Source organism: Christiangramia sp. 3-2217-3z (assembly GCF_051195275.1).
Taxonomy (GTDB): Bacteria; Bacteroidota; Bacteroidia; order Flavobacteriales; family Flavobacteriaceae; genus Christiangramia; species Christiangramia marina.
Genome location: NZ_JBNJLI010000007.1, coordinates 1 through 115343, shown reverse-complemented (window position 1 = coordinate 115343; position 115343 = coordinate 1). Strand labels below are relative to the sequence as shown.

Sequence of the window (115343 nt, the reverse complement as noted above, 5' to 3'; positions counted from 1 at the left end):
ATTTACAACAGTTAAAAGATTTAATCCTTTTTTTGCCCCTTAAAAATTGAATTATTTCGAATTATTCTTGCTGCCCCAAGTGAGAATAATAATTAAAAAAAGGATGATACCTATGTAGTCATCCTTTTTTTTATGTCGTTACTTCATTTGATCATTCAAAAGACTGCATAGCTACCAGTTTCTTATAAGTTCCATTGGCATCAATCAATTCCTGATGTTTTCCCTGTTCCACTATCTCACCTTTTTGCATCACGACAATCTTGTCTGCATTCTGTATCGTAGATAATCTGTGCGCGATCACAATAGAGGTCCGGTTCTTCATCATATTTTCCAAAGCTTTCTGAACCAGTTTCTCACTTTCAGTATCCAGGGCAGAGGTTGCTTCATCCAGTATCATTACTGGTGGATTTTTAAGTACAGCCCTTGCAATAGATAAACGTTGCTTCTGGCCACCACTTAATTTGTTTCCGCTATCTCCAATATTTGTATCCAATTGTTTTGGAAGTTCTTTTACGAATTCCCAGGCGTTGGCTATTTTTAACGCCTCAATAATTTCTGCATCTGTAGCATCATCTTTACCAAGTGCGATATTATTCCGAATACTATCATTAAATAATATTGAATCCTGAGTAACCAGGCCAAGCAAATCCCGGAGATCAGATTTTTTCATCTTTCTAATATCGATTCCGTCGATCTTAATAGTTCCGGAATTTACATCGTAGAACCTGGTGATCAAATTTGCAATCGTAGATTTTCCAGATCCAGATTGTCCTACCAAAGCGACGGTTTCACCTTTATTCACGTTGATAGAGAATTGTTTTAATACCTTATCATCTTCATAAGCGAAATCCACATTTGAGATCTCTATGCCTGTTTCGAAATTCTTTTTATCAATGGCGTCTGGATGGTCTGTTATGGTAGATGGTGTTTCGAGAACCTGCAGGATCCTTTCTGCCGCCGCATCACCTTTCTTTACGCTGTAAGTAGCTTTAGAAATTTGTTTTGCCGGAGTCAGGATGTTGTAAGCCAATCCCAGAAAAGCTATAAAAGTTGCTGCATCCAGAGATTCCTCAACAAGAACCATATTACCTCCAAACCATAGAATTACAACAATAACAAAGATTCCCAGGAATTCACTGGTCGGTGATGCCAAATTTTGCCTGTTAATAAGACTATTCAGGATTTCCTTGAGTCTATTTGTGCTTTGCTGAAACCTCTCGTAAAATTTACTTTCTGCATTAAAACCTTTTACGATCTTTAAACTGGAAAGTGTCTCTTCAACAATACTAAGAAAATGACCGTTTTCTTCCTGAGCAAGATTCGACTTTCGCTTTAATTGCTTTCCAATCAAACTAATAATAAAACCAGCGATTGGAAGAAATATAAAAACGAAGAGCGTCAATTGTACACTCATCACTAACATTGCCAGGATCGTAAATAAAATGGTGAGGGGTTCTCGTACAATGAGTTCCAGAATGGAAAGAAATGAAGTTTGAACCTCGTTTACATCGGCAGTGATTCTTGATATGGTATCACCTTTTCTTTTTTCTGAAAAATAAGCTACTGGCAAGGCAAGTATCTTTTTATACATCGCATCACGAAGGTCGCGTAACACGCCATTCCGAAGAAATGTAAGAAAGAAAGAACTTAGATAGCCAAACAGGTTTTTGAGAAAGAAAAGGAGAACTACAATTCCGCAGATAAATATAAGTGCGGCAACTTCATCCTCGTTCACTCTCTGCGTGACCTCGTAATTAAAGTAATCTGAAAAATAATCTTTAGCGTTCGAAATTCCAGTATAAACTGGTTTCTCAGCAACCCTTTTTGTTTTATCAAAGAGTACCTGGATAACAGGTATTAGCGCGATAAAAGATAATGTACTGAATATCGCATAGAAGATATTACAAATAATATTGAGGATCGCAAACTTCCTGTACGGCATTGCGAACATCATGATCTTTCTAAAATAGGTCATTTAAAGAAATTTAGCCCAGTTTTAATTCATCTTTGATTCGGGCAATCTTATCACTTAATTTCTGATTTTCAGCATCATAATTGTGAATATCATCCAGCTGAGAATTTACGCTGATGTAGAACTTGATTTTTGGCTCTGTGCCACTTGGTCTTGCCGCGATCTTCGTTCCATTTTCAGTATAATATATTAGAACATTTGATTTTGGAATATCGATAACGGACTCTTTTCGCTCTAAAACATTTTTTGCAGTAGAAGCGTGGTAGTCTTCAACTAAGACCACTTTTTCTCCATCGATCTCTTCCCATGGATTTTCTCTGAGATCTACCAGCATTTCTTTGATTTCCTGCTCACCCTTGATTCCTTTTTTTACGAGGGATATAAGTTCTTCACGAAAAAGACCATGTTCTGTGTAAAGCTCAAGAAGTTTCTGGTAGAAAGATTTTCCTTCTGCCTTCATTTTTGCTGCGATCTCACAAGCAAGTAGGGTAGCGGTTACCGCATCTTTATCTCTAACAAAATCACCAACCATATAACCAAAACTTTCTTCACCGCCACCAATAAAATTCATTTCGGGGTGGTCCTTGATGAGTTTTGCGATCCATTTAAATCCTGTAAGAACTTCTTTGTATTCTACTCCGTATGATTCGGTCAAATTCTTCATCATTGGAGTGGAAACTATCGTAGAAGCAACAAACTCCGATCCTTTGATTTTATCCTGTTTTTTCCATTCCTCAAGCAGAAACCAGGTCATCACCAACATGGTTTGATTTCCATTAAGAAGTACCATTTTACCATCTAAATCACGAACGGCAACTCCAAGCCTGTCACAATCCGGATCTGTTCCAATAACAATATCTGCATTGATCTCTTCTGCTTTTTCCAAAGCCATTTTTAATGCTTCAGGTTCTTCCGGATTAGGTGATTTCACTGTCGGAAAATTACCATCTGGTTCACGCTGCTCCTCAACAATATGAACATTACTGAATCCTGCCTTTTCCAGAACTTCAGGAACCATTGTAATAGAAGTTCCGTGGAGAGAAGTAAATACTACTTTAAGATCGCTCTTTGCGATAGCTGAAGTATCAAAACTTCCATTTTCTACAGAAGCTTTTGCAAATGAATCGTCAATCTTCTTGTCGATCTTCTCGATCAAAGATTCGTTCGCTTCAAATTTAACTTCAGTATAGTCAAGATTATTAATGATTTCGATCACTTCTTTGTCCTGCGGTGGAACTAACTGGCCACCATCCTGCCAATAAACCTTGTAACCATTGTATTCTGGTGGATTATGGCTTGCGGTAAGCACGATCCCACAGTGACATTCTAATTCCTTGACTGCAAAAGACAATTCAGGAGTCGGTCGTAGTTCAGAAAAGAGATATACTTTGATATCGTTCGCCGAAAATACATCTGCAACAACTTTGGCTAACGTATCGCTATTATGCCTGCAGTCGTAAGCAATCGCAACTTTAACCTGCTCTCCAGGAAAAGATTTTTTCAAATAATCTGAAAGTCCCTGGGTATTTTTACCTAAAGTATATTTGTTGATACGATTTGTACCAACACCCATAACACCACGCATTCCACCTGTACCAAATTCAGCATTTTTGTAAAAGCTTTCTTCCAGCTCCCCTGGATCAGCATTTATTAGTCTATTGATCTCGGTTTTAGTGTCTGCATCAAAGATATCAGTAAGCCACGCCTGTGCCTTCTGAAGAATTTCAGGTTTATTAGTTGCCATAATTAGTTGGTTTTGCTAAACAAAAATAATGATAAATACGAGAAAGGTACTAAATATTACTGGTGGTTTTTCGTATCAGGTAGCGCTCTTTCTCGCGTTTTGAACGAAGAATAAGCTCTCCCAGAAAACCAGCAAGAAAAAACTGTGTTCCTATGATCATCACTGCAAGTGAAATATAGAACCATGGATTCTGAGTTACCAGTACGTTAGGTAGGCCATGATAAAGTTTATAAAGCTTGGAGACACCAATAAGAAATGCAGAGACAAAACCAATGATAAACATTAGAACGCCCAGTGCTCCAAAAAGGTGCATAGGTCTGCGTCCAAATTTGGAAAGAAACCAAATGCTAATTAGGTCCAGGAAGCCATTTAGAAATCTACTGGCGCCAAATTTTGTGTTACCATATTTCCTGGCCTGGTGTTTAACTTCTTTTTCGGTGATCTTGCTGTAACCGGCATTTTTGGCAAGTACAGGAATGTATCGATGCATTTCACCATAGACATCAATGTTCTTGATCACTTCATTTCTGTAAGCCTTTAGTCCGCAGTTAAAATCATTTAATTTTACTCCGGAAGTTTTTCTTGCAGCGGCATTAAATAGTTTGGAAGGAAGATTTTTGGTGATCACATTATCATAACGCTTCTTTTTCCATCCTGAAACAAGGTCATATTTCTGCTCCTTAATTAAGGCGTATAATTCTGGAATTTCATCAGGATTATCCTGAAGATCGGCATCCATGGTGATGATTACTTCACCCTGGGCTTCGATAAAACCAGCATGTAAGGCCTGGGATTTCCCGTAATTTCTATTAAAACGTATGCCTTTCACACGATCATCGGCTTCAGAAAGTGATTCGATCGTCTTCCAGGAACCATCTGTGCTGCCATCATCAATAAAGATGATCTCATAAGAAAAGGAATTGGATCGCAATACTTTTGCGATCCAATTATATAATTCAACCAAAGATTGCTCTTCGTTGAGTAATGGTATAACTACCGATATCTGCATATATTATGCGTTTGTCTTATCTTTCTCTCTAAAGATCAAAGCTACGATTAATCCTATAATTGAAAATATAACTAACTGGATTGCCAGACTAATCATAACATTTTTAAACGAAAAGAAATTTTCTTTTTGCATTTCGGTCATCGTCTCGTTAATCTGAGCTTCAGTCATTCCAAACTTTTCGAACATTTCTGCCTGCTTACTCATCGTAATTTCCTGCAACGTATCTGCCGCTTGAGGGTCGATTACATTGAAAAGTATAACACTAAATAAGGTAGATAAAACCAATCCAATTACTACTGTAATAAAATAGGTAGAAAAAGCTTCCTTAAAACTAAAAATCCCAGTATTGAACTTCTTAGCCTTATTTACTGCCATGATAGCTAGCGCAAGGATTATAATATATACAATTGGTGTATAATACCATTCAGTCATTAAAGAAATGTCGAATGCATACACTAAGACCGAGATTAGAATAAGTGCAATACCTAGATAAAGGCCATAACTCGTAGCTAGTTTTTTTGTTGATTGTTCCATTGTAAGTTGTAGATTGATTAGTTTAGCAGTTAGTTAACAAATATAAGGAAACGTTACACTCAATAATAAATAAAAAGTTTTTTCAAATTTATTTGTCCGTAAGTAGTAATTAGTTAAATTTGCACCTCGAAAATTAAAAGATCAAAGCGATGAAGCAGGGAATCCATCCGGAAAATTATAGATTAGTAGCATTTAAAGATATGTCTAACGAAGACGTGTTTTTAACTAAATCTACAGCAAAAACAAAAGAAACTATTGAAGTTGACGGAACTGAATACCCGTTGGTAAAACTGGAAATTTCCAGAACTTCTCACCCTTACTATACTGGACAGACCAAATTACTGGATACTGCAGGTAGAATTGACAAGTTCAAGAACAAATACTCAAAATTCAAGAAGAAGTAATTCTTCCGGATTTTCGATATACAAAGCCGCTTTTAGCGGCTTTTTTCATTTTAGCAGCAGTCCGTTTCGTTGGAAACTTTATTTTTGCTGAATCAAAGCATACGATATGAACTATATTCTATTTGACGGTACTTTCCGAAATAATCTATTACCTTTTACATTCACCAGGCCAGTAGCCGATCTACGGATTGGGATACTAACTATCCGTGAAAAATGGGAGCAACGATTAAATGCTACTACTTCAACTAAGACTGAAGAATATCTTTCTGAAAAGTGGCCATTGAAGTTAGAGAGTTCAAATATCTTTATCAATGCTTCTGTGTTACCGGATGATACATTACTGGAGGAAATTTCAGTACTTCAGCATGGCGAAAAATTAGTTTTTGAAGATATCCTAATAGCATATAAGTTTGAAGGGAATTCAGAACTATCTATTGAAGATCTTCAGCTTAAAGAATCATCCAGAAAGCCTTTTATAGTTGCTCATACCTGGGATATCTTCTCTAAAAATGCTGAAGCTATTCAGTTAGACTTTAATCATTTGACCAAAGGAAGAACTTCTCAGGACATTGACTCTTCAAATTACACCAAGAATTCAGAAAACATTTTTATTGAGGAAGGTGCAAGCGTAGAAAATTGTTCATTAAATGCCAGCGATGGCCCTATTTATATAGGTAAAGATGCTACAGTTATGGAAGGATCGCTTATCAAAGGTCCTTTCGCATTAGGAGAATCTGCAACGATCAAAATGGGTGCTAAAATTTATGGCGCTACTACCATTGGACCTTCATGCAAAGCTGGCGGTGAGATTAGTAACTCTGTATTGTTTCAGAATTCTAATAAAGGGCATGATGGCTTTTTAGGAAATTCTGTACTTGGTGAATGGTGCAATATAGGTGCCGATTCCAATAACAGCAATCTTAAGAATAATTATGCCCCCGTTCGTTTATGGGATTATGAGACAGAAAGATTTGCAGATACCGGGTTGCAGTTCTGCGGACTTATAATGGGAGATCACAGTAAATGTGGTATCAATACCATGTTTAATACCGGGACCGTAGTAGGAGTGAGTGCTAATATTTTTGGGAGTGGTTTCCCTAGAAATTTTATTCCTTCTTATAGCTGGGGTGGAAGTGCAGGAACGACAACATACAAACTTACCAAGGTTTTTGAAACCGCCAGACTGGTAATGCAACGCCGGGGAGTAGAGCTCACCGCAGCCGATGAAAAGATCATGGAGCATATTTTCGATTATTCCGCGAAATGGCGACGGGATTAAATTCTAGAAACCCCATCTGATCATTTGATTTTCAGTTTCATAAATGATTTTTCAGAAACACTTTAAGTTGGTATCTTTGCAGCCCGAAATACAGGATTAGACGAATTGATCATGAGCGCAAAAAAAGTAGCATTTTATACCCTTGGCTGTAAGCTGAATTTTTCTGAAACTTCCACGATCGCTAGATCTTTTGAGAATGAAGGATTCCAGAGGGTGGAGTTTGATGAAGCAGCAGATGTTTACGTGATCAATACCTGTTCTGTTACTGAAAATGCAGATAAACGATTCAAAACTATTGTAAAGCACGCACAGAAGGTAAATGAAGATGCATTTCTTATTGCGGTAGGCTGCTATGCTCAATTGAAACCAGAAGAACTAGCCGAGGTAGATGGTGTGGATCTGGTCCTGGGTGCTACTGAAAAATTCAAAATTACAGACTACCTGAATGATCTCACCAAGAATGATCATGGTGAAGTTCATAGCTGCGAGATCGATGAAGCCGATTTCTACGTGGGTTCTTATTCTATAGGTGATCGTACCCGGGCTTTTTTGAAAGTTCAGGACGGATGTGATTATAAGTGTACATATTGTACCATTCCTTTAGCCAGAGGTATTTCGAGAAGTGACCGCCTTGAAAATGTCCTTCAGAATGCTACGGAAATTGCAGAACAGGGAATTAAAGAGATCGTTCTCACAGGAGTAAATATTGGAGACTACGGGAAAGGTGAATTCGGAAATAAAAAGCATGAGCATACTTTTCTTGAGCTCGTACAGGCACTGGATGAAGTTGAAGGGATTGAAAGACTTCGTATTTCATCCATAGAACCAAACCTGCTAAAAAATGAAACGATCGATTTTGTAGCTTCAAGTAATACTTTTGTACCTCATTTTCACATTCCACTTCAAAGTGGAAGTGACGATATGCTGAAGCTTATGCGCAGGCGCTATCTGAGTGATCTATATGCGGATCGTGTAAATAAGATAAAATCAGTCATGCCAGATGCCTGCATTGGCGTAGATGTCATTGTTGGCTTTCCAGGTGAAACTGATGAGCATTTTCTGGAGACCTATAATTTTCTTCAGAAATTGAATATATCATACCTGCATGTTTTCACTTATTCAGAAAGAGATAATACTCCAGCAGCAGAGATGGATGGAGTAGTCCCATTAAAAGTGCGAAAAAAGAGAAGCAAAATGCTAAGAGGCTTATCTGCTAAAAAACGCAGAGCTTTTTATGAAAGTCAGCTTGGGAATACATCAACGGTTTTATTCGAAGGCGAGAACAAATCAGGTTATATCCATGGATTTACAGAAAACTATGTAAAGGTAAAGGCACCGTGGAATCCAGAGATGGTAAATACACTTAAAAAAGTGAATCTTACCGAGATCGATGAAGATGGCCTGGTAAGATTCGAAATGCTTCAGGAAGAATTGGTTTAAATATTAATACCTACAGGAAGTAGATCTTTATATTTTCTTCTATTTTTCCGCATAAAACCAGCAATGGTTGGGTTCGTAGGAACCACTCTCATATTGGTTTCGCTTATCCTGGAAAGAACCGCTTCTATAAAATCATTTTGCCTTTCCAGAACTTTCTCAGATACTTTGATCTTGGTTAAGAAGATCTTTCTATCCTGTTGAGAATATTCTATAATGCAGAGTTCTCCCTCAATCTCAGTTTCAAACTGTCTCAAGAATTCATTGTCTGTAATCTTCATTTCTTCTACATTCATATTTCAAGATTTAATTCATAGGTACTTCAATAAAAAGCACCATTGATTCATTTTTAACGTCAACATTTATCTTAGGAGTATTCCAGACACCAACAGCATCGCGCTTTGAAAGCTTTAAGTCATCAATTTCTGAATCTCCTTCTATCATAAAGATGTAAACACCATTGGCCTGGTTATTTAGGTTATACTCAATATTCCTGCCAGCTTCGGTCTTCTGGATTGATAGGAAGGCGTTTTGATGTATTTTCAAGGCATTTTCATCATCGTGACCCATTGGAGCTACTACTGTAACCAACTCACCAGCATCTAACTGTTTGCTATAATTCTTTTGGTCATAGCGGGGTTCATGTCCGTTCCTATCCGGGAAGATCCAGATTTGGAGCATGTTCAATTCTTCAGTAGACGAATTAAATTCGCTATGTTCCACACCCGTTCCGGCGCTCATTACCTGAACTTCGCCTTTCTCAATGATTGCGGTGTGTTCCATCGAATCTTTATGTCTTATTGCGCCCTGAAGAGGAATAGAAATGATTTCCATATCCTTATGTGGATGGGTACCAAAACCCATTCCGGATTTAACGTAATCGTCATTAAGTACACGAAGCAGTCCAAAATTTGTTTTATTAGGATCGAAATAGTTAGCAAAGCTAAAGGAGAAATTAGCGTTCAACCAGCCATGATTAGCGGTGCCACGAGATCCTGCAGCGTGAAATATTTTATCCATTATTTATGAGTTATAAGATTTGAAAGTCTAAGATTAAAGGCTAATTTTGATTGTTCAATTTACGATTTTGTGAGTGCATTTCATGTAACTCGCATGTTAAAAAGATTAGTTTGCAGAAGCGTACACATGTTTATTTCATGCCTGGTATGGCAGCAGCTCCAACAATTTTTGAAAACCTGATTTTACCTGCAGAAAAGTATGAAACACATTTGCTTGAGTGGGTAATTCCTGAGACAGATGAATCACTTGAAGATTATTCGAAAAGAATGCTTCAGTTTATCAAACACGAAAATATTGTATTGATAGGCGTTTCTTTTGGAGGGGTTATTGTACAGGAGATGACAAAGTTTCTGGACTTACAGAGACTTATTATCATTTCCAGCGTGAAATGCAAGCATGAGCTACCTCCCCGTATGAAGTTTGCGGCTAGAACGGGCTTATTTAGAATTGTGCCCACAAGTCTGGCGAATTATGTAGACCATTTCGAGAAGTATGCCATTGGACCTTTTCTTAAAAAACGTGCGAAATTATATAAACAGTATATTTCAATTACAGACAAGCAGTATCTGGACTGGTCTATAAAACAGATGGTGAGCTGGAAGTGTGAAAAGCCTGATGAAAAGGTAATTCATATTCATGGTGATCAGGATGAAGTTTTTCCAGTAAAAAACATTGACAATGCGATCATCGTTAAAGGTGGAACGCATATTATGGTAGTAAATAGATTCAGGTGGTTCAATGAAAATCTTCCTGGAATTATCGAAACCGGTAAATTGATTAAAAGAACTTAAATAAGAACATATGAATTTATTGAAAAGCGCATTGATCTTTGTAGGGATTCTAACAGTCCTGGGAATAAGTATTAATGCATATGTACAGGATGGGGAATTAAATTCAAGTGAATCCGGTAGTATATTAGCTGATACGATCAGGAATCGTAGTGTTGCAACTAGCTACCGAATCAAGGCGTTGCCTGTGCCAGAAAACCTGGATTTTGCAGGAGAGCCCGTTCCATTGGAAGATCCTGATGTTTATGAAAGAATGGATAGGGAACTTTTGGTGAATACTTATTGGCAGTCGAATGCTTTGCTGCTTATAAAACGAGCTAATAAGTTCTTCCCGATCATCGAGCCGGTTTTAGAAGAAGAAGGGATTCCTGACGACTTCAAGTATCTTGCAGTAATAGAAAGTGGTTTGACTCAGGCTGTATCACCTGCAAAGGCAGTAGGTTTCTGGCAAATCCTTGAAGGAACAGGGAAGGAGTATGGATTGGAGATCAATTCGAATGTTGATGAACGGTATAATATTGAGAAGTCCACCCGTGTAGCTGCAGATTACCTGAAGAAAGCAAAGGCACGCTTTGGTTCCTGGACATTGGCCGCGGCTTCATATAATGCAGGTCAGTATGGTGTGGATAAGCAATTGGATAGACAAAAGGTTGATGAATACTATGAGTTATTACTTGGAGAAGAGACCGGTAGATATGTGTTTAGAATTCTTGCCTTGAAAGAGATCATGAACAATCCTGAGAAGTATGGATTCGATTACGAAGAAGAAGATCTTTACGCGCCAATTCAGCTTAATAAAGTGAAAGTAGACACTGCTGTAGAGAATTTCCCAAATTTTGCGAGAGAATTCGGAATCAACTATAAAACTCTAAAGATTCATAACCCCTGGTTAAGGGATGATCATCTCAATAATTCGTCAAGAAGGACTTATTATATTGAGATCCCTGAAAAAGGTCAGTATCCCATACTAGATTAGTCTACACTAACATTATCTGCATAAACTTCATCGTACTCGGGAACCAGGTTTTTTGAAATCGAGGTTTCCAGTGCGATATAGTTTTTTTGATAAGCCGTTTCGAGATCGGTTGCCGGTCCTGAGAATACGCTTCTTCGAATGGAAGTGATCCTTTTATCTTCGGAAAGTAAGAAGCAAGTTGGAAGTCCTAAGGAATGTTTCAGTTGTTTCACGACGTAACCACCGTTGTTTTCTGATTCATCCACATAAACTACTAAAATTTCTGAATCAAATTGATCTGAAAGTTTCTTTACAGTTTTTCGCTTATCCCAGAACAACACCACAAAATCCACCTTCTCAGAGTATTCTTTCGCTAATTTGTTAATTGCAGGAATTTCTCCCTTAGCAGGAATACACCAGCTGGCATAAGTAATAAGGAAAGTCGGTTTATTAAAATCGTAAAGCTCAACTTCACGATTTCGAAGGTTCTTGAATTTAAAATTATTCATGTAAGAACCTGCAAGTTGTTCCGAAGTGAATTTTTCGAAGAGCTCCTGGGCTTCTTCATATTTATTAGCTCTAAATGCAGCATCGGCCTTTTTATTATAGTCAGATAAATGCTCAAAAAGCGCTTCAGTAAAATAATATTTATCGTCCAGATCTTGCTGGGCGAATAAATGGGGCGTAATAAAAAGAAGCGTTAACAAAAGTAACAGTCTCTTCATAATTTATTTTTGGGGCTTACCCCTTAAAAGTATTATGAATAAAGACGATTCAGAAAAATACTCGTTTAAATACCAATTTACTTGTTGAAAGAAAATATCTTAAAAAAACTCTTAATTAGATCTTTTTCATTTGCTCTTTCATCATTCGAATCTGGTCGTTTAGCATTCCATGTTTGTCAAGTTTTTTAGCTTCACTAAGTAGTGTAGTCGCTTCTCTCTTTCTTCTTTTGGTCATGGCGATTCCAGCAAGGTTTAATTTTGCCATGGCAAGATCGTGATCCATTGAAAGTCCAAGTTTGATAGCACGCTTAAAGAACTTTTCAGCCTGGGTCATATTGGTTTGAGAAACCATTAGACCGTGCAGGTACCAGTAATATCCCTGTTGCTTTGGTACTAATGCCTTTTCGGGATCTTTAATCTTGTCAAGCCATTTTTTTGCGCCAGGAAAATCTTGTTTTCTAAGTCTAAGAAACGCCAAAAGTATCATTTCATTCTTAAAATACAGGAAGATAAAAATCCCGGAAAGTAGAATGAGAGCAATTCCATTTCCAATTTCCCCTTCAATAAATTGCCAGACAGCAACGGCGATAAGTAATCCTGCGATAAATAGTTTGATAATCTTATTGAACATAGATAAGTTTGTTTTCCGGCGGCAAAGGTAGTAAAAACAATTAAAATTTTTTATGTTTAGTATTTGCAGTACATAAAAAGCTTTGTATATTTGCACGCAGTTTTTAAGACAGATAAACGAATTTTAGAAGATAAAAGATATTCACAATGAAAAGAACGTTTCAACCATCCAAAAGAAAAAGAAAAAACAAGCACGGCTTTAGGGAGCGTATGGCAAGTGCCAACGGTAGAAAAGTCCTTGCCAGAAGAAGAGCAAAAGGAAGAAAGAAACTATCTGTATCTTCTGAAAACAGACATAAGCATTAATGATTATCATTAATTGAAATATTAAAGGTGTTACTTTTTGAGTAACGCCTTTTTTTATACCCCGACGCTTCTTAATTTTATAGTACACAACTAACAACACGATCAAATCTTAATCATGCCTAAAAACAACAACATCAAGTGCGTTTTAATCATTGGTTCTGGTCCAATTATTATTGGGCAGGCCTGTGAGTTCGATTACTCAGGTACTCAATCTCTTAGATCTCTGCGAGAGGATGGGATTAAAACCATACTTATCAATTCCAATCCTGCAACGATCATGACCGACCCTTCCATGGCCGATCATGTATATCTTAAGCCACTTACTACAAAATCCATTATTGAAATTCTGAAAGATCATCCCGAGATTGATGCTGTTCTGCCAACTATGGGTGGCCAGACTGCACTGAATTTATGTATAGAAGCAGATGAAAAAGGTATTTGGAATGATTTTAATATAAAACTTATTGGTGTTGATATCGATGCGATCAATATTTGTGAAGATCGTGAGCAGTTCAAACAGCTAATGGGAAGACTTGGAGTGCCAGTCGCTCCGGCCAAAACGGTGACTTCTTATTTACAAGGAAAGGAAGTTGCCCAGGAATTTGGATTTCCATTAGTTATTAGAGCGTCATTTACTCTTGGTGGGGGTGGAGCCAGTTTTGTGCACCGTGCTGAAGATTTTGACGAGATGCTTTCCAGAGGTCTTGAAGCTTCTCCAATTCATGAGGTGTTGATCGATAAAGCATTGTTAGGCTGGAAAGAATATGAACTGGAACTACTGCGCGATAGAAACGATAACGTAGTAATTATTTGTGCCATTGAAAATATGGATCCAATGGGAATCCATACCGGTGACTCGATCACAGTTGCTCCAGCGATGACACTTAGCGATAAAACGTATCAAAGAATGCGTGATCTCGCGATTAAAATGATGCGTAGTATTGGAGATTTTGCCGGAGGTTGTAATGTGCAATTTGCGGTTAGTCCCGATGAAAAAGAGGATATCGTAGCAATTGAGATCAATCCGCGGGTATCTAGATCTTCAGCTTTAGCTTCTAAAGCGACTGGATATCCTATTGCAAAGGTCGCTACAAAACTGGCTTTAGGTTATAATCTTGATGAACTTGAGAACCAGATCACCAAATCAACTTCAGCATTATTCGAACCTTCACTTGATTATGTGATCGTTAAGATCCCTCGCTGGAACTTTGATAAGTTCGAAGGATCAGATCGCACATTAGGTCTTCAGATGAAATCTGTAGGGGAAGTGATGGGAATTGGGCGTTCGTTCCAGGAAGCTCTTCATAAAGCTACACAATCGCTTGAGATCAAACGAAATGGATTGGGTGCAGATGGAAAGGGTTATAAGGATTATGACCAGATCATAGATAAATTAACCAACCCAAGCTGGGATCGGGTCTTTGTGATCTACGATGCCATACAAATGGGAATACCTCTTAGTAGAATTCACGAGATCACGAAGATCGATATGTGGTTTCTGAAACAATATGAGGATCTTCACGCTCTTGAAGTGGAGATCACTAAATATGATAAAGAAAATCTTCCGAAAGACCTTCTGCTGGAAGCCAAACAGAAAGGTTTTGCTGATAGACAAATTGCACATATGCTTGACTGTCTGGAAAGCGAAGTTTATAAGAAGAGAGAAGAATTACAGATTAACCGGGTTTATAAACTTGTGGATACCTGTGCTGCGGAATTTGAGGCTTTGACTCCGTATTATTATTCCACCTTCGAGGAAGGAATTCGTTCCAAAGATGGAACGCATTATACGGATAACGAAAGCAAGGTTTCAGATAAGAAAAAGATCATAGTGCTTGGTTCCGGTCCCAATAGAATAGGACAGGGGATAGAGTTTGATTATAGCTGTGTTCATGGTGTTCTTGCTGCTGCAGAATGTGGTTACGAAACGATCATGATCAACTGTAATCCTGAGACAGTATCTACAGATTTCGACACTGCAGATAAGTTGTATTTTGAACCTGTGTTCTGGGAGCATATTTATGACATTATTCAGCATGAGAAACCTGAAGGAGTTATAGTACAGCTTGGGGGGCAAACGGCTCTTAAACTTGCGGAAAAACTTGATCGCTACGGAATCAAGATCATGGGAACCAGTTATGAGGCCCTGGATTTAGCCGAAGATAGAGGTAGCTTCTCAACTCTATTACAAATGAACGATATTCCTTATCCAGACTTTGGAACTGCAGAAAATGCAGACGAAGCCCTTAAGCTTGCTGAAGAACTGGATTTCCCTATCCTGGTAAGACCATCTTATGTACTTGGAGGTCAGGGAATGAAGATCGTGATCAATAAGGACGAACTGGAAGCTCATGTGGTAGATCTTCTTAGAAAAATTCCTAACAATAAATTACTTCTGGATCATTATCTTGATGGTGCAATAGAGGCTGAAGCAGATGCTATCTGTGATGGTGAAGATGTCTACATTATCGGGATCATGGAGCATATCGAGCCTTGTGGAATACATTCTGGTGATTCTCATGCCTTGTTGCCGCCTTTCAACTTAGGAGACCTGGTAATGCAGCAAATCAAGGATCACACTCGCAAGATCGCTCTGGCGCTTAACACAGTTGGATTGATCAATATTCAATTTGCGATCAAGGATGATAAGGTATTTATTATCGAAGCGAATCCAAGAGCGTCGAGAACAGTACCGTTCATTGCAAAAGCTTATAAAGAGCCTTATGTAAATTACGCAACCAAAGTGATGCTTGGTGAAAAGAAAGTGAAGGATTTCAACTTTAATCCTCAGCTGGAAGGTTACGCCATTAAGCAGCCTGTCTTTTCATTCAATAAATTCTACAATGTGAATAAACAGCTTGGACCAGAAATGAAGAGTACCGGAGAAAGTATCCTGTTCATTGATAGTTTGAAGGACGATGAGTTCTACGACCTATATTCCAGAAGAAAAATGTACTTAAGTAAGTAGTTAAATTTATAGAAATTAAAGGTCATTCTGAATTCTATGTTCAGAATGGCCTTTTTTAATAGTTGAAAATGAAAGAATTCGTTTTAATATTTGGTGGAATATTGGGGGCGCTCGCTGTAATCTTAGGAGCCTTTGGAGCTCATGCCTTTAAAAAAACCTTTAATGACGATCAATTAAAGAGTTTCGAAACCGGTGTAAAATATCAAATGTATCATGCGATCATATTGATCATTACAGGAATTGTATTTCCTTTTACTCAAACTGGACAGCAGCTCACCGCCTGGTTTTTTATGATCGGGATCTTGCTGTTTTCCTTCAGTATTTATGGTCTTACCTATAGTAGTTCGATCAATAAAAAGCTAAAAATACTCGGTCCGGTTACTCCTCTGGGTGGGTTGTTCCTAATCCTGGGATGGATCTTTTTCACAATAAGTATTGCTGAAATAGCTGTTTATCTAAATGTCTGATTATTGGCAATCTGTACGCTGTAAAGTGTAGCGATCATTCAGCTTAAAATCTTTGTTTCTGAAGCTGGCTTTTCCATTAGATTTTTCTGTTTCTGTAAAGCCTTCAACGAAGCCATCAGGGCTTTTTAAAAAGAATACTTCTCTTTCTGATTCCTTTCCTTCTGAAGTATATTGGTAGCTGGCAAAAAGAGAATCATTGGAAATTCTTCCTCTAATACTACCTTTGTTCTGGTCTTTCTCGAACAGTGAATAAGACAGATCGCCTTCTACAATAGAATCATCTTTGATCCTTAAAGCCATATAGATCGTATCCTTACTTTCAAGGTAAGTGTAGCATTCGATCTTTTGAATACTTTCGGTCTTCGGAGCCGCTATTTCCTGTTTTTCTACTGAAACCTTCTCAATTTTTTCGGGTACTTCAGATTTACAGCCAAATAAAAAGAGGCTGATAAAAAAGAAAATGTAGGTAGTGTTTTTCATAATTCAGCATAAAAATAGGATAATTATTGAAGATCTGATTTCCTGCTTCTATATTTTTCAGCGAACCATGCGATCAAAATAAGTTGAGTGGAATGATACAGCATGATGGGAAGTAGTATCAATCCAGAATTTGCTGTACTTCCGAAGATCACCCGAACCATTACAGAGCCATGCACTAAGGATTTTTTTGTTCCGCAGAATTGAGCAGTAATGGTATCGCTTGTGTTCAATTTTAATGCCTTACTCGCGAACAGGGTGCCGTAATACACCAGAAAGAAAAGAACAATAACGATTCCTGCCATTTTTAAGATCTCACTCCAGCTAATATTAACAAAGATGTTTGAGGAAAATGAATTGCTGAAACTTGTATAAATTATCAATATGATCGTAGCCTTGTCAAAATTACTAAGCTTCTTACCGTGTTTTCTGGCCCAGTTTCCCAGAAACTTTTGAAGAAATAATCCAATAAGCAAAGGTGCTACGATTTGCAGCATCAATTTTTGCAATACGCTAAAAAAGTCAAAATCTGTTGAGCTTTCCAGTACCAGTCCCAACCATAGTGGCGTTGCAAGTATTCCAATAAGTCCGGATAAACTAGCATTAAATATAGCCGCAGGCAGATTTCCTTTCGCCAGCGCGACCATTACTACAGATGATGAGACGGTAGAAGGCAGGGTTCCCAGAAAGAACAGCGCAATCCAGGATTCAGATTGCAGCCCCTCTTCAAATAGCGGTAGACAAGCGATACACAGAAGTGGGAAAACAACAAAAGTGGTTAAATGAATAATGATATGAATCTTATAATTCATCAAACCCTGTTTAAACTCTGCCGGCGATAATTTGAGTCCGTAGAAAAAGAATATGAGTCCAATTCCTATATCGGTAATAGTTTTTAAAGGTAAAATTTCCGGGCCCTGCGGAAGAAAGTATGCTATTGCGATCGCAACAAATATCGCTATGATAAACCAGTTCGATCTCACGAATGCATCTCAATTTTAGCCTTATGATCTTCCAGGATATGCAAGTATTTTTCAGAAGCAAAATCGGTTTCATGAAATTCATTTACTCTGAAATCCTTCATTTCCTTACGTTTGATACTTTTAGCGAAACGCCGAATTTCATCATCAGATTTCAGGACTAAACCTGGAACTTCAATGGAATTCCCTTCTTTATCCTTTGCAACCATTGTGAAATACGAACTGTTGCAATGTTTAATATCACCCGTTTGAATATTTTCAGATTCCACGCGAATTCCTATTACCATAGAGCTTCTACCCACATAATTTACAGAAGCTTTCATTGTCACCAGTTCACCGATCTCAATAGGCTTCAGAAAATCAACGGTATCAACGCTTGCAGTAACACAATAGGCCCTTGAATGTTTCGAGGCACATGCGAAGGCTATTTGATCAAGGAGTGATAATATATAGCCACCATGAATCTTGCCGTTAAAATTGGAGTGAGAGGGTAGCATCAATTCGGAGATAACGACCTGGCTTACTTCAACGCTTTTATAATTTTGCTGCATATTATCTTCTAAAATGTGGACTTTGAGATTGCTCTACTTCAGTAATAAAATATTTGCTGTCTCCCCAGAAAAAGAAGGTGGAATAGCGTTCTATGTAGGTAAGTTTCACGTAATTCCCTTCATATTCCTGAAGATCTTTGATCACTTCGTCATTTTTATCGAGAACAGAAAAACTAAATATCTGAGCACCGCTTATTCCCTGACTTATTTCACCTTCCCAGGTTTTTGTGATCACTCCTTTGCGGCTGAATTTGATGAGCTCACCGCTTCTGGTTCCTTCACTATAAGGCACAAAATATACAAATGCATAATAAAGCAGCCAGAGTATGAATATACCACCTAGTATATATATTAATGTTTTCTTCATGTTATCGATTTTTATAGATCAGGTTGAGAAATTCTTCAAGTTTGGAAGGTTCAAGCCATCGGGTCACGATTACTAATTTTTGTTTTTGGTCAATGATGATAAAATTACCTCCAAATCCAGCTGCGTAAAAAAGATCTTTATCTAAATCTTCCATATGTCGGTCTCCTTCAGCATTCAGCCACCACATATAACCATAATTGGTGTTGGAAGTAGAAGGTATTAAAGCCTCGCTAATAAGATCTTTTTCAAGAAGTTTTTGATCCTTCCACACGCCATTATTCAGGAATAATAATCCGAACCTGGCCATATCTTCAGTATTGATAAACATGCCGCCACCAGAATGACCACCGCCGCTTACAGATTGCATTTTATAGCCATCGATGGTTGTCCAGGAATTGTCATAACCAAACCACCGCCAGGAATGTGATGCCCCAATTGGGTCCATAATATTTTCCTTCAAAACGGCAGGCAAAGGCTTTCTGAAGACTTGCAGCAGGCTGTAAGCGAGTACATTTACTCGTACATCATTATATTTAAAAAATGTACCGGGTTCATTTAACTTACGGGATCTCCAGCTATCGATATTTCCATTTGCCGAGGGTCTGTCTGTCCAGTCATGGCTATCCCACAACTCACCACTCCAGTCAGAATTTTGCTGAAGTAAGTGTTTCCATGTAATTTTAGAATTGTGTGGACCGTCAAATGTGCCATCCCAAACATATCCTGATACGGTATCATTGAGGTTGCGAATGATATTTTTCTGTAAAGCAATTAACGCGGTAGTAGAAAGAAAGCTTTTGGTAACACTAAAGGTCATATCCACTCTTTGAATATCGCCCCATTCAGCAATTTTATAGCCGTTTTTTAATATCAATCCTGCCGGACCACCACGGCGCTTTACGGGTCCCATAATCTTGTGAAAAGGTTCCAGTTCAAAACCTTTCAAAATGGCTTGTTCAAGGTCTCGGGCTCCGGAATATTCATTTTTCTTAGCAAAGTTGATTGCTGCATCCAGGCTGAGATCGAAAGTTTCGGGTGACCTTGACTCCCAGAGTGTATCTGAAGGGAAATAGATCTCCTGCGCCTGGGTGGTGCATAAAAAGATGAATAAAATTGAACTGATCCAGAATTTCATGGCTGCAAGATATTTAATTCTCGTTCAAAGTTTCTGAATTTGAGTCTCGAATTAGTTTACGGTCGATCTGTTTTGAGGCTTTAGCTCCAAGTTTTTTCAAACGCTCCACTTTTCTAATAAGATTTCCTTTTCCTGTAAGTTTTTTCATGGCACCGTCATACGAATTCTGAACTGTCCCAATCTGTCTGCCAACTTTTTCCAGTTCTATGGTAAGATTCGTAAAAGAATCATATAAAGCACCGGCCTGGTTTGCGATCTCTATCGCATTTTGCTTTTGCTTTTCATTCTGCCACATACTTTCGATCGTTCTTAGTACCGCGAGCAGGGTGGTAGGAGTTACCAGAATAATGTTTTGCTCAAAAGCTTCGTTGTAAAGATTAGGGTTTTCATTGCTAGCAACCGCAAATGCCGCTTCAATTGGGATGAACAACAGTACAAAATCGGGGCTTGCCTCCTGGTGAAGCATCTGGTAATTCTTTTTACTTAATTCCTGAACACGCTGTTTCAGGGCCAGCAAATGATCTTTTAAATGAGCAGACTGCTCAGTGAGATCTTCGGCATTTACATACCTTTCATAAGCATTAAGCGAAACTTTAGAATCCACGATCAACTTTTTAGCACCCGGCAGATTGATCACTACATCCGGGATTACTCGTTTTCCTTCCTGTGTGGAAATACTTTGCTGCACATCATATTCGTTACCTTTGGTAAGTCCGCTTTTTTCCAGGACCCGCTCCAGGATCATTTCACCCCAGTTTCCCTGCATTTTGGTGTTCCCTTTTAAAGCCTTGGTGAGATTGTTCGCTTCTTCGCTAATTTTAATATTTTGCTCATTCAGAAATCGTAATTTTTCTCCCAGTTCTGCATGTCTTTTTACTGAAGCCAGGTTGCTATCATTAATTTTATCTTCAAATTCCTTTAATTTTTTATCAAGCGGATTCAGAATCGCAGAAATATTCTTCTGATTCAGATCCGTGAATTTTTCAGATTTTTGTTCGAAGATCCGATTAGCGAGGTTTTCAAATTGCTCGTTAAATTTTGCGTGCAGTTTCTCAATTTCCTGGTTCAGGGTCTTACTTTTCTCTAGTAGGTGCTCATTTTCGGCTTCTTTCTGTGTCAATAGAATCTGAATTTTTCCACGCTCATTTCTAAGAGTTTCCAATTGCTCTTCTTTTTTCTGAAGCACTTCTATGCTTTCATTTTTAAGCTGTGATATGTTCGTTTTATGATCTTCTAACTGACTGGTGTAAAGTTTTCTACCACTATTTATCTGAAGTTTAAGTTGTTCAATTTGATAGTCGGCATTTTTTAAAACCTCTTTTGATTTTGTGACTTTTAAGAAGTAAGCAAGTGCGAAGCCTAAGGCGAAAACAAACAGACAGAGAATCATCAGGAAGACCGGTTCAGGCATAAATCGTAGTTTGCTAAATATAATTATTTCGGAAATTCTTCAGCGTATTTTATCGGTTTTAGCTGCTTATTCTGAAGCTGGCCGATTGCCTGTCGAAGGTAATAAGTTCAGAAGGAAATAACGAATCGAAAACACCAGAAGCCATCAATTCCTTCGGTGTACCAGTAAACGATTTGCCATCCTTCAAAATGATTAGCTTATCACAAAGTTGTATGGCCAGGTTGATCTCATGAGTTGCAAAGATGATCGCCTTACCGGTCTTTTCTGTAAGTTGTTTCAGTAATTTCAGCATAAACGCTTTATGATAAATGTCAAGATGAGTGGTAGGTTCATCCAGGATGATCAAAGAAGTGTCCTGTGCAATTGCCCTGGCTATTAAGACCTTCTGAAACTGTCCGTCGCTAAGTTCGTAACACTTTGTATTTGCGAGTTCTTTTATGTTAACAAGTTCTATAGCATTTTGTACGGCTTCTTTATCTTCCCGATCCAGTTTCCCGATCCAGTTCGTGTATGGTTGCCGACCCAGAGCGATCAATTCCCGGACGCTTAAATTTCTTGAAACATGCTGTTCAGTAAGTACAAGACTAAGCTGTTTTGAAAGCTCTTCTGAACTGATGTTGCTTATATTTTTATTATTTACAATAACCTCACCCTTAAGAGGTTCAAGTGATCTACTTAATGTTTTGAGTAAAGTAGATTTTCCAGCGCCATTTACTCCTATAACTGCAGTAAGCTCGTTCCTATCGATCTCAAAATCAATATTTTCAGCAATGATCTTAGCTGTAGATCTTTCAGAATAACCTATGGAGAGTCCGCTAGTTTTTAAAATGCTATTTGAGCTTTTGTTCTCCATTAGAAATTAAATCTACGTTTTCTTATAAGAAGCCAGATAACTACGGGTGCTCCAATAAGCGATGTGATGGCATTTATTGGTAAACTAAATTCACTGCCGGGCAGTTGAGAGACTATATCGCATAATAACATTAAGATGGCTCCACCAAAAATTATCGCCGGGAACAAAATAATATGGTTTGCAGAAGGGATGATCTGTCTTATTAAATGCGGTACCGCAAGGCCTATAAATGCAATTGGCCCAGCGAAAGCGGTAATACTACCCGCCAGCAGACTGGTTGCTAATATCACCAGGAATCTATTTCTTTTGATATTGGTTCCCATACTTTTTGCGTACTGTTCGCCAAGAAGCAAAGAATTGAGATTCTTTATGGAAGCAAGTGTGATAAGTACACCAGTAGTCCAGAAAACAGTTAAAATACCTACTTCTTCCCAACTCAGGTTACCCAGGCTGCCATAGGACCAGAATATATACTGCTGAAGATCTGCAGCGGGACTAAAGTAGGCCAGGACACTTACGATCGCAGCAGTGAAACTGGCAAACATAAGACCTATGATCAATATCGCCATAGTATCTCTAAGTCGTAATGATGCGATAATAACGGCTAGTAGCACGAGTAAGCTACCTAAACTCGATGCTATGACGAGACTCCATTTTGATAACAATATTGCGGCAAAACCAGCACCGAATAGTGCAGATCCCATAAATACAATGGCAACTCCTAGGCTGGCACCACTGCTTAAACCTAGAACATAGGGTCCGGCTAGCGGATTTCTGAATAATGTTTGCATTAGCAAACCACTAACTGCCAGGCCAGATCCTGTAATGATCGCTGTGACTGCCTTCGGTAATCTGAATTCCAGAATTATATATCTCCAGGTTTCTTTTTCTACTGCAAAACCAGTAAGAGAGGCAATTACTTCAGAAAAAGGTATTCTTACCGATCCCAGGCTAATATTGAGTAGCAGGCAGCATAGAAGGGCAACTCCCAGGAAGACTATGGTTAAAGTATACTTTTTCCTGCTCCACATTAGTTGAGAGGTTTGAAAAATACATTCTCATGATCCTGAAGAAGATCAGGATGAAAGATTGTGATTAGGTCTTTTAGGATTAGATCTGGGCGTTGTGGACCAAGTTCATAAAAAAGAACTCCGCCAGTAGCGCCTTTTGATAAGCTCACGGTATAAACCTCTTTATCCTTTACCGCTTTGAATTTATCGTAGTGAACCGAGTTCTCGGTAAGTTGAGCATAGCTCTCAAACTGGCCGGAACTTATCCAGGTATCGGCATTAACAGCTTTGTCCAGTACACTTTCGAATGAAAGTGCCAGACTGCCTTCTCCTTCAGTATCAGCATATAGATAACTTGCATTAGCATCTTTAATAAATTGCGCCTGCCAGCTATTACCATAGGGAACATACCACTTGTCATTATACATGGAACCGGCTATCACTACTGGTTTAGTTTTAGATAGAGAAGCTAATTCTTTTGCCTTAAGGTAGGAGGTTTCAATATCATCGAATATTTTTTCAGCCTCCTCATTTTTGTCAAACAACACACCAAAAAACTTGATCCATTCAGCTTTACCTAAAGGTGTTTTTTCAGTCCAGTCCCCGTTGTAAAGTACAGGAATTCCGGTTTTTTTTATTGTTTCAAGACTTTTATTAGTGGCATCGATCGCAAATCCAACAACTACATCGGGCGATAGGTCGATCAGGATCTCTGTATTGATATTCTCGTTTTGACCAAGTTCCTGTATACTTCCTGAGTCGATCAGTTTCCTGGTTTTTTCTGAAGAGATATACCGGGTACCAGGAAAGCCAGTCAATTTATTTTCCAGACCTAAAGCTTCGAGCGCCGGAATATGGGTTGTGGAGGTGACTACGATATTTTTTACAGGAATTTCCAGCTTTTCATCAAAGTCGATGCTGTCTGGGATAGTGGCACCGGACTGGTGAAGTACATACCTGAAAGTAATCTTTGCTCCTGGCCATGGGGTGGCCACTTCCAGGATCTTATAATTTTCATAGGATTTTATGCTAAAGCCCTCTGCATATTTAATTGAGGTAGTTTCAGCTGACTGATTTATAGTCTCCTGCCGGGATGAATTGTCCTTGCAGGAAATTAAAACGATACAAAGAATTATAAAAATAGACTGCTTCACGAATGTTTTTTGGTTATCAAAAGTAAGATTATTTAAACTTTTCCAGGACTTACCAAACTTAATTGTTTATTTTCGCCTCGAAATTTTGGTTTGACGTCGATGTATTTCTGCGTTAATTAAAAGGGAATCAGGAGAATTTGAACTTTTTAAATTCTATAGAAATAATAGTGTTTCTTTATGCCTGAGCTGTTCCCGCAACTGTAAGCTTAGCCCGTTTGGGTGGCTGCAATTATTCTTCAAACCACTGCCAAAAGGCGGGAAGGTAAATTGTAGTACGCGAGCCAGGAGACCTGCCCGAATTTCAACTAGTATCGAGTGACTTTCGGGATAAAGGTCGGCAGATTATGAACAGAACGAACTACATTTTTTTAATCCTTATTGGCATTTGCTGTATATCAGCTCGTGCTCAAAGTGATTCCATTCACTGGCTACAGGAGGTAGAGCTAAGTGATGTAAAGCTTCAGCAATTTTCAACGGGTCAGCATATTACAAAAATTTCAGACTCCCTACTTAAAAAGAATCAGCCGCAATTAACCGATATTTTAAATTTTAATTCCTCAATTTATTTCAAGGAAAATGGTCGTGGAATGGTCTCTTCCCCTTCATTTCGAGGAACTACTGCATCCCAAACAGCAGTAATTTGGAATGGAATTAATATCAATTCACAATTTAATGGTCAGCTCGATTTTAACACTGTGAATACAGGTGCCTATGATCAGATTTCAATTAGGGGTGGTGGGGGTAGTGTGGTTTATGGTACCGGAGCTATTGGCGGAAGCGTTCATTTTAATAATTCAGTATCATTCAGAAATAAACAGGAACACCAGTTGCTATTGCAGTACGGAAGTTTTAATACAGTAGATACTCGATACAATTTTAAACTGGCTAAGAATAATTGGAGTTTAAATTTAGCACTTGCCAGGAATAGTAGCGACAATAATTATGAGTTTCCCGGCGATCGCGGAGAAAATTTAAATGGAGCGTATTACAATCATAGCGTGAATATAGCATTGGGTTATCGAATTGATTCAGACCATACTTTAAAATTTATTAGTGAAACCTATGGTGGTAAACGTCATTTTTCCTTAATACGTCCTTCAGAAAACAGAACCAAATACCTGGATCTCAACAATCGAAATTTGTTGGAATGGCATGCTGAGCTTTCAGATTTCCAGCAAACTACGAGTTTAGCTCTTATCAATGAAGAATATAAATATTTTGCGAATACTGAGTCTGATAGTTACTCTTTCGGAGTAGCAAAAAGCTTAATCGCCAAATACGATCTCGATTATAATCTAAATTCTGATATTCTGCTGAACACCGTAATTCAAAACACCTATACCGATGGGGAAGGAAGCAACATTGGGAATAACGACCGGAATATTTTTTCAGCAGCTATTTTGGGAAAACATCAAATTACAGATGTCTTACAGTATGAAGCGGGACTTAGAAAGGAAATTACCGGGAATTATGAGAGTCCGCTCTTATTTTCGCTCGGAGTGAATTATGAGCTGACAGATTTCTATACGCTGAAATTAAATGCTTCAAAAAACTTCAGGATTCCGACGTATAATGATTTATACTGGTCTTCCGCAGGAAATCCTGACATAAATACTGAAAAATCTTTACAGGCTGAACTTGGGAACCAGTTTAGTGTTCAAAATATGGAAGCCGGAGTTACTTTTTATTATAATGATGTAAGTGATATGATACGATGGTTACCCGGAACCGATGGAATATGGCGACCAGGAAATGAAGACGAAGTAAATATCTATGGATTGGAGTCTTTTTTTAATTGGAATAAAACTTTTTCAAAAGATCAAAACTTCCATGCCAGGCTTAGCTATGCTTATACAATTTCTAGAAATCAGGAAACCAGCAGGCAGTTAATTTACGTGCCATTTCACAAAGCAACAGGAAATTTGAGTTACAGTTTTCATCATTTCACGCCTTCTATACAGGTTTTATACAATGGCTTAGTATATACCAGGACAGATCATAGCGAAGAGCTCCCTGGGTACTTTCTAGCCAATCTGGCATTGGCTTACACTATGGGCAGGGAAAGAGAGTGGGAGCTAGGCGGAAGAGCAAACAATTTATTTGATACAGCCTATCAAAACGTCGAAGACCGGTGGATGCCGGGAATCAATTTTAATTTTTATATCAATTTTAAATTCTAATTAACAATGAAAATCACCAAACTTTTTACTTTGAGCCTCATAGGTTCTTTTTTATTACACTCCTGTAGTAGTGATGATGATAACAATATTGCAGAACCAACACCGCCTGAAAGTGCTGCCTATACCAATGGTGTTTTTGTGGTAAATGAAGGCTCTCAATCTACCGGGACCGTTTCCTTCTTAGATGCCGCCAGTACTTCTATAGAGAACAATATTTTTGAAACGGTAAATCCAGAAATGGATCTTGGTAAATTTGTACAATCTATGTTCTTTGATGAAGATAATGCGTACATTATTGCCAATGGCTCCAATTTAATTACAGTAGTTGATCGTTACACGTTTGAATATAAAGGTCAGGTAGATAGTGGTCTAAATATTCCGTATTATGGAGTGGTCTATGACGGAAAGGCTTATGTAACAAATCTGGCCGACTTTAGTACAGGAACCGATGACTTTATTGCAGTTATTGATCTTACTTCTCTTGAAGTGGAAGAAACAGTAGTGGCTGGTACTTATCTTGATTTTGTAGATGAAGAAGATGGCGTTATTTATGTTGAAGGAGCTTCATTTGGAACTGGGAATGCAGTCCATGCTTTTGATCCCGCAACCAATTCAATAACTAAAACGTATACTACTGTGGAAGGGGTAAATTCTTTTGAAATTGAAGGTGAGCAGCTATTTGCTTTGTCCTCGTCACAATTGCAGGTTTTTAATTTAGATTCCGGAGAGGAGACTTACCATATTGATTTTCCTGAAGAAGTGAATAGTGCTAGAAATCTCGTTTTTGAAAATGACATGTTTTATTTTACATCAGGATTAGCGGTATATGGTTTAGCTGAGACAGCCACAACATTTCCAGAAGAAAGTTTATTCGAATTTACCGACGTAATTACTTTATATGCGTTTGATGTGGAAGATGGATTCATCTGGACAGGAGATGCTAAAGACTACGCTTCTGCAGGTACAGTAAGAATTTACAATAATTCAGGTGAATTAGAGAATGAATTTGAAGTAGGAGTTAATCCAAATAGTTTTTATTTCATCGATTAATTGGTCAATCGATTTTAAAATAAAAAAACCCAGCTCAATGAGCTGGGTTTTTTTTATTATCTAATTCTCAATTATTTAGAGAATTCTAATCTTTTATTCTGACCTGGAATTTCAGGTAATTCGTCAATATACATTTTCTGATACGTCGCTTTTTGAACTCCAGACTCGCTGAATTCGTTATACCAGTACTCTTTCTGAGTGGAAATCATACCTCTGTTTCCAGCGATAACATTTAGAGCAGCATTCAGCAATGGGTCTGAAGCTTCTCCAAGAACTCCAAGATCTGATATGCTCTCTACAATTTCAGTATCTGGTGTGATACCGTCAAATGGCACACCTACATCATTTGAGTTAACAGATTCATACACTAATGGTTGAATAGCGTACGTATGATCTGGATTAGCTCCAGTTCTTCCAAAATTACTTGAGTCATATAGGGTTACAGATGCCTGTGATTTCCCTACAGTTTGGTCTCCTATTGTAACCACATCTATGTAAGGAGCGAGCCCATTCACTACCAGTTCACTGGCCGAAGCTGTAGAACTGGAAACGATTGCATATAATCTTGTAAGATTTAGACTGTTGATCGCCTCACCTCCCTCAAGAGCTGTAGTAAATCTGTTGAACAACCTGTCTGGATCATTGCTGAGGAAGTAATTCTGATAATCTGCATTCCACCGTTGTTTAGCGAATATCTCACCGGTAAACTGTCCTGTGATCATACTAGCTAATCTGGTAGCTGAACTAACACGGCCACCACCATTATAACGCAGGTCAAGAATCAATTCGGTAATCCCCGCAGCCTGGAAATCTGCAAATGCAGCGTTCATTTCATCGTCAAAGTCGGCTACAAAGCTATTGTAAAGCATATATCCAACCTTGGTTCCATTTACATCAAGTACATTGGTGACAAGGATCGGGTTTTCTGTTAATACCTGAGTATCGATAGTTACTTCTTCCCCAGTTGAAGATACAGTATTATCTTCAATAGTAGCAAGACCAAAGGTAAGTGTAGTTTCCTCTAGTAATCCGCGATAATTAGAAATGTTAAGCGTTTGTCCATTTAATGTGATAAACAGGTCTCCTCTTTCTATATTAGCATTTTCGGCGTTAGATCCAGGAATTATATAACGAACTACACCAAAAAGATCATCACTTCCAGAAAATCTATAAAGTCGGAAATCAACGCCCGTCGTTTCAGAAACACCAGCAAAGCTATTCTCTAGGGCTATATAATCATCGGTAATAAAACTAAAACGGTCCTGGTCTATCGTCAAACCATCATTGAAAAGACTTTCAGGAGAATCGAATGTCATTAAATACTCGTTAAGTTCGCTTTGTGTGTCAAAAAAGCTATTTCCAAGTTCAGGAACCTGACTTTTATAAACATAAATCTCGTTCATTCCTTTCCAAACAAAATCCTTGATCTCCAATTCAAGATTTTCTTCCGGAGTTTCACCAATTACTGGTGGCTCTACGGGTTTTTCTGTAACACCAGATCCATCGTCATCATTGGAACATCCGGTAAGTAAACTTCCTGCAACAGCAAAAAGCATTAAGTATTTACTTATTTTCATAATTAAGTTAAGGTTAAATTTTTCTAAATTTTTTTAAAAATACTTACATAAAGACAAATAAAAAATTTATTGTAACATTTCTACTTCTAACTCGTCGTAAGTATAACAAGGCAGTATCAAACTAACCATCTATTAATGCAAGAGCGAATCTTTCTTAATCATATTAATCCTGTAAAGGATAAAATATATCGATTGGCGTTGAGACTCCTCACCTCAAGAGATGCGGCTGAAGATGCTACTCAGGAAGTGATATTAAAACTATGGAGCCGAAAGGACAACATCAAGCATTATGCCAATGTTGAAGCTTTTGCGATGACGGTCACTAAGAATTATTGCCTGGATCAATTAAAACTAAAGCAGAATAGTAATCTGAGAATTGTACATCAAAATTATGAAAGCAAACAAATTCCTTTACAGAAAGAGATAGAGGTAAATGATGAAATGCAGTGGTTGGGCAGGATTGTTGACAGTTTGCCTGAACAACAAAAATTGATCTTTCAGCTAAGAGATGTGGAACAACATGACTACGATGAAATCGCTGAAATTACAAATATGAATCATACAGCTATACGCGTTGCGCTTTCCAGAGCCAGAAAAGCTATAAGAGAAAAGCTGATAAAAAAACATAACTATGGAATTAAATAGAATAGAAAAGTTAATCAGTCGGTATGAGGAAGGTGAGACAACTCTTGCTGAAGAAAAGGAGTTGAGAGAATATTTTAGTCAGGAAGAAATACCTGAACATTTGGAAACGTATGCATTGCTTTTCAAATTTCAATCACAAGAAAGTAGCACTACATATAAGGAGAGTGAACCCATAGAACTAGATAAGAGAAACTACTGGTTTGCATGGACTTCAATAGCTGCAGTGATCATCGTTGCCTTAGGTCTTTTTTACTTCAACCAGCCACAGGCATCTTTAACAAATTCGGAAATGAGTTCTATCACCGAACAGGAGCAAGTTCTTGAAAAGACGAAACAAACCTTGAAAATGGTTTCAGCAATGATGAATGAAGGCACCGCAGACCTTGTTTATTTGCAGGAATTTAATAAAACTAAAAATCAAATAATTGAATTAAACTAAATCTATAAAATATGAATAAGTTAGTAATTGCCCTGCTGTTAGCTGCAGCTCCAATGTTTAGCCAGGCTCAAAACTTCGAGAAATATGAGAATATGAAAGAAGTCGATGCGATGGTGATGACCAGTAAAATGTTTAAAATGCTGGCTAAAGTAGACCTCAGTGAAAATGATCCGGAATCTCAACAGTATATGAAGCTTATAGAGAATTTGGAAAGAATCCAGATCTATAAATCATCAAACCCTAAAGTGATGTCTCAAATGTCAAGTGATGTAAAATCTTACCTGGCTAAAGGCAGTCTTGAAGAGCTCATGCGAGTGAATGACGATGGTAAGAATATTAAATTTTATTCTCTGCCTGGAAAGAATGATAATTATGTAAGCGAACTTTTTATGTTTCTTGAAGGAACCGAAGGATCAGAGCCTATGAATATCATTCTTAGCATTACGGGCCAGATCGATCTTTCACAATTATCGAAATTAACGGCAGACCTAAAAGTTCCTGGAGCCGAAGAATTAAAGAAAGCTAACAAAAAATCTTAATCTTATGAAATCAATCAAATTATTACTCTTAAGCACCTTTTCTTTAATTGCAGTGTCCTGTAATAACGAAAAATCTTTACAGAAGTATTATGTAGAGAATCAGCAGGACACCGACTTTCTCGCTGTAGATGTTCCTACCAGTTTATTCACCAATGCAGATGCGCTTGATGAAGAGCAAAAGTCTACCATGGAAACTATCAAGAAAATAAATGTATTGGCTCTCGAAAAAGAGGCGAATCCTCAGAAATTTGAAGAAGAAAAAATTAAACTGGATGAGATCTTCCAGGATGAGAAATATCAATTGTTGATGCGATACGGTGGTAGCGACCGCAAGGCGGCTCTGTACTTTATTGGTGAGGAAGATGCTATCGATGAGCTAATCGTATATGGATATGATAATGAAAAAGGGCTTGGAGTTGCTCGGGTATTAGGGGAAAATATGGATCCTGAGAAGATGATGGAAATGATGCAATCATTAAAATCTGAAGATATTAATACAGGCGGAATAAAAGGAGTGATCGATATTTTCGGGAATTCTAAACCGAAGCAAAAAGATTCTACTGAAGTTGAAATGGAAATAGCTGCAGATACTTTATAGAATAGTAAACAGTATTTTTTTTAGTTAGTTGAAAGAAAAAGCCTCCGGAACGTCCGGAGGCTTTTTTAATGAGTTGAGAAGAGATATTTATATTCCGGTGTAATTTTGTGGCGTTATCTTATGAAGTTCAGTTCGAACTTCTTCAGTCACGTCCAGCTCGTCAATAAACCTGGAAATACTTTCCTTCGTAATTCTTTCATTAGTTCTTGTAAGACCTTTCAATGCTTCATAAGGATTTTTATAACCTTCTCTTCTTAGAATCGTCTGAATCGCTTCAGCAGCAACAGCCCAGTTATTCTCGAGATCTGCATGTAGTTTATCTTCATTTAAGAGCAATTTATTCAGCCCTTTTAAGGTTGATTTAAAAGCGATGATCGTATGACCCATTGGAACACCAATGTTTCTAAGAACTGTACTATCGGTTAAATCACGTTGTAGCCTGCTTACCGGCAATTTTGCTGAAAGATGTTCGAAGATCGCATTGGCAATCCCAAGATTTCCTTCTGAATTTTCAAAATCTATTGGATTTACTTTATGTGGCATTGCTGAAGAACCTATCTCACCTTTTTTGATCTTCTGCTTAAAGTAATCCATCGAAATATAAGTCCAGATATCGCGATCCAGATCCAGTAAAATATTATTGATGCGTTTGAAAGCATCAAATAATGATGCCGCATGATCATAATGTTCTATTTGTGTAGTAGGGAAGGAGTGGTGAAGCTTCAATTTCGATTCTACAAAATTTTGTCCAAAAGCTTTCCAGTCGGTATCTGGGTATGCTACTTTGTGAGCGTTGAAATTCCCAGTTGCTCCTCCAAATTTAGCTGCGTGAGGAATATCTTTTAAAAATCGTAGCTGCTCTTTGATTCGAACTACAAATACCTGAATTTCTTTTCCAAGTCGGGTAGGTGAAGCTGGTTGACCGTGGGTACGCGCCAGGAGTGGAATATCTTTCCATTCTTCAGCCAGGGATTCCAGTTTTTTTACAATTTCATCCAGTTCTGGAAGGTATACCTCTTCCGTAGCCTCTTTTAAACTTAGTGGAATGGCCGTGTTATTAATATCCTGAGAGGTAAGACCAAAATGAATAAACTCCTTCGAATCTTGCATTCCAAGCTTTTCAAATTCTTCTTTCAAGAAATATTCAACAGCCTTTACATCGTGATTAGTCACTTTTTCGATTTTCTTGATAGCCTGAGCATCGATCGAAGTGAAATTTTGATACAGCTCTCTTAGCTTCGGGAAGTTTGCGGAATTTACATCCTGAAGTTGAGGTAAGCCCTGTTCATATAGTGCTATAAAATATTCAACTTCTACAAGGATACGATAGCGTATCAATGCTTCTTCACTAAAGTATGCTGAAAGTTGCTTGGTTTTGGATCTATACCTTCCATCTATTGGAGATACTGCAGAGAGCGATGTCATTTTTTGGTTTTAAAGTATTAAAGCATAAAGATACTTCTTCCTGATTGACTAAAAAACAGATGTTACAATTTCCTCAGGATCTTCAAAGCCCGTGATCTATAACCCGGAGTTGAAGTAGAAATATTCTTTTCCAGAAGCGATATTAATTCAGTTTCAATCCATTTTTCTTCCTTTCTGAGATCATAAATATTCTGTATAGCAAAAACTTTTGTTGCAGTTTTCTCATCGTTCATTGAATATTGAAAGGAAAGCCTGATAATTTCCTTTATTTCAGCATGATGAAGATGAATTGAAGAGCTTTTATGGAAATGTGATTTAACTAGAAAACTGAATATTTTCATCATACACCTTTTCGAAGAGCCATCAGAATACAATTTTCCACTATTAATAATAGTTGACATAAATTCTCCCAGTAATTCACAGTTATCACGGCCAAGAATTTCGAGTGTCATCCATGCTTTTATCGATAATTTCTGAGGGAGCTTGATGAATTCTATAGTTTGTGGCAAAAGATTATTAGATAGGATAGATTCTGCAGCATATTTTCTGGAAGCAAGTCGCAAGCTGGTATTTTCCAGAATATCTTGAACTACCTGCATCAAGCTAATAATTGTGCTACAAGCTTTGGAATACCTTCCACAGCCTTTTTACTTATTATTTCAAGCGATGCATTTTCACTGATATTTGGTTTAGGATCGATAAAATATACCGGACATTTCTTCGGAATAAAATCTACCAATCCGGCAGCCGGATATACCTGCATGGATGTGCCTACAATGATAAGAATATCTGCCATTGCACAATGATCTGCTGCCTTCTGAAACATAGGAACGGCTTCGCCAAACCAAACAATATGAGGTCTAAGTTGTTTATTATGTTCGCAAAAATCTCCACTTCGAATATCTTTTTTCCAATCCATCACCAAGTTTTCATCGAAAGTACTTCTGGCTTTTAATAATTCACCATGAAGATGTAATACATTCGAGCTACCTGCTCGTTCATGTAAATCATCTACGTTCTGAGTAATGATCTGTACATCATATTGATTTTCAAGTCCTACTAAAGCATAGTGTGCGGCATTCGGTTCTACTTCCAGAAGTTGTCTTCTCCTTTGATTATAGAAGTCCAATACTAATTCGCGGTTGTTTTCCCAAGCCATTGGTGAGGCAACTTCCATCACATCATGACCTTCCCACAATCCGTTTTCATCCCTGAAAGTTTTTAAGCCACTTTCAGCGCTAATTCCTGCTCCGCTTAGTACAACTATTTTCTTCATTTCTTAAGGATTTCTGATTAGCAACGCCAGCTTGAAGTTTTAAAATACAAAGAAATTATGATTAAGCTTCCAGATAATTGCACTCTCAATTCATCTACCTTAAAATTATTCAGCTATTAATTATTGAAAATCAGGTGTTATCAGGTATATTATTGGTGTCGAAGATAAATACCAGCGAAACGCTTCTAAAAGAGCACAGTTTTTATATTTTAGTACAGCCATGACCGACCAGAAATTACTTGAACATTTACAGGGATTGTTGACCCAGCGCAGGATCGATCTCTTCGAAAAAGTTCTGACTCAAAGAACAGATCATTTTACCGTAGTAGCCCAGGATGTTTACCAATTGCATAATACCAGTGCGGTGGTTCGTAGTTGTGATGTATTCGGGATCCAGAACTTACATGTAATAGAAGAAAACCTGCCTAGACGAATCGACAAGGAAATTGCCATGGGAGCTCAGAAATGGGTAGATGTACATCGATACAATACCTCCAGGGAATGTCTACATGAATTACGGCAAAAGGGCTACCAGATCGTAGCTACCACTCCTCATAATAATTCTACAATGCTGGCAGATTTTGATATTGCAAAACCTTCCGCCATATTTTTTGGAACAGAGCAAAACGGACTTTCAGAAGAAATTCTCAGAGAGGCAGATGCAAGCATTAAAATTCCTATGTATGGGTTTACTGAAAGTCTGAATATCTCAGTTTCTGCAGCGATCATACTTCAGTCTTTAAGAGAAAAACTTGACACTTCTAATATAGATTGGCAGTTTTCTGAAAAACGAATGCAAGAAGTAAGGCTGGCCTGGACAAGGAAAACCATAAAAAATTCAGAGGAGATTATTGAACGTTTTCGTAATCAGTAATTATTCGTAACTTTTAAATCCTAAAGCCGAGCAATGACCCTGTTTTTCTACTTAATTATTGCCTTAATTACTTTTTTTGCATTTCTGCACGCATGGGCCAAAAAGGACTTTGATGTTAGCAGGACCGTGGTGATTAATAAGCCCAGAGAAGAAGTTTATGGCTTTGTTCGTCAGCTAAAAAATCAACCTTTATGGAATCCATTATTTCAGCGTGATCCTAATGCGGTTTTAAAATATAAGGGGCCAGACGGTAAAGAGGGCGCTTCTTTCTATTGGAAAGGAAATAACAAAGTGGGAGAGGGGATACAGAAAATAGTGAAGACCAAGCAGGGCAGGGTTTTTGAAACTAAAATACTTTTTATAAAACCGGTTAAGGTTAATGCCCTTACGTATATAGGTGTTAAGGAATTGGATAGCGAGAAAACCAAGATGGTCTGGGGTACTAGAGGAAACCTTGCGTTTCCGCTTACTATCATTAGCATTTTTTATTCCCCCGAAAAAGCTATGGGAAATAACCTTGATCAGGGATTAAAGGAATTAAAACAGATTCTCGAAAATCGCTAATTCTTCTGAAGAACTTTGTATTCTTCGTAACAGCCGTTGATGGCATTTAAAATTTGCAGATCATTTGCCGTTCGCATAAAATCTTCAGAATAGTTGCAATTATTCAGGATTTCATCAATTTCAGCGCGGTTTACCTGTAATAACGCCATTAAGGTTTCCCGATCAAATTTGTTCCGAAGGAGATCTTTAATATCTTCATCCTTCTTCATCTCCCTGAGTTTCCGCATCTGTTTTGGTCTTGCGCCAAATATATTATAGACGAGATCTGCAGGATTGGAAAGGGAGCGTAATGCCTTCGTTACAGCATTGGGAGATTTGTCACCACCTTCATATCCAGAGTTTAAACCAGAAATACTATAGCGGTAATTATCATAAATTGGAATATTCTTAGCGTCGATCTCAAGGTAACCTGTGAGATTATTGGAAGTGACCGTTACTTCTTCAAGATCAAAACCCAGCTCGGTCATCTTAACTTTTACATTGCCATACTTAAGCCAATCATTGGTGACTCGAACTCTAATCGATCTAAATCCCAGGTAAGAGAAATATAAAGTGTCATTCACAGTTGCCTGAAGTTTGAATTCCCCTTCTTCACCAGTAGTAGAACCTTTAACCTGGTTAAGGTTCACGATATGTACATTTTCAATAGGCTTGTCATTAGCCGCATTCATTACCGTACCGGCAACAATATCTACTTCCTGTGCAGATAAGATGTCTGTAAGTAGAAAAAATAATAGGGGTAAATATATCTTCATAGCAATCGAGCCTAAAAATAGAAAATCTTCATAAAAAACAGTGCCAAACTTAAACTAAGTTTGGCACCTTTTATTTTACGCTTTCGATCTTCTTCTTTTTATTGAACTCTCGACATTTTTGTTTCGGCTTCCTTTCCGGTTACCTTTTTTATCTCCTCGATCTGAACCGCTACGTCTTTTTCCGAAGCTTCCTTTATCGTTAAAGCTTTTTCCGCCGCCTTTACGACCGCCGCCACCGCCACGTTCTCTTTTACGACCACCGCCGCTATCAGACTTCTGGTCTTTAGTGATTTCCACATTCACATATCTACCATTTTGCTGGTATTCTGTAAATGTTTTAAGTATTAGATCAGCGTGCTTCTCGTCTGTATTAAAGAAAGAAAAACTTGCTTTACAGTCTACTTTAAAGATATCGTCCCTATCAAGGTTTAGTTCGCCTGTAAGGAAGTCTTTAAGACTCTTCCAGTCATAACCATCTTTTGAACCAACATTTATGAAATACCTTGTATTTCCTTCTGAAACTTCTGGTCTACCTCCTGCAGATTCTGCAGTAAGATCTGGAGCTTTCTCGTAATAGTTAAAGAAACGAGTAAATTCAACCGAAAAGAATTTTTTGATCAATTCTTCTTTAGTGAAATCTTCCAGAGCCTCATTGATATTAGGAAGATAAGGATCAATATCATGATTGATCTCCGTTTTCTTTATATCATTCGCTAGATGGAATAACTGGATCTTACAGATCTCTTTTCCATCAGGAATTTGCTTTTCTTCAAATTTCTGCTGAATGATCTTTTCAATAGTACGGATCTTACGAACCTCACTTTTGGAAATGATCACCATAGATACACCGCTCTTACCAGCTCTACCTGTTCTACCGCTACGGTGAGTATAGGTTTCTATTTCATCTGGCAACTGGTAGTTGATTACGTGAGTGATATCATCTACATCAATTCCACGAGCAGCAACATCTGTAGCTACCAGCATTTGGATTTGTCTGCTTCTAAAACTCTTCATTACCAGGTCACGTTGGTTCTGGCTAAGATCACCATGCAACGCAGCAGCGTTATAACCATCTTCTATCAGCTTTTCCGCAACCTTTTGAGTATCTCTTTTTGTTCTACAGAAAATTACAGAGAAGATATCAGGATTAGCATCTGCCAGCCTTTTTAGTGCATCATATCTGTTTCTGTGATTTACGAGGTAGTATTCATGAGTAACGTTAGACGTTCCCATGTTCTTTGATCCTACTGTGATCTCAACAGGATCTGTCATGAATTTCTTAGCGATCTTTGCAACTTCCTTGGGCATAGTAGCTGAAAACAACCATGTCTTTTTGTGTTTTGGAGTGTGTGAAAGAATGCTTTTGATGTCTTCATAGAATCCCATGTTCAACATCTCATCTGCTTCATCAAGAACACAATAGTTAATAGAAGAGATATCTGCAAGATTTCTTCTAATCATATCCTGCATTCTCCCTGGAGTTGCAACTATGATCTGGGCTCCTCTTTCAATCGCTCTTGCCTGATCTGTAATACTAGCGCCACCGTATACGGCAACCACATTTAGAGATCTTTTGTATTTACTGTAGTTCTTTAACTCATTGGTGATCTGTAAACACAGTTCACGAGTTGGCGATAAAATTAAAGCCTGAGTTTTTTTAGAATTGGAATCTATTTTCTGGATAAGTGGAAAACCAAAAGCTGCGGTTTTCCCTGTTCCTGTTTGTGCCAGAGAAACCAGGTCGGTTTCCTGGGATAGAAGAATAGGAATTGATTTTTCCTGTACTTCACTTGGGGTTTCGAAACCCATGTCGTTTATGGCCTGTAGCAAATCTGCGTCCAGTCCAAGTGCTTGGAATGCGTTCATTCTTTTTTGTAAGTATTCGATTATCGTATGTAAGTGTTACATAAGAAGCGAATCGACATACTTAAACCTAAACTTCCAGTAACACATCCTCACCCTGAGGAATTTCAAGCCGCAAAGATACGTTTAAATCTGAAGCAAACTAATTTATAGTAATTTATTTAAATATCTGAATATTAAATAGATAGGTAGTCTATGAGTTCTTTGAAAGCTTTTGCACGATGGCTAATTTCCGATTTTTCTTCCAGATTCATTTCAGCAAAGGTTTTATCAAATCCCTTAGGTTGAAAAATTGGATCATATCCAAAACCATTTTCTCCACGTTCTTCCCTGGTGATCGAACCCTCGCAAATCCCTGTAAACAGATTTTCGTTCTCTTTTAAATTTAATGCGATCACAGTCTTAAACCTTGCCGTACGGTCATCACGCTCCTCGAGCTGATTCAACAGCTTTCTACGATTCGCGGCATCATCCTTTTTCTCACCCGCATATCTGGCAGAATAAACTCCCGGAGCTCCAGCCAGGGATTCAACTTCCAATCCGGTATCATCAGCAAAGCAGTCATAACCATATCGAGTTCTTACATATTCTGCTTTTATGATGGCATTTGCATCGATTGTGTCGCCGGTTTCTTCAATATCTTCATTACATCCAATCTCCTGCAGGCTTAGTAATTCAATATGATCTGGCACTAAAGCCTGTATTTCTTTAAACTTGTTCTTATTATGTGTTGCAAAAACTAATTTGATAGTATTCATTATCTATGATGGTAAGGTTCGTTCTTTAGTATAGTAAAGGCGCGGTACAATTGTTCAGTAGCGAATAAGCGCACCATTTGATGAGAAAAAGTCATTTTGGAAAGAGATATTTTTCCGTTCGCTCTTGTATAGACGGTATCGGAAAACCCGTAGGGGCCGCCTATTACAAAAATCAATCGCTTCAATCCCGTGTTCATTCTCTTCTGAATATATTCTGAAAATGCTACGGAATCATATTGCTTACCATTCTCGTCCAGCAGAACCACGAAATCTGAATTCTGAGTTCCGCCTAGTATAAGATCACCTTCTTTGGTTTTCTGCTGATTCTCATCGAGATTCTTGGTTTTTTTCAGGTCCGGGATTACTTCCATTTCAAATTTGATATAATGCTGAAGTCTTTCAGAATAAATGTTTACAAGATATTCTAGCTCCCGTTTATCGGTTTTCCCGACGCACACTAATTTTATGGTCATCCCGTGATTTTAGTACAGACTTTACTACATTTACAAAAATAAGCAGAGAAAATGATCTCACCGGAACAATTCGAAAAAGAAATAGATTTAATTATAGAAAATGCCATTCGTGAAGATGTTGGAGACGGGGACCATAGTTCTCTCGCTTGTATTCCGAAGTCTGCAAAAGGCAAAGCAAAACTGCTTGTAAAAGATCAGGGCCTTATCGCAGGAGTAAGATTCGCAGAAAAGGTATTTCATCACGTAGATCCAGAATTATCTATCGATCTTAAAATTCGAGACGGACAAAGGATATCGAAGGGAGACATTGCTTTTTACGTAGAAGGTTCTTCGCAATCTATTCTTAAAGGAGAACGACTTGTTTTAAATGCTATGCAGCGAATGAGTGCAATTGCAACTAAAACCGCAACTTTTGTAGAAAAGTTAGAAGGAACCGGAACTAAGATTTTGGATACCCGTAAAACTACACCGGGAATCCGCGCTCTGGAAAAATGGGCAGTTAAGATTGGTGGTGGCGAGAATCATAGATTTGCGCTCTACGATATGGTCATGTTAAAGGATAATCATATAGATTTTGCCGGAGGTATTACCAGGGCAATAGATAAAACAAAAGAGTATCTTGCAAGTAATCATCTCGATCTCAAGATCATCGTCGAGGCAAGAAACATGAATGAGATCAGGGAGATATTAAAGTCAGATGGAATCTATCGTATACTCATAGATAATTTCAATTATGAGGACACTAGGAAAGCTGTGGATCTAATAAATGGAAAATGTTTAACAGAGAGTAGTGGAGGTATCACCCTGGAAACTGCGCGTTCTTATGCAGAATGCGGAGTGGATTATATAAGTAGTGGTGCGTTGACGCATTCTGTGTACAATTTAGATCTGAGTTTAAAAGCCGTTTAATAATGGCACCAAAAAAAGCGTTTAACTCCAAATTAAAGGATCTTTCTGACTGGTGGAAACGTTGGTCGAAAGGGGTTGTTTTACCCGGCCTGGAAGGATTAACGCTTTATAATTTATGGATCATTTATTGGGGAGGGATCGTAAAAGGAACTTTTTCTACCCGGGCAAGTAGCATTGCATTCAGCTTTTTTATGGCAATCTTTCCGTTCCTGCTATTTGTGCTGAATTTGATCCCTTACATTACTTTCATTGATGATTTCCAGATAGAATTTCTGGTATTTATGGATTCTCTATTGCCTCCTGAAACTTCAGATTTCTTCGGAACTATTTTCGAGGATATAGCAAGTACACCAAGGGGAGGTCTATTATCTGTAGCATTTATACTTTCAGTATTTTTAATGACCAACGGTGTAAACGCAATTTTCACAGGTTTTGAATTCAGCTACCACACTAAAAAGAACAGATCGATCCCACGGCAGTATGCTGTTGCACTGGGTGTTGCGCTCATATTGGCACTGTTGTTGCTTATATCAGTTATAGGTGCTGTATATACGACTTATGCTATCGCCGATCTAACAGATCTGGGATTGGTTAGTAAAGAAGGAACTGGAGCACATCTATTAAAATACATTGGATTTGTTATTCTAATTTATACATCTGTGGCGATACTCTATTACTTTGGGACCAAGGAAGCAAGGAAGGCAAGATTCTTTTCTGTAGGCGCAACCTTTACTACCATTCTTATTATTATTGCTACCTTTTTATTCAGTTTATACATTACGAATTTTTCAAATTATAATGAATTATATGGTTCTATTGGAGCTTTATTGATCCTTATGTTTTATATATGGCTTAATTCCAACCTTTTATTACTTGGTTTTGAACTAAATGCTTCATTGATCAAATTGAAATGGAATTTTAAATAACTTTAAACCAAACTAAACTTACAAACATGAAAAAACTAGCAGTTTTATTTATTGCAATGATGAGCTTCGGCTTAACTTCAGCTCAAACAGAAGTTGGTGGTGTAAAACTTCCAAATTCTGAATCGTATCAAGGGAAAACCCTTCAGCTTAATGGAGCAGGAGTCAGAGAGAAATTATGGATCGACCTATATGCGGGCGGACTCTATCTTTCTGAAAAATCTTCCAGTGCTGATGCTATTATGTCTTCAGACAAGCCAATGAGCATTAAATTACATATCGTAAGCAAACTAATTAGTAGCGATAAGATGGTGGATGCTGTAAATGATGGTTTTGAAAGTTCTATGAATGGAAACACTAAACCACTTGCTGCAGAGATCAAAAAATTCAAAGGTTTCTTTATGGAAGAAATCACTAAGAATGATGTTTTTGACATTGTTTATCTTCCAGGAACTGGTGTGACAGCATACAAGAACGATAAAGAACTAGGTACTATTGCTGGAAAGGAATTTAAGAAAGCTTTGTTTGGAATCTGGTTGTCGAAAAACCCGGCAGATGATGATCTTAAAGATGCCATGTTAGGTAAATAATATGGGGAAGTTTTTATTAGTTCTCTTAATTCTTCCACTATTCACTCATAATCTTCGCGCACAGGATGTTCTGGGGAAATGGGAGAATAGAAACGAAGAAGGTGTGGTAAATAGTATTATCGAGGTTTATGAGAAAGATGGTAAGATCTACGGAAAAGTAGATCGAATTATGCGCGAGGAAGACAGGGATAGACTCTGCACAGAATGCGAGGGTGATCTTAAGAATAAACCGGTTGAAGGAATGGAAATTATGCAGGGCCTGGTGAAGGACGGCGAAGAATTCAGTGACGGAACCATTGTAGACCCAAAAACTGGTAAGGAATACCGCTGTAAGATCTGGATCGATGAAGAGGAACCGGATGTGTTGAATATTCGTGGATATATCGCTTTATTCTACCAAACCAGAACCTGGCAAAGAGCCGAAAAATAAACTACAAGCATAAAGCTGCCTGGAAAGTCAGACTTATTTTCATAGAATTAAAGTTTCTTAATACTTTTGATTTCTTGGAAAAAGTCGCTGTTCAGGCAGCTTTTCGTTTTTATCAATTTCAGTTTATATGTCACAATTTGTAGATCTTATTTTACCCATGCCACTGGACAACAGGTTTACGTATGCTGTCACCAATGAAGAGGCAGAATTCATTCAGGAAGGAATGCGATTGGCTGTTCCTTTTGGTAAGAACAGGATTTATACAGGCATCGTGGCTAAAATTCACGGTACACCTCCAGAAGTATACGAGGCCAAACCAATTCACCAGATCCTAGATGAAACTCCGCTGCTTACTCATAACCAGTTGAAATTCTGGAACTGGATCGCTTCCTATTATTTATGTACGGAAGGAGATGTTATGAAAGCAGCCTTGCCTGGAGCATTTTTACTCGAAAGCGAAAGCATCGTAAAACTTTCTTCGGAAGTCAAAATTGGGGACGAAATGCTTACCGATGATGAGTATTTGGTTACTGAAGCCTTGCAAAGGCAATCTTCGATGAAAATCCAGGAGATCGAGCAATTACTTGACAGGAAAAAAGTATTACCTATTATAAACAAACTGGTAGCAAAGAATCTGGTAGAACTCAACCAGGAAATTTATGAGCAGTTCAAACCTAAGGAAGTTCGTTATGTAAGTCTCAATCCTATGTACGAAGCTGAAGCTGAAATGCATGGCTTGCTGGATGAAATATCCAAGGCACCGAAACAACGCGAGGCTTTGTTAAGCTACTTCAGTTTAACCGCAAAATCTCGAAAAGCTTTAAAATTAAAGGAACTGTCCAATGAATCCGGAGTTTCTGCTGCAGTGATAAAGGGATTAATTCAGAAGGAAATATTAATTGAAGAATACCGGTCTACAGACAGGATTCAATTCAATTCAGAAATTAGTAACCACGAAATAAATTTCAGCAGCGAGCAACAGAGAGCATTTACAGAGATCACAGAAAATTTTGCTGAGGATAATGTGTGTCTGTTGCATGGTGTTACTTCTTCCGGGAAAACAGAGATTTACATTAAACTTATAGAAGCAGCTCTTGAAAAAGATAAACAGTCATTGTATCTATTACCTGAGATCGCACTAACCACACAACTTATCAAACGGTTACAGAATTACTTTGGTGATAAAGTCCTGGTGTATCACAGTAAGTATTCGGTAAATGAACGGGTAGAGATATACAAACATGTAAAAAAAAATAAGGACAAAGGCAAAATCGTAATTGGAGCAAGGTCATGTATTTTCCTACCATTTCAGGATCTTGGACTTATTGTAGTAGATGAGGAGCATGAAGCTACTTTCAAACAATTTGATCCTGCGCCAAGATATCACGCTCGTGATGCTGCGGTGGTTCTAGCCAATATTTTTGAGGCTAATATCGTACTTGGATCGGCCACGCCTTCTGTAGAATCCTATTTTAATGCCGTACATAATAAGTATGCTCTCGTGGAACTTCATAGCAGGTTTGGTAATGTATTGATGCCGGAAGTAGAGGTAGTCGATATAAAAACTGCGCATAAGAAAAAGAAGATGACCGGCCATTTTTCTGAAAGAATGATTGAAGAGATTAAGTCCAGTCTGAAGGAAAACGAACAGGTGATACTTTTTCAGAATCGCAGAGGTTTTTCGCCAATTCTGGAGTGTAATACCTGCGGGCATTCACCACAATGTCCAAATTGCGATGTTAGTTTAACTTATCACTCGCATAATAACCAGTTGCGATGTCATTATTGCGGTTATCATATTGCAATGCAGCACCAATGTATGGCTTGTGGTAGTAATGAGATTACCACAAAAGGATTTGGAACTGAGCAGGTGGAAACTGAACTAAAAGCGCTTTTTCCAAAACACAGTATTGGTAGAATGGACCAGGATACTACCCGAGGAAAATATGCTTATGAAAAGATAATCGAAGCCTTTGAAAATCATGAAACCGATATTCTTATTGGGACTCAAATGCTTAGTAAAGGACTAGATTTTCGAAAGGTGAGCCTGGTTGGGATTATGAATGCAGACAACCTTCTTAATTTTCCAGATTTCAGGGCGCATGAGCGAAGTTTTCAATTAATGTTACAGGTAGCAGGAAGATCGGGCAGAACTAAGAAACGAGGAAAGGTTTTGATCCAGAGTTACAACCCACACCACCAGATCATTCAGCAGGTATCCACAAGCGCATATAAAGAAATGTATGAGGAGCAACTGGAGGATCGCTACCAGTATCAATATCCGCCATTTTATCGTCTCGTACGGTTGACCCTAAAAAGCAGGGATTTCTCCAAAACCAATGAGGCAGCAGAGTGGCTGGCAAGAGCATTGGAGAATGTGTTCGATAGATACGTTCTGGGACCTGAATTCCCGCCTGTAGCCCGAATTCGTAATGAATACTATAAAAATATTCTAATCAAGATCCCGCAGAAACAAAATCTGGGAAAAACGAAAGCAATGATCTCTAGAATTTTAAAATCTTATCAGGCTATTGGCGCATTCCGGTCGGTAAGAGTTATAACAAACGTAGATCCCCAATAAAAAAAAGCCATCGGCTAGGATGGCTATATATTATTGGAGTGTAGATCGTTCTTCTTATTGTATTGCACTGAGTGCTTCTACCAGATTCGCTTTCTTATGTCGGCTCAATGGTAATAATTCTTTATCGATCTCTATATTTTTACTGTTATACCTTTCGATCTTATCCAGATTCACGATATAGGATTTGTGAGTACGCAGGAATCTTTCGCTGGGAAGTTCTTTTTCAAAAGACTTCATCGTTGCCAGAACCACAAAGTTATCTTTCTCAGTCACAAACTTCACATAATCTCCAAGAGCCTGAATGTACTTTAGCTTATTTAGAAATACCTTTCGATTCTTGAGATTGCTTTTAACGAAGATAAAATCATCATCTTCCTGTATTGGGGCCTGATGTTTAAGTTTGTAGAGATTAACCGCTTTATTCACTGCATTATTAAAGCGGTCTTTAGTTACGGGTTTGTGAATATAGTCTACAGCATCATAGTCAAAAGCCTTGAAAGCATACTTGGTCTTGCCGGTAACAAATATTATCTGCGGTTTGTTTGGAAGATTATCAAGTAATTCAAAACCTGAAAGAATTGGCATTTCAATATCCAAGAAGATAAGATCTGTCTCGGTATCCAGCAGGCCATTCTTAGTTTCTATAGCATTGTTATATTCGGCAACCAGGTTAAGATTAGGATGGTCTTTTATCAATTTAACGATCGATAACCTTTGCAGGCTCGAATCATCAACAACAGCACATTTAAGTAAAACTTCTTCCACGATAATTAGGTTAGACTTTAACAATATTACTCATTATATATAACAAATGCAAGGTGCATATAATTTAGCTGGTTAAAAATAGTATTTTTACCTTGGTAATAAGCTTTGAAATATGAATAATAAATTCTATTTTTGCAGCCGATTAAATTTAAAGTAGAATTTTATGAACAACTATGAAACTGTTTTCATCTTGAATCCCGTTTTATCTGATGAACAGATAAAGGAGACAGTTAAGAAATACGAAGATTTTCTTGTTTCTAAAGGGGCTAAGATGGTAGCTAAAGAAGATTGGGGCCTAAGAAAACTGGCTTATGCAATCCAACACAAGAAGAGTGGTTTTTATCACTTATTTGAATACGAAGCTCCAGGTGAGGTTATCGAACCTTTAGAGTTGGAATTCAGAAGAGAAGAGCGTATGATGCGTTATTTAACTGTAAAGTTGGATAAACATGCAATTGCTTGGGCTGAGAAGAGAAGAAAACGTAACAAGGAAAAAGCGTAATCATGGCAACATCTATTGAACAACAAGCAAAAGGAAAAAAAGACGGAGAGATCAGGTATCTAACTCCTCTTAATATAGAAACTACCAAAGCGAAAAAATACTGTAGATTCAAAAGATCTGGTATTAAGTACGTTGATTACAAAGATCCAGATTTTCTTATGGGGTTTGTAAACGAGCAGGGTAAATTGTTACCTCGTCGTTTAACAGGTACTTCTTTGAAGTTTCAGAGAAAAGTGGCTACTGCTGTAAAGCGTGCTCGTCACTTAGCACTAATGCCTTACGTAGGTGATTTATTAAAATAAAAAGAGGCAGTTATGGATGTAATACTTAAAAAAGACGTAGACAATCTAGGTTTTAAAGATGATGTTGTGGCTGTTAAAAACGGTTACGGTAGAAATTATCTTATACCTCATGGATACGCTGAACTGGCAACTCCTTCTGCAAGAAAAGTTTTATCTGAAACTTTAAAGCAGCGTGCCTATAAGGAACAAAAGCACATTGACGAAGCTAAGAAACAGGCTGAGAAACTTAACAATATTGAGATCAAGATGACTGCTAAGGCAGGAGCTGGTGATAAGTTGTTTGGTTCTATCACTAACGGTGATCTGGCTGATGCTCTTGCTAAGGAAGGTGTAGAAATTGAGAAAAAATTTATTAGCATCGCCGGTGGAAACATCAAGCGTTTAGGACAGTATGATGCAACTTTGCGTTTTCATCGTGAAGTAGTTTCAAACCTAAGTTTTGACGTTGTAGGGGAAGCTTAATATTATAATTTTATAGCAAAAAGCCCGCTCATTTATGAGTGGGCTTTTCTTATTTTGAGAAAAATGAAATACGCTCGATTAACAAAAGAACAATTTGAAGAGATGCATCAGGAGTTCATTAATTTCCTGGCAACTCAGTCCATCACCGGTGAGGAATGGGATAAGATCAAAAAAGAACAGCCTAAGGTTGCTGAAGATGAAATGGATCTGTTTAGCAATCTTGTATGGGAAGGAGTCCTGAATAAGGTTGAATACCTGGAGCATTTTTCTCCAAACCAGGTCTTTCTTTTTTATATTTCTGAAGTAACTATCAATCTGATCGCGATTAAGGTAGATAATGAATCTGTAGACATTACAACCCGGGAAGGTTATCAATGGTTACAAACCAATCTTATGAATGAGATGGTGAATATCTATACATCTTCAAAAGCTCTTAGTGAGGACAGAAATAAAGATATTTTCGCTTTGATCAAACAGGGGGCAAATATCACAAAAGGTGAATTATACGCTTACTTTAAGGACATCGTAGATAAAGACGCTTAGAACTATTCGTATCTAAGTGATTCTATAGGATCCTGTTTTCCGGCTTTAGCAGCAGGGTAACTGCCTGCAAGTATAGCTACGAATATGGTAATCCCGGTAGCCCATAACATGGCTTTCCAAGGTGTGGTGAAATCGAAATCCAGGGAAGACGATACGGCCCAGCCAATAAGAATTCCTAGCAATATACCGAGTAGACCACCAAGCTGACCAATCACTAAAGTTTCCAGGAAGAACTGCATGGCAATAGTATTTTTTTTAGCACCTAATGCTTTTCTGACTCCAATTTCACGTGTTCTCTCAGTGACACTTACCAGCATGATATTCATCAAGGCGATGGATGATCCAAATATGGTAATGATGGAAATGATCCAGGCGGCAATATTTAAAGCACCAGTAATTTGAAGAATACGATTAATAAGATCATCACTTCTCTCAATTCCAAAGTTATTATCTTCTTTCGGGTTTAATCCACGAATATTTCTGAAGGTGATAATAGCTTCATCCATGGCCGATTCCAGCATTTCCTTATCGTCCACCTTTACGCTCAGGCTGTAATTAATATTTGGTTGAGAAAAGATCGAGCGAGCATGTTGAATCGGGATAAAAACTCTTAGATCCTGGTTGTTTCCGAAGGTACTTCCTTTACTTTCCAGAATTCCAATCACTCTGAATTTCGCCCCGCGAATACTAATCGTTTTATTGACGGGATCCATTCCATTAAAAATGCCGTCTTTATAGTCGGCACCAATCACCGCAACATTGTTGTTATTGTTAATATCGAAAATGTTGAACTCTCTTCCTTCTTCAACTTCAAGTCCGGAGTTCTCTAAATAATATTCGTTTACCCCAAGAACTGAGATATCCGGATCTGTTTTTTCATTCTGATATTTGATTTCTGCAGATCCTGTTCCCGTAAATGATATCGCGGTTTCAGTAAATGGAAACTGAAAATTCTCCTTAAACTCGGTCACTTCCCTATAGCTAATTGTGGGATTTACCTTCCGGTCCTCATTGCTTATTCGCTCTCTGAATTCGTAACGTTGCAGGTTAAAAGTATTTGCGCCCATTGAAGCAAAATCCTGACTAATAGTGTTTTCCAGTGCTGCTACAGCACTTAAAATCCCAACTAATGCTGTGATACCAATAGCGATGATGAGAACAGTTAAGACAGTTCTTAGTGACTGATTTCTTATGGAACTTAGGGCAATTCTAATATTTTCCCGCAGGAGTGAAAACATGGGCTAACTTTTCGATCTTAACGATTAGACTATAAAATGATAGGATTGTTACTTAAAATATCAAATTTGTTTGGGTTCACTCAAAAATTAAGATATTTGCAGTCCTTTAAAAATCACATTTCAGCTTAGAACTTTATGGCACAAAAACCGTCAATTCCAAAAGGTACCAGAGATTTTTCTCCGGAAGAAGTAGCAAAAAGAAACTACATTTTCGATATTATCAAAACTCAATTTAAAAGTTTTGGTTTTCAACCTATCGAAACTCCTAGTTTTGAGAACTCTTCGACCCTTATGGGGAAATATGGTGAAGAAGGAGATCGCCTGATTTTTAAAATTCTTAATTCAGGTGATTATCTTAAAAAAGCTGATGCGAAAGCTCTTGAATTAAAGGATAGTACGGCATTAACTTCTTCTATAAGCGAGAAAGCATTAAGATATGATCTTACGGTTCCTTTTGCCAGGTACGTAGTACAACATCAAAATGAGATCGAGTTCCCTTTTAAACGATACCAGATACAACCCGTTTGGAGAGCAGATCGTCCTCAAAAAGGGAGGTTCAGAGAGTTTTTCCAATGTGATGCAGATGTGGTGGGAAGTGATAGTCTATGGCAGGAAGTGGAATTCATACAATTGTATGATGCGGTATTTACTCAGTTAAGTCTGGAAGATGTAACGATCAAGATCAATAACAGAAAGATCTTATCTGGTTTTGCAGAAGTTATTGGAGAACAGGATCGACTTATAGATTTTACTGTAGCGCTGGATAAACTTGATAAGATTGGTGAAGATGGAGTACGAAAAGAAATGCTGGAAAAAGGTATTTCTGAAAAAGCTATCGAAAAAATATCTCCAATTTTTGATCTCAATGGTTCTTTTGCTAAAAAAGTCTCAGGATTACAAACTATTCTGGAAAGTTCTGAAACCGGTATGAAAGGTATTGAAGAATTGCAATTCATACAGAATGCTATTGCTGAAATGCCTTTGAAAACCGCTACTCTCGACCTTGATGTGACCCTGGCACGCGGACTCAATTACTACACCGGAGCTATTTTTGAGGTTGCTGCTCCTGAAAAAGTTAAGATGGGAAGCATTGGTGGAGGAGGAAGGTATGACGATCTTACCGGGATTTTTGGTTTAAAGAATATGAGCGGAATGGGAATTTCGTTTGGTCTGGACAGAATATATCTTGTACTTGAAGAATTGGATCTGTTTCCTGAAACTGTGCGTGAGAATACCAAAGTACTTTTTATAAATTTTGGAGATAAGGAATCTTTATATGCGATGAAGTCTATACGGTCTTTGAGAAATGCCGGAATTACTGCTGAACTTTATCCAGACAGTTCCAAAATGGGTAAACAAATGAAATATGCCGATAAGCGAGATATTCCATTTGTCATACTTGCTGGTGAAGAGGAAATTGAACAGCAAACCTTCACTCTAAAGCATATGAAATCTGGTGAGCAGGATACACTTAGACTGCAAGATCTTATTTCGAAACTTTCATAACCTAATGGTTGCTTGCCGCATTTAAATTATCCATTTCTTCTTTGGTCAGTTCCATGTTTACAGCTTCTTCAAAACTTTTAAGATGCTTAGGTTTGGTTGCACTTGCAATTGGAGCAGTTATACCCGGGCACTGCATGATCCATCTTAAAGCAATCCCTGCCTGGGAAATATTGTGATGGTCTGATATATCTTTAAGTGCGTTGAGTACTTTTTTACCACGATCGTCGAAATAATCTCCAAGGAACTGTTCACGATCACTGCCTTTTATATCTTCGATACTTTGATATTTTCCAGAGAGGAATCCGCTGGCTAAGCTGAAATAGGAGGTAACTCCTAGATCATTTTCCTGGCAGATCTTCTGAATCTTCCCTTCGAACTTGTTTCGCTGCATCAAACTATATTCCGGCTGGAAAACCTGATACTTAGGTAAATCCTTTTTTTTGGAAGCATCTAATGATTCCTGTAATCTATCAGGACTCAAATTTGAAGCTCCAATATATCTCACCTTTCCCTGCTCAATTAATTTCTGATAGGCCCCCAGGGTTTCTTCTACGGGTGTTTTATTATCATCCCAATGGGTGAAATAAAGGTCGATATGATCTGTTTGCAATCTTCTTAAGCTATCTTCGACTGCATTAAGAATATGTGTTTTGGAAATATCCTTATCGCCACCTTGTTGCATACTGGAACCTACTTTGGTGGTAATGGTCAATTTATGCCGGTTGCCTCTGGACTTCATATACTTTCCAATAATACTTTCAGATTCACCACCATAGTTACCTTCAGCCCATCTGGAATATACATCTGCAGAATCAATAAAGTTAAATCCCATATCTAGCAGTTGATCCATCATTCTGAAAGATTCTTTTTCATTGATCGTCCACCCGAATACATTTCCGCCGAAAATGATAGGAGGAGTATATAATTCTGTATTTGCTAATTGTTGTCTTTTCATAAATCTAAGTTTTATCTAATTCGATCGTCGAAGTTTGTCGTAGAGATAATAATATCGAACCTATTAAAATTAAAGCTATAAAACAAAGAGTGATCCAGATTGGTATCTCGTATAGATCGCTTATCAGGAATTTAATTCCAACGAAAGCCAGTATAATTCCCAGTCCTTCGTTTAAGTAAATAAACCTGTCTTTCATATCTGCCAGTAAAAAATACAAGGCACGAAGACCTAGAATGGCAAATGCATTTGAGCTAATAATTATAAATTCATTTCTGCTTACTGCTAATATTGCCGGGATAGAATCTACTGCAAAGATGACATCGGTTAGTTCTATGATGATCAAAACGGTTAATAGAGGAGTGGCAATCTTCTTACCATTTTCTCTTACAAAAAAGTTGTCTTCCCTGTAACCTTCAGTTTGAGGAATCACTTTTCGTACCCATTTGAAAATTCTATTGTTATTAGGATTTGCTTCAGTAATGTCACTTTTAAAGATCTTATAAGCAGTATACAGCAAAAATCCACCAAATATATATATGATCCAATGTACATTTTCAATCAGGGCAATTCCGCCGAAAATAAAAATGACTCTTAGAACGAGAGCGCCAAAAATTCCCCAAAACAATACTTTATGTTGAAATTCCTTTGGCACTTTGAAGTAGCTAAAGAGTATTGCCCAAAGGAACACATTATCCATTGACAGAGATTTCTCGATCAAATAACCGGCGAGATATTCTCCTGCAGCAAGAGAACCCTGCCAACAATAAATCACAGCAGTAAATAGAAGCCCCAGGCTTATCCAGCCGGCACTATACCACGCAGCTTCCTTAGTATTTATCTTATGAGGTTTTCTCATCACCAGTTTTAAGTCTACGATGAGGAGAAGAATTATGAAGGCAGAAAAGGCTATCCATACCCACGGTTGTACCACGAAATCTTCGGAAGCTGCTGCCACAGGCTCAATGTATACGGTAAAATTATATGCGTTTATTATCACAATTTTTTGAGCAAATAAAGCTCAAAATTGGATATGAGATTTGTTTTTACAACAACTATAACAATTAGAAATTGAGTAGTTTTTTTTAAGCTGAGTTAGTTTAAAATAGCTGGGAGTGTAGCTGTAAAATACATAAATCTAATTACTTACGATGATTGTAGGAATTAAACAAAAATCATAAAAAAATACTAAGATGAGTGATATAAATAATTGTGACCAAATTATTCTTTAGCTTTAAAAGGTATTCTAGTAATCATTAGAATCAATTACCAACCAAAACCATACATAATGGAAATTAAACAACATCCTGATACCGAAGAATTGGTATTAAATATTAATGGACGAGATGTTAGTATGAAAGTTTCTGCATGGACAACTCTTGTCGATGCCTTGCGGGAACATTTACAGCTTACAGGAACTAAGAAAGGCTGCGATCATGGTCAATGTGGAGCATGTACCGTTCTTGTCGACGGGAAACATATTAATTCGTGCCTGACCCTCGCCGCAATGCAAACAGGTAAAGAGATTGTCACGGTAGAAGGATTAGCTAATGGAGATGAATTGCATCCAGTGCAGGAAGCATTTATCAAACACGATGCATTCCAGTGCGGCTATTGCACACCCGGGCAGATATGCTCTACCATTGGATTACTGAATATGAATAAAGGAAGTGATGCTGCGGAATTAAGAGATCTCATGAGTGGAAATATTTGTCGCTGTGGAGCTTATGCCAACATTTATAAAGTGGTGGAAGAATTAAAAGACAGAAATACCGAAGCTTTATCTAAAAATAGCAATTAGACTATGAATAATATTTCCTACAAAAGAGCACAAAGCGTGGAAAACGCGATCGAACACATAGGTTCTAAAAAAGAAAGTAGCAGATTTATTGGTGGAGGAACTAATTTGCTGGATCTTATGAAGTATCGGGTTGAGAATCCTGAGCATTTAATTGATATCAATCATCTGAATCTTTCGGAAATCGAAAACTCAGATTCTGGAGGTTTACTACTGGGAGCGACCAAGACCAATGCCGATACAGCTTATCATGAACTAGTAGAAGAGCAATATCCACTACTTTCTGAGGCTATGCTCTCTGCCGCTTCAGCGCAATTAAGAAATATGGCAACCAATGGCGGGAATTTATTACAGCGAACCAGATGCTTCTATTTTTATGATACTTCAACGCCCTGCAATAAAAGAGAGCCTGGAAGTGGATGTTCCGCATTAGAAGGATTTAACCGTTTGCATGCAATTCTTGGAGAAAGCGAGCATTGTATAGCCACGCATCCTTCAGATATGGCGGTAGCGCTTGCGGCATTAGATGCGACAGTTCATATTAGTGGAGCTGAAGGTGATAGGACAATTGCCGCGACTGACTTCCATAAACTGCCTGGTGACACCCCGCACATAGAAACCAATTTAGAACCGGGAGAGATCATTACGGGAATTGAGCTTCCAGAGAAAGGTTTTGCTAAGAACTATCATTATTTAAAAGTCAGGGACAGGCCGTCTTATGCTTTCGCATTAGTTTCAGTAGCTGCCGCAATTGAACTGGAAAACAACACTATCAAGGACATTAGAGTTGCTTTGGGTGGAGTTGCACACAAACCCTGGAGAAAACCTTCCGTAGAAAAAGAGTTTATTGGAAAAGAGGCAAATACGGAGAATTTCGAGCAATTAGCGGATAAACTTACCGATGGAGCTAAAGGATACGGTGATAACGATTTTAAAATACCACTGGTTAGAAAATCCATTGTAAGAGCATTAACAGAAGCAATGAACAAATAGCATGATAGCAGATACAAAATATATAGGGAAACCTACCAGAAGGGTAGATGGTATAAAAAAAGTAACAGGGAATGCTACCTATAGCGCTGAATTTAATCCTGAGCATTTAGTACATGGATATATAATGAATAGTACAATTTCCAGAGGTAAAATTATTGAGATTAATGATGAAGAGGCTTTAAAAGTGCCGGGAGTTCGACAGGTATTTACCCATAAAAATATCCCGGAAGAAGTTAAGATGGATTCAGATTATACAGATCCTCTGGCTCCTCCCGGTAATCCTTTCAGACCATTCTATAATGAGGACATTTTGTATAACGGGCAACCGGTCGCGCTAATCGTTGCAGATTCTTTCGAAACAGCCGCATATGCCGCAGGACTGGTTAAAATAGATTATGAAAAAGAGGAAGGTTGTGAGGTTGATCTTAAAGCAAATCTCCAGAATGCGACCAGAGAGGACGTTCCTGACCCACCAGAGCCCAGAGGTGATGCCGCAAAAGCTTATGAATCTTCTAAACATCAGGTAGATGTAGAATACTATTTGCCTCGCCATTATCAGAACCCTATGGAGACTTTTGCAACCGTAGCGATCTGGAATGCAGATGAGCAGGGCTTTACCATTTATGATAAAATACAGGGAGTTGGAAGTAGTCAGCAATATATTTCAGGGATCTTCAATCTGGAAAAAGAAAAGGTCAGGGTATTGTCTCCTTTTGTAGGTGGCGGATTTGGGTCTGGTTTAAGACCACAATATCAACTATTCTGTGCTGCGATGGCCTCGAAAGTTCTCAATTTGCCGGTGAAGGTTGTAATGACCAGAACTCAGATGTTCACTTTTGGGCACAGGCCTGCTTGTTTACAGCGTTTAAAACTATCATCAGATGAAACAGGCAAACTGAAATCAATAAATCACGAGGCATTTGGAGAAACTTCAAGGTTTGAAATGTTCAACGAGACCGTTGTAGACTGGTCTGGAATGATGTACCAGTGTGATAATGTCAAACTGGATTACCAACTCGTGCCGCTGGATGTATATACGCCTATGGATATGCGAGCACCCGGAGGAGCTACAGGAATGTATGCCCTGGAGTGTGCTATTGATGAACTGGCCATTGAAGCTGGGGTAGATCCACTGGAGTTCCGTTTAATAAATTATGCTGATATTGATCAAAATGAAGGTAAGCCTTATTCCAGTAAGGAATTAAGAGCTGCTTTCCTCAAAGCATCAGAAAGTTTTGGATGGGAGAAAAGAATTGCAAAGCCTGGAAGCATGCAGGATGGTAATAATCTTGTTGGTTATGGAATGGCCACTGGAGTGTGGGAAGCTTTGCAGCAGGAATCTTCAGCGAAAGCTATATTAACTTCTGAAGGGAAACTTACAGTTAGTAGTGGGACGGCAGATATTGGTACTGGAACATATACGATCATGTCCCAGATAGCGGCGGAAATTGTTGGAATTCCATTGGAAGATGTAGAATTCCAGCTTGGAGATTCTAGTTTGCCGAAGGCTCCAATTGAAGGTGGATCCTGGACTGCATCTTCAGTAGGTGCTGCAGTAAAACTTGTGTGTCATGCGCTTCAGAAGAAAATATTTGGATACGCTCAACAGAGTTTTCCTGAAGAACTAAAGGGAGCAATGTTCGAAGAAGCGGAGTTCAGTAATAGACATCTAAGCGTAAAATCTACCCGATTTAGTTATTCTGAAATTTTAGCAGCTTCCGGTCAGAATTCTGTGGAAACCAGCGTTAATTCTCAACCCGCAGATGATCGCAGTAAGTATTCATGCTACTCACATTCCTGTGTGATGGTAGAAGTACATGTAGATAAGGATACTAAAATGATCACGGTTCCCAGAGTTGTGAGTGCGATAGCAGGAGGTAAAATACTAAATCCTAAGACCGCTGAAAGTCAGATTCTGGGTGGTATCACCTGGGGAATTAGTATGGCGCTAGAAGAAGAAGGAATGATGGATAGTCGTAATGGCCGAATTATGAATGCGAACCTTGCTGAATATCATGTTGCAGTACAAGCAGATATTCAGGATCTTGAAGTGATATTCGTGCCAGAACATGATGAAATCGTGAATCCGCTGGGAGCTAAAGGTCTGGGTGAAATTGGTATTGTAGGAGTTGCTTCTGCAATTTGCAATGCGATCTACAATGCTACCGGAAAACGTGTGCGAGAATTGCCAATCACACTGGATAAGTTAGTGTAGATCAGGAAATAGAAAATTGATAAAAAGTAAAAAGGGATTTCGAAAATACGAAATCCCTTTTTTTTGTAGCGAGACCGAGATTTGAACTCGGGACCTCCGGGTTATGAAAATATTCAAGTACGAACCAATATTAACCGAAATAATTGAAAATCAATTGATTAGATAATTTTTAATTTTTTTTAATACCATATAATATGGCTTAAAATCAATCGATTCTGTACTTATTCTGTACTAGTTTTATAGATGTAATTTGGTATATTACAATGGTTTAAATCTTAAATGTATGGCAAATTTGAAGATAGTTTTGAGGAAAAACATAAAAAAAAGGATGGTAGAATTCCTCTCGCCTTAAGAATTAGTGAGAATTATAAGACTAATTACGTCTGGCTCGGACACAACATTTTTGAGAAGGATTGGGACGATCTTGCTGGAAAAGTAAAAAAAACGCATCCAAATTTTAAAAGATTAAATAACTTTTTGATGAAAAAAATGATTGAAGTAGACGATATATACTTCAATTCCGATACAAAAATAACTCCGAAGCAAATAAAACAAAAATTGAAAGGACCAGATGGTTCCAAATCATTCTTTGCGGTTGCTACTGAAAATATACAAAGCAAATATGACACGGGCATTTTTTCAGTTGCTAAAGCGCAGTTATCAATATTATATAATATTGAAGAATTTATACAACTAAAGAATTCGAGAAGCAAGGCAAAAATCATCCAAGAAATTAAACAAAGACGGTTAAAGCGAGTGAGCGAGGCTAGAAGATCTAAATATCACTGGATGGATGGCGTTGCATATTTTAAAAAAAATGATAACCTAAGATTCCGGGATATTGACGAGTCTTTCATTAGAAAATATAAGACATTTTGTTCTTCTTACTTGAATCAAAAACCAAGGACAATAACCAATCAGCTTATTTTCATTAGAACTCTTTATAATATTGCAATTAAAGAAGGAGTAATTGCCCAGAAATATTATCCTTTTGCTGGTGAGAAAGAGAAAATTAGAATATCCTCAGGTAATAAAATTGGATTGAATGTAGAAGAAATTGAGAAGATAGAATCACTCGAATTAGAGAAGTACTCAACTATATGGCATACTCACAACATATGGTTGTTTTCTTTTTATTTTGCCGGGATGCGAATCTCAGATGTAATTAAATTAAAATGGTCTGATTTCAAGGATAACCGTTTATACTATGTCATGGAAAAAAATGGTAAACCTCTAAGTTTAAAAATTCCTGATAAAGCTAGGATTATAATTGATTACTATCGCCAAGGTAAGAAATTCAATAACGGATATTTATTCCCTTTTTTACGGGAAGTAGATCAAACTCAAGCCGAACAAATTTATACACGGACAAAGAGTACCACTAAACTTCTCAATAATTATCTAAACTAAATAGCTAAACTTTGTGATATTAATAAAGTATTATCTAATCATATTGCCCGTCATAGTTTCGGAAATATTGCAGGGGATAGAATCCACCCTTTAATGCTACAGAAATTATATAGGCATAGTGACTTAAAAACAACTTTAAACTATCAAGCCAATTTTATTCATCGCGATGCAGATGCTTTGGATAGTGTAATTAATTTTTAATAATACTCTCAAAAAAACTACGATCAAATACTATTGAGTATTTTTTTAATGTTCATAAATTGCTGATTATTCCGAGTATAATGGTTTTTCCATTTTTGAACCTATGAATGGTATTCTGGGAGCTAGAAAATATTCTGTTAAACTTGCAAACAATATAGGAATAAAGTAGGTGAAGCCTGTAAGAGTAGCTAGTAGGATTGTGGTACTCATTGGAGTTCTCGTAACGCAAGCATTTATTGCTGCCATGCAGGTAATTACTGCCAGGGACAAATTAGTTTCAGGAAATAAATGGTGAATAATCAATCCTAATGTAGCCCCAGTAAAAAATAATGGAATAATAAAACCTCCACGCCATCCGGAAGTTACGGTAACAGCAATGGGAATTATTTTAAAAACTAATATCGCAAGAAGGAACTGTATGGATAGATTATTCAAGAGGAGTTCATTTATTTGATGGTGTCCGAAGTAACGGGTGAGCGGATAATAGAAAGCAATTACTCCTAAAATCACCCCACCTATTAAGGTTTTGATATATATAGGAAAATTAATTTTTGAAAAGCAATTTTTAAAATTTTAGTACAGAAAATAAAAGTCCTGGCAATGATGGTTCCAGCCACGGCAAAAAGGATCGCATAATAAAATCAAATTTATCCTGCATTCCATAAGAGGGTAGGTCCCAAATTGGACCAAGTCTTAAATGTATGATTAATGCGAAAATAATATAGCTGAAGCAACTGGCTACAAAGGCCGGAATGATTGCTTTGTAATATTCCACGGCATGTTTGTGATGCAAAATTCCCAATGAAAACAAACTTCCTCCCAAGGGAGCTCCAAATAAAGCAGTAAAGCCTGAAGCCATCTAGGCAATACTCATAGACGAAGCTCTTCATCTTTCATTCTCAATACTCTCCCAAGCCAGGTTCCGGTAGAACCCGTTACCTGTACTAAAGGATCTTCGGGTCCAAGGCTACCGCCAGAAGCCACACAAAGTAAAGAAGAAAGCACCATAGATAGATTGTTTTTTGGATCTAGTTTACCTTTATTAAACCTGATATTATTGACGATTAAATGGATTTCCCCCGGATCTCCAATAAGATGAATAATTAAACCGGCCAGAAGTCCGGCAACTGCCATAGTAGGGATCACCAGCTAACCATCAAAAAAAGCCAAGCCATGGGTCAAAAATTCCAGTATAATCCAATAAGTACCGGAAAGAAGCCCGCCAAGAATACCTAGAAGTGCCCAGAGAAAAAATGTTCTGCTGAATAGAAAAGGATTAACCTTTAAGGGCTGATCTAAAATATTTAGATAGGTAATTAGTTTCCGCTTGTTCTTTGTTTTCAAAAGGGGTAAGATTTGGTATTATGCAAATTTACAAATCATTTAATATTAGGGGTAGTTTATAATTTTTAAACGGCAAGTAAAAATCCTCTTTTAACCAATAAAAAAAGGCTCAAAGAAATTTGAGCCTTTAAAACTAAATTGTTCTTGATCTTTTCTAATCTTCAAACTCCTTGATTACAGAACCGGATTCGTCGAAAATCACAGTTATTTCTTTTCTACCATCTTCTAGTTCAACTTCATAGGTAGTTTTTCCATTTTCTTCCTTGATTTCAATATCATCAATTTTATATGAAGCGTAAGAGCTACTGATTTTAGATTTAATAGCTTGAGGCAATTCTGTAACCTTCAATTCTTTTTCCATTTTGGTCATGTTCCCGGATGCATCATACCAAAGCTCATATTCGTTGCGGTTCATGTCAAATTCCACTTTGTACAATTCGTCTTCTTTTTCCCATTCCACATCAGTTGCGGTGCTATATTCCTTATTAAAATTTGCCACCAACTTAGCAGGGACTTCGCTTTGTTTTAAATCCTGGGCACTTACTGCTGCGGTTGCAAATAAAGCAAGGGCAGCTACTTTTAAACTTTTCATATCTTTCTTTTTTTAGTCCTTTTTGAGGAGTTTGATTCCCGAGGCTTATCTCGTATTTTTAAATTCAAATCTCGTGGACTTTCCCCGAGCTTTTTGATTTTGATACAAATAAAAGCGCCAAAACTGGAAGAATTTGGGAATATTTAAAATATCAAATTCCTAAATCTTTCTAGTTTTCGGTTGTATTTTTAACGCTAAAGCACGGAAATATGAAAATTCTCATTATAGAAGATGAGCAAGAAATGTTGGAGAACATGCAGGATTCTTTAGAAAAAGAAGAGTTCTTAGTGGAAACAGCTAGCAGTTACAGGGAAGCTTTTTCGAAAATTGGTACTTACGAATACGATTGTATTTTACTGGATATCTCTCTGCCCGATGGGGATGGGCTTCAGATTCTTAAGGAATTAAAAAATAAAGGAATTTCAGACAGTGTGATCATAGTTTCAGCTAAAGATTCCCTGGACGATAAAATTACAGGACTGGATCTGGGTGCCGATGATTATTTGCCTAAACCTTTTCATATGGCAGAGCTGCATGCTAGGATTAATGCGGTTTTAAGACGAAAAAAATTTGAAGGTTCCAAAATTTTAGAAATCGGAAATGTTTCTATAGATATGGATAAACATGTGGTATCTATTAATAAAACTGAAATCACTTTAAACAGAAAAGAATTTGATATCCTGATGTACCTTGCCACCAATAAAGACCGCTTGGTTAATAAATCGGCGCTTGCAGAACATGTTTGGGGCGATTATATTGACCAGTCAGATAATTTTGAATTTATCTATTCGCAAATAAAAAACTTGCGAAAAAAGTTGAATGAACAAAACGCAGAAATTGAAATTAAAGCCGTTTATGGAATTGGGTACAAATTAATGGGCTTATGAAACTGCTGAATTATACCACCAGGTATTTTGCAATTATCCTTTTAGTCCTCCTTTCAGTATGGGCTGTTTTATTCTATTTTGAAATGCTGGATGAAATATATGATAGCATGGATGACGGACTGGAAAACCAGAAAATGTTAGTAATACGTCGTGCCAAAGAAGATGCTGCTATTTTAGAGAAAAATGAGTTCGGGGAAGGCTATTATACTATTAATAAAGTGGAATTAGAAAATGTTCAAAACCTCAAGGACAATTATCGCGACACCTTGATGTACATGCAGAATGAAGAAGATTTTGAACCCGTACGCTTACTGGAAAGTGTTTTTCAGCAAAATGGGGAATATTATAAGTTAAAGGTGATTACCTCCATGGTAGAGGAGGACGATCTTATTGAAGACCTGTTGTATTCTCTGCTGTGGTTATATTTAGGACTAATATTTTCTATTATTCTTCTGAATAATATTGTGCTAAAGGAAGTATGGAACCCTTTTTATAAGCTTATAAGTGAGCTTAAAAATTTCAATATTGAAAAAGATGAAAATATAAAGGTCGAAAAAACTTCTATTGAAGAATTCAATTTGCTTAATAAGCAAATTCAGCAGCTATTGCAAAAATCCAAAGATAGTTTTACCGGGCAAAAGCAGTTTATTGAAAATGCCTCCCACGAGTTACAGACCCCTTTGGCAATTAGTATTAATAAACTGGAATTATATATTGAAAACAACGAGCTAAACGAGGATGAACTAAAGCAAATCGCTGCGGTACTTAATAACCTGGAGCGTTTAACCCGATTTAATAAATCTTTATTGCTATTAAGTAAAATTGAAAATCAGCAGTTTGTTGCCGAAGAAAGAGTGTCTATTAATACCATTATCGAAAATCTGGTGGATGACTTTTCAGATTTTTCAAGGCATAAGAATATGGAGTTGGTTATGGATCTAAAGGAAGCGATAGAATTTAAAATGAACAAGGATCTAGCAATCATTCTTTTCACCAACCTCATTAAGAATGCCATTGTTCATGGTGAAAGCGGAAGTAAGATTAAAATTAAAACTGATAATAGCATAGTCAATATTTCCAATTTCTCAGAAAATAAAGAACTTAAAAAGGAAAAATTATTTACCCGGCTTTATAAAATAAGCGACAAAAATTCAAACGGACTTGGTCTGGCGATCTCAAAAGCCATAGCCGACGAATATAACCTCGCGCTGTCATATCACTTTGATGAAAAGCATATTTTTAAAGTAGGGTTTCCAAAGAAATAAACCTTTTCTAAAATCTATCTCAAGCAATTGAATTTCTGATTTTTTCCAGTTCCCACTTTTAAATTTTTTCAAAGCGTCCATTTTACGGATGGCGAAGTATCCAAGCCATAATTTTCTATTCCAAATTCTTTCCAGTTTTGGGTTGCATCTTTGTTTCAACTTAAAATGTAAATCATAAAAATATGAAACGAATAATTTTAATGACAGTGATTTTGGCAGCTATGTCCATTTCCTGTGATAATGACGACAGCCCCAATGTTGAAACACCTTCAGTAGTATTAAATACTTTCCAGCGTGAATTCCCTGATGCTACAGATGTAGAATGGGAAAAACTCCAGCAGGATTACGAAGTGGAATTCGAAGTTGATAATATAGACCACACCGCCATTCTTAGCAATGATGGGAATTTACTCAAATATAAATATGACATTTTAATATCTGAATTGCCAGGGCCGATAACAGCAATCATCAACACAAATTATGAGTCTAATGAAATAGACGATACTGAAATTTTGATAATTGACGGGGTCACTTATTATCAGGTAGAGTTTGAAAGAACGCTGAAGGATGAGCAGGTTGTTTTTAATGTTTCCGGAGAGGTGAATCCTGATATAGAATATTTGGATTAATTATAAAATGAAATCATGAATAAGTCAGCTGTATTGATCGTACTGGGAGTTGTTGTTTTTGCGGGTGGATTGATTTTTTCATTTGATCGTAAAGCAACACTTTCCAAAGAAAAAAAGTACGAGTATAAAATTGAGTCTAAATGGGAACTTCCCAAAATTCTGGATGAAGTTTCCGGAATAGAATGGCTGGATGAAAATAGGGTTGCGTGTGTCCAGGATGAAGACGGGATCGTCTTTATCTATAATCTTGAAACATCTGAAATCGAAAAAAGAATAGATTTTGCCGATGCCGGCGATTACGAAGGCCTTGCCATCAATGGAAACACCGCTTACGTTGTTAGCAGTGACGGAACTATTTTTGAAATCTCAAATTTTGATAGCGAGGATCCAAAGACTTTCAAATTTGAAACTTTTTTAACGGAGGCACACAATGTGGAAGGACTCTGTCTGGATAAATCAAATAACCGGCTAATGCTTGCTATTAAGGATAAGGAAAGCGATAGCGACGATTACAAGGGCGTATATGCATTTAATTTAAAAAATAAAGAACTGGCTAAAACCCCTGTTTTTAAGTTAAATATGAAAGACAAGCTTCTGAAGAATTCTGAAAAGAAAATGAGTAAAAAATTCCGTCCTTCAGAAATTGAAATCCATCCTAAAACCGGTGAAATCTATCTTCTGGATGCCAAAGATCCCAGATTGCTCATTATGGATGCAGACGGGAAATTTAAAAATGTGTATGCCTTTGATGAAGATGAGTTTAATCAGCCGGAAGGCCTCACTTTTAAACCAGACGGCAGCCTTTATATTTCTAATGAAGCTGGGAACGACCCTGCGAATATTTTGGAAATTGAATTGAAAAATAAATAGAATATGAATACTACCTCCCTGGAAACTGCTTCGGTAAAAAAAAGCAAAACTCCACTTTACATTTCAATTTCTATTGTGATCCTGATTATTGGTTCTTATTTCTTTATACCCAACGTTCAAGAATTTCTAAATGAAAGCTGGAATGTGCTTACCAGTAATGATAACCAAAAAATCCAGAATTGGGTGGATGGATTTGGCTGGTTTGGGCCACTGCTGCTTGTTGTTTGTATGGTCGCGCAAATGTTTCTACTGGTGATTCCATCCATAGCCCTGATGGTGGTCTCGATTTTGGCTTATGGCCCTGTTTGGGGAAGTTTTATCGTGTTGGTGTCTATATTTACCGCTTCTTCTATTGGGTACTGGATAGGGCGATATTTTGGCCCGGTGATCGTAGAGAAATTAATTGGCCATAAATCTGAAAAGAAGATTGCCGGTTTTCTCGAAGATTACGGCTTTTGGGCAGTGATTGTTACAAGGCTAAACCCATTCCTGTCAAACGACGCGATTAGTTTTGTTGGGGGAATTTTAAAAATGGGGTATTGGCGTTTTATTGGCGCCACTTTGGTTGGGATTGCTCCGCTAACAGTTTTTATTGCAATAATTGGGAAAAGTACAGATGCTTTAAAAAGCGGATTATTGTGGGGTTCTCTGGTAAGTCTGGTAATCTTTGGAGTCTATATTTACTGGGATAAGAAAAAGAAGAAGAAATAAAAGGGTTTTTAGTTCTGAGATGAATACATTTAAACTGTAAGGGATTATTTACATACACTGGTTCCTGAACTATGTTCAAAAGGGGACGTACCACAATAACTCGAGAACTGTCGCCAACTACTGAAGAGTTCAAAGTTGCACGTGTGATAAATTAACTGGCAGGCCAGTATTCGTCCTACTCCCTTTGGATACATCGATCCCTACAGCTAACTGGTAATTTTTCATATCTTTAAAATCGATTTAAAATGAAGTTGCGTTAACTATCTCCTCTAACGGGTCCCACTAAGACCTGGTATTCCAATTAGTTCTTCGCAACACTAGTAGAAGCTAAGGGGACTCTTACGATTAATGGTGCCTGAGTAGAGACCGTCATAGTTCTCCCCTTAGTTCTCTCTTAAAATATGAAAACAAAGTAAAGGAGACCGTTGGCCATAATATCCTGGGAGTTTGTCGAATTAAATTACTAGTAGAAAAGATATATCCAAATTGATCTAGACACTCTAAAATTAAAAGTACTACTAATAAATGCTACAAAAGCAATAATAAGAAATACTATTAAGGGAGATAGATCGATTAATACCCAAAAAATGATAAGACTAGCAATCATTTCAGCCACTGCTAGAGCATAACTAACAAACATAGCCCCGAAAAAAAATCCTGTTTCCTTCTCAAACTTAAAATTACATTTCTCACATCTTTCATTCATTTTGGCATCCGGAATAAAAAAATATTGCCTTTAGTTTCAAAAATATCTGCCTTTTTACAATTAGGACATTTTCCCTTTATAACATCTACGACTGTAATCATAATCCTTCACATATTAATATGTAAAATTAAAGCACAAAGATAGAAGTACCCATACAATTTTCACTCTCATTTTTGTACTTTTAGGACATTAAAATGAAAACAACTGTTCTAGATATTGATCAATTTAAATCGTCAAGCCTACTTAATGACTTCTACGTAAATACATTTTCGGAACACTTTAAGACTAACAAGCGATTAATTTTCACCCCGCATAGCCATAATTTTTATCTGTGTGTATTATTTACACAAGGCACTGGTGTACATGAAATTGATTTTAATTCCTACAACATAAATCCAGGCAAAATATTCTTTCTAACACCTGGACAAACGCATTTTTGGAAATTTGATTCTCAACCAGATGGTTTCATATTTTTTCATTCCAAGGAATTTTATGATATGCATTACTTAGCACATAAGCTTCGAACTTTCCCTTTCTATTATTCCTATCAAAACCCACCCTTGCTAGATCTTCCTCAAAATGACCCCGAGGTAAATAGCAAATTTCAAAATTTATATAGAGAATATATTGACTCTAAATCCTTCAGGGAATTGAAAATTGTAAATATTATAAATGACATTTATATTACCTTGGCCAGAATGTACACGGCCGATGTCGATATAGCCAATTATTCTCACCCAAATTATTTAAAAATTCTTGAGCAATTTGAACAACATATAGAAAAGTATTATGACAAACAGAAGTTACCTAAATACTACGCTGATAAATTGAACATTACCACTAAACATTTGAACAGAATCGCAAAGGAAACAGTCAATAAAACCACTAGCCAATTGATTTCTGAAAGAGTTATTCTAGAAGCCAAAAGATTAATTGTTCATTCCAATAGTTCATTATTTTCAATTGCTGAGACCTTGGGGTTTACAGACTATGCTTATTTTTCAAGATATTTTAAAACTAACACAGCAATGACTCCTTTAGAATTTAGAAAAAGGTATGTTAAAGAATAATTTGAGTGAGATACTATGCACAACAAAGAACTAAGGTAAAATCCAAGTCTTTTTAAGCTAATTTTGATTTATAATTTTCCTGGTTATACGCTCCTGATTTAGCGATGGCAAATGCCTGTTTTAGAAGTTTATTACATACGGCAATTTGTGCCAGTTTCTTACTCTTCCCTTGCTCAACGATTCGTTCGTAAAGTTTCCTACAGGCCTTATTTGCTTTACACGCAGTGAAACGACACATGATTAATAGATTCCGGAGTTTCCTGTTTCCTGTCTTGCTGATTCGGCTTCGACCCCTTACACTACTTCCCGATTGCCTGATCGTTGACGTAATACCGGTATAACAACAAAGTTGCCTGGCATTCTCAAAACCAGTGAATCCATCGGTAAGTACGATTAATAACATTGCCGTCTTCTTTCCCATTCCCGGAATACTGGTCAATCGCTCCAGTTGCTCCTTCCGCGTTTCCCTGATCAATGACTCCAACTTTAATTCCAACTGCAACAGTTCTTTCTCCATTTGCTTTAGTGACCGATTTTTATTCCAAGAAAATTATGGGCTGGAGTTACTCCGACAAAATGCCTGCAGAAATCGTGATCCACGCACTAAAAATGGCTAAAAGAAACGCTATACATCACGAAAAAGAAATTAATCACCATTCAGACAGGGGAATCCAATATTGCTGTTCTGCTTTCTCTGAATATACCGAAAAAAATGGATTCATTTTAAGCACTACCCAACAATATGACCCTTATGAAAACGCTGTCGCTGAACGTGTAAATGGAATTTTAAAGGATGAATTTGGTCTAAAAGAATCCATCAAAAACAAAGAAACTGCCTTTAAAATGATTGCTCAAGCTGTAAGAATTTACAATGAAAAAAGACTGCATTGGTCACTTCAATTCAAAACTCCAGAAGAAGCTCATTGCAGTTATAATGAAACGAAATATCTTTCTTATAAAAGAAAAACCGCATGATGTTGTCGAAAAAACTACGCAGAGGGCGGGAAATAAAATGTGGGAAAATTAAGCCCAGAAAAGCTAGGAAATTTTACAAATTTTATTCTCGCAAAAACAAAAAAAATAACTCTTTTGAATTAATAATTAACCAAAAAAAGGTCAACCTATTTTGGCACATGACAAATTTTTAAATTCTTGACTTCATTAAATCATTTCTATGTATAGAATCCTTTGTAAAATTTTACAAAGGATTCTATACATAAATGAAAGATTTTATTTTTAAAAAATTAAGGTGTCAAAACCACTTTCACACAACCATCTTCTTTATTTCTAAATTTCTTGTAAGCTTCTGGAGCTTCACTTAATTTCATTCTGTGTGTGATAATAAAAGAAGGATCTATTTTTCCTTCTTCTACTTTTTTAAGTAGGGGATCTAAGTAATGTTGCATATGCGTTTGTCCCATTTTTAAATTAAGGGATTTATTCATTGCTATTCCCATTGGTAGACCATCAACCTCTCCTACATAAACGCCGGGTATAGAAACATTTCCTCCTTTTTTACAGGATTTAAATATTTGAGCCAACGCATTTGGCTGTGCTTTATCAAGATCTTTATTGAAGCCTTCCGTACCGTGAGCTTCTGCACCAACCGCATCAATACAACAATCAGGGCCCTTGCTACCTGTCATTTCCATCAGTTTGGCATATACTTCATCTGCATCTACAGTTCTAATAACTTCAGCCTTACCATGTTTCTCAGCCATATCTAGACGTTCTTTAATCACGTCTATAGCAATTACACGTTTTGCTCCTAGCATCCAAGCACTTTGTATTGCAAATTGGCCTACTGGTCCACAACCCCATATTGCAACGGTGTCACCTTGTTTAATATCAGCATTTTCAGCTCCCATATAACCGGTTGGGAAAATATCAGAGAGAAATAAACTTTGTTCGTCACTTAAAGAATCCGGAACTTTAATTGGTCCAAAATCTGCATAAGGAATTCTTACATACTCAGCCTGTCCTCCAGAAAATCCTCCCAACATATGCGAAAATCCAAATAGCCCGGAAATGGAGTGTCCTAAATTTTCTCTACAAAGTTCTTCATTCGGGTTAGAATTGTCACAAAGAGAATATTTGTGATCATCACAATAATCACAATTTCCGCAGGCAATCGTAAACGGAACTACAACACGATCTCCTTTTTTTAATTTTTTGACATCTTTTCCTAATTCTACAACCTCTCCCATAAACTCGTGACCAAGGATGTCACCATCCTTCATTGTAGGCATTAGATCGCCATAAATATGGAGATCGGATCCACAAATTGCGGTAGAAGTCACTTTGATGATAACATCTCCTGGATCTTCAATCTTAGGGTCAGGAACATTATCAATTCTTACATCCTCTTTCCCATGGTAACACAATGCTTTCATAATGATTTATTTAATTAGTTATTAATTGATTAATATACGAAAGATACTTTGTTAAAAAGTTTGTAATGAAATAACTATTGAAGTTTAACAAGTTTTATGAATATTACAAAAACGATTTGCTATTTTCATAAAATAATTAAAACACTTGTCTGTAATACAGACAAGTGTTTTACGAATAAAGCACTTTTTACCTACTCACATTCTTTAGTTTTATCATCTTAATAAAGTTTTTAAGAGGAGAGGTTTTCTGTATAGTATTATATTTTTAGTTGGTTTATTTTTAATTGGTACGATTCTTCAATTTTTGTGTTTTTTTACTTATTAATTTTGGGTTTCACTACTTCTAATAAATAAGTCAGATATGGCTGGCATATAGAAAAAAACGTATGTATGCTCCTTTAAAAAAGAAAAAAACTCCTCCATTTATTTCAATTCATATCCCTATTTGTGATGAGCCTCCAGAGATTGTAATTCCTGTAATTGAGAGTTGTTTAAATCAGACTTATTCAAATTTCGAAATTATTGTCTTCGATAATAATTCAACCCAAGTGCTAATTGGAAACCAGTAGAAGAATTTTGTGCTTCACATAATAAAGCTAAGTTTTTCCACCAGAAAAAGCTTAAAAGGTTCAAGGCAGCCGCGTTAGATTTTTAAAGAAAAAATCCCATCCTTCATCGCAATACGTTTTTACGGTTGATGCCGATTACATGTTAGATAGCACACGTTTATCTACCGCAATTTGCTATATTACCAATTCTAAATTAGCAGTCGTACAATTCCCTCAAGCTTATTATAATGCTTCGAAGCAAAATTTTCTTGTAAAAGAACTTGAACATCACTTTAATACATACGCTAATAGTGGAAATAAATATGGCACAGCTCTACCAACAGGTACACTTTCATTAATCTCTGTAAAAGCCTTAGATATGGTAGGAGGTTGGAAATCTTTTTCCGTTACCGAAGACGCTTATTTAGGAATTAAATTGCGAGCCAAAGGTTATAAACTGCGGTATATCCCTACAATAGTAGGTAGAGGTTTAATACCTTCTACCACTATCAGTATATGTAAACAACGTAATCAATGGATTTACGGCAATATGCAATGTTTAATCAAAATTTTTAACAATAGCAGATTACGCTTTAATGATAAGTTGATCATAGGCGTGCAACTTAGTACTTGGATAAATTTTTTAGGTTATCCTAGCTTGGGGCTTTTATTGTTGCTTATTTCTAGGGCTTTTAATCAAAGTTTACCACTGCAAACTATGATACAAATTTGTTTGGGACATTACTTACTATTTATCCTTGTTAAATTACTTATTTTTAAGAAAGCAAGAGTTCCAATACGCCCGATTGGGTAAAAGAAAAAACCATTATACCGGTTTTTTATCTTCAGAAAATAGGAATTCGGTTTTTTTACCGAAAATTGAAGCAACCAAACGTGTTTTAATAATTAGTGGTAAAGGCGGAAATGATAAATTAGAATCAAGCACCGAAATAATTGCTGAAATATTTAAAGGATATGAATTTTAGCTGCAGGAAATTACAACAAAAAAGCTTCCGATTGGCGATTTACATTTATTTCCAAATCATTGTATTGGGATGCAGATAACAATGAAGTTAAGACTGAAACACATCCAAAACGCTATACGTATCTTCTAGATAAAAATGAAACTGTAAAAACGGCGGTAAACCAATTTGAATGGCTTTTTAATCAAATTAACTCTAGAGAGATTATGTAGGCTTCCCCTTTTTAGGACACTTTAAAATTAGACAAATAGTTTTTATTTAGTTGTTCTTTGATGAATAAGTTAACTTCTTCATCAAATCTTGATTTATGTTATATTGGGCTTTTGTTTCCTAGCCTAGTGATTGATGTGGATGGTTATAGTTATAGTCCAGCCTCCATTGATCACTCAGTTTTGTAATTGGTGGATGTCACCGAAGTAATAGGCATCCAATATGTCTTCTCTGTAATGTCTATTTAACCGTTCTATGTATCCGTTCTGCATAGGTCTGCTTGGTTGTATGTATTTGATTTCTATAAAGTTTTTATTGCACCAGTTGGTGAATGTCCTTGAGATAAACTCTAGACCGTTATCACATCTTATGTACTTGGTTCTCCTATTTCTTTGTTTAGGTTTTCTAACGTTTCTACAAGAGCTCTGGCAGGATAGAATAGTCCAGCCTCCACAGCAAGTGCTTCTCGGTTACAATCATCAAGTATATTGAATACCCTTAGCTTTCTGCCATCTGTAAGGGTATCGCTCATAAAATCCATACTCCAGCACTCGTTCAGCCCATCAGGTGTCTCTAATGGCTGTTGTACGCGTTTTATAATACGCTTCTTGTGCCTGCAGCGATAGCTTCATCTCACGATAGACTCGCAAAACACGTTTTCTGTTCCATATCAGACCTTCACGATGGATCTTCAGGTAGTACTCATCAAAGCCTCTGGTAGGATATCGTTCGGCAAGCTCTGTAAGCTTATCGACAACCTCGCTACATCCTTCTTGCTTTGATAGTACCACATCGATCGTGTAAGCCCTACAACACGGCAAGCCTTGACAACGGGAATAACATATTATTTGACCGGGTACTTGGCTCGATTGCGCTTGTCGGAAGGTCCTAGAACTTTTTTGATAGGCTGTCTTTTAGCATCTTGTTGTCCAAAATCACATCAGCGTACATCTGTTTGAGTTTTTTATTTTCTTTTTCAAGCTCTTTAAGACGTTTTAGTTCTTGACGATCCATTCCACCGTACTTCTTTCGCCAGTAGTAAAATGTACTCTTGTCAATACCTAGTTCTCTGGATAGATCACCTACAAATCTACCTTGTTCATTTTCTTTGAGCGCCTTGATGATTTGGCTCTCCGTAAACTTGCTTTTCGTCATAATGACAGTTGTTGTTTAAAATTAGAATATTCTAATTAACTACTGTCCTATTTTTGGGGAAGCCTACATATCAAGCTAAAAACACTACTGGACTTATTCATCATTCCGACAGAGGTATACAGTATTGCAACAATGTTTACACTCAAATTTTAAGAGAAATAACATCGATATTAACATGACAGCAGAAAATCATCGCTACGAAAATGCTATGGCTGAGCGTGTAAACGGAATTCTAAAAGACGAGTTCTATCTCGACCAGACCTTTGATAGCCTACAACACGCAAAGAGAGCAACAAAAAATGCAATTAATCTATACAACGAAATAAGATTACATTTATCTTTAGACTATCAAACACCAAATATGGTATATTTAAAAACAGCGTAAATCTCCCGATAGTTATCGGGATTAACCTGTAGCCGTATTCTAGGACGAGACATTAATTTGACTCTAGTTTAGCAAAACCAACTGTCTTACGATAAATATCAGGTGATACTCCTACCTTCTTTTTAAAAAAACGACTGAAATAGAATTCATCGTCATAACCTAAAAAAGCAGCAACTTGTTTCACTGGTTTAGAAGTTAGATAAAGTTCTCGTTTCGCCTCAATAATGATCCTATGTGAAATTAAGGATGAAGTCGTTTGATTGAGATATTTCTTGACGATACCGGCTAAAGTTTTAGGACTTACACATAGTTCATCTGCGTATTCTTGGGGAGAATGGAATTTGCAATAATTACTCTCAATTGCATCGACTAAATTTTGTAAAATTTCTGTTTTTGAATCTGACAATCTGGGAGTTAATTGTTGATCAAATTGTTTCTTATGTCTGACCGCTTCTATTAAAAACACTTTTAAAAATGCCACAAGAACTTCATGCTGAGCGATTGAGTCTTTGTCCATCTCTTTCGAAATTTGATCAATCAAATTAAGAAATAAGCTTTGCTCCTTTACAGTAAAATAGGGTAAACCATGGAAATTATTAAAAAGGAATCCCTCGGTCTCTATTTCGTTTTGATGTCTATATGTACAAAAAAAATCGGGATGAAAATTCAATAAATAACCCTGACACTTTTCTTCAGAACGTATCATGAAAGGTTGATACGGAGCCAAACAAATCATTTGATTTCCTTGCAATTCAAAACTTTGAAAATCAACGCTTAGTTCATAGCTGATTCCACATAACAAAACGATAGAATAATAATTTCTTCTTTGTAAATGATCAAACTGGCTTAGGTCGTTGAACTCTTCTAATCTAAACGCAAGTTCCCCGTTTTGTTTGTCTATAATTATTTGGGCCATACTAAATTTATTTTTTAGCTCATTCAAATTTAATAAGAAAGGAGTGCCAAAAGCACTCCTTCCTTTAATCAAATATTTATTTTGAAGCTAAAATGTTAATTTTTTGAATTGCTGAAGCATCAAAGCCTTCCAAAATTACAGGCGCATTCTCCTTCAAAGCTGCTGCTACTTTCCCTGATAAATGAGCATCTCTGCCAGCGTCATCTGCGAACGTATCGAAAATGGCATAGGTTTCTTCATTGATTTTAAAAGCATACCAAGATAAAGTTGCCGGCTCAGAACTTACCAATGACTTGCCCGCTTGTAAGAAATCCTCCACTGCAGATGTCTTTCCTTCTTTGGCTTTCATAATCACTAACAATCCATTATTCTGATTACCCGCTTTATGATTACTTGCTTGAACATCAACGGTCTTAATATCTCTGCTAGAATCAAAACCTTCTAAAAGATCTCCAGCATTGGCCAGTAAGGCTTTTGCCACTTCTCCTTTTAAGTGTGCCTGTCTGCCTTCTTCAGTTTCAAATGTGTCATAAATTCCGAAAGTTTGTTCATCTATTTGAAATGCAAACCAAGATTCAGTTTTTGGTTCTGCATTTACCATTGATAAACCACCTAGAAGAAACTCTTTTACTTCTTGCTCCTTACCTTCTTTCGCTTTCATGATTACTAATAATCCGATTTTTTCATTTTTTGTGTTGTCCATAATATTACTTTTTTTAGATTGAGGAAATGTTTGAATTGTTATCCCTAGAATTAGAACTAGGCTACTTAATTTGATTAAACTTTTAAATTTCATTTTGACTTATTTTTGTTACACTACAAATGTAGAACTAAATAAGGGGTCTTGGAATGGAGATAAGAAACTTAAGCATGGACAATTTTCCAGTGACAATGAAGAATGTAAAAAAGCTCCTAACACTGTAAATGAAATCATAGCTTCCAATCGCGCGCTACGCTTCATATAATAAACGTTGTACGCAAGCCTATATATTTTTATTCTTTCGAAACATACTCAGATACATCCTTGGTTAAGGTAAACTTGAAATTGGCCAAAGTGTAATACAGCATACCTATTGTAATTCCAACAAGCGCATATTCTATTTTTGGTAAAAAGGTAGATGCTATGGTTATAAAAATACATACTAGTGTATTAATTATCATACTTTTACGGAAGGGAGGAATAAAAACAACATATACGGTTTGTTTTCCGATGTAAAAAAAACTCATTCCCGTAATCGCCAGAATTCTAAACTCATTCATATTTAAATCATTTAAAATAGCATGTCGAATCACATTAGCCAAGATCACAAAACCCATAGCTAAAAACAAGTGGGAATACAACATAGGAAACCCGTTGGTCATAGCTTTAATCCGCTCATTGATAGGAAAACTATCATAATATATCCACCAAATAAGGCCAATCATAATAAAACCCGTAACTGCTGCCACAATACTTAAAATGTCCCAATTGATACTTCTTAAAGTGCCTGTAAGACTTATAATAGATTCTCCCAGAAGTATTATTGAAAACAATCCTATTCGTTCTACCAGATGTTCGCGATGGACTGGTTTTGGTTTCTCCAAATTCCGTGTACTTACAAGGTAAATACCGAGCATTTCAATTAGAATTCCGGAAACCAAAATAATTTCCCTTAAGGGGGTTTCCATGAAAACGGAAATAGCTGAAATTCCCGTGCCTAAAAGAATTATATAACCACTTTTCATAGCATAACTTACAGAGTGCCGGTCTTGACTAGATGCTCTAAAAAATAAAAACACCAATATTAACTTTATAACCGCATAAAAACCGACAAAGGCAGGATAATTCTGAAAGAGGTCATCTCCAAAAAATGCAGACATGATTATCATCAAGAACATAATTGTAAGACTAAAGATTCTTTCAGTCCTATTATCATGATTGAATCGATTGGAAAATAAGGTATGTACGATCCAGATCCACCAGATTATAATAAATTGTAAAGGGAATAGCCAAATCTGTTCAGGAGTTAAATGGTTATTATGAGTATGCGCCAGATTATGAGTCACTACTCCAATGCTGGATACAAAAACAAGGTCGAAGAATAGTTCGAGCCAGGTAGCATGTCGGTGTTTTAGAAAATATTCCAAATATTAAATTTTCAGGATTTACTTTTAATGATATTGTAAACGACTTTTCCTTCAGCAACCAATTGACCTTCGTGTAAAGCCTGCATACTTGTTGCCATTAGTCTATTGCCCAAATGTATTAGACTATCTTCAACTTATCAAATGCTTTTGCACCTTGTAAATAATCAATTCTAAGATCAATAGTTGCTAATTTATCTTCTTTAGAAATAAAATTGGCAATTCCAACCATTCCACCTACTGAATCCATTATTAGATTAATAACGCCACCGTGCCACCTGCTTCTTCGAATGTCTCCTACCAATTCTTTCCTGTAAGGTAATAAAACCCGTACTGGCTGAACCGAAAAACCAAAGTTATATAAATGAAAGCGCTAATATATTAACGGAAAAATGTTTAGCAGATTCTAAAGAAATGGCAGTAAAATATCCTGATTTGACTAAAGAGTATTGTAAAGGTTCAACTGCAAAGATTCAAGCGGAATTCACTCAAGCGGAATATATCGAGATTATTAAAATTGGAATTGAAGAACAAAAGCAAAAGTTATTACCAGTATTTCCAAGCTGCTTGTCGGATTACCAAAATAATGTGAAAAAGCCTAATTAAAACATTAATACTAATAAGCCTGCACACAACAAAGAACTAAGGTAAAATCCAAGTCCTTTTAAGCTAATTTCGACATATAATTTTCCTGGTAAAAGCTTCCTGATTTGGCGATGGCAAATGCCTGTTTTAGAAGCTTATTACATACGGCTATTAGTGCCAGTTTCTTACTCTTACCTTTCTCAACTATGCGCTCATAAATTTCCCTGCAAGCCCTGTTGGTTTTGCAAGCAGTAAAGCTGCACATAAATAGTAGATTCCGAACCTTTCGATTGCCTACCTTACTAATTCTACTGCGTCCTCTTACACTGGTTCCGGACTGTCTGATCGTCGGAGTAAGTCCAGTAAAACAACATAGCTGCCTGGCATTCTCAAAGCTGGTGAATCCGTATGTAAGCACAATTAACAACATCGCCGTCTTCTTTCCCATTCCCGGAATACTTTTAAGGAGTGTCAGTTGTTTTTGCTGCTCATCCTTAACTATCTCTGTTAGTCTAGCTTCCAGAGTTTTTATTTCGTTTTGTACTACTTTGAGTGATCGGTTTAGCGAGTGATAAACAACTTTTGAAGGTTTACCCAGAACCTTTTCTCCATGAAGCTTATTCTTTAGAGATGTACTCTGGTTAGTGTAGATATCTATCAGACGAATTAATTGAAGAGCCTCGGCCTGGCTCTTGTCACTTGCCGTGTACAAAGGAACATCATTAGCCTTAGCCTATTCACAAATCGCCTTTGCTTCGTTCTTATCGGTTTTGATCTTAGAGAGTTTCAGCTGGATAAAGCGCTTTACCGAAAGTGGATTCACGACCGATACCGTGATACCTTTCTCATGTAGATACTGGGCTAATCTGTAATGATAGTAGCCAGTGGCTTCCATAACTACCAGGCTGTCTTTCTTAATAAACTTCAGTAAGCCTTTAAAGCCTTTTATATCATTAGCAAATTGATCATGCTTACCATCCTGACTAACCACATCAAAAAATGATTTGCTAATGTCTACTCCATAGAAATGTTTAATTTTATCCATAACAGATTGATTGAAAGAACAGCTACTTTGGTTTTCATCGACTTAAAAACGAGATCCAGGTCTCACAGAACTTGAGCGTTATTAAAGTAGAAATGAGAGGGGATTATCATTGTTGACGGAATTACGAGTTACCACGGTTCATTCAATCTTCTCTCTTTGGTTCTTTCTGATTAACTATCAAAATTTAGAAAAATTAAACTTTAGACGGTTCATCGCCAATAAGCGGCAGCGTTGATAAGAAAATAATTTACTTGACCAACAAACCAATCCTAAGTTGACAAATCCGCGTCCTTTATTTCGCCAGTTGGCGAGACCTTTGAACACAATGCAGAAAATTCCGATATTTGTAAGAAAGTTCAAGAAATGAAAAATATTGGTTATGTAATTATCCTACTTTTCACCACAATTTTGATTAGTTGCAACTCAGAAAAATCTAAATCCAAGAACGAAAAAGTAAATCAAAAACAAATAAATTCTGACACGCTTACAAAGCATTTAAAGTCATTTAATAAAGAATTGCCTACTAATTGGGCTTTTTATGTATAATGGTGTTTTACAAAGCGAAGTAATAGCAACTTCAGACGTTTTTGCAAAACCAACACAAGATTGAGAACAAATTTTCAATGTCATAACAATAGCTGAAACTGAAAACCCAATAACAACAGAAGAAGGAATCAGAATACTACCAGACTATACTTTCGAAAATTGTCCAAAATTAGAAGCTTTACTTGTTCCAAGTGCATATGATATGTATGCTCAAGTTCACAACGAGAAAATCGTAAACTTTATAAAGCAGAAAAATAATGAAACTAAATACACAGTTAGCAATTGTGCAGGCGCTCAATTAATTGGTGAGTCAGGAATTGCGAATGGACACAAAATTGTGACTTGGATCGGAGGATGAGAACAGCTTCAAAAAGATTATCCAGAACTTAAAGTACAAAATGACAGTTTGGTAACCTATGTAAAAGATGGGAAGTTTTTATCGTCAAATGGAAATTTAGCAAGTTACATTTCAGCATTAAATTTAGTTGAGATAATGACAAGTCCTGAACATAGAAAATTTGTGGAATCATATTTATATCTCGACAGATTACAAAATTGGAAGGAATAGGGGATGGCGCAGCAAATTAGATAAAAGCACTGTAGATCGTATTCTTGCATATAATAGGAGGGAGGCAGTAATTTTAAAGGAAGATATACTTTATGAAAAGCAAAATTATTATTAAAAATTTTTTCTAATCCCAAATAAAATTAGATGGTATTATTTTAAAATTTGGAAAAGAAAATATAGCTATTCTGTACTAAGCCTAAAAACAAAAGGCTTCCGATTTCTCGAAAGCCTTGATTTTACTTGTAGCGAGACCGAGATTTGAACTCGGGACCTCCGGGTTATGAACCTAAAAATTATTATATCGAAATATATCAAATATACTGGTAATTAGCTGTTTATGTGTTTTTTAATTTTAAATGATATTAAATAATATCATTTAAAATTAAATTATTCTGTACCTATTCTGTACCCATTTTTAGAATGTTTCCGTTATCTTTATTAGAAGAAACATTGTTGTTATGGCATCTATAAAAGTAGTAAGAAGAAAGAATAAAGAACGGAAAGATGGTACAGCGCCTTTAGCACTTAGAATAAGTGAAAATTATGCTACTAATTATAGTTTTCTAGGACAGTATGTTTTGGAAAAAGATTGGGATAAGGAAAGTGGTATGGTAAAGAGAAGCCATCAAAACTCTCAACGTCTTAATAATTTTTTAAGGAAAAAATTGACAGAGGCTACTAATATTTCTTTTCAGAATGAGGATAGGATATCAATTAAAGAGATAAAGAAAAAATTAGTAGGAACTAAGATTAGAAAATCATTTTTCCTTTTAGCTACAGAAAGAATTGAACAAAAATACGATCGAAAAACTTATTCAGTAGCCAAATCTGAATTATCCATTCTGTTTAATATTGAAGAGTTTTTAAATTTAAATAGAACAAGCCCGCGGCAAAAGGTCATAAAAGCTATAAAACAGAGAAGAAATGATCGTATTAGTAATGCTAGGCGTTCAGCTAATTCTTTTCTGGATGGGGTTTCTTATTTTAAACTCAATAATCGTTTAACTTTTCAAGATATCGATAAGTCATTTATCGAACGATATAAAACCTTTTGCGCGGCTTACCTGGGACAAAAGACTAGAACCATTACAAATCAACTTATATTTATTAGAACCTTGTTTAATATTGCAATAAAAGAAGAAGTTGTAGATCCCAAATATTATCCTTTCGCTGGTGATAAAGAAAAAATAAAGCTGACCTCTGGGAATAAAGTTGGTTTAAACAAGAAAGAAATTGAACGCATAGAATTGCTTAAACTGGAAGCTAATTCAATTATTTGGCATACTAAAAACATATGGTTAGTTGCTTTTTACTTCGCGGGGATACGTATATCCGACATTCTTAAGTTAAAGTGGTCTGATTTTAAAGATGATCGTCTTTATTACGTAATGCATAAGAACGAGAAACCATTAAGCCTAAAGATTCCAGAAAAAGCTAAAGTCATACTTGGACATTATAAAAGTTTTAAAAGATCTAATAAAGGATATGTATTTCCTTTTCTTGAGAATGTAGATCCTAAAGATCCAGAAGATCTTTATAGAAAAACAAAAAACACGACGAAACAGTTAAATAAATATTTGAAGTTGTTAGCTGCTGAGTGTGAAATCGAAAAGAATTTATCCAATCACATTGCAAGACATAGTTTTGGAAATATTGCCGGAGACAGAATCCATCCTTTAATGTTACAGAAGTTATATCGCCATAGTGATTTAAAAACCACTTTAAATTATCAGGCAAATTTTATCCATAGGGATGCTGATGAAGCTTTGGATAGTGTTATCAATTTTTGATTTGGTAATTTGAAATTTATTATTCCTTCTCCTGATAGAATCTATAACTCATTTCTTATAAAATGTCACTTTTTTGTTAGATAAACTCAATTGTGAAAGTTTTTCCCATAAAAACATAAGAAATTGATTTCTTCAATTTCTAATTTTGCTATTCCTGAGAAGCAAGCTCACTTTAATTAAACTTTAGTTAAAAAAAAAAAAATTATCTCTCTCTATTCAATCGATGTTAAGAATTGAATGTTGAAAATATGTAGATCTATGAATTATAACGAATACTACAATTTTTAATTTATTAAAGTAAATAGAGGTGTAAAAAAATCAATCTAATTAATTAACCAAACCATTAATATTATGAGATTTATCTTTAAGTTGGGAATTGCTCCCTTACTAGTTTTACTATTAGCTTCCTGTGTGGATAAAAAAGAAACTCAATCTGTTGAAGTAAACACGCCTCAGGAAGTGAAAAAAAATGAAGAAAAAGCCGCAGATGTTGCTGACCAGGATTTTATAGATGGCATGACAGGGAAAATCTGGAATAACTACCTGGAAATTAAAATGGCACTTACCAATGGCGATGCCGGAGAGGCACAAGATGCAGCGAAAAGTATGGCCGATTCTTTCTCAGAAGAGCGTGCAGAATTAAAATCTATCGCTGAGCAATTGGGAGACACTGACGATATTGAGGAGCAGAGAAGGTTATTTTCAAACTTTACAGAATTGGCTGGGCCAATGTTTGAGGAAGCACTATCCGGTGGGACTATTTACAAGAAATTCTGCCCTATGGCTTTCAATAATGGTGGTGCGTACTGGTATGCTGACGTTGAGGAAATTAAAAATCCATATTTCGGTGATAAAATGCTCAACTGCGGCTCCGTAAAGAAGACTATAAAAAAGTAAAATTTCCCAATTAACTGTAAAACCTAATTTTATGAATTCAGAAAACAACAATAACCACAAGTCTGGTGGAAGTAATTATGGTCGATTTTTCCTAATGCTCGGCTTGTCTTTCGTAGCCATGTATATCACGATGTATCTTAATACTTATGAATATGATCATGTGTACTTTAGTTTAACCCGCTTCTATATGACCTGTCTGGGAATAGCAGCTATGGCAGTAATCATGTTATCTCTTATGCTGAAAATGTATAAAAGTAAGAAGAAGAATATCGCTATTTATATCGGTAGCCTCGTGTTATTTGTTTCAGCCTTGGGTTTGGTAAGGGCGCAAAGACCTATTATTGGCGATGTTTTATATATGAAGGCGATGATTCCCCATCACTCTATAGCGATATTGACCAGTAAACGGGCAGATATAGAAGATCCTGAAACCAAGAAACTGGCCGAAGAAATTATTGAGGCTCAGAAAAGGGAAATCGCCCAGATGAAGAAGATCATTTATCGTTTGGAGAACGAAAATAAATAATATAAAAAGCTATGAAATTGAAAAATTATTTTCTAATTCTCCTGATATTTTTAGGTTTTTCAGGCTACAGCCAAGAAGAATTAGAGGCGTCGGTAGAAGGAAATATGAATAATTTACCGGTGCGTGAATACAAAATAACTATAGATCAGGAAATGGTTGTTAAATCCAAGGGTAAAGAGACCATGGGGATGACCATTAATGGGGGAATTCCTGGTCCTGTATTAGAATTTACTGAAGGGGAATACGCGGTAATTTATGTAGAGAATAAAATGGATGTAGAGACTTCTATCCATTGGCATGGAATGTTGCTGCCCAATTTTTTTGATGGGGTGCCCTACCTTACTACTCCACCAATAAAACCGGGTACAACCTTCAAGTATGAATTTGAGATTAAACAGCATGGAACCTATTGGTATCATTCCCATACCATGCTACAGGAACAAAGTGGCGTTTACGGTGCGCTTATGATCCATCCAAAAGGAAAAGCGCTGAATTATGATAAAGAACTGGTGCTGGTACTTTCAGATTGGACTAATGAAAAACCTAAGGATGTTTTAAGATTCCTAAAAAGGGGAACGGAATGGTATAACATTAAAAAAGGAACTGCGACACCACTAAATCAGGTAATAAAACGAGGAGCATTGGGAGCACAATTAGATTTCTGGAGGCAACGAATGGAAGGGGCTGATATTGCTGATATTTATTACCCTGCCTTTTTGATTAACGGTGAAGAGAAAATTGAATATCCAGATTTTAAACCAGGTGAAAAAGTAAGGATGCGTATTATTGACGGTTCCGCCTCCACTTCATTCTGGATGACCTTTGGCGGGGAAACTCCCACATTAGTATCGGCTGATGGAAAGGATATTGTTCCGCTCAAAAGAAACAAAACTTTTATAGCAGTTGCAGAAACCTATGATTTTATTGTAACCATTCCGGATGAAGGTAAAGTGGAATTTAAAATCATGGCTCAGGATGGTTCTGGAACAGCTTCAGCGTTTCTTGGCGAAGGAAGAATACTCCCTGCTCCTAATGTGCCAAAGCCAGATAAAATTGGAATGATGCAAAAAATGGCAAAAATGAAGATGAAGATGGGCGCGCCTGCTTTACAATTTAACCCTGGAGATCCAGATCCATATGAGCTAAAGGAAAAATGGGGAATGCAGATGGATGATATGAAGATGGGAGGAATGGACCACTCTAAAATGAATATGAAAAAAGATTCTGTAATGGGAGGAATGGGTGTGAAGGATAAAAGGATGAATGGGATGGCCATGAAGGATGACGAAATGAACGGGATGGATATGAAAAAGGGGGAAATGGAAGATATGCAGGGAATGGATCTATTTTCGGAATATAATTACGATTACCTTAAATCGCCAGAAAAGACGGCTTTTAACGATAGCATCCCGGTCACCAATGTTTTACTGAATTTAACTGGAAATATGAACCGTTATATTTGGAGTTTAAATGGTGTTCCACTGTCTGCAGCCGATAAAATAAAGATAAAAGGAGATGAGGTAACCCGTATTACTTTTAACAACCTTACTATGATGCACCACCCTATGCACCTGCATGGCCATTTTTTTAGGGTAATAAACGAAAATGGGGAATATTCTCCTTTAAAGCACACGGTAAATGTGCCGCCCATGCAAGAAGTGACTATTGAATTCTATGGGAATGAGTATGGCGACTGGTTTTTCCATTGCCATATTTTGTATCATTTAGATTCCGGAATGGCGAGAGTAGTAAGTTATGATACCAAAAGGGATGAGCGAATGAAACGCTATCCAGTAAGTAAGCTTATAAATGAAACCAATAAATTTTATACCTGGGGAATGTTAGATGCCGCTTCACATATGACGGAGTTAAATGTAGTGAGTTCCAATATTAGAAACCAATTTACCGTTTTGGCAGAATACGGCTGGAACGAAAATATAGAAGCGGAATTTACCTATGAATATTATCTAAACGACTGGGTACGATTGTTTTCCGGTGTAAATATTGAAAATGAAATGGAAAACAGCATGGAAGAACTCAGTACCACCGCCATTGGAGGTATTAGGTATTTTACTCCATATATGTTTGCTTTAGACCTTCGTGTAGATAATAAATTGAGGCCCCAAATTAGCCTTGCCAGGGAAATAATGATTTTCCCGAGACTGGTAGTGTTTGGGGAATATGAATTTCAAGCCGATTTTGGCTGGGTCAATGATCTTGAACCAGGAAAAGATTTTGAAGATGAGCAGGTATGGAGAGCCGGGCTGGAATATTTTCTTGGTAAGAACTTTTCATTAATGGGAAGTTACGACAATAGATTTGGTGCCGGAGGCGGACTTTCACTAAGATTTTAATAATTTAAATCAAATAACAATGTAAAAAACACACAGTTAGGATTAAGAAGTATGTTCAGTGAATTTTACAATTATCGCAAAATAGAACAGATTAAAACTTTCACTATAAATTAAATTAAATCAAAATGAAAAAAGTAAGAATGACAATAAAAATTTACCTTATGGTAATGGTGACACTAACCGCAATGTCTTGTAAGGACACGAATCAGGAAAAGGACGCTTCTGAACCGATGTCCGGTGAAATGTATCAGGAAGACTCCGGAAAAATGATGGCCGAGAATGCAGGTAATAATGCTACAAATGCTATTATCGATAACTACCTGCAGATAAAAAGTGCCCTGGTGGCAGATGATCAGGAAGCAGCCGCCCAGGCTGGAGGCAAATTGGTCGGTGAGTTCGAGGATTTTGACCAAAGCAATTATTCTTCAGAGGAACAGCAGGAGTTAACGGACATCATTGAAGATGCAAAGGAGCATGCAGAACATATTGCAGAAAGCGCCATTGACCACCAACGGGAACATTTCGATATTTTGAGCAAGGATGTTATAGATATGATTGCCATAACCGGAACCGATAAAAAGTTATATCAGGATTTTTGCCCAATGTATAACGATAATAAAGGAGCTCAATGGTTAAGTGCTACTAAAGAAATTAAAAACCCGTATTTCGGAAGTAAAATGATGGACTGCGGAAAAATTCAAAAAGAGATCAATTAATTGAAAGTAATTAAGTTCATAGGCTGGTTTTTTTTGGTCTCATTGGTTGTAATACAATTTTTTCCGATAGAACGCAATCAAAGTGAAGAAGTGTCCCGTGCAGATTTTATGTTGGTCAACACGGTGCCTGAAAAAATACAGAATAAGATACAGGTATCCTGCTATGACTGCCACAGTAATAATACTGAATATCCCTGGTATAATAAAATACAGCCGGTGGCCTGGTTCCTGGAGGACCATATTAGAGAGGGAAAGGCAGAACTTAATTTTAATGAATGGGGTGATTATTCAGATCGCAGAAAGAACAGCAAGTTGAGATCTATTATAAGCCAGATTGAAGATGGTGAGATGCCATTGGATTCTTATACCCTGATGCATGGGGATGCGAAACTTTCAAGCCAAGATAAGTTAGAGATTATAAATTATATAACCGGCCTTAAAAGTGAATTATAAATAAAACCCAATATCAGAAAGAATAATTTTTATAATTGTTTGATTGGTTAGTTGAAATTTCTGGTATTTGGTGTTTAAAGTCCTGTAGGGAAGGGTGTTATATATTATTTACTAAAAAAACCCTTCCCTCTTCAGGCACAATAAAAAATTAGATGAAAGATTGTTGCAAGACTGGAAATGAAAAAGGACAAAGAGGGAATGGCTTTAAAAAATGGTTCAACTTTTTAATCTTTGGGATCATTGTAATTATAATCATAGGAGCTTTGTTACTTCAGTTATATGAGAACTAATTTAAAACCATAAAAAATGAGAACTAAACAATTATTATTCACCACATTACTTCTGGTCTTTTTTGTAAACTTTTCCAATGCCTTTGTGAAAGACCTTAATTCAGTCTCTTTAAATAATGTCGAAGCAACATTGGAAGATACAGTTCCTGATACTTTTTCTCCAGTCCAGGGTTCGGAAGCTGTAGGCCTTGATGAATGTCACTACACGACGGGAAACTGGTCTATTTTTTTAAAGATCTTATGTCGCCGGAACATTTGTACATCCACACACTGAAGGTCTTACCGAGACTGCTAAAAAAGTACTTGAACAACATGATAGGTATGCTGAATGGACCATCTATGCGAGTGCTTTAGGGGCTGTTTTAAAACTGGGAAGTCTTTTTCTTTTAAGGGAAAATAAGATTTTTGAAATATTGGTCTTCCTTGTTCTGGGATTTGCAGCCTATTCGGTTTCAGAAGCAGGACATTATGGTTCCCAGCTGGTATATATAGAAGGAGTGGGACCTCAAGGTGAATATCTCGAATCTGAAGGTCATGGACATTAAAACCTGTATTTTCCTACTTATATCATTTACTAAACATGGTTAGATATGGGTTTACAAAATAACTATACTTAAAAGTTAACCGTTACTAGTGTAATTTATATTGACAGGATTAAATTCTATTTAAAACGATTTGAGTAATAATTAATGATATGGCAATATTTCTGGCTTTAGGGCTCATTATTTATATAGCTACAGTACTGGATATACTTCAAACGACGTTGTCCATGCAAGGAGGAGGTTGGTTAACTAGCAGGTATTCTCATTTCTTCTGGAAGCTTTTTCTTTTTCTTTCAGGTAAGAACGGGAAGTCTAAAATTCTGGCACATGCAGGATATTTCTTACTGATTGCCATTGTACTTATTTGGGTGATGTGCCTGTGGCTGAGTCTGGTTTGTATTCTTTACTCTCAGCCTGGAGCTATTATAGATAGCACTACTAAAGTTGCGGCCAATATCTGGCAAATTATATACTATAGCGGTTTTACGCTTTCAACCCTGGGAATGGGGGATTATGTGCCTTCCGGGGATATATGGAGAGTATTGACGAGTATTTATTCATTTACGGGACTTATTCTACTCACCATGTCTGTCACTTATTTTATACCGGTATTGTCTGCGGTAATAGATCAGCGCAAACTTGGTATAACGTTGGGTACGCTTGGAAGCAGCCCTGAGGAAATTGTTCTTACATCTTGGAATGGGAAGAATTTTGAACCACTTATCAGTAAAGTAGATGCTTTATCAGATTCTATTATCAAATACAGTCAGCAACATCGTGCTTACCCGGTAATTCATTATTTCCATAATAACAAAGAGAAAAACGCGATTATCCTTCAGCTGGCAAGACTTTACGAAGCTTTATTGATCATTTCAAACCAGATAGACAAAGATAAAAGACCGGAATTTCAGAAGATCAAACCACTGTTAATCGCCTATGAAAATTATTTTGAGGTACTTTCTGAAGTTACCCATATGACTGTGGAACCATCAGCACCTCCCGTTCCGAGTATCAAGAAGCTTTTAGATGCAAAACTAATTATCAATCTAAGTAAAAATGGTTTTTCAGGCGAAATAGAACACAACAGGCGAACTTTTATGACACTGGTACAACAGGATGGCTGGAACTGGGAATTGGTGGATATAAAAAATTCCTAATTATCAACATCTCAAAGTTAAAATCATTTAAAACTGAAAGGTCTTAGCATAATTCTATAAGCGAATTTCAAGATTCATACTTATTTTAGATGAATAAACAATAAATTAATATATTATGAGAAATGAAAAATTAATTAAGGCTTTAGGAAATTGTATTAATCATTGTAATTATTGTGCAGATGCATGTCTGGATGAAGATAATGTTAAAATGATGAAAGATTGTATAAGACTGGATAGGGTATGTGCAGAAGCTTGCTCTTCTTTAAGTCAGATCTTAGCAACTAAGTATGATGATGTTCAGGATCTGGTAGATTATTGTAAAAAGCTTTGTCAGGCTTGTGCGGATGAATGTGAAAAGCATGATCATCAACATTGTAAAGATTGCGCAAAGGCCTGTAGAGAGTGCGTAAGTGCGTGTGAGGCTTATACAGCCTAATAGTATTACCGCCTGAGATTTAATCTATTAATTTCAGGCGTTTTTTAATTCACTAGATTTAAATCAAATCGAAATTTCTTTCTTTCATCACTCCCTTAACTTTACAAAGTTTAATATCGTCTGAAATTCCTAATTCAGAAAGTTTAAATCAAAAAGATGAAACATACTTATAAAATTACCGGCATGACTTGTAATGGTTGCAGGTCACATGTAGAAAAATCCTTGAGCAAGGTCAATGGGGTCACTCAGGTTTCTGTTGATCTAAATAAGGAGGAAGCAGTGATTGAAATAAAGGAATATGTTCCTTTGGAGAGATTTGAGCGTGCTTTAGAAGGAAGTAATTATAATATAATGATGCCGGGAAATACAGAGCAACCTGCCGGACAACTGATGAAACATTCTTATAAGATTACGGGAATGACCTGTAATGGCTGCAGATCTCATGTCGAAGAAACCTTAAGTACGGTGTCAGGTGTTGTGAATGCTGCTGTAAATCTTGAAAAAGGAGAGGCAGAGATCAGTATGAAAGAACACATTAAACTTGATGTTTTTGAAAAAGCCCTACAAGAGCACGGAGGAAATTATCATATCATGCTCCCCGGGGAGGAACAAGCAAAACATAAGCATCAGTCTGAAGATAAAACACCAAAAGGTAAAGGAACCGGCACATGGTATTGTCCCATGCATTGCGAAGGAGAAAAAACTTATGATAAACCTGGCGATTGCCCGGTCTGCGGAATGGATCTGGTGGAGCAAATGGATTTGAGTTCTCCTTCTTCAGGAGGGGATGAATATACCTGTCCCATGCATCCTGAAATAATAAAAGATGAACCAGGAGATTGTCCTATTTGCGGGATGGATTTGGTTCCCAAAGAACCACAGAAGTCTGCTGAGGAAAAAGGTTATAATACACTTTTGAAGAAATTCTGGATCGCAGTAGCATTTACACTTCCTATTTTCCTGATAGCGATGTCTGAAATGATTCCCGATAATCCACTGTATGACCTGGCAGATATGAAGATTTGGAACTGGATACAGTTCGGACTTTCCCTGCCGGTGGTTTTTTATGCAACCTGGATGTTTTTTGAACGTGCTTACAGGTCCATTAAAACATGGAACCTGAATATGTTTACCCTTATAGGTATTGGAGCGGGGGTAGCCTGGATATTCAGTGTGTTTGGTATGCTATTCCCCAATTTTTTTCCTGATCAGTTTAAGACTGAAATGGGAACAGTGCATGTATATTTTGAAGCCGCCACCGTAATACTTACTTTAGTTTTAATGGGACAGGTTCTGGAAGCACGTGCTCACAGCAGAACTAATTCAGCTGTAAAGGAATTGCTAAAGCTGGCACCGAATAAGGCTGTAAGAGTGGTTGATGGGGTAGAAGAAACAATTTCCGTAGATAAGATTCAGAAATGGGATGTTCTAAGAGTAAAGCCCGGCGATAAAATCCCGGTAGATGGGACCATCAAGAAAGGCAAATCCAGTATCGACGAATCCATGATCACCGGGGAACCTATTCCTGTAGATAAACAGGAAGGCGATAAAGTAAATTCCGGTACCATAAATGGCAATCAAAGTTTCACCATGACTGCTGAAAAAGTAGGAAATGAAACTCTGCTTGCGCAAATCATAAAAATGGTAAATGATGCCAGCAGGTCACGGGCGCCTATCCAAAAACTGGCTGATAGAATCTCAGCCTATTTTGTGCCTATCGTGGTAATTATTTCTGTAGTAACCTTTACTGTATGGGCAATCTATGGCCCCGATCCTGCCTATGTTTATGCGCTTGTAAATGCTATTGCGGTATTGATCATTGCCTGTCCCTGTGCTTTAGGTCTGGCTACACCCATGTCTGTGATGGTAGGAGTTGGTAAAGGTGCAAAAAACGGGGTTTTGATTAAGAACGCCCGTGCGCTGGAAGAAATGAACAAGATCGATGTGCTTATAATAGATAAAACAGGAACTATCACCGAGGGTAAACCTTCCGTAGAAAAAGTTGTTTCGGTTTCTTCAGAATATTCTGAAAAGGAGCTCACCCGCCTTATCGCTTCTGTAAATGCACAAAGTGAACATCCGCTGGCTAATGCAACTGTTAATTATGCGAAATCGGAAAAAATTAAATATGGCGAAGCTTCAGAATTTAATTCGGTTACCGGGAAAGGAGTTACGGCCAATTTTGAAGGAAAACAACTGGCGCTTGGAAATGAAAAATTAATGCAGGCTAAAAATGCTGAAATTTCAGAAGAAATAAATAATCAGGTTACTGCGGAACAGGAAAAAGGGAAAACAGTTTCATATCTGGCAATAGATTCAATTATTGTAGGATTTGTAACCATTTCAGATAAGATAAAAAAAACCAGCAGGGAAGCATTATTCGAACTTCAAAATGAAGGTATTAAGGTGATCATGCTTACCGGAGATAATGAGAAAACAGCTTCAGCCGTGGCAAAGGAATTAAACCTGGCTGATTTTAAAGCGGGTATGATCCCGCAGAATAAAATGGAGGAAGTAAAAAAACTCCAGGCGGAAGGTAAAAAAGTGGCCATGGCTGGAGATGGTATTAATGATGCACCTGCACTAGCACAGGCGGATATTGGCATCGCTATGGGTACCGGAACCGATGTAGCGATTGAAAGTGCCGAGGTCACTCTGGTAAAAGGAGATTTAAAAGGAGTGCTTAAGGCAATCAAACTCAGCGAAAAAGTAATGCGGAATATTAAAGAGAACCTGTTTTTTGCTCTTATTTATAACACCCTGGGTGTGCCAATTGCTGCGGGTGTATTATATCCATTCTTTGGGTTATTACTTTCTCCTATGATCGCGGCTCTGGCCATGAGTTTTAGCTCGGTTTCAGTTATTGCCAATGCCTTGAGGTTAAGAGGAGCAAAATTGTTGTAGAATATATTTAATCTAATTTTAGTGAGAGACACACGGATTATTTATAGTTATACGAAAATAGGATATCGAAAAATTTTAGTAACATATTAAACCATATAAAAATCTTCGATTCATTCTGCGTACCGGGCTTTTGCACACCCTGTGCATGTCTATTTGATTATCTTTGTAATGTGAAAATAATGGCACTCATATTATCGCTTTACGTACTCGGGCTTAATTTATTAGCCTGTAATGATAATGATACTTCTCAGTTGAATTCTGATTCAGAAGTAACAGTGATTGCTGCCCAGGATTTAGATTTCGACCATTCACATGATAAAGTAGTGGATTTATGCCCTCCTTTTTGTAGTTGTCATTGCTGCCATGTTCACACAGTAGATTTTGGTTCCTCACACTTCGAGCCTTTAATTGTGGAAATTCCATCTAAAGCTTTTGCTCATTTTGACAGTTCAGCGGAAGAACCTATTCTTTCCTTTTTAGATCCTCCAAAAGTTTAAATTCAGTTTTCAAAGGATAGTTATATCCTTTCCTGTCCTGAAGTCCTATAACTTCTTCAGACCAGTATATCGACTCTCTCTACTTAGGGAATATCGAGATGTTTAACTGAATTAATTTTTTTATATGATCAATAGAATCATTTCATTTTCCATTAATAATAAATTTATTATTGGACTACTCACCTTGGCACTTATAGGTACGGGGATTTGGTCCATGTCTACCGTAAATCTGGGATCGGTACCAGATATTACTAACAATCAGGTTCAGGTGATCACCCAATCACCTAATCTTGCAACAGAAGATATTGAACAATTTGTAACCTATCCCGTAGAACTTTCGATGGGTAATTTACCTGGGGTTACAGAAATTCGGTCTATCTCACGCTTTGGCCTTTCGGTAGTAACTATTGTTTTCAAAGATGATATGGGAACCTATCTTCCACGTCAACTAGTACAGGAAAAGCTTAATGAATTAGGAGAGACCATTCCTGATAAATTTGGAAGTCCTGCTATGGGGCCAATTTCAACTGGCTTGGGTCAAATTTATGAATACACCATAAAGCCAAAAGAAGGATACGAAACTGAATATTCCCCCATGGAACTGCGAACTATTCAGGACTGGATAGTGAAAAGGCAACTAACTTTACTGGAAGGTGTGGTGGAAGTGAATTCTTTTGGTGGTTCCATAAAGCAATATGAGGTAGCAATTAACCCAGAGAAATTAAACAGTATGGGTATAAGTATCTCTGAAGTTTATGAGGCGCTGGCACGGAACAATGTGAATACCGGTGGGGCTTATATCGAGAAAAATAAAATGTCAAATTTTATTAGGGGTGAGGGCTTAATCCGTTCACTGGAGGATATCAAGAAAATTGCGATTACCACGGAAAATGCAATCCCAATAACGATTGGTGATGTTGCGGAAAATGTTCAGTTTGGAAATCAGGTACGTTATGGAGCTTTTACCCAGGATGGGGAGGAAGCCGTCGGAGGAATCATCATGATGCTGAAAGGTGCGAATCCTAACGCAGTCATTCAGGATGTCAAGGATCGTATGGCTGAAGTCGAGAAGTCCCTTCCTGAAGGTTTGACCATAGCACCGATAATTGACCGAAGTGAATTAATAGCACGAACAACCGACACGGTTAAAACAAATTTACTGGAAGGAGCTTTAATCGTGATCTTCGCCCTGGTAATATTACTAGGTAGTTTAAGAGGTGGACTTATAACAGCTACCACCATTCCATTATCACTTCTTTTCGCTTTTATATTGATGAAGCAATTCAATGTATGGGCCAATCTAATGAGTTTGGGGGCAATCGACTTCGGAATTATAATAGATGGTGCAGTGATTATAATTGAGGGTACGGTATATGAAATACAAAAACGGATTAGATCTGGAAAAGTAAAATTCAATCAGGCGAAAATGGATGAGGTAGCCTATGATGCAGGAAGTACGATGATGGGTTCTGCATTTTTTGGACAAATTATAATTCTTATCGTATTTACACCCATTCTTTTCCTTACCGGGGTGGAAGGTAAAATGTTTAAGCCGATGGCTTACACCTTTGGTTTTGCCATGATAGGTGCTATCTTCTTATGTCTTACCTACGTGCCTATGATGTCAGCCTTATTCATGAAACCAATTCAGAATAAAAAGAACTGGTTTGGAAAATTTGAACGCTGGCTGGAGAAAATAAGTGACAAGATAATTGGCGGAATACAAAAAGTATACATGCCTTTATTGAAAGGAGCATTAAAATTGAAGCTCATTGTTATTGGATCTGCCGCTATTTTACTTGTGATAGCCGGTTTCCTCTTTTCGAGAATGGGAGGAGAATTTGTGCCTCAATTAGATGAAGGGGATATTGCGATGCAGGCATTAATAAGACCAGGAAGTTCATTAACAGAGTCCATTGAAGTTTCTAAAAAAATAGAGAACATACTCTTAGAAAACTTTCCTGAAATTAAAACGGTAACGGCTAGGATTGGAGTAGCTGATATTCCCACAGATCCCATGCCAATGGATATTGCCGATATGTACCTAATCCTGGAAAAAGACAAAGACAAATGGGAATCTTCTGAAACCAAGGAAGGGCTTATTGAACTGATCAAGGAAAAACTAAATGAAGAGCTTACAGGGGTAAATTTAGTGTTTACGCAACCCGTAGAATTGAGATTTAATGAGTTATTAGAAGGGGTTCGAGAAGATATTGCGGTAAAGTTATATGGTGAAGATTTAGAAGTATTGTCAGAAAAGGTACAGGAAATGGCCAATATTATCCAAACCGTACCTGGAGCTGGTGATGTGAATGCTGAAAGAACCTCCGGTCTCCCACAAATGACTGTTAGATTTAACCGTGATAAAATTGCCCAATACGGACTGGATATTCAGAAAGTCAATGATTATATAAGTACTGCTTTTGCTGGAGGAACGGCCGGGGTCATTTTTGAAGGTGAAAAGCGGTTCGATTTAGTTGTAAGATTTGATGAAGATCATAGAAAGAATATAGATGATTTGCGTGGCATGTATATCGACCTTCCAGATGGAACCCAGGTACCAATCAAAGAAATAGCAGATATTGAATACGTTCCTGGACCTATGCAAATTTCAAGAGATGATACCTACAGAAGAACCTATGTGGGTGTAAACGCCCGGGGAAGGGATGTAGAGTCTGTGGTGAACGATATCCAGCAAAAATTAGATGAGGAATTAGAATTGCCACCCGGTTATTATATTACTTATGGAGGGGAGTTCGAAAACCTTCAGAGTGCCAAAGATCGATTAGTGATTGTGGTACCGATAGCCTTATTCCTGATTTTCGTGCTTCTATATTTTGCCTTAAAATCTTTTTCCCAATCCATTATGATCTATATGGCGATACCATTGGCTGCTATCGGAGGTGTTTTTGCACTTTGGTTAAGAGGTATGCCATTTAGCATTTCCGCAGGTGTAGGCTTCATTGTACTATTTGGAGTTGCAGTTTTAAACGGATTGGTACTAATAAATAGATTCAATTCTTTAAAAGAAGAAGGAGTAACCAGTATAAAAGATAGAATTTTTACAGGAACCAAAGAACGAATACGACCTATTATGTTAACAGCAACGACAGATATTTTCGGTTTTTTACCAATGGCATTCTCCACATCTGCAGGTGCAGAAGTTCAACAACCACTTGCTACAGTAGTTATTGGTGGTATGCTTACGGCTACACTGCTTACCCTCGTTGTATTACCAGTATTATATACATTCGTGGAAAGAAATCGAGAGAAAAAAGAACACCATAAATTAGGTTCTTCCAATAGGCGATTTTTAGCTACGATTTTGATAATTGGCTTGATGTTAGGCGGGACCTTTTCCGTAAATGCACAATCTGATGCTGTTTCATCTGAATATCCACAACAGGATACTTTACAGACCATAAGTTTGAAAAAAGCCCGCGAAATAGCCATCAAAAACTTTCCTCAGCTAAAAGCTGCCCAGCTTGAAATTGAAAGCGAAGAAGTACTGCGTAAAACTGCCTATGATTTTGGGAATACCCAAATCTTTACAGGAAAAGAAGAGGTAGGAAATGGTTCTGATGGGATCTATACTCAAATTGGTGTTCAACAACAAGGCATAGATGTTTTTGGAATTGCCCCTCGGTTAAAATTGCAAAAAGAAAGGGTAGCACTTGCTGAAAATGCTTTAGAACTAAATACCTTAGAAGTGGAACGTGAAGTAAGCAGGGCCTGGGCTTCAGTTTATACAAGTAAAAAGAGGTATCGGGTATATAAGAAAATGGATTCAATTTTTGAAGACATTGAAAGAGCTGCACGAATCAGGTATGAAACAGAAGCTACCTCTAAACTGGAGTATCTTGCTACGTCCAATCAGGGGAATGAGGTGAAAATACAGTTAGAACAAGCTTATAGAGATTACCTGAGATCATTACAGCGTCTAAATTTATGGTTTGTTAGTGATACGATCTATGATGTACCAGATTTACCTGCCGAAGCATTAGATGAACCTTTAAACTTTCTGACAGAGTCACTCAAAACCCACCCGGTTCTTGAGGTTTCAGAACAGAGAGTTAATGTTGCAAAAGCTTTAACCAGAGAACGGAAATCTGAATTTCTACCCAAATTTCAGGGTCAGTATGCCAGGCAGGAAATTAATGGACAATCGGGTTTCTTCCAATATCAAATCGGAATTCAAATTCCGTTATTCTTTGGACCTGAATTAGGCCGTACTCAGGAAGCACAAGTAAATCGGAAGATTGCAGAGCAAAATTTTTACCAGGATAAACTCGAGCTCGAAACGGCCTATAAAAATATGCGAGAAGAATTCATAAAATGGAGAAACTCATGGAATTATTATAGGGATGAAGCGCTTCCCTTGGCTAAGGAGCAACAAGAAGGATCAGTATTGGCATTTAAGGAAGGTGCTATAGATTACGTAACCTTCCTTCAAAATATAAGAGATGCTATTAGAATCGAGGTAAACGCATGGAGTGCTTTTGATGATTATCTCGATAGTCGTTATCAGCTCGAATATTACCTCGAAAAATCAAATTAAAAAATACCTAAGAAAAACGATATGAATAGAAGATCAATAAATATTTTAATGCTTGCCTTATCACTTACATTGTTTTTGGGGTGTGAAGAAAATTCTAATTCGGAAAAAAATACTCAGGAAACTAAAGCATCGGATTCTAAAGAAACAGAAGGTAACAATGAAGAAGAAGGTGGCGGAATGCGCTCAGTGCATCTTTCAGAGATGAAATTCAATAGTCTGGGAATCAAAGTAGATACTTTAACTAAGAAAGCATTATCAGGAATAGTAGAAGCGAATGGGCAATTGGAAGTACCACCTCAATACGAAGCTACCGTGACGGCTGTCTTAGGCGGGAATATTAATTCAATAAAAGTTAATGAAGGTGATAAGGTAAATAAAGGTCAGGTACTAGCGTATCTATCCCATCCCAATTTGACAAAAATACAAACGGACTATATCAATGCCTATAACCGGATGCAGTTTTTAGAAAAGGAATTTGCAAGACAGAAGCGATTATACGAGGCAGAAGTTGGTTCAGGAAAGTCATTTCAACAAACCCAGGCAGATTTTCAGTCGGTAAAGGGAGAGGTAAGTGGTTATGAATCCCAATTAAGACAGTTAAACCTGGGTGCCTCCCAGGTAAGAAATGGCACCCTGTATGAATATATTCCGGTAGTAAGCCCTATCGAAGGCTATATAGAAAAAGTAAAGGTGCAAATTGGCCAATATGTAGAACCGCAAACCAACATGTTTATGGTGGTGGATAATGAACACGTGCATGCCGATCTAATGGTTTTTGAAAAGGATATTTATAAGGTGGAGGAAGGCCAAAAGATTGCTTTTACACTGGAATCAGTTCCCGGAAGCAATCTTACAGGAAAAATATATTCTGTGGGGAAGCAATTTGAACAAAACCCCAAAGCGGTACATGTTCATGCAGAGATAGATAATAAGGAAGATTATCTCATTCCAGGAATGTATATCAAAGGCAAAATCAGGACAGGAGAAGAAGCAGTACCTGCTCTACCTGAAGATGCAGTGATAGAAGAAGAGGGAAATCCTTACATCTTTACAGCTCAAAAACACCAGGAAGAAGGTAAAACAGAATGGGAATTAAAACCGGTGCAGGTAAGAACTGGAATAAATGAAGATGGATGGATTGAAATTAAACTGCTGGAGCCACTTCCGGAAGGTACCTTGGTTGCTTATAACAATGCCTATTACCTGGTCTCTGAAATGCAGAAAAGCCAAACCTCTCATGGTCATTAAATAGAGCTTTAAAAATTTAGATGGGTGGGCTCTCTGTAAAATGTTTGTCTTAATTAAAATTCCAGAGGGTTCATCCTTAATAAAAAATTAATAAAACAGCGATGAAAGAAATAAAAGCATTTATAAAACCAAAATGTGTTCAAAAAGTGATAGAATCTCTTAGCGAAAGCGGATTCAAAAGTATGACACTGTCCCAGGGGGAAGGTACCGGAGCGTTTAAAGCAAAAGGTGCGTCACCTTCTTTGGATTTCCGTGTCACCGACAGCCCGGTGGTAAAGTTAGAACTGGTATGTCAAAACGAAGAAGCACAATCAGCAATAGATATTATCCTTGAGAATGCTAAAACAACAGAACCCGGTGACGGGATCATTTACCTTTCCGATATTGAAGATGCCTTCCGAATTAAAACTGGAGAATCTTTGAAACGATCTGGATTAAAAAACGATGGAAATGAGTGATATCGAAAAAATTTTAGAGGCACATGAAGTTCGGCCAACAGCCATGCGTATCCTGATCTATAAATTCATGGCTAAAAAAGATAGGGCTGTAACCCTTACCGAAATTGAAAATGCCTTTGGAAAAGCAGATCGGGCTACGTTATCTCGAACAATCCGCACATTTGAAGCAAAGGATATTGTACATCAAATAGATGATGGCACAGGCATACCAAAATATGCGCTCTGTGAAAGTGATTGTAATTGCGAAGTAGAACAGGACTTACACATCCACTTTCACTGTAATAATTGTGATGAAACTGTTTGTTTAACCGATCATAAGATTCCACATATTAACCTACCAGAGGGATATATGCCAGAAAATGTAAACCTGGTAGTAAAGGGAATATGTGAGAAATGTAGTGGTGTTTAATTTTATGAAATGACCAAGGCCGAAATAGCACTTAACAACAACGGGATTAGACCTACCAAAATGAGATTATTTATATATAAATATCTCAAAAGGAAGTTTTATGCCGTTACATTAAGAGAAATAGAATCGGCTTTCATAAAAAAAAGCGAACATACTGGGGATAGAACAACTATTTATCGGAATGTGAAATTACTTCAAAAGAAAGGGATTATACATCAGATAGATGATGGAACGGCTGTCGCAAAATATGCATATTCTGGTAAGAATTCCCTGGATCTACACTTACACCTTCATTGTATGAATTGCAGCAAAACCTTCTGTTTGCCCAATAGAGTTCCACAAGAAAATTTACCTGACAAATATGAAATAACCGATGTAAATTTAGTTCTGAAGGGAGAATGTGTAAAATGCCAACAAGCAAAGAAGCAAAAATATAGTAAAGAATAATTTCCATATAAAAACTTAAACAATGATACGAATCCAGAATGTCGAAAAAAACAATTTGATATCCGCTACTATCAGTGGTAAAATATCTAAGGAGGATATAGAGAAAATCCATCCGTTGATACATAATATTGTCAAAAATGGGGATAAAGTGGATTTCTTTTTTGAGCTGGTTGACTTTAAAGGCTTTGATCTAAAGGGGTTTTGGGAAGATTTGAAGGTTGATGCCATCCATATCTCCGATTACGGAAAAATGGCTATTGTAGGTGAAAAAGAATGGCAGCAATGGTCGGCGAAAGCTACTGATGTTTTTACAAATTCGGAAGTTAAATATTTCGACCTTACCGAAAAGGACGAGGCTAAAAGATGGATTTTAAATCAATAGGGATATGAAAAAATTACAACTGAAAATTCCGGTACTGCTACCTCAGGTACCAAATGAAAAAGATACCTGTGTGCAAAGGCTCATTGAAGAATTAGAAGCCAAAGAAGGTCTTGATAAAGTGCATATAAAAGACGATCAGGAAGATTCGGTACCACAACTGTGTTTTCATTACGATCCCGACATAATTTCTATTGACCGCATTCAATCATTGGCAGAAAGGACCGGGGCTGAAATCACCGAGAAATATGGACATTTTCTTATAGAGGTTGAGGGGATTAGACATACCCGGCATGCAAGGACTATAGAAAAGAGTCTGTTGAATATCAATGGTGTTTTGGAAGCTTCCGCCAATGCCGGAGGAATGATCCGTTTAGAATATGATAAACGGGAAACAAGTTTTGATGAGATAACTTCAAAGCTTGAAAAAGAAAACCTACAAGTTAAAAAAAGTTCATCTGGCCATGAGAACGGCTTTAAATCTTCGGAAAAAACTTCTGATAAATTAAATAAAGAAAATGAGATGAGCCAGGAACAACAGCATGGAGATGAGGATGAACTGAATCATAAAGAGGCTGATAGCCACGGGGGCGGCGAAGAACATTCCCACGCCCATGGTGGTATTTTTGGAAAAAACACAGAACTTATTTTTGCTATTATTTGTGGAGTTTTGTTGGGAATAGGTTTTGGATTATCCTTTGTAGAATCAGTTCCGCAATGGGTTAGTCTTTCCCTATATATTGGAGCTTATTTCTTTGGAGGTTATTATACTGCGAAAGAAGCTGTGGAAACCGTAGCCAAAGGTGGATTTGAAATTGATTTTCTCATGTTGGTCGCAGCTATAGGAGCAGCTATTCTTGGGGAATGGGCTGAAGGAGCTTTGTTATTATTTCTCTTTAGCCTGGGGCATGCCCTGGAGCATTATGCGATGAACAAAGCACGTAAATCTATAGCTGCTTTGGCAGAATTGGCACCAAAAACAGCTTTGGTTAAGAAAAATGGTAAAACGGAAGAAGTTGGTATCGAAAAACTCAATATTGGTGATATCATTGTTGTGAAACCAAATAGTAAAATATCTGCAGATGGAGTAGTGGTAGATGGGAAGAGCAGTGTAAATCAGGCTCCAATAACCGGGGAGAGTGTACCGGTAGATAAAGTTCCCGTAGAAGATGTTGAGCAGGATTACTCTGAGGTAGATGATATTAAAGATGAAAACCGCGTTTTTGCAGGAACGATCAATGGGAACAATACTTTGGAGATTAAAGTTATCAAAGCAGCCAAAGATTCAACGCTTTCCCGGTTGGTGAAACTGGTTAACGAAGCTCAGACTCAAAAATCGCCTACCCAGTTGCTCACCGATAAATTCGAAAAATATTTTGTGCCATCCGTTCTTATTTTGGTCGGAATTCTTTTGTTCGCTTTTTTAGTTATTGACGAACCCTTTAGCGCCAGCTTCTACCGGGCAATGGCGGTACTGGTAGCTGCAAGTCCCTGTGCGTTGGCAATCTCGACCCCAAGTGCTGTATTGAGTGGAGTGGCCAGAGCGGCCCGCGGCGGGGTATTAATTAAAGGCGGCCGACCTCTGGAAGATCTTGGAGAATTGACCGCTCTTGCCTTCGATAAGACCGGAACTCTAACGGAAGGAAAGCCTAAACTTACGCAAGTAATACCACTTGGTGATATTTCAGAAAATGAACTTCTCAAAATAGCAGTAGCCGTGGAAAGTTTGAGTGATCATCCCCTGGCCAAAGCAGTAGTTCGTGATGGAAAGGAGCGCCTGGAAGGCGAGGAAATCCCGGATGCCTCCAATCTGGAAGCCGTGTTAGGAAAAGGTATTAAAGCAACATTGGGAAATGATAAGATCTATGTTGGTAATTTGGATCTATACGAAGAACTAAATGATACTATTCCATCAGAAGAAATAACTACTAAAGTACGAGATCTTGAAGGTGGTGGAAACACCACGATGCTTCTTCGTAAGAATGGAGAATATATAGGCATCCTTGCTTTAATGGATACCCCCCGGGAGGCAGCAAAAAGGACCCTTTCTGAATTGAAGGAAATAGGAATTAAACGAATGATCATGCTTACCGGTGATAACCAGAAGGTAGCAGATGCAGTAGCAGAAGAAATTGGATTGACCGATGCCTGGGGTAGTTTATTGCCGGAAGAAAAGGTAGAGGCTATAAAAAAACTGAAAAAGAAAGAATCTAAAGTAGCAATGGTAGGCGATGGTGTTAACGATGCGCCTGCCATGGCAAATAGCACCGTAGGAATCGCTATGGGTGCTGCGGGAAGTGATGTTGCCTTAGAAACCGCTGATATTGCTCTTATGGCCGATAAATTGGAAACCCTTCCCTTTGCTATTGGATTAAGTAGAAAAGCTAAGGCAATTATTAAGCAGAATCTATGGGTAAGTCTTGGAATTGTGGCTTTGCTTATCCCCGCAACAATTTTTGGTTTCGCAAATATTGGAGTAGCGGTAGTTATACACGAAGGTTCCACACTTTTGGTAGTATTTAATGCATTAAGACTTTTAGCTTATAAAAAATGAACAAAAGTACCTTCATAATCAGTCAAATGGACTGCCCCTCCGAGGAGCAGATGATCAGGATGAAACTAGAATCTTATGAACAGATAAAATATCTTGATTTTGATATCCCCAATAGAAAACTTGAAGTATATCATCAGGAAGGGATTGAAGACATTCATTCCTCGATTTCCGAATTAAAATTGGGCGATAAATTTATACGATCAGAAAAGGCTGAGGTTCCAGTTGGAGAAGATGAAACTAAACAAAAAAATATCCTTTGGTGGGTATTGGGTATTAATTTTGGTTTTTTCCTTATTGAAATGACCACCGGTTGGATATCTTCTTCAATGGGTCTTATCGCCGACTCACTTGATATGTTAGCAGATTCGATAGTATACGCGTTGAGCTTATTTGCAGTGGGAGGTGCTGTTTCAAGAAAAAAGAAAGTCGCAAAATTCAGCGGCTATTTTCAAATGTTTTTAGCTACTCTGGGATTCGTAGAAGTCTTACGCAGGTTTCTTATGAGTAGTGAAACACCTTTATTTCAGTGGATGATTATTATTTCCTCTCTGGCCCTGGCAGGAAATTTAATTTCATTATGGCTAATCAATAAGGCTAAAAGTAAAGAGGCTCATATGCAGGCCAGTGCTATTTTTACTTCAAATGATATTATCGTAAATGGTGGGGTGATATTGGCTGGTATTCTGGTTTATTTTCTGAAGAGTAAATGGCCGGATCTAATTATAGGAGGTATTGTATTCACATTTGTGATGCGTGGGGCGATTAAAATATTAAAGATTTCCAAGTGAAGATAGTATAATAGTAAAAAGACTAAAATGAATGTATGGTTATGGGTAGGGGTATTAGTTCTTGCGGCATGGGCTGCTCATTAGGGTGCTGACCAACTCCTTACACCTTTAAAAATGTTACGTAAGCAATGGGGGCTTACGGCTTCTTCAGGAGCAGCTTTCCTTGCTATTGTAACGGCGAGCCCTGAAGTGGCAATTAATATTACAAGTGCTGCCCGTGGTGTTTCTGATATTGGCTTAGGAAATTTGCTGGGTTCCAATATAATTTCCATTCCGCTTATGGTAACTATCGCCTATGATTGCCGCTGCTGCCATGAGCTTTAGCTCAGTTTCAGTAATAGCCAATGCATTGAGATTGCGTACGAAAAAAATAGAATAAGTGAATTAAAGGTATGAGTACAAATTATATTTTATACCAGTCTTTGACAAGTTATTTTATCCAACAATAAGAAATAAATAAATTTGAAATGCGATGACCTCAAACCAGGCAGAATTTGAAAATAAACAACTGGATATAAATTCTTTACCTCGATTTACTGAAGTGGAATTCTATCGGCTCGATCATAAGTATCTGATTAAGCTAAATATTCGGACTGGTATTGGTGCATTAGTAATTTTGGGAGCTTTAATTGTAGGATACTTTCTTATGATAGAATTCAAAATATTAATCCTTTGGTCTGCAATTCTTTTCTTACCGATTTTCTTATGGTTATTCTATCGCAATTTTGAGCTACAGAAAAGAAATGGATATGCTTTAAGAGAAAGAGATATAATTTTTAAAAGAGGTTTTCTCCATATAAAAAAAATAACAATCGTACCATTCAATAGGGTGCAACATGTCTCGGCTAGAAAAGATTTATTGGACAAATTCTTGGGAATTTCATCTTTGGCAATTTTTTCTGCAGGTGGTTCAGCCAGTGACATTACTATTTCTGGACTTCTTTCGAGAAATGCGGAAGCATTAAAGGAAGCTATCTCAAAAAGGGTGTCTTCTAATGGATAGCAGTAATTTCCATCGGCCACAGAGGCAGTCTAAAATAGGAGTGATACTTGTTTTTGGGAACAGCCTTTATCTTTTTTTTAAGAATTTGTGGTTTTGGGGATCTATTTTTTCATGAACGGATTAGATTCTCAAACAATCCTTAATGCTGCTATCGTGGCTACTATAATTTTTATTTTAGCTTTAGCTTATAGTATCCTTTATTTTTCGAGGTTTGTTTTTTTAATTAATCCTAGAACTGAGGAATTTGTACTTCAAAAAGGGGTTTTCAATTCTCAAACTATCAGCCTCCCTTTCAATAAAATCCAGCAGGTCAATCTTAGGAGAAACCTTGTGCAGCGATTAATAGGTGTCTATAGTGTTTTAATCGATACTGCGGGGAGCAAAGAAAAAGAGGAGGAAATAAAGGCTTTATCCAGGATAAAGGCAGAGAAACTTGCAGAACTTCTTATAAGTTATTCCCGGCTGGAAGAAAACATTCAGCAAGAAGAAAAAGAAGAAAAAGCCGCTGAAGACTGGCATTTTTCTTTAAACATTCTCCAGCTTCTAAAGCTCGGGTTAATCAGCAACTACCTGCGCGGGCTTCTTCTGTTGATCACTTTCTACCTTACTCTCAAAGATCAGTTTTTCTTAAATAAATTCATCCCTCCCGAATTCATCATGGTGGAGCCAAACTTAGACTCTCCTTTAAGCGTCTGGAAAATTATACTTCTGCTATTGGCGATAATTACAGTCACTGTGGCGGACACCTTCATTAAATATTATGGCCTTCGTCTTAAAAAATCCAACTCAGGACTACAGGTAGAGATGGGGCTTCGGAAAAATAAAAAGGTGAGCTTAAAAGCAAAAAGAGTACAGGCTATTGAAATTTTGAACAATCCTTTTCAACAAAGGCTTAATCTCCAAAAGATCAAATTTTTTTTGGCAAGCAGCCCGAATGATCCTGAGAAAAGTATTACTACCATTCCCGGTATTTCCCAAGAACTTTTGTCAAAGATCCTTGGATATATGCATGTTAATCCAATAAAGAAACAGGTTACTCAAATCATTCCTAATAAGTTACTTATTTTTAAAAAGATCAGTGCAGGATTTCTACCCTTGCTCCTTATTCCTATTATATCGAAATTTTACAATCTTAATTTACCTTTAAAATGGTTGATCATCATTATATCAGTTTATTCGGTTATTCTCTTGGGATATCAACTTCTATATTTTCGATCTTTGCGCCTAAGTTTTTCGGAGGAATTTATTCTAAAAAATTCTGGTGTATGGGAAAATAAACAGCAGTACCTGGAAATCTGGAAACTACAAGCTGTTTCAATTTCGCAACCGCTCTGGTATAGAAAGAAAAATCTCGTAACTCTCACTTTCCATTCAGCCGGAGGGGATGTTAGCTTCGAGCTGATAGATCGAAATAAAGCAGAATCCTTAATGGATTATGTACTTTATAAAATTGAAAGTACTTCCAGAGGATGGATGTAGAGTCAAATCAGGAACTATAAAGAACTATGGCGGAAATAATACTTGGAGATAATCTGTTTCTACTCTAAATTTTATGGTATTTAGTTTAGTGTATAAATTGACATTAACTATCAGTGAATTGAAACAATTATAAAATGGCACTGATTTAAAGGAACAAATCAACAATACTTTGAATATATAGCCTGTAAATTCTATTTAAAACTTAGAGGAGTTTAGACCAATACTCTCCTTTTAGAAGTGAATTTATGATTTTCGCATTTCCATGGTTAATAGATATTGTTCTTAATCCAGTTATAACAATATTAAAAACTATAACACGTCTTTTTAACAGATAGCTAGGTCGAATCACTAATTAATTAGGAGCCAAAAAAAATTACCATGTATTTCGTTTGGAATTATTTTTAGGGATAAAGTTCCTATACAAATGTCACAGAAAACTTATCGCCATTTCTCTGTGACTATAACCATGATATATCAGTCCAATTTATTGAATCAACAAGCCGATAAGTCTTTATAGTTTATAGATTTTTTAATGTTGCCTTAAAAGTATTCATTGAAAAAAAAATGAAATATTTTAAAATTTTGAAGTCCAGATTTTAATTTCATTCCTGTTGTTTGGTTCAGATGACTGGAATGTGGCACAATTAGTCATTGCTCTAATCTTATATTAGATGTATTTATCATTTTTCTACCATATTCGATTTAAAATCAAAATCCCAATTTTGGTATTTTATTATATAACGTATCTGTTTTTTACATAAATTTATAAAATTCAATTACTTACGAAGCTCTATAATCTGCTTAGTGATATTTATTTTGTTCCTGATAAATCTATTTTATCCAAATTATAGATTTGTAGAGTTTCGATGAATACACCGTTATTTATAAATAGTCTGCTATTTCGCTTTCAATCATTTTTAATCTAGATTAACTTAGTGTTTTGATTTTCAATTTGGTGCCATGTTTGAAGCAGTTAATTTTCCGGCTTACCGTCAGCTCGATCAAATGGATTGTGGGCCAACATGCCTAAAAATTATTGCGGAATATTATGGCAAACATTTCAAATTAAATTTTTTACGTGAAATTTCAGCCCAACAAAAAGGAGGCGTAACCTTTGAAGGCCTTTCACGAGCTTTAGAAAAAATTGGAATAGATTCGGTTGGTATCAAGGCAGATTTTCAAGAACTGATTGAAGACATTCCACTTCCGGCAATTGCCCATTGGGATCATAATCATTTCTTGGTGGTTTATAAAGCGGATAGGAGAAATGTGTTTGTTTCCGATCCAGCCATTGGTAGAATGAAGTATTCTCATAATGAATTTCAGGTTCGATGGTCAGGTATGAATGAAAATGAGGGAATATTACTCCTTGTTGAACCTAAAGAGAATTTTTTGAATAATGACGACGACGAAGCTAAGCCCGAAGGGATGGGATTCTTAATCGAATATCTAAATCCATATAAAGAATATATAGGTCAAATCACATTGGGATTATTTACAGCGATGTTGATTCAGTTGATCCTTCCTTTCCTAACCCAAAGTATCGTGGATTATGGGATCAATTATGAGAATCTTGATTTTATATACCTGATCGTTATAGCACAACTGTTTTTGTTTCTTACACGTTCCGTTACTGAAGTCATTCGTGATTGGCTCTTACTGCATATAAGCACCAAAGTAACCATAGCCATGGTATCAGATTTTTTGGATAAACTCCTGAAGCTTCCAATTTCCTTTTTTGACTCAAAAACTACCGGCGATTTTATGCAGAGGATTTACGATCATCAGCGAGTGGAGGAATTCCTGAGCGGCCAATCCCTGACTATATTTTTTGACCTGCTTAGTATTATAGTTTTTGCTTTCGTTTTAGGGATTTTCAATAGCACCATTCTTCTGATTTTCCTGACTGGAACAGCTTTATTTTTGGGGTGGTCTTTTTTATTTATGAAAAGAAAAGAAGTTCTGGATCACCAGCAATTTGATTTAAATAGAAAGGAGCAATCCCATTTTCTTCAAATAATTATGGCGGTGATGGAAATCAAGCTTAATAATTCGGAAGAAAGAAGAAAATCGGAGTGGAAGGTTAATCAGTCCAGGCATTTTGGATTACAATCAACCATCTTAAAAGTCGATCATAGTCAAATTAAGGGCGGTAAATTTATTAATGAAGTTACAGGCATCCTAATTGTTTTTTGGTCAGCAAAGGCAGTCATATCAGGTGAAATATCATTAGGCACCATGCTGGCCATTCAATTCATCGTAGGAAGTCTTTATATACCAATTTCTAATACCATAGATTTCTTAGTGGGCTACCAGAAAGCAAAACTTTCTTTAAAGAGATTGGCTGAAATTCACAATCAAAAATCTGAAGTTTATCAGAATGATAGCGTTTGTGTGGAATTGGCAGGAGATATAAAACTTGAAAATATATCATTCAACTATGGGGAACAGGGATCAAAAGCTGTTCTTAAGAATGTTTCTACAATTTTTCCATACGGAAAAGTTACTGCCATTGTCGGAGCCAGTGGATCTGGTAAGACAAGCCTTCTGAAAGTATTACTGAAATTATATAAACCTATTGACGGCAGGATAAGTATTGGAAATGAAAATTTCGAACATATTGAAGTTGATAACTGGAGAAGGATGTGTGGGGTAGTTTTACAGCATGGAGTTTTGTTCAATGATACGATAGAACGAAACATTACAGAATCAAAATCTGATGAACCTTTAAACAAAAAGCGATTAACAGAATCGATCCAAATGGCCAATTTGACCAACTTAATTAATTCACTGCCACTTGGATATCAGACCAGGATTGGTGAACAAGGACAGCTTTTAAGCGGGGGCGAGAAACAAAGGCTTCTAATTGCAAGGGCGATTTACAAAAATCCTAAATATTTATTTTTCGATGAAGCTACAAGCTCTTTAGATGCTGAAAATGAAAAAGCAATTACAGAAAATCTGTACCATTTTTACCGGGATAAAACAGTAATTATCGTAGCCCATAGGCTTTCCACGGTTAAAAATGCTGACCAAATACTGGTAATGGATAGAGGAAAGATCGTGGAACAGGGAAATCATCAAGAGTTGCTTTCTCAGAAAGGTATTTATTACAGATTAATAAGAAATCAACTTTAAAATAAGCGATTATCAAAAACTACAACAAATACAAAAATGATAATAGTCTTCAACGTGAGCCCAGTTGGATGCTGCGAAATGGCACTAAGTTGACTTTCATTTTCTTTTTATTATTGCTAATATTCGCCTCTGCGTTTCCTTTTAATGAGGTTATTAAAGGAGATGTAATCGTTACCTCCCAAAATCCACCGGTGCATATAAAAGCTAAAACTGAAGGTAAAATTTTAGCGATTAATTTCCAACCCGGAGATTTAGTTTTAAAAGGGGATATTTTAGGTGAACTTGAAAATGATTCAAACACAGAAGACATACTAAATCTGAAAGCAAATTTAGTTACCGTCCCGAATATTCAGTCCCTCAAAGCTTTAAATGAGATTTATCCTCCAAACTTAATTTTAGGCAACGACCTTCAATTATATTACAATGCTTTTTTAAGCAACTATCATCATTTGATACTTGATACATCCCTGAATGACCAATCTATTTATGATCATCAAATGAAGCAGGAATTATCAAATCAACTTCAATCCATAGATACTAAAAAAGAAGAATTGTCTATTGCAAATAGAAATCTGGAAGTCACGGGAGCCAATTATAAAAGGTTTCAGGGACTCTATAAAAAAGGAGTGATTTCCCAGGTGGATCTTGAAAATGTAGAAAAGGATTTCTTAATGGAGCAGCGTCAATTTCATTTTTTAAATCAACAATATAATCAGTTAATTCTGGAGAACAAAGGGATACAATCCCGGTTGCACCTTGCAAATAATAGCTCTTTAAAAACTAAGAGCAATCTGGAGGTCAATCTACTATTATCTCAACAGAATTTAATCAATGCCATTCAAAAATGGGAAGATACCTACCTTTTGAAAAGCCCCATAGATGGCCGATTATCTTATTTTGAAGTTTGGGGAGAATATCAGAATATAGAAAAAGGGGAATCAATATATAGTGTTGTTCCCCAAATTCAGCAGGATCTGATAGGAAAATGCATTATACCTATTCGGAATGCTGGAAAGTTGAAAAAAGGACAAAAGGTGAATTTAAAGCTGGAAAATTATCCATATCACGAATGGGGAATGCTAAGAGCGAAAGTAGGATCGATTTCGGAAGTACCAAAAGGAGGAGATAATCCGGGTTATATAGTTTACTTAACTATTAATGATTTGAAAACCTCTTACGGAAAAAAATTGGAGTTCCATCAGGAATTAAATGGTACAGCAGAAATTTTACTGAAGGAAGTTACGCTGATAGAACGTATTTTTTATCAATTCCGACACTTATGGTCAAACAGGGATTTTTAAATAGTTAAAGATGATTTTTTATTCTAAGATAAAGTTTTTCCTGTGCCGCGTGCTGATGCTCGTGGTTTTAACTTTGTGTATTTCCCAGGCATTGTATTCCCAGGATAATTCAGAACAGATTACTACTAATTACTCGATTAACTCAACCTTTTCGGAATTGCATGAACTTGAATCAGCCGCTATGGCAGATTCTAGAATTAACGAACTTAATGAGATGGTGGAAGTCCATCTGCAGAAGGCAAAAAAAGAGAATGATCCCATTGAAGTTGCCAGGGCCTTTTACTACAAAATATTGACTGAGGAGCCGGAACGCGCATTGGTTTATTCAGATTCGATGATTGAGATCACTGAAAACAGCATACATCCGAACTACCCAACTCTTGGCTATATTCTTAAAGCAAATGTATTTTACGATCAGGGTAAATTCCAACATGCATTAGATAATTTTTTGAAAGCCTATAATCTGGCTCTGGAAAAGGAGAATATAGAAGATCAACGTGAAATTTCCTTGGCAATCGCTGCCATAAGAAATATAAATGGACAGCATTACGCCGCTGCCGATTTATATAAGCGATCTCTTAATCTTTTAAAACAAAAATTAAGTTCAACCGAAGGTTATTATGATGATTATGCCACACTATTTTATAATCTATCACTTACCTACTTGAGACTGTCACAATTGGATACCTCAAAATATTATGTTCAGAAAGGAATTGAGTTGGCGAGATTAGAGCAGAAAAAAGAAGATTTTAAGGATTTCGTTTTGGTCGATGCTCAGATAAACTTTTATAAAAGGGATTTCAAAAGGGCGAAAGATACCTTACTCAAATATATTAATGATTTTAAAGGTACCAGTAAGGCAATCAAGCTTTATTATTTGGGGAAAATTGAAAAGCATAACGGAAATGAAAAGGTTGCCACTGCATATTTTAAAACCATTGATTCTATCGTTTCCTCAACAGAGGATCCTTTTGACGAAGTTAAGGATGTTTATCAGCAGTTAATTATCAGTTCAATATTAGAAGATGATGAGAAGGAGCAAATAGATTACATAGAAAAACTAATTTACTATGATAGTGTTTTGTCTTCAGAGCATGAAAATATAACTAATCAGGCTGTAGTTGCATATGATATCCCAGATTTAAAAAGACAAAAACTTAAGGCTGAGAATCAACTCAAAACAAAAAATTTATACGTGGCATTAATTGCTACTCTTGCCGCACTTGCTGTATTAACTGGATTATATTTTTATATCCGATCTAGGAAAATGAAAGCCCGATTAAAACTTCTGATGGAAGGCTCGGAAATCGAGGAAGAAAAATCGAGAATTATTACAGAGCATCCCTCTTCAGTTCCGGAGGAAATTAGAAAGGATATTTTGGAAAAACTGGCTGTATTTGAAAGCTCAGAACGCTTTATGAGTAAAGATTTGGATATGTATGGTCTGGCGCAGCAGATGGGAACCAACACCACTTATTTGTCCACTGTAATAAACCATTATAAGCAGATGAGCTTTCCAACTTATATCAAGGATTTGAAAATTAAAGCAGCAATAAATCAACTGAGTAAAAATTCTGATTTATTGAAATATAATTACCAGGGCTTAGCAGAAGTATTTGGCTTTAAAACGGGAGAATCATTTTCGAAAGCCTTTTATAAGAAAACAGGAGTATATCCATCTAAATTTTTAAATGAACTAAAATCGCGCTAAATAACACGTGATTTATAAATGAGGGCTTAACCTTTTTGCAGCTTGTGCCTAAATGTGATTATTTAGTAATGAAATTTTATTAATCCATTAAATATTCTAATTATGAAAAAAGAACTAAAAGATTTCAGAGAAAGAGCCCTTAAAAATTTAAACCAAATTAAAGGAGGGGGAGAAGATGTGCCAATTGACAGGGATAAGATCAAAACTCCTAAGGTTGGAAAACGTGATTAAACTTAAATCCTTAAAGAAATTCCCGGATCAAAATATTGTTTCGGGAATTTTTAAAGAACGAAAAAATGAAAAAATATATCAGACTTTTTCTATTCTATTCATTCTGTTTATTCCTTTCAGTTTCTTTTGCTCAGAAAGGAAGCGACAATCATTTGGTTTATCCCAAAATCCATAAAAGACCAACTACCGAAATACATTATGGAAATAAAGTCATAGACGAATATTCAAATTTAAAAAAGCTTGAAGATAGTGTGGTGAAAGATTGGTTTAAAGCCCAGGATTCTCTTGCTGAATCTTATTTTGTCGGGAATGACTTAATGAAGGAATACTTGAACAGGTTTAAAAAATTGCAAAATAACGCTGAATCTTCCGTGAGTATGATACGGATTAGTGAAGTAGGTAATTATTTTTATTTAAAATATGATGATAGTCTGGAATATGAAAAGTTGTTTTTCAGGGAGAACCTTGCTGACAATGAAAAAGAATTATTCGATCCCTCCCAAGACGGAAAAGAAGATCTTTCCATTACCTATCTCAGACCATCCTTTGACGGCAAAAAGATAGCAATAGGGTTTAATGAAAATGGTAACTTTTCCAGTAAGGTTTTAATTTTTGATCTTGAAAAGAAGCAGATTTTAAAAGATGTTATTACTAATATTAATCCTGATTTCGGAGGTATAGAATGGTTGCCGGATAGTTCCGGATTTATCTATTTATATTTTCCGGAAGTAGATAAATCAAAACCGGGTTATAAGAAGAACTCTTTTTCTGTTATTCATAAGCTAGGTGAAAATCCCGAAAATAGAAAACCAATTTTCCAGGCAAATGAAGACTTACAAATTCCTGAAGATTTTTACCCTAAAGTAAAAATAGGATCGAGCCTGGATAAATATATTATTGGTTATGCAGCCAGTTCTGATGATTATTATGATAGTTATATAGCTAAAATTCCCGATGTCCTACAAGGAAAACCAGATTGGATGCCATTCTTTCAAAATGAAGATGCGATATTTTATGATCAGGGCGAGGTTCGTGGCGAAGATTTTATTTTTCGGCAAGGAAATTTAAACGGAAATCTTTTGGGAAAAGTAAGTATAAAAGATCCTGATTTCAATAATCCAATTGTTTTAGCAGAAGGCAATAAAGAGAATCCTATTGTCAAATTTGAGGTAACTAAGGATCATATCTATTTTGCGAGGTCCTTATATGGAGCAAATGTTTCTTTATATGTTCAAAACTCTTCAAATGAGATCAAACAATTACAACCTCCTTTTGATCCCGGTTATGCTAGCTTTTTTGGGGAGTCTGCAAAACACAATAACATCGGAGTGGGAATGGATGGTTGGACTTCTGATTATACCCGCTACTTAATAAATGAAGATGGAAGTTTCTCAAGAGAAGCACTTTCACCTCTATTGGCTTATCCGGAGTTTGAAAATATTATAACGGAGCAAATAATGGTTACATCCCATGATGGGGTAGAAGTTCCTTTATCGCTGGTTTATAAAGAAGGTTTGAAAAAAAAATCAGCAAATGAAGTATTTATTTACGTATATGGTGCATACGGGGAAAGCATGAGTCCATTTTTCTCTCCTTTATTTCTAGACTGGGCTGCGCAGGGTGGTATTCTGGCATTTCCTCATGTTAGGGGTGGTGGTGAAAAAGGGAAGGAATGGCACGAACAGGGAATGAAAAATCTAAAATATAATTCCTGGAAAGATCTTATAGCCTGTACCGAAGCTCTGATAAATTTGAATCTTACAGCCCCAGGATTAATTTCTCTTTATACCAGCAGTGCGGGAGGGATTACGGCCGGAATGGCTGTAAACGAACGTCCCGATCTTTATTCTTCCTTCATAGCTGAAGTTCCGCGTTTGAATCCTCTTGGTTTGGAATCTTCCAGTACTGCCAGCAGTACAAGTTATCTTGAGTACGGAACGGTTAAGGACAGTACGGAATTTATAGGTCTCGTAAGAATGGATCCATATTTAAATGTTCGTTCTGAAATTTCTTATCCGGCAGTTCTTGTAATGCCAAGCTATAACGATGACCGCATTCCATTATGGGATAGTGGCAAGTATATAGCTAAACTGCAAAATAGTTATCAGATAAATAATCCTTTTTTAATGGATATCGACTATCAAAACGGCCATGAAACCGTTGGTGATTATGATGAGTCTGTCCGACTCTATAGTAAAATCTTCAGCTTCGCCAAATCCAATATGAAGCATTAGTTATTTCCTCCAGGTTAACTATATCTTTTCTTCTCTCTTTCCGATTGTTTATAAATGCAACGCATTCATTTATAAAGGCAGTTTTTTTAAATTTCTGTAGGTGTAGTAAATACTGGATATTTAAGGTATTACTTCTTAAATATCAAACAAATGTATTTTCTGATTACGGAGGATGAGCTTAAAAATGAAATTAGGAAAATTGAGCAGACTTTCCTAAATAAGAATGCGGCATATTTCGAAATAATCAACTATTGCCGTAAAGTATTAGAATCTTATCGGAAAGAGATTTATTTAAATGGTTTCTTGGATATTCCTTCGGAAATTCTGTTTTTCAAAGAACAGAAAACGCTTCCTTTAACATATCAGATTTATTACGAAAACTTGCTATCTATTGAATTGGAGATTTCATCTATAGGCGAAACCTCCCGGTTGAAATTTATCCGAAAAAAGATTCAAAAGATAAATAGTTTTCTTGCTGCGCATAAAAATTTTCTTCAGTATATCGCACTGGATCAAGAATACCTGGATGAGATCTATTTTACCCGAAAATATTTCAGTAAAGATCATATTACAAATTATAATCAATATGAAAGAGATCCATTATTTAGTTCCTCCCACGATTTGCTATTAAGTGAACTGAATGCTCGGAATTTCCTGCTTGAATATTTGAACAAATTATTCCAGGATAAACATACTTCTTCTTTAGCTTTTGAAGAACCGGTAAAAATAAACTGGACTTCTTCTAAGGTTGCACTAACAGAACTGATCTATGCTCTACAAGTTAGTGGTTCTATAAATAATGGAAATGCCACTCTGAAAGAACTTGTGGTAATATTTGAGACTTTAACAGGCTTAGATTTGGGAGACTACCCTCATACATTTTTAAGACTTAGAGGTCGCTCTGAACCTTTAAAATTTATCGATAAGATGAGAAATTCCATGCTTGAATATATGGAAGAACTTGATGCATGAACTTAAGAAGCAAGGTGAAGCCAAGTGGGTGATTTACTTCAATTATAAAATTACATTCTATACTTATAAGAATCTCTCCATTTTGTATCTAATTATATCACTATTTCACTGAAAAATAATTGTACCAAGTTGGTTATTACTTGGCTAAATCTTCAAATGGTATCTATCAATTTTGTAATGAAAATTAATTCCAATCCCACTGCTTTAAACTTTATAACCTGCGGTGGGATTGTTTAAAAACAAAATTATTATGCCAACATCAATTATTACCACAGACGATTTAATGGAGTTTAAAATGGAGCTCCTGGAAGAAATTCAGAAACTACTCGAAAGGGAATCTGGAAATATCTCTAAAAAATGGCTCAAATCTACCCAAGTCATGGAAATGCTGAAGATTAGTGCCGGAACTCTAAATGGTTTTAGGACGAAGGGGATACTGCCGTATAGTAAGATAGGAGGACTTATTTATTATGATTCAGCTCTTATTCAAAAAATATTGACAGATAATCTAATCCAAAATGAATAAGCCATGAATTACATAAAACATTTGAATGCGATATTCCAGAGATTCTCCAAGGATTCCAGCCTTAATGCCACTCATATCAGTGTATATATGGCTTTATTTCAATCCTGGAATATTCACCGTTTTAAAGAATTGTTCTATATCCATAGAGATGAGATCATGGAAATGGCCAAAATTGGCTCTAATCCAACTTACCACCGATGCATAAGAAAATTACACGATCAAAAATATATCCAATATCTGCCTTCTCATAATCCCTATAAAGGCAGTAAGGTTAGGATGTTCATTTTTGATGCAAGCTCTAAACAAGTAGTGAACAAGCATGAATCAACCTCAAAACAAGCATTAACTCCTTTAATAAACTTAAATAAACAAAATAAAAACATTAATAAACTAGAGCTCCCGCAAAATGAAAATGAAGTTTTAATTTTTTTTAGAAATAAAAATTGGCCTGAACTGGAGGCGCGAAAATTCTACAATCACTACACTTCAATTGGATGGTTAGTAAGAGGGAAAATAACGATTACTAATTGGCACGCAACTGCTGAAAATTGGATGTTGAAAGTAAACGAATTCCAAAGTCAGTCATCAGTATTTCAAAATAGTGACAACCTGCAAACAACTAAATATAAAAATTATGCCGAACCCCTCTAGTATTTTGGAAGATGGAATTGAATATTCCCTTGGAAGGTTTGATGGTAAGAAAATAATCTACGATTTTCCAAAAATCCTTATTTATCTCGAAGCCAAAGGTAAAATGCTTTTTGGGCAGCATTTTAAAATATATGAAGAAGATAAAGAGGTTCTGTTTAAACTCTCTAACTACTTTATAAAAGATCATGCAAACTGCGAAAAATTAGGAATAGACGCTGATAAAGGAATTTTGCTGACCGGCCCTGTAGGATGTGGTAAAACAAGCCTGATGAAACTTATGCGATTCATGGTGCCCCATCAAAGAAGTTATGTGGTGATGCCCTGTAGAAATATAGTATTTGCCTTTAACCATCTTGGTTATAAAACTATTGAGGATTATGGGGATGATAGCTACTTCTGCTTTGATGATATGGGAATGGAGCCAGTAGGAAGATATTACGGGAGGGATTGCAACGTAATAGGTGAAATTATGGTGTCTCGCTATGAACTGTTTCTAGAAACAAATTTAAAAACTCATGGGACTACTAATTTAAGTGCTAAGGAATTTGAAAATAAGTATGGCACCAGAGTAAGGAGCAGAATGAAGGTCTTATTTAATCTAATCGCTTTTGATTTTAAAACAAAAGATAAAAGAAAATGAAAATAGCAACTTTTAATATTCAGAATTTATTTCATAGAGATAGAAGTTTATTGGATAAACCTTTTAATAATTGTTCAGTAGAATGGACAATCGAGATAGACCAGTTAATGGGGAAACTTCAGAAAACTGAAAGGGAAAATGAGCGGTTAAGAGAGCTTTCATGTATGATTGGTATTGATAATTCATTGCAATTACCCTATGCGGTTATCAAAAGAAAATCAGGGTTTATCTTTCTGAAAGGAATCGATTATTCTAAAGAATTAAAAGCAGGGGAACTTACCGACTGGAATGGGTGGATAGCCTTGCAAAATGTTCCCATAGAGCCTTTAGCAATTGAAAACAAAGCGAGGATAATTGCAGATATAAATCCGGATATCCTCATTCTGCAGGAAATTGAAGACCGGGCTTCTTTGGAGGAGTTTAATACGGTTTTATTACCAAAATTTAACTGTATCCCATTTAGGGATTCTTTTGTGGTGCAGGGAAATGATAAACGAGGCCAGGAAATTGGAATTTTAACCAGGAAAGGATTTGAAATTCGGTCGGTGAGAAGCCATATTTTTGACCAGGATATATCAGGAAGAAACATTTTTAATAAAGATTTATTAGAGTATGATATCCGAACTAAAGAGGGAAATGCAATTGTCATTCTTGCTGCACATTTGCAGGAAGCCGGGAGTGATAATGATCTTTCAGAAATTTTTAGGAGAGAACAGGCTGAACGAGTTGCTGAAGTTTATAAGAAATTACATGCTGAAGGTAAACAATATATAGCCGTAGTTGGCACCCTCAATGCTGCATCTTTTAGTAATTCCATAATACCCCTGTTGCAGGAAACCAATTTAAGAGATGTTACCCGGCATCAATCCTTCAATGTTGACTATGACAAAGGAAAAGACGCCGGCTATTTTAGTCTTGGCGCTTACCAGAAAGTGAAGGCTTCCCTGTTTTTCATACAGTTTAAAAATCAACTATTTTTAAGTTATGAAGAAAAGCAGATTTACAGAAGC

At 36.8% G+C, this 115343-nt stretch carries 119 protein-coding genes, 5 pseudogenes and 1 riboswitch; of the genes and pseudogenes, 78 read left to right on the top strand and 46 right to left on the bottom strand.

The genetic code is table 11. The features are described from left to right. Positions 1-151: 151 nt before the first annotated feature. Genes ACSHZO_RS13010 through ACSHZO_RS12995 form a run of 4 tightly spaced genes read right to left on the bottom strand, consistent with a single transcriptional unit; the run spans position 152 to position 5259 of the window. Positions 152-1975, bottom strand: a complete 1824-nt coding sequence (locus tag ACSHZO_RS13010) for an ABC transporter ATP-binding protein (RefSeq protein ID WP_298247734.1) — start codon at positions 1973-1975, stop codon at positions 152-154. A gap of 10 nt (positions 1976-1985) precedes the next feature. After that, positions 1986-3716 (bottom strand): phospho-sugar mutase, encoded by a 1731-nt coding sequence (locus tag ACSHZO_RS13005; RefSeq protein ID WP_298247735.1) that lies wholly within the window; start codon positions 3714-3716, stop codon positions 1986-1988. A 49-nt stretch (positions 3717-3765) separates the two neighbouring features. Continuing rightward, on the bottom strand, positions 3766-4725 hold the full coding sequence (locus ACSHZO_RS13000) for a glycosyltransferase family 2 protein (RefSeq protein WP_298247736.1): 960 nt from the start codon (positions 4723-4725) through the stop codon (positions 3766-3768). A gap of 3 nt (positions 4726-4728) precedes the next feature. Further along, positions 4729-5259: a DUF4199 domain-containing protein gene (locus ACSHZO_RS12995; protein WP_295179073.1), complete on the bottom strand. Its 531-nt coding sequence runs from the start codon at positions 5257-5259 to the stop codon at positions 4729-4731. A gap of 149 nt (positions 5260-5408) precedes the next feature. Here ACSHZO_RS12995 and ACSHZO_RS12990 point away from each other — a divergent pair, with 149 nt between their 5' ends. The 3 genes from ACSHZO_RS12990 to mtaB all read left to right on the top strand — a co-directional run bounded on the left by ACSHZO_RS12990 (position 5409) and on the right by mtaB (position 8382). Then, positions 5409-5663 carry a type B 50S ribosomal protein L31 gene (locus ACSHZO_RS12990; RefSeq protein ID WP_026916023.1) on the top strand — a complete coding sequence of 85 codons (255 nt, stop codon included), beginning with the start codon at positions 5409-5411 and terminating at the stop codon, positions 5661-5663. 106 nt (positions 5664-5769) lie between these two features. Then, on the top strand, positions 5770-6942 hold the full coding sequence (locus ACSHZO_RS12985) for a GlmU family protein (protein WP_298247737.1): 1173 nt from the start codon (positions 5770-5772) through the stop codon (positions 6940-6942). A 111-nt stretch (positions 6943-7053) separates the two neighbouring features. Beyond that, entirely contained in the window at positions 7054-8382 is a 1329-nt protein-coding gene (mtaB, locus tag ACSHZO_RS12980) for a tRNA (N(6)-L-threonylcarbamoyladenosine(37)-C(2))-methylthiotransferase MtaB (RefSeq protein ID WP_298247738.1), read from the top strand. On the opposite strand, the gene ACSHZO_RS12975 is transcribed toward mtaB, so the two are convergent. Together ACSHZO_RS12975 and ACSHZO_RS12970 are read right to left on the bottom strand one after the other, a co-directional pair. Then, a complete protein-coding gene (locus ACSHZO_RS12975; RefSeq protein ID WP_298247739.1) occupies positions 8379-8675 on the bottom strand; it encodes a GNAT family N-acetyltransferase in 297 nt (98 codons plus the stop codon). The two genes, mtaB and ACSHZO_RS12975, sit on opposite strands and share 4 nt — an antisense overlap. Positions 8676-8685: 10 nt before the next feature. Beyond that, on the bottom strand, positions 8686-9399 hold the full coding sequence (locus tag ACSHZO_RS12970) for a pirin family protein (RefSeq protein WP_298247740.1): 714 nt from the start codon (positions 9397-9399) through the stop codon (positions 8686-8688). A gap of 110 nt (positions 9400-9509) precedes the next feature. Between ACSHZO_RS12970 and ACSHZO_RS12965 the strand changes: the two genes are divergently transcribed. Both ACSHZO_RS12965 and ACSHZO_RS12960 read left to right on the top strand, forming a co-directional pair. Next, positions 9510-10190 (top strand): alpha/beta hydrolase, encoded by a 681-nt coding sequence (locus ACSHZO_RS12965; protein WP_366878383.1) that lies wholly within the window; start codon positions 9510-9512, stop codon positions 10188-10190. Positions 10191-10200: 10 nt separating this feature from the next. Then, positions 10201-11163 (top strand): lytic transglycosylase domain-containing protein, encoded by a 963-nt coding sequence (locus ACSHZO_RS12960; RefSeq protein ID WP_298247741.1) that lies wholly within the window; start codon positions 10201-10203, stop codon positions 11161-11163. Here the strand turns inward: ACSHZO_RS12960 and ACSHZO_RS12955 are convergent. Both ACSHZO_RS12955 and ACSHZO_RS12950 read right to left on the bottom strand, forming a co-directional pair. Beyond that, complete coding sequence (locus ACSHZO_RS12955) at positions 11160-11867, bottom strand: TlpA family protein disulfide reductase (RefSeq protein ID WP_298247742.1); 708 nt, start codon at positions 11865-11867, stop codon at positions 11160-11162. The genes ACSHZO_RS12960 and ACSHZO_RS12955 overlap by 4 nt on opposite strands. Positions 11868-11982: 115 nt before the next feature. Further along, the gene (locus ACSHZO_RS12950; protein WP_295179058.1) at positions 11983-12498 is read right to left on the bottom strand and encodes a DUF2892 domain-containing protein; all 516 of its coding nucleotides are present in this window, start codon (positions 12496-12498) and stop codon (positions 11983-11985) included. A 146-nt stretch (positions 12499-12644) separates the two neighbouring features. Here ACSHZO_RS12950 and rpmH point away from each other — a divergent pair, with 146 nt between their 5' ends. The 3 genes from rpmH to ACSHZO_RS12935 all read left to right on the top strand — a co-directional run bounded on the left by rpmH (position 12645) and on the right by ACSHZO_RS12935 (position 16238). Beyond that, positions 12645-12803 carry a 50S ribosomal protein L34 gene (gene rpmH, locus ACSHZO_RS12945; RefSeq protein ID WP_011708966.1) on the top strand — a complete coding sequence of 53 codons (159 nt, stop codon included), beginning with the start codon at positions 12645-12647 and terminating at the stop codon, positions 12801-12803. Positions 12804-12918: 115 nt separating this feature from the next. Beyond that, a complete protein-coding gene (carB, locus tag ACSHZO_RS12940) occupies positions 12919-15771 on the top strand; it encodes a carbamoyl-phosphate synthase large subunit (RefSeq protein WP_298247743.1) in 2853 nt (950 codons plus the stop codon). A gap of 68 nt (positions 15772-15839) precedes the next feature. Next, entirely contained in the window at positions 15840-16238 is a 399-nt protein-coding gene (locus tag ACSHZO_RS12935; RefSeq protein WP_298247744.1) for a DUF423 domain-containing protein, read from the top strand. Here ACSHZO_RS12935 and ACSHZO_RS12930 read toward each other — a convergent pair whose 3' ends face one another. The 9 genes from ACSHZO_RS12930 to ACSHZO_RS12890 are packed head-to-tail and all read right to left on the bottom strand — an operon-like array spanning position 16239 to position 24176. Beyond that, complete coding sequence (locus ACSHZO_RS12930) at positions 16239-16718, bottom strand: hypothetical protein (protein ID WP_298247745.1); 480 nt, start codon at positions 16716-16718, stop codon at positions 16239-16241. A gap of 23 nt (positions 16719-16741) precedes the next feature. Then, positions 16742-17698 carry a bile acid:sodium symporter family protein gene (locus tag ACSHZO_RS12925; protein WP_298247746.1) on the bottom strand — a complete coding sequence of 319 codons (957 nt, stop codon included), beginning with the start codon at positions 17696-17698 and terminating at the stop codon, positions 16742-16744. After that, the gene (locus ACSHZO_RS12920; RefSeq protein ID WP_298247747.1) at positions 17695-18246 is read right to left on the bottom strand and encodes an acyl-CoA thioesterase; all 552 of its coding nucleotides are present in this window, start codon (positions 18244-18246) and stop codon (positions 17695-17697) included. Before ACSHZO_RS12920 ends, ACSHZO_RS12925 begins: the two co-directional genes overlap by 4 nt. 1 nt (position 18247) lies before the next feature. Then, entirely contained in the window at positions 18248-18613 is a 366-nt protein-coding gene (locus tag ACSHZO_RS12915; protein ID WP_298247748.1) for a 6-phosphogluconate dehydrogenase, read from the bottom strand. A gap of 1 nt (position 18614) precedes the next feature. Continuing rightward, positions 18615-19748, bottom strand: coding sequence for a serine hydrolase domain-containing protein (locus ACSHZO_RS12910; RefSeq protein WP_298247749.1), 1134 nt, complete (start codon positions 19746-19748; stop codon positions 18615-18617). Between the two features lie 13 nt (positions 19749-19761). After that, positions 19762-21159: a DNA recombination protein RmuC gene (rmuC, locus tag ACSHZO_RS12905; protein ID WP_298247750.1), complete on the bottom strand. Its 1398-nt coding sequence runs from the start codon at positions 21157-21159 to the stop codon at positions 19762-19764. 58 nt (positions 21160-21217) lie between these two features. Continuing rightward, complete coding sequence (locus tag ACSHZO_RS12900) at positions 21218-22012, bottom strand: ABC transporter ATP-binding protein (RefSeq protein WP_298247751.1); 795 nt, start codon at positions 22010-22012, stop codon at positions 21218-21220. Beyond that, the gene (locus ACSHZO_RS12895) at positions 22012-23043 is read right to left on the bottom strand and encodes an iron ABC transporter permease (RefSeq protein WP_298247752.1); all 1032 of its coding nucleotides are present in this window, start codon (positions 23041-23043) and stop codon (positions 22012-22014) included. The genes ACSHZO_RS12900 and ACSHZO_RS12895 overlap by 1 nt, the downstream gene beginning before the upstream one ends. Next, positions 23043-24176: an ABC transporter substrate-binding protein gene (locus tag ACSHZO_RS12890; protein WP_298247753.1), complete on the bottom strand. Its 1134-nt coding sequence runs from the start codon at positions 24174-24176 to the stop codon at positions 23043-23045. Before ACSHZO_RS12890 ends, ACSHZO_RS12895 begins: the two co-directional genes overlap by 1 nt. Positions 24177-24245: 69 nt before the next feature. Beyond that, positions 24246-24488: riboswitch (cobalamin riboswitch) on the top strand. A 32-nt stretch (positions 24489-24520) separates the two neighbouring features. Here ACSHZO_RS12890 and ACSHZO_RS12885 point away from each other — a divergent pair. After that, positions 24521-26356: a TonB-dependent receptor plug domain-containing protein gene (locus ACSHZO_RS12885; RefSeq protein ID WP_298247754.1), complete on the top strand. Its 1836-nt coding sequence runs from the start codon at positions 24521-24523 to the stop codon at positions 26354-26356. 6 nt (positions 26357-26362) lie between these two features. Further along, positions 26363-27406 (top strand): YncE family protein, encoded by a 1044-nt coding sequence (locus ACSHZO_RS12880; protein WP_298247755.1) that lies wholly within the window; start codon positions 26363-26365, stop codon positions 27404-27406. A 71-nt stretch (positions 27407-27477) separates the two neighbouring features. Here the strand turns inward: ACSHZO_RS12880 and ACSHZO_RS12875 are convergent, their stop codons facing one another. After that, positions 27478-28983, bottom strand: a complete 1506-nt coding sequence (locus tag ACSHZO_RS12875) for a S41 family peptidase (protein ID WP_298247756.1) — start codon at positions 28981-28983, stop codon at positions 27478-27480. A gap of 135 nt (positions 28984-29118) precedes the next feature. Between ACSHZO_RS12875 and ACSHZO_RS12870 the strand changes: the two genes are divergently transcribed. The 4 genes from ACSHZO_RS12870 to ACSHZO_RS12855 are packed head-to-tail and all read left to right on the top strand — an operon-like array spanning position 29119 to position 31204. After that, entirely contained in the window at positions 29119-29628 is a 510-nt protein-coding gene (locus ACSHZO_RS12870) for an RNA polymerase sigma factor (RefSeq protein WP_298247757.1), read from the top strand. After that, a complete protein-coding gene (locus ACSHZO_RS12865; RefSeq protein WP_298247758.1) occupies positions 29615-30067 on the top strand; it encodes a hypothetical protein in 453 nt (150 codons plus the stop codon). Before ACSHZO_RS12870 ends, ACSHZO_RS12865 begins: the two co-directional genes overlap by 14 nt. An 11-nt stretch (positions 30068-30078) precedes the next feature. Continuing rightward, a complete protein-coding gene (locus tag ACSHZO_RS12860; protein WP_295179014.1) occupies positions 30079-30606 on the top strand; it encodes a DUF4252 domain-containing protein in 528 nt (175 codons plus the stop codon). Positions 30607-30610: 4 nt separating this feature from the next. Further along, positions 30611-31204: a DUF4252 domain-containing protein gene (locus ACSHZO_RS12855; RefSeq protein ID WP_298247759.1), complete on the top strand. Its 594-nt coding sequence runs from the start codon at positions 30611-30613 to the stop codon at positions 31202-31204. An 87-nt stretch (positions 31205-31291) separates the two neighbouring features. Here the strand turns inward: ACSHZO_RS12855 and purB are convergent, their stop codons facing one another. From purB to ACSHZO_RS12840, 3 genes are all read right to left on the bottom strand, one after another. Further along, positions 31292-32629: an adenylosuccinate lyase gene (purB, locus tag ACSHZO_RS12850; protein ID WP_298247760.1), complete on the bottom strand. Its 1338-nt coding sequence runs from the start codon at positions 32627-32629 to the stop codon at positions 31292-31294. Positions 32630-32691: 62 nt separating this feature from the next. After that, entirely contained in the window at positions 32692-33228 is a 537-nt protein-coding gene (locus ACSHZO_RS12845; protein WP_298247761.1) for a hypothetical protein, read from the bottom strand. Then, positions 33228-33905, bottom strand: coding sequence for an SIR2 family NAD-dependent protein deacylase (locus ACSHZO_RS12840; RefSeq protein WP_298247762.1), 678 nt, complete (start codon positions 33903-33905; stop codon positions 33228-33230). Before ACSHZO_RS12840 ends, ACSHZO_RS12845 begins: the two co-directional genes overlap by 1 nt. 220 nt (positions 33906-34125) lie before the next feature. Here ACSHZO_RS12840 and ACSHZO_RS12835 point away from each other — a divergent pair, with 220 nt between their 5' ends. Beyond that, the gene (locus tag ACSHZO_RS12835) at positions 34126-34779 is read left to right on the top strand and encodes a TrmH family RNA methyltransferase (RefSeq protein WP_298247763.1); all 654 of its coding nucleotides are present in this window, start codon (positions 34126-34128) and stop codon (positions 34777-34779) included. 33 nt (positions 34780-34812) lie between these two features. Further along, entirely contained in the window at positions 34813-35343 is a 531-nt protein-coding gene (locus ACSHZO_RS12830; protein ID WP_298247764.1) for an SRPBCC family protein, read from the top strand. Here ACSHZO_RS12830 and ACSHZO_RS12825 read toward each other — a convergent pair. The 4 genes from ACSHZO_RS12825 to rlmH form a co-directional block, all read right to left on the bottom strand. Next, positions 35340-36098 (bottom strand): carboxypeptidase-like regulatory domain-containing protein, encoded by a 759-nt coding sequence (locus ACSHZO_RS12825; protein WP_298247765.1) that lies wholly within the window; start codon positions 36096-36098, stop codon positions 35340-35342. The two genes, ACSHZO_RS12830 and ACSHZO_RS12825, sit on opposite strands and share 4 nt — an antisense overlap. 75 nt (positions 36099-36173) lie before the next feature. Then, positions 36174-37964: a DEAD/DEAH box helicase gene (locus ACSHZO_RS12820; protein ID WP_298247766.1), complete on the bottom strand. Its 1791-nt coding sequence runs from the start codon at positions 37962-37964 to the stop codon at positions 36174-36176. A gap of 173 nt (positions 37965-38137) precedes the next feature. Then, entirely contained in the window at positions 38138-38710 is a 573-nt protein-coding gene (locus tag ACSHZO_RS12815) for a non-canonical purine NTP diphosphatase (protein ID WP_298247836.1), read from the bottom strand. Between the two features lie 8 nt (positions 38711-38718). Next, complete coding sequence (gene rlmH, locus ACSHZO_RS12810; protein ID WP_298247767.1) at positions 38719-39192, bottom strand: 23S rRNA (pseudouridine(1915)-N(3))-methyltransferase RlmH; 474 nt, start codon at positions 39190-39192, stop codon at positions 38719-38721. Between the two features lie 51 nt (positions 39193-39243). On the opposite strand from rlmH, the gene nadC reads away from it, so the two are divergent. The 5 genes from nadC (at position 39244) to priA (ending at position 44625) form a co-directional block, all read left to right on the top strand. Beyond that, positions 39244-40101: a carboxylating nicotinate-nucleotide diphosphorylase gene (gene nadC, locus ACSHZO_RS12805; RefSeq protein WP_298247768.1), complete on the top strand. Its 858-nt coding sequence runs from the start codon at positions 39244-39246 to the stop codon at positions 40099-40101. A gap of 2 nt (positions 40102-40103) precedes the next feature. Next, positions 40104-41027: a YihY/virulence factor BrkB family protein gene (locus ACSHZO_RS12800; protein ID WP_298247769.1), complete on the top strand. Its 924-nt coding sequence runs from the start codon at positions 40104-40106 to the stop codon at positions 41025-41027. A gap of 26 nt (positions 41028-41053) precedes the next feature. Continuing rightward, positions 41054-41614 carry a chalcone isomerase family protein gene (locus tag ACSHZO_RS12795; RefSeq protein ID WP_298247770.1) on the top strand — a complete coding sequence of 187 codons (561 nt, stop codon included), beginning with the start codon at positions 41054-41056 and terminating at the stop codon, positions 41612-41614. Position 41615: 1 nt separating this feature from the next. Beyond that, complete coding sequence (locus ACSHZO_RS12790) at positions 41616-42044, top strand: DUF2147 domain-containing protein (protein ID WP_298247771.1); 429 nt, start codon at positions 41616-41618, stop codon at positions 42042-42044. A 127-nt stretch (positions 42045-42171) separates the two neighbouring features. Then, positions 42172-44625 carry a replication restart helicase PriA gene (gene priA, locus ACSHZO_RS12785; protein ID WP_298247772.1) on the top strand — a complete coding sequence of 818 codons (2454 nt, stop codon included), beginning with the start codon at positions 42172-42174 and terminating at the stop codon, positions 44623-44625. Positions 44626-44679: 54 nt separating this feature from the next. Here the strand turns inward: priA and ACSHZO_RS12780 are convergent, their stop codons facing one another. After that, a complete protein-coding gene (locus ACSHZO_RS12780; RefSeq protein ID WP_185739476.1) occupies positions 44680-45390 on the bottom strand; it encodes a LytR/AlgR family response regulator transcription factor in 711 nt (236 codons plus the stop codon). Positions 45391-45553: 163 nt separating this feature from the next. Here ACSHZO_RS12780 and rpsF point away from each other — a divergent pair, with 163 nt between their 5' ends. The 4 genes from rpsF to ACSHZO_RS12760 all read left to right on the top strand — a co-directional run bounded on the left by rpsF (position 45554) and on the right by ACSHZO_RS12760 (position 47199). After that, positions 45554-45892 carry a 30S ribosomal protein S6 gene (rpsF, locus tag ACSHZO_RS12775; RefSeq protein WP_141877878.1) on the top strand — a complete coding sequence of 113 codons (339 nt, stop codon included), beginning with the start codon at positions 45554-45556 and terminating at the stop codon, positions 45890-45892. 2 nt (positions 45893-45894) lie between these two features. Then, the gene (rpsR, locus tag ACSHZO_RS12770; RefSeq protein WP_026916063.1) at positions 45895-46194 is read left to right on the top strand and encodes a 30S ribosomal protein S18; all 300 of its coding nucleotides are present in this window, start codon (positions 45895-45897) and stop codon (positions 46192-46194) included. Positions 46195-46206: 12 nt separating this feature from the next. Then, positions 46207-46656, top strand: a complete 450-nt coding sequence (gene rplI / locus ACSHZO_RS12765) for a 50S ribosomal protein L9 (protein ID WP_295181502.1) — start codon at positions 46207-46209, stop codon at positions 46654-46656. 63 nt (positions 46657-46719) lie between these two features. Further along, positions 46720-47199 carry a DUF6495 family protein gene (locus ACSHZO_RS12760; protein WP_298247773.1) on the top strand — a complete coding sequence of 160 codons (480 nt, stop codon included), beginning with the start codon at positions 46720-46722 and terminating at the stop codon, positions 47197-47199. Between the two features lie 2 nt (positions 47200-47201). Here ACSHZO_RS12760 and ACSHZO_RS12755 read toward each other — a convergent pair whose 3' ends face one another. Next, a complete protein-coding gene (locus ACSHZO_RS12755; protein WP_298247774.1) occupies positions 47202-48437 on the bottom strand; it encodes an ABC transporter permease in 1236 nt (411 codons plus the stop codon). A 135-nt stretch (positions 48438-48572) separates the two neighbouring features. Between ACSHZO_RS12755 and hisS the strand changes: the two genes are divergently transcribed. Then, the gene (gene hisS / locus ACSHZO_RS12750) at positions 48573-49943 is read left to right on the top strand and encodes a histidine--tRNA ligase (RefSeq protein ID WP_298247775.1); all 1371 of its coding nucleotides are present in this window, start codon (positions 48573-48575) and stop codon (positions 49941-49943) included. Between the two features lies 1 nt (position 49944). On the opposite strand, the gene ACSHZO_RS12745 is transcribed toward hisS, so the two are convergent. Together ACSHZO_RS12745 and ACSHZO_RS12740 are read right to left on the bottom strand one after the other, a co-directional pair. Then, positions 49945-50898 carry an aldo/keto reductase gene (locus ACSHZO_RS12745; RefSeq protein ID WP_298247776.1) on the bottom strand — a complete coding sequence of 318 codons (954 nt, stop codon included), beginning with the start codon at positions 50896-50898 and terminating at the stop codon, positions 49945-49947. A 4-nt stretch (positions 50899-50902) separates the two neighbouring features. Continuing rightward, complete coding sequence (locus ACSHZO_RS12740) at positions 50903-51895, bottom strand: TerC family protein (RefSeq protein WP_298247777.1); 993 nt, start codon at positions 51893-51895, stop codon at positions 50903-50905. Positions 51896-52183: 288 nt separating this feature from the next. On the opposite strand from ACSHZO_RS12740, the gene ACSHZO_RS12735 reads away from it, so the two are divergent. The 5 genes and pseudogenes from ACSHZO_RS12735 (at position 52184) to ACSHZO_RS12715 (ending at position 57311) form a co-directional block, all read left to right on the top strand. Next, entirely contained in the window at positions 52184-52696 is a 513-nt protein-coding gene (locus ACSHZO_RS12735) for a (2Fe-2S)-binding protein (protein WP_298247778.1), read from the top strand. 3 nt (positions 52697-52699) lie between these two features. Beyond that, positions 52700-53686: an FAD binding domain-containing protein gene (locus tag ACSHZO_RS12730; RefSeq protein WP_298247779.1), complete on the top strand. Its 987-nt coding sequence runs from the start codon at positions 52700-52702 to the stop codon at positions 53684-53686. Between the two features lies 1 nt (position 53687). Further along, positions 53688-55901, top strand: coding sequence for a xanthine dehydrogenase family protein molybdopterin-binding subunit (locus ACSHZO_RS12725; RefSeq protein WP_298247780.1), 2214 nt, complete (start codon positions 53688-53690; stop codon positions 55899-55901). Positions 55902-56180: 279 nt separating this feature from the next. After that, a pseudogene (locus ACSHZO_RS12720) lies at positions 56181-56369 on the top strand (Arm DNA-binding domain-containing protein); the annotation flags it as partial. Positions 56370-56381: 12 nt separating this feature from the next. Continuing rightward, positions 56382-57311 carry a tyrosine-type recombinase/integrase gene (locus ACSHZO_RS12715; protein WP_298247837.1) on the top strand — a complete coding sequence of 310 codons (930 nt, stop codon included), beginning with the start codon at positions 56382-56384 and terminating at the stop codon, positions 57309-57311. A 267-nt stretch (positions 57312-57578) separates the two neighbouring features. Here ACSHZO_RS12715 and ACSHZO_RS12710 read toward each other — a convergent pair. The 4 genes and pseudogenes from ACSHZO_RS12710 to ACSHZO_RS12695 all read right to left on the bottom strand — a co-directional run. Beyond that, positions 57579-58067 (bottom strand): annotated as a pseudogene (locus ACSHZO_RS12710) (chloride channel protein); the annotation flags it as partial. Between the two features lie 10 nt (positions 58068-58077). After that, positions 58078-58371 carry a chloride channel protein gene (locus tag ACSHZO_RS12705; protein WP_366878415.1) on the bottom strand — a complete coding sequence of 98 codons (294 nt, stop codon included), beginning with the start codon at positions 58369-58371 and terminating at the stop codon, positions 58078-58080. Between the two features lie 11 nt (positions 58372-58382). Continuing rightward, entirely contained in the window at positions 58383-58646 is a 264-nt protein-coding gene (locus tag ACSHZO_RS12700) for a chloride channel protein (RefSeq protein WP_366878417.1), read from the bottom strand. 364 nt (positions 58647-59010) lie between these two features. After that, entirely contained in the window at positions 59011-59448 is a 438-nt protein-coding gene (locus tag ACSHZO_RS12695) for a PepSY-like domain-containing protein (protein WP_298247781.1), read from the bottom strand. A gap of 209 nt (positions 59449-59657) precedes the next feature. On the opposite strand from ACSHZO_RS12695, the gene ACSHZO_RS12690 reads away from it, so the two are divergent. The 5 genes from ACSHZO_RS12690 to ACSHZO_RS12670 all read left to right on the top strand — a co-directional run bounded on the left by ACSHZO_RS12690 (position 59658) and on the right by ACSHZO_RS12670 (position 63810). Further along, the gene (locus ACSHZO_RS12690) at positions 59658-60335 is read left to right on the top strand and encodes a response regulator transcription factor (RefSeq protein ID WP_298247782.1); all 678 of its coding nucleotides are present in this window, start codon (positions 59658-59660) and stop codon (positions 60333-60335) included. Next, positions 60332-61600: a sensor histidine kinase gene (locus tag ACSHZO_RS12685; RefSeq protein WP_298247783.1), complete on the top strand. Its 1269-nt coding sequence runs from the start codon at positions 60332-60334 to the stop codon at positions 61598-61600. Before ACSHZO_RS12690 ends, ACSHZO_RS12685 begins: the two co-directional genes overlap by 4 nt. A gap of 182 nt (positions 61601-61782) precedes the next feature. After that, the gene (locus tag ACSHZO_RS12680; protein WP_298247784.1) at positions 61783-62229 is read left to right on the top strand and encodes a hypothetical protein; all 447 of its coding nucleotides are present in this window, start codon (positions 61783-61785) and stop codon (positions 62227-62229) included. A 15-nt stretch (positions 62230-62244) separates the two neighbouring features. Next, a complete protein-coding gene (locus ACSHZO_RS12675; RefSeq protein WP_298247785.1) occupies positions 62245-63099 on the top strand; it encodes an SdiA-regulated domain-containing protein in 855 nt (284 codons plus the stop codon). Between the two features lie 3 nt (positions 63100-63102). Then, positions 63103-63810 (top strand): TVP38/TMEM64 family protein, encoded by a 708-nt coding sequence (locus ACSHZO_RS12670; RefSeq protein WP_298247786.1) that lies wholly within the window; start codon positions 63103-63105, stop codon positions 63808-63810. Between the two features lie 44 nt (positions 63811-63854). Here ACSHZO_RS12670 and ACSHZO_RS12665 read toward each other — a convergent pair whose 3' ends face one another. Together ACSHZO_RS12665 and ACSHZO_RS12660 are read right to left on the bottom strand one after the other, a co-directional pair. Further along, positions 63855-64004 (bottom strand): transposase, encoded by a 150-nt coding sequence (locus ACSHZO_RS12665; RefSeq protein ID WP_298247787.1) that lies wholly within the window; start codon positions 64002-64004, stop codon positions 63855-63857. A gap of 269 nt (positions 64005-64273) precedes the next feature. Then, complete coding sequence (locus ACSHZO_RS12660; protein ID WP_298247788.1) at positions 64274-64516, bottom strand: DUF983 domain-containing protein; 243 nt, start codon at positions 64514-64516, stop codon at positions 64274-64276. A 194-nt stretch (positions 64517-64710) separates the two neighbouring features. Between ACSHZO_RS12660 and ACSHZO_RS12655 the strand changes: the two genes are divergently transcribed. Continuing rightward, positions 64711-65586, top strand: a complete 876-nt coding sequence (locus ACSHZO_RS12655) for an AraC family transcriptional regulator (RefSeq protein WP_298247789.1) — start codon at positions 64711-64713, stop codon at positions 65584-65586. A gap of 52 nt (positions 65587-65638) precedes the next feature. Here ACSHZO_RS12655 and ACSHZO_RS12650 read toward each other — a convergent pair. Next, positions 65639-66118, bottom strand: a pseudogene (locus ACSHZO_RS12650) (transposase); the annotation flags it as partial. Between ACSHZO_RS12650 and ACSHZO_RS12645 the strand changes: the two are divergent. Further along, positions 66061-66561 (top strand): integrase core domain-containing protein, encoded by a 501-nt coding sequence (locus ACSHZO_RS12645; RefSeq protein WP_366941475.1) that lies wholly within the window; start codon positions 66061-66063, stop codon positions 66559-66561. The pseudogene ACSHZO_RS12650 and the gene ACSHZO_RS12645 sit on opposite strands and share 58 nt — an antisense overlap. A gap of 269 nt (positions 66562-66830) precedes the next feature. On the opposite strand, the gene ACSHZO_RS12640 is transcribed toward ACSHZO_RS12645, so the two are convergent. After that, entirely contained in the window at positions 66831-67979 is a 1149-nt protein-coding gene (locus ACSHZO_RS12640) for a zinc-dependent alcohol dehydrogenase (protein ID WP_298247790.1), read from the bottom strand. Positions 67980-68365: 386 nt separating this feature from the next. Here ACSHZO_RS12640 and ACSHZO_RS12635 point away from each other — a divergent pair, with 386 nt between their 5' ends. The 3 genes and pseudogenes from ACSHZO_RS12635 (at position 68366) to ACSHZO_RS12625 (ending at position 69513) form a co-directional block, all read left to right on the top strand. Further along, entirely contained in the window at positions 68366-68548 is a 183-nt protein-coding gene (locus ACSHZO_RS12635; protein WP_366878422.1) for a glycosyltransferase, read from the top strand. A 118-nt stretch (positions 68549-68666) separates the two neighbouring features. Continuing rightward, positions 68667-69341: pseudogene (locus ACSHZO_RS12630) on the top strand (glycosyltransferase family 2 protein); the annotation flags it as partial. Continuing rightward, positions 69334-69513 carry a hypothetical protein gene (locus ACSHZO_RS12625; protein ID WP_298247791.1) on the top strand — a complete coding sequence of 60 codons (180 nt, stop codon included), beginning with the start codon at positions 69334-69336 and terminating at the stop codon, positions 69511-69513. The pseudogene ACSHZO_RS12630 and the gene ACSHZO_RS12625, both read left to right, overlap by 8 nt. 383 nt (positions 69514-69896) lie before the next feature. On the opposite strand, the gene ACSHZO_RS12620 is transcribed toward ACSHZO_RS12625, so the two are convergent. The 4 genes from ACSHZO_RS12620 to ACSHZO_RS12605 form a co-directional block, all read right to left on the bottom strand. Then, complete coding sequence (locus ACSHZO_RS12620) at positions 69897-70019, bottom strand: integrase core domain-containing protein (protein ID WP_366941478.1); 123 nt, start codon at positions 70017-70019, stop codon at positions 69897-69899. 68 nt (positions 70020-70087) lie between these two features. Next, complete coding sequence (locus tag ACSHZO_RS12615) at positions 70088-70252, bottom strand: hypothetical protein (protein ID WP_298247792.1); 165 nt, start codon at positions 70250-70252, stop codon at positions 70088-70090. A 31-nt stretch (positions 70253-70283) separates the two neighbouring features. Then, positions 70284-70541, bottom strand: a complete 258-nt coding sequence (locus ACSHZO_RS12610) for a hypothetical protein (protein ID WP_435067217.1) — start codon at positions 70539-70541, stop codon at positions 70284-70286. A 67-nt stretch (positions 70542-70608) separates the two neighbouring features. After that, positions 70609-70875: a transposase gene (locus tag ACSHZO_RS12605; RefSeq protein ID WP_298247794.1), complete on the bottom strand. Its 267-nt coding sequence runs from the start codon at positions 70873-70875 to the stop codon at positions 70609-70611. A gap of 124 nt (positions 70876-70999) precedes the next feature. On the opposite strand from ACSHZO_RS12605, the gene ACSHZO_RS12600 reads away from it, so the two are divergent. Next, positions 71000-71260, top strand: coding sequence for an integrase core domain-containing protein (locus ACSHZO_RS12600; protein WP_298247795.1), 261 nt, complete (start codon positions 71000-71002; stop codon positions 71258-71260). A gap of 52 nt (positions 71261-71312) precedes the next feature. On the opposite strand, the gene ACSHZO_RS12595 is transcribed toward ACSHZO_RS12600, so the two are convergent. The 4 genes from ACSHZO_RS12595 to ACSHZO_RS12580 form a co-directional block, all read right to left on the bottom strand. Continuing rightward, entirely contained in the window at positions 71313-72248 is a 936-nt protein-coding gene (locus ACSHZO_RS12595; protein ID WP_298247796.1) for a helix-turn-helix domain-containing protein, read from the bottom strand. 4 nt (positions 72249-72252) lie between these two features. Next, a complete protein-coding gene (locus ACSHZO_RS12590; protein ID WP_298247797.1) occupies positions 72253-72972 on the bottom strand; it encodes a putative quinol monooxygenase in 720 nt (239 codons plus the stop codon). Positions 72973-73169: 197 nt separating this feature from the next. After that, positions 73170-74303 (bottom strand): low temperature requirement protein A, encoded by a 1134-nt coding sequence (locus ACSHZO_RS12585; RefSeq protein WP_298247798.1) that lies wholly within the window; start codon positions 74301-74303, stop codon positions 73170-73172. Positions 74304-74421: 118 nt separating this feature from the next. Next, positions 74422-74550 (bottom strand): hypothetical protein, encoded by a 129-nt coding sequence (locus ACSHZO_RS12580; protein WP_298247799.1) that lies wholly within the window; start codon positions 74548-74550, stop codon positions 74422-74424. 164 nt (positions 74551-74714) lie between these two features. Between ACSHZO_RS12580 and ACSHZO_RS12575 the strand changes: the two genes are divergently transcribed. Next, positions 74715-74906 (top strand): hypothetical protein, encoded by a 192-nt coding sequence (locus ACSHZO_RS12575; protein ID WP_298247800.1) that lies wholly within the window; start codon positions 74715-74717, stop codon positions 74904-74906. A 58-nt stretch (positions 74907-74964) separates the two neighbouring features. Here the strand turns inward: ACSHZO_RS12575 and ACSHZO_RS12570 are convergent. Further along, positions 74965-75930: pseudogene (locus ACSHZO_RS12570) on the bottom strand (IS110 family transposase). Positions 75931-76546: 616 nt separating this feature from the next. Here ACSHZO_RS12570 and ACSHZO_RS12565 point away from each other — a divergent pair. The 35 genes from ACSHZO_RS12565 to ACSHZO_RS12395 form a co-directional block, all read left to right on the top strand. Continuing rightward, positions 76547-76834 carry a DJ-1/PfpI family protein gene (locus tag ACSHZO_RS12565; protein WP_435067264.1) on the top strand — a complete coding sequence of 96 codons (288 nt, stop codon included), beginning with the start codon at positions 76547-76549 and terminating at the stop codon, positions 76832-76834. A gap of 668 nt (positions 76835-77502) precedes the next feature. Next, a complete protein-coding gene (locus tag ACSHZO_RS12560; RefSeq protein WP_298247801.1) occupies positions 77503-78834 on the top strand; it encodes a tyrosine-type recombinase/integrase in 1332 nt (443 codons plus the stop codon). 351 nt (positions 78835-79185) lie between these two features. Then, a complete protein-coding gene (locus tag ACSHZO_RS12555) occupies positions 79186-79731 on the top strand; it encodes a DUF3347 domain-containing protein (RefSeq protein ID WP_051199762.1) in 546 nt (181 codons plus the stop codon). A 31-nt stretch (positions 79732-79762) separates the two neighbouring features. Next, positions 79763-80257, top strand: a complete 495-nt coding sequence (locus tag ACSHZO_RS12550; protein WP_298247802.1) for a DUF305 domain-containing protein — start codon at positions 79763-79765, stop codon at positions 80255-80257. Between the two features lie 11 nt (positions 80258-80268). Further along, positions 80269-82611 (top strand): multicopper oxidase domain-containing protein, encoded by a 2343-nt coding sequence (locus ACSHZO_RS12545; protein WP_298247803.1) that lies wholly within the window; start codon positions 80269-80271, stop codon positions 82609-82611. Positions 82612-82736: 125 nt separating this feature from the next. Next, the gene (locus ACSHZO_RS12540; protein WP_298247804.1) at positions 82737-83327 is read left to right on the top strand and encodes a DUF3347 domain-containing protein; all 591 of its coding nucleotides are present in this window, start codon (positions 82737-82739) and stop codon (positions 83325-83327) included. Next, entirely contained in the window at positions 83328-83780 is a 453-nt protein-coding gene (locus ACSHZO_RS12535) for a heme-binding domain-containing protein (protein ID WP_156284523.1), read from the top strand. A 152-nt stretch (positions 83781-83932) separates the two neighbouring features. Next, complete coding sequence (locus ACSHZO_RS12530) at positions 83933-84070, top strand: hypothetical protein (protein ID WP_298247805.1); 138 nt, start codon at positions 83933-83935, stop codon at positions 84068-84070. A gap of 16 nt (positions 84071-84086) precedes the next feature. Beyond that, the gene (locus ACSHZO_RS12525) at positions 84087-84344 is read left to right on the top strand and encodes a hypothetical protein (RefSeq protein WP_298247806.1); all 258 of its coding nucleotides are present in this window, start codon (positions 84087-84089) and stop codon (positions 84342-84344) included. Between the two features lie 139 nt (positions 84345-84483). Then, a complete protein-coding gene (locus ACSHZO_RS12520) occupies positions 84484-84615 on the top strand; it encodes a hypothetical protein (RefSeq protein WP_298247807.1) in 132 nt (43 codons plus the stop codon). Positions 84616-84764: 149 nt separating this feature from the next. After that, positions 84765-85769 (top strand): potassium channel family protein, encoded by a 1005-nt coding sequence (locus ACSHZO_RS12515; RefSeq protein ID WP_298247808.1) that lies wholly within the window; start codon positions 84765-84767, stop codon positions 85767-85769. Between the two features lie 115 nt (positions 85770-85884). Continuing rightward, complete coding sequence (locus ACSHZO_RS12510) at positions 85885-86205, top strand: four-helix bundle copper-binding protein (protein ID WP_083645398.1); 321 nt, start codon at positions 85885-85887, stop codon at positions 86203-86205. Between the two features lie 156 nt (positions 86206-86361). After that, positions 86362-89109 carry a heavy metal translocating P-type ATPase gene (locus tag ACSHZO_RS12505; RefSeq protein ID WP_298247809.1) on the top strand — a complete coding sequence of 916 codons (2748 nt, stop codon included), beginning with the start codon at positions 86362-86364 and terminating at the stop codon, positions 89107-89109. A gap of 179 nt (positions 89110-89288) precedes the next feature. After that, on the top strand, positions 89289-89606 hold the full coding sequence (locus ACSHZO_RS12500; RefSeq protein ID WP_298247810.1) for a DUF6660 family protein: 318 nt from the start codon (positions 89289-89291) through the stop codon (positions 89604-89606). Positions 89607-89730: 124 nt separating this feature from the next. Continuing rightward, positions 89731-94164 carry a CusA/CzcA family heavy metal efflux RND transporter gene (locus ACSHZO_RS12495; protein ID WP_298247811.1) on the top strand — a complete coding sequence of 1478 codons (4434 nt, stop codon included), beginning with the start codon at positions 89731-89733 and terminating at the stop codon, positions 94162-94164. A 21-nt stretch (positions 94165-94185) separates the two neighbouring features. Continuing rightward, positions 94186-95412: an efflux RND transporter periplasmic adaptor subunit gene (locus ACSHZO_RS12490; RefSeq protein WP_298247812.1), complete on the top strand. Its 1227-nt coding sequence runs from the start codon at positions 94186-94188 to the stop codon at positions 95410-95412. A 101-nt stretch (positions 95413-95513) separates the two neighbouring features. Further along, positions 95514-95870: a P-II family nitrogen regulator gene (locus tag ACSHZO_RS12485; RefSeq protein WP_298247813.1), complete on the top strand. Its 357-nt coding sequence runs from the start codon at positions 95514-95516 to the stop codon at positions 95868-95870. Further along, complete coding sequence (locus ACSHZO_RS12480) at positions 95863-96279, top strand: Fur family transcriptional regulator (RefSeq protein WP_219549014.1); 417 nt, start codon at positions 95863-95865, stop codon at positions 96277-96279. Before ACSHZO_RS12485 ends, ACSHZO_RS12480 begins: the two co-directional genes overlap by 8 nt. 9 nt (positions 96280-96288) lie before the next feature. Next, a complete protein-coding gene (locus tag ACSHZO_RS12475; protein WP_298247814.1) occupies positions 96289-96726 on the top strand; it encodes a Fur family transcriptional regulator in 438 nt (145 codons plus the stop codon). Between the two features lie 22 nt (positions 96727-96748). Further along, positions 96749-97108: an STAS/SEC14 domain-containing protein gene (locus ACSHZO_RS12470; RefSeq protein ID WP_298247815.1), complete on the top strand. Its 360-nt coding sequence runs from the start codon at positions 96749-96751 to the stop codon at positions 97106-97108. 4 nt (positions 97109-97112) lie between these two features. After that, entirely contained in the window at positions 97113-99659 is a 2547-nt protein-coding gene (locus ACSHZO_RS12465) for a heavy metal translocating P-type ATPase (RefSeq protein WP_298247816.1), read from the top strand. Continuing rightward, positions 99656-100447, top strand: coding sequence for a cation transporter (locus ACSHZO_RS12460; RefSeq protein WP_298247817.1), 792 nt, complete (start codon positions 99656-99658; stop codon positions 100445-100447). The genes ACSHZO_RS12465 and ACSHZO_RS12460 overlap by 4 nt, the downstream gene beginning before the upstream one ends. A 114-nt stretch (positions 100448-100561) precedes the next feature. After that, positions 100562-100771, top strand: coding sequence for a hypothetical protein (locus tag ACSHZO_RS12455; RefSeq protein WP_298247818.1), 210 nt, complete (start codon positions 100562-100564; stop codon positions 100769-100771). Between the two features lie 148 nt (positions 100772-100919). Next, positions 100920-101450 carry a PH domain-containing protein gene (locus ACSHZO_RS12450; RefSeq protein ID WP_298247819.1) on the top strand — a complete coding sequence of 177 codons (531 nt, stop codon included), beginning with the start codon at positions 100920-100922 and terminating at the stop codon, positions 101448-101450. A 111-nt stretch (positions 101451-101561) separates the two neighbouring features. Beyond that, positions 101562-102929: a PH domain-containing protein gene (locus ACSHZO_RS12445; protein ID WP_298247820.1), complete on the top strand. Its 1368-nt coding sequence runs from the start codon at positions 101562-101564 to the stop codon at positions 102927-102929. Between the two features lie 960 nt (positions 102930-103889). Beyond that, the gene (locus ACSHZO_RS12440) at positions 103890-106067 is read left to right on the top strand and encodes a peptidase domain-containing ABC transporter (RefSeq protein WP_298247821.1); all 2178 of its coding nucleotides are present in this window, start codon (positions 103890-103892) and stop codon (positions 106065-106067) included. Between the two features lie 89 nt (positions 106068-106156). Then, positions 106157-107368 carry an HlyD family secretion protein gene (locus ACSHZO_RS12435; RefSeq protein ID WP_298247822.1) on the top strand — a complete coding sequence of 404 codons (1212 nt, stop codon included), beginning with the start codon at positions 106157-106159 and terminating at the stop codon, positions 107366-107368. Positions 107369-107525: 157 nt separating this feature from the next. Then, positions 107526-109079 carry an AraC family transcriptional regulator gene (locus ACSHZO_RS12430; protein ID WP_298247823.1) on the top strand — a complete coding sequence of 518 codons (1554 nt, stop codon included), beginning with the start codon at positions 107526-107528 and terminating at the stop codon, positions 109077-109079. A gap of 102 nt (positions 109080-109181) precedes the next feature. Next, positions 109182-109310 (top strand): hypothetical protein, encoded by a 129-nt coding sequence (locus ACSHZO_RS12425; protein ID WP_298247824.1) that lies wholly within the window; start codon positions 109182-109184, stop codon positions 109308-109310. A 65-nt stretch (positions 109311-109375) separates the two neighbouring features. Beyond that, positions 109376-111544 (top strand): prolyl oligopeptidase family serine peptidase, encoded by a 2169-nt coding sequence (locus tag ACSHZO_RS12420; protein ID WP_298247825.1) that lies wholly within the window; start codon positions 109376-109378, stop codon positions 111542-111544. 150 nt (positions 111545-111694) lie between these two features. Then, positions 111695-112516 carry an RteC domain-containing protein gene (locus tag ACSHZO_RS12415; RefSeq protein ID WP_298247826.1) on the top strand — a complete coding sequence of 274 codons (822 nt, stop codon included), beginning with the start codon at positions 111695-111697 and terminating at the stop codon, positions 112514-112516. Between the two features lie 250 nt (positions 112517-112766). After that, the gene (locus tag ACSHZO_RS12410) at positions 112767-113042 is read left to right on the top strand and encodes a helix-turn-helix domain-containing protein (RefSeq protein WP_298247827.1); all 276 of its coding nucleotides are present in this window, start codon (positions 112767-112769) and stop codon (positions 113040-113042) included. Between the two features lie 3 nt (positions 113043-113045). Continuing rightward, complete coding sequence (locus tag ACSHZO_RS12405) at positions 113046-113693, top strand: hypothetical protein (protein WP_298247828.1); 648 nt, start codon at positions 113046-113048, stop codon at positions 113691-113693. Beyond that, on the top strand, positions 113677-114333 hold the full coding sequence (locus ACSHZO_RS12400; RefSeq protein ID WP_298247829.1) for an ATPase: 657 nt from the start codon (positions 113677-113679) through the stop codon (positions 114331-114333). Before ACSHZO_RS12405 ends, ACSHZO_RS12400 begins: the two co-directional genes overlap by 17 nt. Further along, positions 114330-115343: endonuclease/exonuclease/phosphatase family protein (locus ACSHZO_RS12395; RefSeq protein WP_298247830.1), on the top strand; the 1014-nt coding region annotated here is incomplete at its 3' end. The genes ACSHZO_RS12400 and ACSHZO_RS12395, both read left to right, overlap by 4 nt.

What these genes read in the sequence shown, in the direction of transcription:
- ACSHZO_RS13010 (WP_298247734.1), bottom strand. Translation starts at nt 1,975, where the DNA reads ATGACCTATTTTAGAAAGATCATGATGTTCGCAATGCCGTACAGGAAG.
- ACSHZO_RS13005 (WP_298247735.1), bottom strand. Translation starts at nt 3,716, where the DNA reads ATGGCAACTAATAAACCTGAAATTCTTCAGAAGGCACAGGCGTGGCTT.
- ACSHZO_RS13000 (WP_298247736.1), bottom strand. Translation starts at nt 4,725, where the DNA reads ATGCAGATATCGGTAGTTATACCATTACTCAACGAAGAGCAATCTTTG.
- ACSHZO_RS12995 (WP_295179073.1), bottom strand. Translation starts at nt 5,259, where the DNA reads ATGGAACAATCAACAAAAAAACTAGCTACGAGTTATGGCCTTTATCTA.
- ACSHZO_RS12990 (WP_026916023.1), top strand. Translation starts at nt 5,409, where the DNA reads ATGAAGCAGGGAATCCATCCGGAAAATTATAGATTAGTAGCATTTAAA.
- ACSHZO_RS12985 (WP_298247737.1), top strand. Translation starts at nt 5,770, where the DNA reads ATGAACTATATTCTATTTGACGGTACTTTCCGAAATAATCTATTACCT.
- mtaB (WP_298247738.1), top strand. Translation starts at nt 7,054, where the DNA reads ATGAGCGCAAAAAAAGTAGCATTTTATACCCTTGGCTGTAAGCTGAAT.
- ACSHZO_RS12975 (WP_298247739.1), bottom strand. Translation starts at nt 8,675, where the DNA reads ATGAATGTAGAAGAAATGAAGATTACAGACAATGAATTCTTGAGACAG.
- ACSHZO_RS12970 (WP_298247740.1), bottom strand. Translation starts at nt 9,399, where the DNA reads ATGGATAAAATATTTCACGCTGCAGGATCTCGTGGCACCGCTAATCAT.
- ACSHZO_RS12960 (WP_298247741.1), top strand. Translation starts at nt 10,201, where the DNA reads ATGAATTTATTGAAAAGCGCATTGATCTTTGTAGGGATTCTAACAGTC.
- ACSHZO_RS12955 (WP_298247742.1), bottom strand. Translation starts at nt 11,867, where the DNA reads ATGAAGAGACTGTTACTTTTGTTAACGCTTCTTTTTATTACGCCCCAT.
- ACSHZO_RS12950 (WP_295179058.1), bottom strand. Translation starts at nt 12,498, where the DNA reads ATGTTCAATAAGATTATCAAACTATTTATCGCAGGATTACTTATCGCC.
- rpmH (WP_011708966.1), top strand. Translation starts at nt 12,645, where the DNA reads ATGAAAAGAACGTTTCAACCATCCAAAAGAAAAAGAAAAAACAAGCAC.
- carB (WP_298247743.1), top strand. Translation starts at nt 12,919, where the DNA reads ATGCCTAAAAACAACAACATCAAGTGCGTTTTAATCATTGGTTCTGGT.
- ACSHZO_RS12935 (WP_298247744.1), top strand. Translation starts at nt 15,840, where the DNA reads ATGAAAGAATTCGTTTTAATATTTGGTGGAATATTGGGGGCGCTCGCT.
- ACSHZO_RS12930 (WP_298247745.1), bottom strand. Translation starts at nt 16,718, where the DNA reads ATGAAAAACACTACCTACATTTTCTTTTTTATCAGCCTCTTTTTATTT.
- ACSHZO_RS12920 (WP_298247747.1), bottom strand. Translation starts at nt 18,246, where the DNA reads ATGCAGCAAAATTATAAAAGCGTTGAAGTAAGCCAGGTCGTTATCTCC.
- ACSHZO_RS12915 (WP_298247748.1), bottom strand. Translation starts at nt 18,613, where the DNA reads ATGAAGAAAACATTAATATATATACTAGGTGGTATATTCATACTCTGG.
- ACSHZO_RS12910 (WP_298247749.1), bottom strand. Translation starts at nt 19,748, where the DNA reads ATGAAATTCTGGATCAGTTCAATTTTATTCATCTTTTTATGCACCACC.
- rmuC (WP_298247750.1), bottom strand. Translation starts at nt 21,159, where the DNA reads ATGCCTGAACCGGTCTTCCTGATGATTCTCTGTCTGTTTGTTTTCGCC.
- ACSHZO_RS12900 (WP_298247751.1), bottom strand. Translation starts at nt 22,012, where the DNA reads ATGGAGAACAAAAGCTCAAATAGCATTTTAAAAACTAGCGGACTCTCC.
- ACSHZO_RS12895 (WP_298247752.1), bottom strand. Translation starts at nt 23,043, where the DNA reads ATGTGGAGCAGGAAAAAGTATACTTTAACCATAGTCTTCCTGGGAGTT.
- ACSHZO_RS12885 (WP_298247754.1), top strand. Translation starts at nt 24,521, where the DNA reads ATGAACAGAACGAACTACATTTTTTTAATCCTTATTGGCATTTGCTGT.
- ACSHZO_RS12880 (WP_298247755.1), top strand. Translation starts at nt 26,363, where the DNA reads ATGAAAATCACCAAACTTTTTACTTTGAGCCTCATAGGTTCTTTTTTA.
- ACSHZO_RS12875 (WP_298247756.1), bottom strand. Translation starts at nt 28,983, where the DNA reads ATGAAAATAAGTAAATACTTAATGCTTTTTGCTGTTGCAGGAAGTTTA.
- ACSHZO_RS12870 (WP_298247757.1), top strand. Translation starts at nt 29,119, where the DNA reads ATGCAAGAGCGAATCTTTCTTAATCATATTAATCCTGTAAAGGATAAA.
- ACSHZO_RS12865 (WP_298247758.1), top strand. Translation starts at nt 29,615, where the DNA reads ATGGAATTAAATAGAATAGAAAAGTTAATCAGTCGGTATGAGGAAGGT.
- ACSHZO_RS12860 (WP_295179014.1), top strand. Translation starts at nt 30,079, where the DNA reads ATGAATAAGTTAGTAATTGCCCTGCTGTTAGCTGCAGCTCCAATGTTT.
- ACSHZO_RS12855 (WP_298247759.1), top strand. Translation starts at nt 30,611, where the DNA reads ATGAAATCAATCAAATTATTACTCTTAAGCACCTTTTCTTTAATTGCA.
- purB (WP_298247760.1), bottom strand. Translation starts at nt 32,629, where the DNA reads ATGACATCGCTCTCTGCAGTATCTCCAATAGATGGAAGGTATAGATCC.
- ACSHZO_RS12845 (WP_298247761.1), bottom strand. Translation starts at nt 33,228, where the DNA reads ATGCAGGTAGTTCAAGATATTCTGGAAAATACCAGCTTGCGACTTGCT.
- ACSHZO_RS12840 (WP_298247762.1), bottom strand. Translation starts at nt 33,905, where the DNA reads ATGAAGAAAATAGTTGTACTAAGCGGAGCAGGAATTAGCGCTGAAAGT.
- ACSHZO_RS12835 (WP_298247763.1), top strand. Translation starts at nt 34,126, where the DNA reads ATGACCGACCAGAAATTACTTGAACATTTACAGGGATTGTTGACCCAG.
- ACSHZO_RS12830 (WP_298247764.1), top strand. Translation starts at nt 34,813, where the DNA reads ATGACCCTGTTTTTCTACTTAATTATTGCCTTAATTACTTTTTTTGCA.
- ACSHZO_RS12825 (WP_298247765.1), bottom strand. Translation starts at nt 36,098, where the DNA reads ATGAAGATATATTTACCCCTATTATTTTTTCTACTTACAGACATCTTA.
- ACSHZO_RS12820 (WP_298247766.1), bottom strand. Translation starts at nt 37,964, where the DNA reads ATGAACGCATTCCAAGCACTTGGACTGGACGCAGATTTGCTACAGGCC.
- rlmH (WP_298247767.1), bottom strand. Translation starts at nt 39,192, where the DNA reads ATGACCATAAAATTAGTGTGCGTCGGGAAAACCGATAAACGGGAGCTA.
- nadC (WP_298247768.1), top strand. Translation starts at nt 39,244, where the DNA reads ATGATCTCACCGGAACAATTCGAAAAAGAAATAGATTTAATTATAGAA.
- ACSHZO_RS12800 (WP_298247769.1), top strand. Translation starts at nt 40,104, where the DNA reads ATGGCACCAAAAAAAGCGTTTAACTCCAAATTAAAGGATCTTTCTGAC.
- ACSHZO_RS12795 (WP_298247770.1), top strand. Translation starts at nt 41,054, where the DNA reads ATGAAAAAACTAGCAGTTTTATTTATTGCAATGATGAGCTTCGGCTTA.
- ACSHZO_RS12790 (WP_298247771.1), top strand. Translation starts at nt 41,616, where the DNA reads ATGGGGAAGTTTTTATTAGTTCTCTTAATTCTTCCACTATTCACTCAT.
- priA (WP_298247772.1), top strand. Translation starts at nt 42,172, where the DNA reads ATGTCACAATTTGTAGATCTTATTTTACCCATGCCACTGGACAACAGG.
- rpsF (WP_141877878.1), top strand. Translation starts at nt 45,554, where the DNA reads ATGAACAACTATGAAACTGTTTTCATCTTGAATCCCGTTTTATCTGAT.
- rpsR (WP_026916063.1), top strand. Translation starts at nt 45,895, where the DNA reads ATGGCAACATCTATTGAACAACAAGCAAAAGGAAAAAAAGACGGAGAG.
- rplI (WP_295181502.1), top strand. Translation starts at nt 46,207, where the DNA reads ATGGATGTAATACTTAAAAAAGACGTAGACAATCTAGGTTTTAAAGAT.
- ACSHZO_RS12760 (WP_298247773.1), top strand. Translation starts at nt 46,720, where the DNA reads ATGAAATACGCTCGATTAACAAAAGAACAATTTGAAGAGATGCATCAG.
- ACSHZO_RS12755 (WP_298247774.1), bottom strand. Translation starts at nt 48,437, where the DNA reads ATGTTTTCACTCCTGCGGGAAAATATTAGAATTGCCCTAAGTTCCATA.
- hisS (WP_298247775.1), top strand. Translation starts at nt 48,573, where the DNA reads ATGGCACAAAAACCGTCAATTCCAAAAGGTACCAGAGATTTTTCTCCG.
- ACSHZO_RS12745 (WP_298247776.1), bottom strand. Translation starts at nt 50,898, where the DNA reads ATGAAAAGACAACAATTAGCAAATACAGAATTATATACTCCTCCTATC.
- ACSHZO_RS12735 (WP_298247778.1), top strand. Translation starts at nt 52,184, where the DNA reads ATGGAAATTAAACAACATCCTGATACCGAAGAATTGGTATTAAATATT.
- ACSHZO_RS12730 (WP_298247779.1), top strand. Translation starts at nt 52,700, where the DNA reads ATGAATAATATTTCCTACAAAAGAGCACAAAGCGTGGAAAACGCGATC.
- ACSHZO_RS12725 (WP_298247780.1), top strand. Translation starts at nt 53,688, where the DNA reads ATGATAGCAGATACAAAATATATAGGGAAACCTACCAGAAGGGTAGAT.
- ACSHZO_RS12715 (WP_298247837.1), top strand. Translation starts at nt 56,382, where the DNA reads ATGAAAAAAATGATTGAAGTAGACGATATATACTTCAATTCCGATACA.
- ACSHZO_RS12705 (WP_366878415.1), bottom strand. Translation starts at nt 58,371, where the DNA reads ATGGCTTCAGGCTTTACTGCTTTATTTGGAGCTCCCTTGGGAGGAAGT.
- ACSHZO_RS12700 (WP_366878417.1), bottom strand. Translation starts at nt 58,646, where the DNA reads ATGGCAGTTGCCGGACTTCTGGCCGGTTTAATTATTCATCTTATTGGA.
- ACSHZO_RS12695 (WP_298247781.1), bottom strand. Translation starts at nt 59,448, where the DNA reads ATGAAAAGTTTAAAAGTAGCTGCCCTTGCTTTATTTGCAACCGCAGCA.
- ACSHZO_RS12690 (WP_298247782.1), top strand. Translation starts at nt 59,658, where the DNA reads ATGAAAATTCTCATTATAGAAGATGAGCAAGAAATGTTGGAGAACATG.
- ACSHZO_RS12685 (WP_298247783.1), top strand. Translation starts at nt 60,332, where the DNA reads ATGAAACTGCTGAATTATACCACCAGGTATTTTGCAATTATCCTTTTA.
- ACSHZO_RS12680 (WP_298247784.1), top strand. Translation starts at nt 61,783, where the DNA reads ATGAAACGAATAATTTTAATGACAGTGATTTTGGCAGCTATGTCCATT.
- ACSHZO_RS12675 (WP_298247785.1), top strand. Translation starts at nt 62,245, where the DNA reads ATGAATAAGTCAGCTGTATTGATCGTACTGGGAGTTGTTGTTTTTGCG.
- ACSHZO_RS12670 (WP_298247786.1), top strand. Translation starts at nt 63,103, where the DNA reads ATGAATACTACCTCCCTGGAAACTGCTTCGGTAAAAAAAAGCAAAACT.
- ACSHZO_RS12665 (WP_298247787.1), bottom strand. Translation starts at nt 64,004, where the DNA reads ATGTATCCAAAGGGAGTAGGACGAATACTGGCCTGCCAGTTAATTTAT.
- ACSHZO_RS12660 (WP_298247788.1), bottom strand. Translation starts at nt 64,516, where the DNA reads ATGAATGAAAGATGTGAGAAATGTAATTTTAAGTTTGAGAAGGAAACA.
- ACSHZO_RS12655 (WP_298247789.1), top strand. Translation starts at nt 64,711, where the DNA reads ATGAAAACAACTGTTCTAGATATTGATCAATTTAAATCGTCAAGCCTA.
- ACSHZO_RS12645 (WP_366941475.1), top strand. Translation starts at nt 66,061, where the DNA reads ATGACTCCAACTTTAATTCCAACTGCAACAGTTCTTTCTCCATTTGCT.
- ACSHZO_RS12640 (WP_298247790.1), bottom strand. Translation starts at nt 67,979, where the DNA reads ATGAAAGCATTGTGTTACCATGGGAAAGAGGATGTAAGAATTGATAAT.
- ACSHZO_RS12635 (WP_366878422.1), top strand. Translation starts at nt 68,366, where the DNA reads ATGTATGCTCCTTTAAAAAAGAAAAAAACTCCTCCATTTATTTCAATT.
- ACSHZO_RS12615 (WP_298247792.1), bottom strand. Translation starts at nt 70,252, where the DNA reads ATGAGCGATACCCTTACAGATGGCAGAAAGCTAAGGGTATTCAATATA.
- ACSHZO_RS12605 (WP_298247794.1), bottom strand. Translation starts at nt 70,875, where the DNA reads ATGACGAAAAGCAAGTTTACGGAGAGCCAAATCATCAAGGCGCTCAAA.
- ACSHZO_RS12590 (WP_298247797.1), bottom strand. Translation starts at nt 72,972, where the DNA reads ATGAAATTTAAAAGTTTAATCAAATTAAGTAGCCTAGTTCTAATTCTA.
- ACSHZO_RS12580 (WP_298247799.1), bottom strand. Translation starts at nt 74,550, where the DNA reads ATGGATTCAGTAGGTGGAATGGTTGGAATTGCCAATTTTATTTCTAAA.
- ACSHZO_RS12575 (WP_298247800.1), top strand. Translation starts at nt 74,715, where the DNA reads ATGGCAGTAAAATATCCTGATTTGACTAAAGAGTATTGTAAAGGTTCA.
- ACSHZO_RS12560 (WP_298247801.1), top strand. Translation starts at nt 77,503, where the DNA reads ATGGCATCTATAAAAGTAGTAAGAAGAAAGAATAAAGAACGGAAAGAT.
- ACSHZO_RS12555 (WP_051199762.1), top strand. Translation starts at nt 79,186, where the DNA reads ATGAGATTTATCTTTAAGTTGGGAATTGCTCCCTTACTAGTTTTACTA.
- ACSHZO_RS12550 (WP_298247802.1), top strand. Translation starts at nt 79,763, where the DNA reads ATGAATTCAGAAAACAACAATAACCACAAGTCTGGTGGAAGTAATTAT.
- ACSHZO_RS12545 (WP_298247803.1), top strand. Translation starts at nt 80,269, where the DNA reads ATGAAATTGAAAAATTATTTTCTAATTCTCCTGATATTTTTAGGTTTT.
- ACSHZO_RS12540 (WP_298247804.1), top strand. Translation starts at nt 82,737, where the DNA reads ATGAAAAAAGTAAGAATGACAATAAAAATTTACCTTATGGTAATGGTG.
- ACSHZO_RS12530 (WP_298247805.1), top strand. Translation starts at nt 83,933, where the DNA reads ATGAAAGATTGTTGCAAGACTGGAAATGAAAAAGGACAAAGAGGGAAT.
- ACSHZO_RS12525 (WP_298247806.1), top strand. Translation starts at nt 84,087, where the DNA reads ATGAGAACTAAACAATTATTATTCACCACATTACTTCTGGTCTTTTTT.
- ACSHZO_RS12515 (WP_298247808.1), top strand. Translation starts at nt 84,765, where the DNA reads ATGGCAATATTTCTGGCTTTAGGGCTCATTATTTATATAGCTACAGTA.
- ACSHZO_RS12510 (WP_083645398.1), top strand. Translation starts at nt 85,885, where the DNA reads ATGAGAAATGAAAAATTAATTAAGGCTTTAGGAAATTGTATTAATCAT.
- ACSHZO_RS12505 (WP_298247809.1), top strand. Translation starts at nt 86,362, where the DNA reads ATGAAACATACTTATAAAATTACCGGCATGACTTGTAATGGTTGCAGG.
- ACSHZO_RS12500 (WP_298247810.1), top strand. Translation starts at nt 89,289, where the DNA reads ATGGCACTCATATTATCGCTTTACGTACTCGGGCTTAATTTATTAGCC.
- ACSHZO_RS12495 (WP_298247811.1), top strand. Translation starts at nt 89,731, where the DNA reads ATGATCAATAGAATCATTTCATTTTCCATTAATAATAAATTTATTATT.
- ACSHZO_RS12490 (WP_298247812.1), top strand. Translation starts at nt 94,186, where the DNA reads ATGAATAGAAGATCAATAAATATTTTAATGCTTGCCTTATCACTTACA.
- ACSHZO_RS12485 (WP_298247813.1), top strand. Translation starts at nt 95,514, where the DNA reads ATGAAAGAAATAAAAGCATTTATAAAACCAAAATGTGTTCAAAAAGTG.
- ACSHZO_RS12480 (WP_219549014.1), top strand. Translation starts at nt 95,863, where the DNA reads ATGAGTGATATCGAAAAAATTTTAGAGGCACATGAAGTTCGGCCAACA.
- ACSHZO_RS12475 (WP_298247814.1), top strand. Translation starts at nt 96,289, where the DNA reads ATGACCAAGGCCGAAATAGCACTTAACAACAACGGGATTAGACCTACC.
- ACSHZO_RS12470 (WP_298247815.1), top strand. Translation starts at nt 96,749, where the DNA reads ATGATACGAATCCAGAATGTCGAAAAAAACAATTTGATATCCGCTACT.
- ACSHZO_RS12465 (WP_298247816.1), top strand. Translation starts at nt 97,113, where the DNA reads ATGAAAAAATTACAACTGAAAATTCCGGTACTGCTACCTCAGGTACCA.
- ACSHZO_RS12460 (WP_298247817.1), top strand. Translation starts at nt 99,656, where the DNA reads ATGAACAAAAGTACCTTCATAATCAGTCAAATGGACTGCCCCTCCGAG.
- ACSHZO_RS12455 (WP_298247818.1), top strand. Translation starts at nt 100,562, where the DNA reads ATGTTACGTAAGCAATGGGGGCTTACGGCTTCTTCAGGAGCAGCTTTC.
- ACSHZO_RS12450 (WP_298247819.1), top strand. Translation starts at nt 100,920, where the DNA reads ATGACCTCAAACCAGGCAGAATTTGAAAATAAACAACTGGATATAAAT.
- ACSHZO_RS12445 (WP_298247820.1), top strand. Translation starts at nt 101,562, where the DNA reads ATGAACGGATTAGATTCTCAAACAATCCTTAATGCTGCTATCGTGGCT.
- ACSHZO_RS12440 (WP_298247821.1), top strand. Translation starts at nt 103,890, where the DNA reads ATGTTTGAAGCAGTTAATTTTCCGGCTTACCGTCAGCTCGATCAAATG.
- ACSHZO_RS12425 (WP_298247824.1), top strand. Translation starts at nt 109,182, where the DNA reads ATGAAAAAAGAACTAAAAGATTTCAGAGAAAGAGCCCTTAAAAATTTA.
- ACSHZO_RS12420 (WP_298247825.1), top strand. Translation starts at nt 109,376, where the DNA reads ATGAAAAAATATATCAGACTTTTTCTATTCTATTCATTCTGTTTATTC.
- ACSHZO_RS12415 (WP_298247826.1), top strand. Translation starts at nt 111,695, where the DNA reads ATGTATTTTCTGATTACGGAGGATGAGCTTAAAAATGAAATTAGGAAA.
- ACSHZO_RS12410 (WP_298247827.1), top strand. Translation starts at nt 112,767, where the DNA reads ATGCCAACATCAATTATTACCACAGACGATTTAATGGAGTTTAAAATG.
- ACSHZO_RS12405 (WP_298247828.1), top strand. Translation starts at nt 113,046, where the DNA reads ATGAATTACATAAAACATTTGAATGCGATATTCCAGAGATTCTCCAAG.
- ACSHZO_RS12400 (WP_298247829.1), top strand. Translation starts at nt 113,677, where the DNA reads ATGCCGAACCCCTCTAGTATTTTGGAAGATGGAATTGAATATTCCCTT.